This window comes from Pseudoalteromonas sp. SG44-17, assembly GCF_014164235.1.
Classification (GTDB): Bacteria; Pseudomonadota; Gammaproteobacteria; order Enterobacterales; family Alteromonadaceae; genus Pseudoalteromonas; species Pseudoalteromonas rhizosphaerae.
The window spans coordinates 1-105,635 of the sequence record NZ_JACJEV010000014.1 but is presented as its reverse complement, the minus strand read 5'-3'; the positions used below and the strand labels follow the sequence as shown (position 1 = coordinate 105,635).

General features: G+C 39.4%; 89 protein-coding genes. 53 read left to right on the top strand and 36 right to left on the bottom strand.

Annotation, left to right across the window (positions count from 1 at the left end; all coding sequences use genetic code 11):
* The first annotated feature begins 387 nt into the window (after positions 1–387).
* The 4 genes from H5182_RS11905 (at position 388) to H5182_RS11890 (ending at position 6,053) form a co-directional block, all read left to right on the top strand.
* Entirely contained in the window at positions 388–621 is a 234-nt protein-coding gene (locus H5182_RS11905) for a FeoA family protein (RefSeq protein ID WP_145236087.1), read from the top strand.
* Positions 618–2,939 carry a Fe(2+) transporter permease subunit FeoB gene (gene feoB / locus H5182_RS11900; protein ID WP_182760078.1) on the top strand — a complete coding sequence of 774 codons (2,322 nt, stop codon included), beginning with the start codon at positions 618–620 and terminating at the stop codon, positions 2,937–2,939. Before H5182_RS11905 ends, feoB begins: the two co-directional genes overlap by 4 nt.
* A gap of 85 nt (positions 2,940–3,024) precedes the next feature.
* Positions 3,025–3,486: a Cys-tRNA(Pro) deacylase gene (gene ybaK, locus H5182_RS11895; RefSeq protein ID WP_145236081.1), complete on the top strand. Its 462-nt coding sequence runs from the start codon at positions 3,025–3,027 to the stop codon at positions 3,484–3,486.
* Positions 3,487–3,797: 311 nt separating this feature from the next.
* Entirely contained in the window at positions 3,798–6,053 is a 2,256-nt protein-coding gene (locus H5182_RS11890) for an acyl-CoA dehydrogenase (protein ID WP_182760077.1), read from the top strand.
* 128 nt (positions 6,054–6,181) lie between these two features.
* Here the strand turns inward: H5182_RS11890 and H5182_RS11885 are convergent, their stop codons facing one another.
* On the bottom strand, positions 6,182–6,367 hold the full coding sequence (locus tag H5182_RS11885; RefSeq protein WP_182760076.1) for a DUF6435 family protein: 186 nt from the start codon (positions 6,365–6,367) through the stop codon (positions 6,182–6,184).
* Between the two features lie 197 nt (positions 6,368–6,564).
* Between H5182_RS11885 and H5182_RS11880 the strand changes: the two genes are divergently transcribed.
* Both H5182_RS11880 and H5182_RS11875 read left to right on the top strand, forming a co-directional pair.
* Entirely contained in the window at positions 6,565–7,515 is a 951-nt protein-coding gene (locus H5182_RS11880) for an oxidoreductase family protein (RefSeq protein WP_182734112.1), read from the top strand.
* Position 7,516: 1 nt separating this feature from the next.
* Positions 7,517–8,488, top strand: a complete 972-nt coding sequence (locus H5182_RS11875) for a Gfo/Idh/MocA family protein (RefSeq protein ID WP_182760075.1) — start codon at positions 7,517–7,519, stop codon at positions 8,486–8,488.
* 1 nt (position 8,489) lies between these two features.
* Here the strand turns inward: H5182_RS11875 and H5182_RS11870 are convergent, their stop codons facing one another.
* Positions 8,490–9,335 carry an ABC transporter substrate-binding protein gene (locus tag H5182_RS11870; RefSeq protein ID WP_182760074.1) on the bottom strand — a complete coding sequence of 282 codons (846 nt, stop codon included), beginning with the start codon at positions 9,333–9,335 and terminating at the stop codon, positions 8,490–8,492.
* Between the two features lie 203 nt (positions 9,336–9,538).
* On the opposite strand from H5182_RS11870, the gene upp reads away from it, so the two are divergent.
* From upp to H5182_RS11845, 5 genes are all read left to right on the top strand, one after another.
* The gene (upp, locus tag H5182_RS11865; protein ID WP_145236059.1) at positions 9,539–10,168 is read left to right on the top strand and encodes a uracil phosphoribosyltransferase; all 630 of its coding nucleotides are present in this window, start codon (positions 9,539–9,541) and stop codon (positions 10,166–10,168) included.
* 2 nt (positions 10,169–10,170) lie between these two features.
* Positions 10,171–11,403 carry a uracil-xanthine permease family protein gene (locus H5182_RS11860; RefSeq protein WP_182731574.1) on the top strand — a complete coding sequence of 411 codons (1,233 nt, stop codon included), beginning with the start codon at positions 10,171–10,173 and terminating at the stop codon, positions 11,401–11,403.
* A gap of 149 nt (positions 11,404–11,552) precedes the next feature.
* Positions 11,553–13,295 carry an HAD-IIB family hydrolase gene (locus tag H5182_RS11855; protein WP_145236052.1) on the top strand — a complete coding sequence of 581 codons (1,743 nt, stop codon included), beginning with the start codon at positions 11,553–11,555 and terminating at the stop codon, positions 13,293–13,295.
* Positions 13,288–14,511 (top strand): glycosyl transferase, encoded by a 1,224-nt coding sequence (locus H5182_RS11850; protein ID WP_182760073.1) that lies wholly within the window; start codon positions 13,288–13,290, stop codon positions 14,509–14,511. The genes H5182_RS11855 and H5182_RS11850 overlap by 8 nt, the downstream gene beginning before the upstream one ends.
* Before the next feature lie 15 nt (positions 14,512–14,526).
* Entirely contained in the window at positions 14,527–16,299 is a 1,773-nt protein-coding gene (locus H5182_RS11845) for a sugar phosphorylase (RefSeq protein WP_182760072.1), read from the top strand.
* 165 nt (positions 16,300–16,464) lie between these two features.
* On the opposite strand, the gene H5182_RS11840 is transcribed toward H5182_RS11845, so the two are convergent.
* The gene (locus tag H5182_RS11840) at positions 16,465–17,553 is read right to left on the bottom strand and encodes an ABC transporter substrate-binding protein (RefSeq protein WP_182760071.1); all 1,089 of its coding nucleotides are present in this window, start codon (positions 17,551–17,553) and stop codon (positions 16,465–16,467) included.
* Positions 17,554–17,700: 147 nt separating this feature from the next.
* Here H5182_RS11840 and H5182_RS11835 point away from each other — a divergent pair, with 147 nt between their 5' ends.
* Positions 17,701–18,090, top strand: a complete 390-nt coding sequence (locus H5182_RS11835; RefSeq protein ID WP_182760070.1) for a cytochrome b562 — start codon at positions 17,701–17,703, stop codon at positions 18,088–18,090.
* 72 nt (positions 18,091–18,162) lie between these two features.
* On the opposite strand, the gene ykgO is transcribed toward H5182_RS11835, so the two are convergent.
* Positions 18,163–18,306, bottom strand: a complete 144-nt coding sequence (ykgO, locus tag H5182_RS11830; protein WP_149980141.1) for a type B 50S ribosomal protein L36 — start codon at positions 18,304–18,306, stop codon at positions 18,163–18,165.
* A 2-nt stretch (positions 18,307–18,308) separates the two neighbouring features.
* Positions 18,309–18,560, bottom strand: coding sequence for a type B 50S ribosomal protein L31 (locus tag H5182_RS11825; RefSeq protein ID WP_145236032.1), 252 nt, complete (start codon positions 18,558–18,560; stop codon positions 18,309–18,311).
* Positions 18,561–18,784: 224 nt separating this feature from the next.
* Here H5182_RS11825 and H5182_RS11820 point away from each other — a divergent pair, with 224 nt between their 5' ends.
* On the top strand, positions 18,785–19,069 hold the full coding sequence (locus H5182_RS11820; protein ID WP_182734122.1) for a hypothetical protein: 285 nt from the start codon (positions 18,785–18,787) through the stop codon (positions 19,067–19,069).
* Positions 19,070–19,276: 207 nt separating this feature from the next.
* Here H5182_RS11820 and H5182_RS11815 read toward each other — a convergent pair whose 3' ends face one another.
* Positions 19,277–19,930, bottom strand: coding sequence for a DUF6058 family natural product biosynthesis protein (locus H5182_RS11815; protein WP_145236013.1), 654 nt, complete (start codon positions 19,928–19,930; stop codon positions 19,277–19,279).
* Between the two features lie 170 nt (positions 19,931–20,100).
* On the opposite strand from H5182_RS11815, the gene dapA reads away from it, so the two are divergent.
* A complete protein-coding gene (gene dapA, locus H5182_RS11810; RefSeq protein ID WP_145236009.1) occupies positions 20,101–21,021 on the top strand; it encodes a 4-hydroxy-tetrahydrodipicolinate synthase in 921 nt (306 codons plus the stop codon).
* 197 nt (positions 21,022–21,218) lie between these two features.
* Entirely contained in the window at positions 21,219–22,520 is a 1,302-nt protein-coding gene (locus H5182_RS11805) for a DEAD/DEAH box helicase (RefSeq protein ID WP_145236005.1), read from the top strand.
* Between the two features lie 72 nt (positions 22,521–22,592).
* Here the strand turns inward: H5182_RS11805 and H5182_RS11800 are convergent, their stop codons facing one another.
* Positions 22,593–24,203: an NAD(P)/FAD-dependent oxidoreductase gene (locus H5182_RS11800; RefSeq protein ID WP_149980145.1), complete on the bottom strand. Its 1,611-nt coding sequence runs from the start codon at positions 24,201–24,203 to the stop codon at positions 22,593–22,595.
* Positions 24,204–24,368: 165 nt separating this feature from the next.
* Between H5182_RS11800 and fdxA the strand changes: the two genes are divergently transcribed.
* Together fdxA and H5182_RS11790 are read left to right on the top strand one after the other, a co-directional pair.
* Positions 24,369–24,692, top strand: a complete 324-nt coding sequence (gene fdxA / locus H5182_RS11795; RefSeq protein WP_145235999.1) for a ferredoxin FdxA — start codon at positions 24,369–24,371, stop codon at positions 24,690–24,692.
* A gap of 134 nt (positions 24,693–24,826) precedes the next feature.
* Positions 24,827–27,058, top strand: a complete 2,232-nt coding sequence (locus H5182_RS11790) for a carbohydrate binding family 9 domain-containing protein (RefSeq protein ID WP_182731578.1) — start codon at positions 24,827–24,829, stop codon at positions 27,056–27,058.
* 50 nt (positions 27,059–27,108) lie between these two features.
* Here the strand turns inward: H5182_RS11790 and H5182_RS11785 are convergent, their stop codons facing one another.
* The 5 genes from H5182_RS11785 to H5182_RS11765 all read right to left on the bottom strand — a co-directional run bounded on the left by H5182_RS11785 (position 27,109) and on the right by H5182_RS11765 (position 30,906).
* Entirely contained in the window at positions 27,109–27,897 is a 789-nt protein-coding gene (locus H5182_RS11785; RefSeq protein ID WP_182760069.1) for a hypothetical protein, read from the bottom strand.
* A 62-nt stretch (positions 27,898–27,959) separates the two neighbouring features.
* Positions 27,960–28,496 carry a fused DSP-PTPase phosphatase/NAD kinase-like protein gene (locus H5182_RS11780; RefSeq protein ID WP_145235990.1) on the bottom strand — a complete coding sequence of 179 codons (537 nt, stop codon included), beginning with the start codon at positions 28,494–28,496 and terminating at the stop codon, positions 27,960–27,962.
* A gap of 142 nt (positions 28,497–28,638) precedes the next feature.
* Positions 28,639–30,237 carry an AbgT family transporter gene (locus tag H5182_RS11775; RefSeq protein WP_182731581.1) on the bottom strand — a complete coding sequence of 533 codons (1,599 nt, stop codon included), beginning with the start codon at positions 30,235–30,237 and terminating at the stop codon, positions 28,639–28,641.
* 106 nt (positions 30,238–30,343) lie between these two features.
* A complete protein-coding gene (locus H5182_RS11770; RefSeq protein WP_182731582.1) occupies positions 30,344–30,646 on the bottom strand; it encodes a hypothetical protein in 303 nt (100 codons plus the stop codon).
* A gap of 2 nt (positions 30,647–30,648) precedes the next feature.
* A complete protein-coding gene (locus H5182_RS11765) occupies positions 30,649–30,906 on the bottom strand; it encodes a DUF3081 family protein (protein WP_149980149.1) in 258 nt (85 codons plus the stop codon).
* Between the two features lie 162 nt (positions 30,907–31,068).
* On the opposite strand from H5182_RS11765, the gene H5182_RS11760 reads away from it, so the two are divergent.
* Positions 31,069–31,968, top strand: a complete 900-nt coding sequence (locus tag H5182_RS11760; RefSeq protein ID WP_182760068.1) for a redoxin family protein — start codon at positions 31,069–31,071, stop codon at positions 31,966–31,968.
* Between the two features lie 66 nt (positions 31,969–32,034).
* A complete protein-coding gene (locus tag H5182_RS11755; RefSeq protein WP_145235968.1) occupies positions 32,035–33,315 on the top strand; it encodes a flavohemoglobin expression-modulating QEGLA motif protein in 1,281 nt (426 codons plus the stop codon).
* A gap of 147 nt (positions 33,316–33,462) precedes the next feature.
* On the opposite strand, the gene H5182_RS11750 is transcribed toward H5182_RS11755, so the two are convergent.
* Genes H5182_RS11750 through H5182_RS11735 form a run of 4 tightly spaced genes read right to left on the bottom strand, consistent with a single transcriptional unit; the run spans position 33,463 to position 38,098 of the window.
* Positions 33,463–34,266 carry a DUF1338 domain-containing protein gene (locus H5182_RS11750; RefSeq protein WP_149980151.1) on the bottom strand — a complete coding sequence of 268 codons (804 nt, stop codon included), beginning with the start codon at positions 34,264–34,266 and terminating at the stop codon, positions 33,463–33,465.
* A gap of 47 nt (positions 34,267–34,313) precedes the next feature.
* Complete coding sequence (gene astD, locus H5182_RS11745) at positions 34,314–35,795, bottom strand: succinylglutamate-semialdehyde dehydrogenase (protein WP_182760067.1); 1,482 nt, start codon at positions 35,793–35,795, stop codon at positions 34,314–34,316.
* Between the two features lie 18 nt (positions 35,796–35,813).
* Positions 35,814–36,848: an arginine N-succinyltransferase gene (gene astA / locus H5182_RS11740; RefSeq protein ID WP_149980153.1), complete on the bottom strand. Its 1,035-nt coding sequence runs from the start codon at positions 36,846–36,848 to the stop codon at positions 35,814–35,816.
* A 44-nt stretch (positions 36,849–36,892) separates the two neighbouring features.
* Positions 36,893–38,098: an aspartate aminotransferase family protein gene (locus H5182_RS11735; protein WP_145235948.1), complete on the bottom strand. Its 1,206-nt coding sequence runs from the start codon at positions 38,096–38,098 to the stop codon at positions 36,893–36,895.
* A gap of 204 nt (positions 38,099–38,302) precedes the next feature.
* Here H5182_RS11735 and H5182_RS11730 point away from each other — a divergent pair, with 204 nt between their 5' ends.
* Positions 38,303–38,731: an Lrp/AsnC family transcriptional regulator gene (locus tag H5182_RS11730; protein ID WP_145235943.1), complete on the top strand. Its 429-nt coding sequence runs from the start codon at positions 38,303–38,305 to the stop codon at positions 38,729–38,731.
* A gap of 211 nt (positions 38,732–38,942) precedes the next feature.
* Positions 38,943–39,968, top strand: coding sequence for a GGDEF domain-containing protein (locus tag H5182_RS11725; RefSeq protein ID WP_182758259.1), 1,026 nt, complete (start codon positions 38,943–38,945; stop codon positions 39,966–39,968).
* On the opposite strand, the gene H5182_RS11720 is transcribed toward H5182_RS11725, so the two are convergent.
* Both H5182_RS11720 and H5182_RS11715 read right to left on the bottom strand, forming a co-directional pair.
* Positions 39,965–40,888: a hypothetical protein gene (locus H5182_RS11720; RefSeq protein WP_145235936.1), complete on the bottom strand. Its 924-nt coding sequence runs from the start codon at positions 40,886–40,888 to the stop codon at positions 39,965–39,967. The two genes, H5182_RS11725 and H5182_RS11720, sit on opposite strands and share 4 nt — an antisense overlap.
* A gap of 90 nt (positions 40,889–40,978) precedes the next feature.
* The gene (locus tag H5182_RS11715) at positions 40,979–42,892 is read right to left on the bottom strand and encodes a bifunctional diguanylate cyclase/phosphodiesterase (RefSeq protein WP_145235932.1); all 1,914 of its coding nucleotides are present in this window, start codon (positions 42,890–42,892) and stop codon (positions 40,979–40,981) included.
* Between the two features lie 645 nt (positions 42,893–43,537).
* On the opposite strand from H5182_RS11715, the gene H5182_RS11710 reads away from it, so the two are divergent.
* The 10 genes from H5182_RS11710 (at position 43,538) to rluF (ending at position 59,188) form a co-directional block, all read left to right on the top strand.
* On the top strand, positions 43,538–43,837 hold the full coding sequence (locus H5182_RS11710; protein WP_145235928.1) for an isoamylase early set domain-containing protein: 300 nt from the start codon (positions 43,538–43,540) through the stop codon (positions 43,835–43,837).
* Between the two features lie 10 nt (positions 43,838–43,847).
* Positions 43,848–45,845: a 4-alpha-glucanotransferase gene (gene malQ, locus H5182_RS11705; protein ID WP_182760066.1), complete on the top strand. Its 1,998-nt coding sequence runs from the start codon at positions 43,848–43,850 to the stop codon at positions 45,843–45,845.
* On the top strand, positions 45,846–48,074 hold the full coding sequence (gene glgB, locus H5182_RS11700; protein WP_182760065.1) for a 1,4-alpha-glucan branching protein GlgB: 2,229 nt from the start codon (positions 45,846–45,848) through the stop codon (positions 48,072–48,074).
* A complete protein-coding gene (gene glgX, locus H5182_RS11695; protein WP_182760064.1) occupies positions 48,058–50,118 on the top strand; it encodes a glycogen debranching protein GlgX in 2,061 nt (686 codons plus the stop codon). Before glgB ends, glgX begins: the two co-directional genes overlap by 17 nt.
* Positions 50,108–52,633 (top strand): glycogen/starch/alpha-glucan phosphorylase, encoded by a 2,526-nt coding sequence (locus tag H5182_RS11690; protein ID WP_145235914.1) that lies wholly within the window; start codon positions 50,108–50,110, stop codon positions 52,631–52,633. The genes glgX and H5182_RS11690 overlap by 11 nt, the downstream gene beginning before the upstream one ends.
* Before the next feature lie 14 nt (positions 52,634–52,647).
* On the top strand, positions 52,648–53,949 hold the full coding sequence (glgC, locus tag H5182_RS11685; RefSeq protein ID WP_145235911.1) for a glucose-1-phosphate adenylyltransferase: 1,302 nt from the start codon (positions 52,648–52,650) through the stop codon (positions 53,947–53,949).
* A gap of 31 nt (positions 53,950–53,980) precedes the next feature.
* On the top strand, positions 53,981–55,528 hold the full coding sequence (locus tag H5182_RS11680) for a glycogen synthase (RefSeq protein ID WP_182760063.1): 1,548 nt from the start codon (positions 53,981–53,983) through the stop codon (positions 55,526–55,528).
* A 118-nt stretch (positions 55,529–55,646) separates the two neighbouring features.
* Complete coding sequence (locus H5182_RS11675) at positions 55,647–56,858, top strand: EAL and HDOD domain-containing protein (RefSeq protein ID WP_182731590.1); 1,212 nt, start codon at positions 55,647–55,649, stop codon at positions 56,856–56,858.
* Between the two features lie 16 nt (positions 56,859–56,874).
* Positions 56,875–57,960 carry a DUF418 domain-containing protein gene (locus tag H5182_RS11670; protein WP_257326559.1) on the top strand — a complete coding sequence of 362 codons (1,086 nt, stop codon included), beginning with the start codon at positions 56,875–56,877 and terminating at the stop codon, positions 57,958–57,960.
* A 304-nt stretch (positions 57,961–58,264) separates the two neighbouring features.
* On the top strand, positions 58,265–59,188 hold the full coding sequence (rluF, locus tag H5182_RS11665; RefSeq protein ID WP_182731591.1) for a 23S rRNA pseudouridine(2604) synthase RluF: 924 nt from the start codon (positions 58,265–58,267) through the stop codon (positions 59,186–59,188).
* Positions 59,189–59,248: 60 nt separating this feature from the next.
* Here the strand turns inward: rluF and H5182_RS11660 are convergent, their stop codons facing one another.
* Positions 59,249–62,311, bottom strand: coding sequence for an efflux RND transporter permease subunit (locus H5182_RS11660; RefSeq protein ID WP_182758264.1), 3,063 nt, complete (start codon positions 62,309–62,311; stop codon positions 59,249–59,251).
* Position 62,312: 1 nt separating this feature from the next.
* Entirely contained in the window at positions 62,313–63,395 is a 1,083-nt protein-coding gene (locus H5182_RS11655) for an efflux RND transporter periplasmic adaptor subunit (protein WP_145235892.1), read from the bottom strand.
* A 122-nt stretch (positions 63,396–63,517) separates the two neighbouring features.
* Between H5182_RS11655 and H5182_RS11650 the strand changes: the two genes are divergently transcribed.
* Together H5182_RS11650 and H5182_RS11645 are read left to right on the top strand one after the other, a co-directional pair.
* Positions 63,518–64,411: a LysR family transcriptional regulator gene (locus H5182_RS11650; RefSeq protein ID WP_145235888.1), complete on the top strand. Its 894-nt coding sequence runs from the start codon at positions 63,518–63,520 to the stop codon at positions 64,409–64,411.
* Complete coding sequence (locus H5182_RS11645; RefSeq protein ID WP_145235885.1) at positions 64,412–64,717, top strand: MGMT family protein; 306 nt, start codon at positions 64,412–64,414, stop codon at positions 64,715–64,717.
* Positions 64,718–64,726: 9 nt separating this feature from the next.
* Here H5182_RS11645 and H5182_RS11640 read toward each other — a convergent pair whose 3' ends face one another.
* On the bottom strand, positions 64,727–65,365 hold the full coding sequence (locus tag H5182_RS11640) for a hemolysin III family protein (RefSeq protein ID WP_182760062.1): 639 nt from the start codon (positions 65,363–65,365) through the stop codon (positions 64,727–64,729).
* Between the two features lie 255 nt (positions 65,366–65,620).
* On the opposite strand from H5182_RS11640, the gene H5182_RS11635 reads away from it, so the two are divergent.
* The 15 genes from H5182_RS11635 (at position 65,621) to H5182_RS11565 (ending at position 76,864) form a co-directional block, all read left to right on the top strand.
* Entirely contained in the window at positions 65,621–65,917 is a 297-nt protein-coding gene (locus H5182_RS11635; protein WP_145235879.1) for a hypothetical protein, read from the top strand.
* Between the two features lie 213 nt (positions 65,918–66,130).
* Entirely contained in the window at positions 66,131–66,709 is a 579-nt protein-coding gene (locus tag H5182_RS11630; protein ID WP_145235874.1) for an LON peptidase substrate-binding domain-containing protein, read from the top strand.
* Between the two features lie 66 nt (positions 66,710–66,775).
* Entirely contained in the window at positions 66,776–67,399 is a 624-nt protein-coding gene (locus tag H5182_RS11625) for a sigma-70 family RNA polymerase sigma factor (RefSeq protein ID WP_145236307.1), read from the top strand.
* Positions 67,392–68,054 (top strand): ChrR family anti-sigma-E factor, encoded by a 663-nt coding sequence (locus H5182_RS11620; protein ID WP_145235871.1) that lies wholly within the window; start codon positions 67,392–67,394, stop codon positions 68,052–68,054. Before H5182_RS11625 ends, H5182_RS11620 begins: the two co-directional genes overlap by 8 nt.
* Before the next feature lie 8 nt (positions 68,055–68,062).
* Complete coding sequence (locus tag H5182_RS11615) at positions 68,063–69,016, top strand: DUF523 and DUF1722 domain-containing protein (protein WP_182760061.1); 954 nt, start codon at positions 68,063–68,065, stop codon at positions 69,014–69,016.
* Entirely contained in the window at positions 69,016–70,410 is a 1,395-nt protein-coding gene (gene phrB, locus H5182_RS11610) for a deoxyribodipyrimidine photo-lyase (RefSeq protein ID WP_182760060.1), read from the top strand. Before H5182_RS11615 ends, phrB begins: the two co-directional genes overlap by 1 nt.
* 1 nt (position 70,411) lies before the next feature.
* Positions 70,412–70,840, top strand: a complete 429-nt coding sequence (locus tag H5182_RS11605) for a nuclear transport factor 2 family protein (RefSeq protein ID WP_182734157.1) — start codon at positions 70,412–70,414, stop codon at positions 70,838–70,840.
* Positions 70,840–71,550: an SDR family NAD(P)-dependent oxidoreductase gene (locus tag H5182_RS11600; protein WP_182760059.1), complete on the top strand. Its 711-nt coding sequence runs from the start codon at positions 70,840–70,842 to the stop codon at positions 71,548–71,550. The genes H5182_RS11605 and H5182_RS11600 overlap by 1 nt, the downstream gene beginning before the upstream one ends.
* On the top strand, positions 71,547–72,803 hold the full coding sequence (locus H5182_RS11595) for an NAD(P)/FAD-dependent oxidoreductase (protein ID WP_182734158.1): 1,257 nt from the start codon (positions 71,547–71,549) through the stop codon (positions 72,801–72,803). Before H5182_RS11600 ends, H5182_RS11595 begins: the two co-directional genes overlap by 4 nt.
* Positions 72,796–73,530 (top strand): DUF1365 domain-containing protein, encoded by a 735-nt coding sequence (locus tag H5182_RS11590; RefSeq protein WP_182760058.1) that lies wholly within the window; start codon positions 72,796–72,798, stop codon positions 73,528–73,530. Before H5182_RS11595 ends, H5182_RS11590 begins: the two co-directional genes overlap by 8 nt.
* Before the next feature lie 26 nt (positions 73,531–73,556).
* Positions 73,557–74,819, top strand: coding sequence for a cyclopropane-fatty-acyl-phospholipid synthase family protein (locus H5182_RS11585; protein WP_182760057.1), 1,263 nt, complete (start codon positions 73,557–73,559; stop codon positions 74,817–74,819).
* A complete protein-coding gene (locus tag H5182_RS11580) occupies positions 74,797–75,309 on the top strand; it encodes a DUF2878 domain-containing protein (RefSeq protein WP_182760056.1) in 513 nt (170 codons plus the stop codon). Before H5182_RS11585 ends, H5182_RS11580 begins: the two co-directional genes overlap by 23 nt.
* Before the next feature lie 44 nt (positions 75,310–75,353).
* Positions 75,354–75,845 (top strand): chalcone isomerase family protein, encoded by a 492-nt coding sequence (locus tag H5182_RS11575; RefSeq protein ID WP_145235840.1) that lies wholly within the window; start codon positions 75,354–75,356, stop codon positions 75,843–75,845.
* A 1-nt stretch (position 75,846) separates the two neighbouring features.
* The gene (locus tag H5182_RS11570; protein WP_145235836.1) at positions 75,847–76,380 is read left to right on the top strand and encodes a DUF3833 domain-containing protein; all 534 of its coding nucleotides are present in this window, start codon (positions 75,847–75,849) and stop codon (positions 76,378–76,380) included.
* Positions 76,381–76,588: 208 nt separating this feature from the next.
* Positions 76,589–76,864 carry an HU family DNA-binding protein gene (locus H5182_RS11565; RefSeq protein WP_145235830.1) on the top strand — a complete coding sequence of 92 codons (276 nt, stop codon included), beginning with the start codon at positions 76,589–76,591 and terminating at the stop codon, positions 76,862–76,864.
* A 69-nt stretch (positions 76,865–76,933) separates the two neighbouring features.
* Here the strand turns inward: H5182_RS11565 and ilvN are convergent, their stop codons facing one another.
* Both ilvN and H5182_RS11555 read right to left on the bottom strand, forming a co-directional pair.
* Complete coding sequence (gene ilvN / locus H5182_RS11560) at positions 76,934–77,431, bottom strand: acetolactate synthase small subunit (RefSeq protein WP_149980181.1); 498 nt, start codon at positions 77,429–77,431, stop codon at positions 76,934–76,936.
* On the bottom strand, positions 77,431–79,155 hold the full coding sequence (locus H5182_RS11555; protein WP_145235824.1) for an acetolactate synthase 3 large subunit: 1,725 nt from the start codon (positions 79,153–79,155) through the stop codon (positions 77,431–77,433). The genes ilvN and H5182_RS11555 overlap by 1 nt, the downstream gene beginning before the upstream one ends.
* Before the next feature lie 540 nt (positions 79,156–79,695).
* On the opposite strand from H5182_RS11555, the gene H5182_RS11550 reads away from it, so the two are divergent.
* Positions 79,696–82,728 carry an immune inhibitor A domain-containing protein gene (locus H5182_RS11550; RefSeq protein WP_182760055.1) on the top strand — a complete coding sequence of 1,011 codons (3,033 nt, stop codon included), beginning with the start codon at positions 79,696–79,698 and terminating at the stop codon, positions 82,726–82,728.
* A 64-nt stretch (positions 82,729–82,792) separates the two neighbouring features.
* Here the strand turns inward: H5182_RS11550 and H5182_RS11545 are convergent, their stop codons facing one another.
* From H5182_RS11545 to H5182_RS11520, 6 genes are all read right to left on the bottom strand, one after another.
* Positions 82,793–83,800, bottom strand: a complete 1,008-nt coding sequence (locus tag H5182_RS11545; RefSeq protein WP_182718661.1) for an isocitrate dehydrogenase — start codon at positions 83,798–83,800, stop codon at positions 82,793–82,795.
* Positions 83,801–83,985: 185 nt separating this feature from the next.
* Positions 83,986–85,674, bottom strand: coding sequence for a hypothetical protein (locus H5182_RS11540; protein WP_145235816.1), 1,689 nt, complete (start codon positions 85,672–85,674; stop codon positions 83,986–83,988).
* A gap of 10 nt (positions 85,675–85,684) precedes the next feature.
* A complete protein-coding gene (locus H5182_RS11535) occupies positions 85,685–86,068 on the bottom strand; it encodes a DUF3192 domain-containing protein (RefSeq protein WP_145235813.1) in 384 nt (127 codons plus the stop codon).
* Between the two features lie 69 nt (positions 86,069–86,137).
* Positions 86,138–86,911, bottom strand: a complete 774-nt coding sequence (gene xni, locus H5182_RS11530; RefSeq protein WP_182760054.1) for a flap endonuclease Xni — start codon at positions 86,909–86,911, stop codon at positions 86,138–86,140.
* Positions 86,912–86,925: 14 nt separating this feature from the next.
* Positions 86,926–88,269 carry a nucleotide 5'-monophosphate nucleosidase PpnN gene (ppnN, locus tag H5182_RS11525; protein ID WP_145235807.1) on the bottom strand — a complete coding sequence of 448 codons (1,344 nt, stop codon included), beginning with the start codon at positions 88,267–88,269 and terminating at the stop codon, positions 86,926–86,928.
* Positions 88,270–88,310: 41 nt separating this feature from the next.
* Positions 88,311–89,846 (bottom strand): diguanylate cyclase, encoded by a 1,536-nt coding sequence (locus H5182_RS11520; RefSeq protein ID WP_337119163.1) that lies wholly within the window; start codon positions 89,844–89,846, stop codon positions 88,311–88,313.
* Positions 89,847–90,063: 217 nt separating this feature from the next.
* On the opposite strand from H5182_RS11520, the gene H5182_RS11515 reads away from it, so the two are divergent.
* A complete protein-coding gene (locus tag H5182_RS11515) occupies positions 90,064–91,848 on the top strand; it encodes a M61 family metallopeptidase (RefSeq protein WP_182760053.1) in 1,785 nt (594 codons plus the stop codon).
* Between the two features lie 21 nt (positions 91,849–91,869).
* Here the strand turns inward: H5182_RS11515 and H5182_RS11510 are convergent, their stop codons facing one another.
* A complete protein-coding gene (locus tag H5182_RS11510; protein ID WP_182760052.1) occupies positions 91,870–92,670 on the bottom strand; it encodes a glycosyltransferase family 25 protein in 801 nt (266 codons plus the stop codon).
* A gap of 217 nt (positions 92,671–92,887) precedes the next feature.
* Between H5182_RS11510 and H5182_RS11505 the strand changes: the two genes are divergently transcribed.
* On the top strand, positions 92,888–95,047 hold the full coding sequence (locus H5182_RS11505) for a S46 family peptidase (RefSeq protein WP_182760051.1): 2,160 nt from the start codon (positions 92,888–92,890) through the stop codon (positions 95,045–95,047).
* 150 nt (positions 95,048–95,197) lie between these two features.
* Here the strand turns inward: H5182_RS11505 and H5182_RS11500 are convergent, their stop codons facing one another.
* Positions 95,198–97,615 carry a PAS domain S-box protein gene (locus tag H5182_RS11500; RefSeq protein WP_182734172.1) on the bottom strand — a complete coding sequence of 806 codons (2,418 nt, stop codon included), beginning with the start codon at positions 97,613–97,615 and terminating at the stop codon, positions 95,198–95,200.
* A 497-nt stretch (positions 97,616–98,112) separates the two neighbouring features.
* On the opposite strand from H5182_RS11500, the gene H5182_RS11495 reads away from it, so the two are divergent.
* Together H5182_RS11495 and H5182_RS11490 are read left to right on the top strand one after the other, a co-directional pair.
* A complete protein-coding gene (locus H5182_RS11495; protein ID WP_182760050.1) occupies positions 98,113–99,384 on the top strand; it encodes an O-acetylhomoserine aminocarboxypropyltransferase/cysteine synthase family protein in 1,272 nt (423 codons plus the stop codon).
* Between the two features lie 151 nt (positions 99,385–99,535).
* On the top strand, positions 99,536–100,195 hold the full coding sequence (locus H5182_RS11490) for an NADPH-dependent FMN reductase (RefSeq protein ID WP_182760049.1): 660 nt from the start codon (positions 99,536–99,538) through the stop codon (positions 100,193–100,195).
* Positions 100,196–100,199: 4 nt separating this feature from the next.
* On the opposite strand, the gene H5182_RS11485 is transcribed toward H5182_RS11490, so the two are convergent.
* From H5182_RS11485 to H5182_RS11465, 5 genes are all read right to left on the bottom strand, one after another.
* Positions 100,200–100,388 (bottom strand): DUF1289 domain-containing protein, encoded by a 189-nt coding sequence (locus H5182_RS11485; protein WP_149980198.1) that lies wholly within the window; start codon positions 100,386–100,388, stop codon positions 100,200–100,202.
* A gap of 53 nt (positions 100,389–100,441) precedes the next feature.
* Entirely contained in the window at positions 100,442–100,954 is a 513-nt protein-coding gene (locus H5182_RS11480; RefSeq protein ID WP_145235753.1) for a hypothetical protein, read from the bottom strand.
* A 184-nt stretch (positions 100,955–101,138) separates the two neighbouring features.
* Entirely contained in the window at positions 101,139–101,876 is a 738-nt protein-coding gene (locus tag H5182_RS11475) for a hypothetical protein (protein WP_182760048.1), read from the bottom strand.
* 319 nt (positions 101,877–102,195) lie between these two features.
* Positions 102,196–103,653 carry an aerolysin family beta-barrel pore-forming toxin gene (locus H5182_RS11470; RefSeq protein WP_182731609.1) on the bottom strand — a complete coding sequence of 486 codons (1,458 nt, stop codon included), beginning with the start codon at positions 103,651–103,653 and terminating at the stop codon, positions 102,196–102,198.
* Between the two features lie 201 nt (positions 103,654–103,854).
* Positions 103,855–104,736, bottom strand: coding sequence for a LysR family transcriptional regulator (locus H5182_RS11465; protein WP_182734173.1), 882 nt, complete (start codon positions 104,734–104,736; stop codon positions 103,855–103,857).
* Positions 104,737–105,635 lie beyond the last annotated feature (899 nt).

The following is a 105,635-nucleotide window of genomic DNA, read 5'->3' as shown; positions in this document are numbered from 1 at the left end:
AATCGACTTAAATATTTAACCATTCTAGCGAGCTAAATAAAGCGCTAACTGCGTTATAATTTTTTCAAGTAGAACAACTACATGTCAAAATTTACGCCTTGTTATCACTGTATTTATCTGTCGCTGTAAATGGTCAGTAACTTAACACGATTGGTATAATACATATTCATAATGCTACCTTTACAGAGCGATTAGGCTTCTTAAGCACTTGTCACTAAACGGCTATTTTTATCTTATCAAATGAGATTTAGGATCCAATATAGGTATAATTCTGCCATTGCTGCTTTATTTTGCATTACTTATCGATATGATAATTAGTCTCACTTGCATGATTGAATAATCGGCGTAAAATCAGCGCCATTGATGTATTAAATGAAATGAGATGGCATGTTAACGTTAGACAAATTAGTAATTGGCCAACATGGCTCTGTTGTAAGCATCGATCCTAATGCGAGTTTGTTGCGCCAGAAATTACTTGCAATGGGTTTAACGCCAGGCGCTCCTGTCCACGTATTGCGCTTTTCTCCATTTGGCGATCCGATGATTGTTAAAGTTCGCGGTACCGTGCTTAGTCTTCGTAAATCCGAGGCACAATCAATTAATTTGGAACTCGCAGTATGAATCCAAACATTGCCGTAATAGGTAACCCAAACTGTGGTAAAACTACACTATTCAACGCGTTAACCGGTAGCAAACAGAAAGTAGGTAACTGGTCAGGGGTGACCATCGATAAGAAAATTGGTCAATTTAAAGTGGCTGATCAGACTGTCGAATTAGTTGATTTGCCTGGCACTTATTCTTTAGATGTAAATGCACAAACCCCTTTAGATGAAAAAATTGCGCGTGACTATGCCCTCAGTGGTGAATCACAACTGATCATCAATATTCTTGATGCATCAAATCTTGAACGCAATTTATACCTCACCGCTCAGCTGCTTGAGATGAAAGTACCTTTACTTGTCGTGCTAAATATGGTCGATGTGGCAAAACGAAATGGTTTAGTAACGGATCCAAAGGCGCTAGAAAAGCAACTTGGATGCCCTGTGATTGCCTTAAGTGCAAATAATAAAACAGACATTACAGGTTTAAAAGAGTTTATTGCACAAGGGCTTAAACTTAAAAAAGTATCAATGCATACCCCTAGTTATGAGCAAAAAATAACGCAAGCGGCCAACAACATTGCAGCCAGTTTTACTGCCAATAATAAACCGATAGAAAACATCGACACTGATTGGTTGTCATTGCGGTTATTAGAGCAAGATGAAAGCTGTTTTGGCTATGCTGGTAAACAAACACTGGCAGTGGCAAAAGCTGAATTTGAACAGTTTGCCGATCACCATGAACTTGATGTGCTTTTTGCCAATGGTCGTTATGAGTTTGCCCATCAACTGGCTGAACTTGCTCAAAATACTAAAGGCATCGCCTCTGAAACCATTAGCGATAAAATAGATGCGGTAGTGATCAATCGTTTTTTAGGGATCCCAATATTTTTAGGGATCATGTATTTAATGTTTACTGTTGCGGTAAATGTTGGCGGCGCATTTATAGACTTTTTCGATATTGCTGTAGGCGCGATTTTAGTCGATGGCTTTGGTGAAATATTAACTTCATTAGGCGCACCTGATTGGCTACGCGCATTGCTTGCGGACGGTATAGGTGGTGGTATTCAGCTTGTTGCCACCTTTATCCCGGTGATTGGCTTTTTATACTTTTGTTTAGCCTTTATTGAAGATTCAGGTTATATGGCGCGTGCTGCTTTTATCATGGATAGATTAATGCGCGCCATTGGTTTACCGGGTAAAGCGTTTGTGCCTTTAATTGTTGGCTTTGGCTGTAACGTGCCATCAGTAATGGCAACTCGTACTTTAGAAACCCATAAAGATCGCTTACTGACTATTGCCATGTCACCATTTATGTCATGTGGCGCGCGCTTAAGTGTGTATGCCTTGTTTGTCGCTGCCTTTTTTACCACTAATGGCCAAAACTTAGTATTTGCACTGTATATTTTAGGTATTGTTATGGCGGTATTAACCGGTTTGGTACTTAAAAATACCTTGTTTAGTCCAACGCTTACCCCGTTTATTCTCGAATTACCTGCGTATCATATGCCAACGGCAAAAGGCGTACTTTACAAAGCATGGGAGCGCTTAAAAAGCTTTTGTATGCGCGCCGGTAAAACTATAATTGTGGTGTTTGTTATTTTAAAAATATTAAGCTCCATAGGTACTGATTTTACCTTTGGCAATGACAACACAGATAAATCGATGCTCAGTGAAATTTCAAAAATTGCAACACCGGTGTTTGCTCCTATCGGGGTAGAGCAAGATAACTGGCCTGCCACGGTCGGTATTTTTACTGGCGTATTTGCTAAAGAGGCAGTAGTTGGTACTTTAGATAGTTTATATTCAAATTTAGATGGCGCAGCGGCTGTGAATGAAGAGCCAGTTAATGTCATCGATAAATTGGCTGAGGCGTTCGCGAGTATTCCTGCAAACCTAATAGACGTATTCGGTAATTTACTCGATCCACTGGGTTTAAATGTCACTAATGTGAGCGATCAAAGTAGTGCGGCCATTGATCAAGAAGTGAATGTATCGACCTTCGCAACCATGGAAAACCTATTTAGCAGTCAACTTGCTGCATTCAGTTATTTAGTTTTTGTATTGCTTTATACACCGTGTGTGGCGGTGATGGGCGCTATGTACCGAGAAGCTGGAATGAAATGGATGCTATTTGTTGCAACTTGGTCAACAGGGCTTGCTTACATCACAGCCTCTGTGGTGTATCAAGTGGGTAACTTTAAGCAATCTCCGATGTTTTCGGCATTTTGGTTACTCGGGTGCGCTGTCGTTATTGCATTGGCAATAAGCTCTATGCGGATTTATGGTAATAAAATGGCTGCAAAGAGTCGTTTAATCCCTGTTGTTAATATAATTTAGCGAGTGAATATAGTTTAAAAAAGAGTACCTTGGTACTCTTTTTTTTGTTAATTTTAAAGCAGTTAACAATTCAATGGAGTTAGTCATGACGCCAGCCACACAATTATTAAAAAAACACAAGGCCACTTTTGAGCTGCTCAGTTATGAGCATAACTCAAGTACACATAGCTTTGGTTTAGAAGCTGTTGAAAAGTTAAATCTAGCCGCTGAGCAGGTTTTCAAAACCTTGGTATTTGAAACCAATGAATTGCAGTTAGTAGTGGCAATTACGCCTGTGAGTCAACAAGTTAACTTAAAGCTCTTAGCAAAAGCATGTGGTGTTAAAAAAGTACATATGGCCGCTGCACAAAAGGTAGAAAATAGCACCGGATATATTCTTGGTGGCGTAAGTCCATTAGGGCAAAAAAAACGCTTAGCAACTTACCTCCATAGTAGCGCAAAGCAGTTTGATATTATTTATGTAAGCGCTGGTAAACGCGGCCTTGAAATTGCACTTGATCCCAATACATTAATAAAACTATGTAATGGCAAATTAGCCGACTTTTAGTGGTGATTAACAGTGTTAGTTAACAGTCGATAAGCTTACACTACTTACCTTGCACAAACTTTAACATATCTTTATTTTCCCTCATTTTGTTTCTATTGTTGCTGAGGTTTAATTATTTTAGCGTTTTTTAGTAAAAAAAAATCAACTAAATACTTTTCAGCGTACAAGTGTTAGCTCTTTTTATTCAATGGCTTAGATAGCCTAAAAATAAATAAATTGAAAAAACTGTTAAAAAATTGCTTAGAGTAATTGATCTAAACCATTTTTTATGACGTAATGTAGGTATTATTGTCTGGTCGGATGAGTTGATTATGAGTTTACGTACAAAATTAAAAAAAGTATTACCAAGTATTTCTATCACTGAACAAGAAGCCCTTGATGCGGGTGATGTGTGGTTAGAAGGCTCTATTTACCAAGGTAAGCCTGACTTCAACGCACTTCGCGCAGTCCCTGCTGCTGTATTGAGCGCAGATGAACAAGCATTTATCGACGGCCCATTACAAGAGCTATTGGGTATGATCGACGATACAGAAATTCAAAATGGCATTCATTTACCTGAATACATTTTAGATTTTCTGAAAAAGGAACGTTTCTTTTCACTGATAATTCCTAAATCATTTGGTGGTTTAGAGTTTAGCCCTTACGCAAACTCAACTATCGTTGGCACAATCGCCACTAAAAGTTCTGCTGTTGCAGTAACCGTTATGGTTCCTAACTCGTTAGGCCCTGGTGAGTTACTACTGCACTTTGGTACTAAAGAGCAGCAAGCACATTATTTACCACGCCTAGCCAATGGCCGTGACATTCCATGTTTTGCACTCACAAGCCCAGAGGCTGGTTCTGATGCCGGTGGCATTCCAGATTTAGGTACTGTGACTAAAGGCATGTACAACGGCGAAGAAGTACTTGGTCTTGAGATCACTTGGGACAAGCGTTATATCACCCTTGCGCCAATTGCCACCGTACTTGGTTTAGCATTTAAAGTGGTTGATCCAAATGGCTTGCTAGGTGGTAAGGAAAACCTCGGTATTACGTGTGCACTTATTCCAAAAGAGCACCCAGGTGTTGAACTTGGTAATCGCCATGATCCAATGGGGATTCGTTTTTACAACGGTACTACGCGTGGCAACAAAGTATTTGTACCAATGGACTTCATTATTGGTGGGCAAAAGAACATCGGCCGTGGCTGGCAAATGTTGGTTAGCTGTTTAGGCGCTGGCCGTGGTATTTCATTACCTGCATTAGGTGTTAGTTCATCTCAGGTAGCATTTAAAGGTGCGTCTGAATATGCTGCGGTACGTGAGCAATTTGGCTTAGCAATCGGTCAATTTGAAGGTATTCAAGAAAAACTCGCTGATATTGCTGGTAAAACATACCTACAAGAAGCAATGCGTGTACTTACAACCGAAGGTTTAGGCATGGGCTTAAAGCCATCGGTTGTGACTGCAATTGCAAAATATCACATGACTGAAATTGGTCGCGACGTGCTTGACTCAGCAATGGATATTCAAGCTGGTAAAGCAATTCAGAACGGCCCGCAAAATACGTTAGCAAGCGGCTATGTTGCACAGCCAATTGCCATCACGGTTGAAGGCGCCAACATTCTTACACGTAACTTGATGATCTTTGGTCAAGGTGTAATGCGTTGTCACCCATATTTACAATCGATGGTTGAATCAATCCACAGCGAAGATAAAAATGCAGATAAAGAATTTAACCGCATTCTGCGTAAAACAGTGGGTTATAGCGTAGCAAACAGTTTACGTGCATTTCGTTTAGGCGTATTACCATTTACAGCAGGTGCTAATTCACCACTTCCAGAAGTACGTGAATATGAAAAAGCAGCTCATAAATTATCAGCTAAATTAGCAGTATATGCAGATTTTTCGTTACTGGTACTCGGCGGAAAACTTAAACAAGCGGAAATGCTATCAGCCCGTTTAGGCGATGTAATGAGCTTCTTATATGCGGCAATGGCATCAATTAAATATTATGAGCAAAAAGTGGCAAGCAGTGAACGCGAGCAAGCAGCGCCATATTTCCACTACGCAACACGTTTTGCATTACAAAGTGCCGAACAAGCATTGCATAAGTTTTTAGACAACTTCCCTGCAAGTGGCACACGTAAGTTTATGCGTTTTATTTCCATGAACTATTCGACTAAAATGCCAAAAATTAGCGATGACTTAATTCGCGAATTAGCTACACAGGCGCAACTTGACACGGCATTTAAAAAGCAAATCACACACTTAGTTAAACCTATTGAAGGTGATGGACATTACATTAACGAGCAAGCGTATAAAGCGAAAATGGGCTGTTTAGATTTACTCGCAAAAGTGAAAAAAGCCTTGCGTGCTAAAACAATCAAACCAGGTATTCGTTTTGCACTTACTCTTGATAATGCACTTGTAGCAAATGTAATCACTGAAGAAGAATACGCTAAACTGATTGATTACAACAAAAAACGTGAACGCGCAATTCGTGTTGATGAGTTTGATTTTGATATGAACTTATTAGACGAAAATGCAAAACCGATAAACCCACTGAAAAGTGTTGTTAATCAGTAATATTTTTTAATTCAACAATGTAAGCGCCCAGAAGTTCGGGCGCTTTTATATTTAAAGCCCATACAGTTTTGTATGGGCTTTTTACGTAATTCGCTACTTGTTCTTAATTTAATGCCTAAGAATTTAAATTAACCATCTTGTTTCGCTTGTTTTTCTAACTCTATTATTTGTTTGTCTATTTGATCGGCTTCAAAGGAGAGTTCTGAGTATTTGCGTATATCGCCGTTACGTTGGGCATGCATTGCTTGTTCTAGTTTTATAGAAAGCTGCTTATGTAACTTTTTAGTTGGGTCTTTCTTAAAGAATGAAAACATATATTACTCGTATAGTAACTGGTGCAGATTGATACGTTTCAATTAATGTATTGGTTTACATTGTGTTGAAATAGTAAGCTGGCAAAAGATAATGATTGCTAACATGTAGTTAAGTAGTGAGCTGTGTTGTCTATAAGCGCTTTAATCTTAAAATGTTTATGTCATACTAGGCGCTGGCTTTATGGATATTGGTGCGTATGTCTTTTTATCTGCCATTAATTGGTCTTCATTATAAAAATATTAAAATCACTGAAACAATCACTGCTTTATGGAGTGGCTGTGGTGAAATAGTGCGTTGTCGTTTAGACGGTAAAGTCTGCGTCATTAAAGCGATTAGTGTGCCCGATCACATAAATCATCCGCGAATTTCGCAAACTGAGTTTGCAATTAACCGAAAGCGTCACTCTTATGAAGTCGAATTTTATTGGTATCAGTATTATGCGTCGCGATTACCATCTAGAGCAGGTGCTTTAAGGTGTTTTAATGCCATAGAACATGAGCAGCACAAAGTCTTAGTGTTTGCTGATTTTACAGAGTGTGGCTTTGTAAACGCAAAACCAATCCATACACATGTTACAGCCATTATTAAGTGGTTGGCGAATTTTCATGCTTTTCATTTTCAAGTCAAAGCTGATGGCTTATGGTCGCAGGGGGGTTATTGGCATTTAGCCACTCGACCAGATGAGTATGAGAAAATGGCAGATTGTGCTATCAAGCAACAAGCACACAGCATCGATCAAACTATTAGGGCATGTCCGTATCAAACGCTTATTCATGGTGATGCAAAAATAGCGAATTTTGCTATTAATAACGCGACACTAAATGTTGTCGGATATGACTTTCAATATGTTGGCGCTGGAGTAGGTGTTATTGACGTTATGTACTTTTTGGGTAGTTGTTTAAATGAACAGCAATTACAACAAAGAGCTGATGATTACTTAGCCGACTACTTTAAATATTTTGCCAACGCCATGCACATATTTGATAAAAGCGTATATAGCCATGCTGCTATTAACGAATGGAAAACCTTATGGCCAGTTGTATGGGCTGACTTTTACCGATTTTTAATGGGCTGGAGTCCAGAACACGTAAAAATTAATGCTTATATGCAATATCAAATTACAAAAACAAATTTTGGGGTAACGTAGAATGACGAAACAGATCCGTTGGGGAATGATTGGCTGTGGCGCTGTAACCGAGGTGAAAAGTGGCCCTGCGTATAAAAATACGAAAGGTTTTGTGTTGCAAGGCGTTACTCGACGAGATACCGCTCTTGCTGACGATTACGCAAAACGCCATAACGTGCCTATGGTATTTAAAACGGCCGATGAATTGATTGTAAGTTCTGATATTGATGCCGTTTATATCGCAACGCCTCCCGATAGCCATATGGAGCTGGCGCTAAAAGTTGCTGCTGCGGGCAAACCATGTTGTATTGAAAAACCACTGGCGCCTACATTGGCTCACAGTGAAGTTATTCTTGAAGCTTTCAGTAGTAAAAATATTCCTTTGTATGTCGCGTATTATCGACGTTCTTTACCGCGCTTTAATAAAGTGAAAAGCTTGATTGATGCCGGTGAAATCGGCCAAGTACGGCATATTAATTGGCACTTGAGTAAAGCCTCCTGCGAGCAAGATAGATCAGGTGCCTACAATTGGCGTACCGATAAAACTATTGCACCAGGAGGTTATTTTGATGATTTAGCCAGCCATGGTCTCGATTTATTTGGTTACTTATTTGGTGATTATGAACAAGTGAAAGGACTGGCGACAAACCAGCAAAACTTATATGGCGCTTTTGATGCAATCACAGCGTGTTGGCAGCATAAAAACGGTATTACCGGCTCAGGAAGTTGGAACTTTGGTGGTTTTTCTCGTTTTGATGTTGTTACTTTATACGGTGAAAAGGGCGAGATCAGCTTTAGCGTATTTGATGAGCAAGCAATTACGGTTATTAACGAAAGTGGTCAGCAACAACTAAGTATCGAAAATCCGCCTCATGTTCAACAATATCATGTGCAAAATATGGCGGCGTCATTACTTGAAAATATTACACATCCGTCAACAGGTCATTCGGCCGCACATACTAGTTGGGTGATGGAGCAAATTTTAAACAACTAAATCAGCGTGCGGGTATTGCTACGTTAAAAGCATCTTGCAATGCGCTTAGCATTAGCGCCTGCTCTGGCGGTGAAAATATTTGTGCGTGGCTCTGAAGAATAATTTGCTGGACTGCCTGTGTTTGCAATGCTTGGTCAAATAGCGTAATTGCTTGTTTGCCTAGCTCCGATTTCGAGCATGCAATATAACCAAACACAGCTTGTTGGGTTTTATCAACACTAAGATAACGTATATTGGCGATTCTGGTATCTTCTGAGTGACGCGAAATAAACACCGCACTGTATTCAATAATGGCATCGAACTTATTTTGAAATAACATTTGGCTAAGGCGATAAGCGCTCGTTGTGCCGCCTAAAACCATAAATGATTCGTTATGCTTGGCAATATAGTCATCTATTTTGTGACCATATGAACGTCCTGAAGCAATGCCGATGGTGAGATCATATTTATTTACGGCATCATTTAAACTAATATTTTCAGGTAGTTCTGGATGATTATACACCACTAAGCGATTAGCTGGAAAAGCCATAATTGGGTATGTACTAAATAATGCATTTTCAAGGCGTTCAGGTGTTTTGGTTTTATTGTACAAACACACATTTTTCATTGTGTGCAATTGTTGCCATTCTCTTAATCTACTCGCTGAGATAAAGTTTAACGCGATGGCACCATTGAGCTGTTTTTCAATATCAAGCATAAATCTAGTGGCTATGTTTTGTGAATCGTCATTAATCTGTGGTGCAAAGTCGGTCATTATTTGCACCTTTAATGGTTTTTTAGCCATCGCAAATGAAGGCATTATTGCAAATAAAATACCTATCAGGATCCCAACAGCAAACTTTGACATAAAACCTTTGTGAGCAAATCTTCTATAGCCATTATTATAGTTTAGTTACTTTAAAAAATAATAATAATTGCGTTAAATGAAATAAAAGCACTGTATCAGAGTGATAAAATAATACTTTTATTGCACAGATCATGCTTTTTTAAAGTCTGATGGTTTTTTTTAAGCTAAAATAAGCGCAATTTATTTTTCTTTTAGGCGTTTTTATGACTATTCATGTAATTAATCACCCACTTGTTCAACATAAACTTGGTCTTATGCGAGAGTACGGCATAAGTACTAAGAGTTTCCGTGAGCTTTCGTCTGAAGTCGGTACATTATTAACCTACGAAGCGACTAAAAATTTGCCACTGGAAAAAGTAACAATCACTAGTTGGGATGGTAATCAATTAGATGTTGAGCACATCAAAGGTAAAAAAATTACTGTTGTGCCAATTTTACGTGCTGGCCTTGGCATGATGGATGGTGTTATGCAATTACTGCCTGCTGCAAAAGTAAGCGTTGTGGGCCTGCAACGTAATGAAGAAACGTTAGAACCAATCCCTTACTTTGAAAAGTTAGTCGGTAAAATTGATGAGCGCTTGAGCCTCGTTATTGATCCAATGCTCGCAACTGGGGGCTCGATGATTGCGACTATCGATATGCTGAAAAAAGCTGGCTGTAAAGAAATTAAAGTGATTGTATTGGTTGCCGCACCTGAAGGGGTTGAAAAAACCCTTGCAGCTCATCCTGATGTAGAGATTTTTACAGCATCATTAGACAGCCACTTAAATGAGAAAGGCTATATAATTCCTGGTCTTGGTGATGCTGGCGATAAAATTTTTGGTACTGTCTAACAGTGGATCACTCTACCTTTTCAATCAAAACAATTTTAACTGGGGCGCAAATGTTATTTGTCGCCTTTGGTGCCTTGGTGTTAGTTCCTTTATTAACGGGGCTTGATCCAAATGTGGCACTTTTTACGGCTGGTATTGGTACCTTGCTGTTCCATTTGGTAACTAAAGGTCAGGTGCCGATATTTTTAGCTTCATCATTTGCGTTTATTGCCCCTATTATTGCCTGCGTGCAGCTATGGGGTGTGCCTGCCACAATGGGGGGCTTAATGGCTGCAGGCGGGGCTTATATGTTGTTAAGTCTATTAGTGAAATTAAAAGGTGTAGCTACCCTGCATAAAATATTACCACCAGTTGTGGTCGGTCCGGTGATCATGGTAATTGGTTTAGCACTGGCACCTGTTGCAGTTAATATGGCAATGGGTAAAAGCGGCGATGGTTCAATTCAGTTGATTGCGTATCAACAAGCCATTTGGGTGGCGGCATTTTCGTTGTTAGTGACGCTAATTTTCGCGGTATGGGGCAAAGGTGTATTTAAGCTGATCCCTATCTTAGCTGGAGTCATCGCAGGTTACAGTTTATCGCTATATTTAGGGATCGTGCAATTTGATGCTGTTACTAATGCACAGTGGTTTGCAATGCCAGCTTTTACTTGGCCTGAGTTTAAATGGCAAGCAGTGTTATTTATGGTGCCAGTGGCAATAGCCCCCGCTATTGAACATATTGGCGATATGATGGCGATTAGCCAAGTCACCAATAAAGACTATTTGAAAAAACCGGGCTTACATCGCACTTTGTTTGGTGATGGATTAGCTACTACTGCAGCGTCTATATTCGGCGGGCCACCTAATACCACCTATTCAGAAGTCACCGGTGCAGTGATGCTTACGCGTAATTTTAATCCTAAAGTGATGATGTGGACTGCCATTATCGCCATTATTTTAGCGTTTGTGGCTAAAATGGGTGCTGGTTTGCAAACCATACCAGTACCTGTGATGGGGGGGATCATGATTTTGCTGTTTGGCTCAATTGCTGTGGTGGGTTTAAATTCGTTAGTGAAAAGTGGAGAAGACTTAACGGCTCCACGTAACCTCAGTATTGTGGCACTCATTTTAGTGTGTGGCATTGGTGGTATGCATATCGGTGGCAACGAATTTAGCTTACAAGGCGTGAGCCTATGCGCTATTTTAGGCATAGTGCTTAATTTAGTGTTACCAAAGGCTGATAAGCCAACGTAATATTTTGCACATTCAGCTAATAATTTGCACCAAAATAGCGCATTTAATATGCGCTATTTTTTTAACTAACTAAAAAATATAAAGTTATAAAACTGGTCTAGTAACTGCATTTACCTCATTAACAGTGCCATACTGATCAGGAGCGTTTAATGCAAGAGACAAACATTGTGGATATCACCCCATTTTTAGCAAAACATCAGCTGCCACTCAAATATCAGTATTTGAGTGAACAGTATTTTGTCCCACTCGCTGAAGATATTCTCCACAGCAAACCAACCGATCGTCCAATGCTGGTGGCAATCAATGGTTGCCAAGGCTCAGGTAAAACGACATTAGCTGATTTTTTAGTTACTTGGATCAACTGTAATACAGCGTTTAATAGTATTGCGATGTCGATTGATGATTTTTATCACAGCCACGCACATCGTCAACAACTAAGTAAAGATGTACATCCTTTATTTGCAACGCGCGGTGTGCCAGGTACACATGATACAGCACTTATGCAGCAGACTTTTACCGCGTTACTTGCAGGTAAAGTAGGGGTGCCTTTGCCACAGTTTGATAAACAAACCGATGATCCAGTTACGCAAGCGTTATGGCCTACTAATAAACAGCCTGTTGATATCATTTTTTTTGAAGGTTGGTGTGTTGGTAGCATAGCGCAACAACCTTATCAATTACATCAAACAGTTAATCAATTAGAACAATATGAGGATCCTGAAGGTATTTGGCGACGCTGTGTAAATAGTTGTTTAGCGAATGAATACCAAGATATTTTTGCAATGATTGATTATACCGTGATGCTAAAAGCACCGTCATTTGCCGATGTATATGGGTGGCGATTAGAGCAAGAGCAAAAATTACTGTCGCATAAAGGACGAGGCCAAGGAACGTTCGATGAGCAACAATTAGTGCGATTTATTTCTCATTTTGAACGTATTACGCGAGAAAATTTAACTCAGTTACCAGAGCAGGTCGATGCATTACTGAGCTTAGATAAAGTACGTGATATTAGTGCCATGAAACTTCGCGCTGATGATGTTGCAATGCCACTTATTTTCACTGATTTAGACGGTACGTTACTTGATCATAACGATTACCAATGTACTGAGATTGCTCCGTTTTTAAGCCAATTGAGTCGCGCAGGTATCGCTGTAGTTTTTAATACCAGCAAAACGTTTGCAGAGGTAATCGCACTGCAAAAATCACTTGGGTTAAACCAGCCGTTTATTATTGAAAATGGCGGGGCTGTATATATCCCAAAAAATTATTTTTCATTAAAACCAATTGGCTGCGAAGAGCTGGATGAACATTGGCGTTATGCGCTGTCGCCAACCAATAAACAGTTGTACAGTGAATTACTTGAATACGGTAGCGAGTTTAGTGCTTATTACCGTTTGTTCAGTCAATTATCAGCGCAAGAAGTCAGTCAAATAACAGACTTGAGCCTAGCACAAAGCGAACTTGCCCGTATTCGTGAATATTCAGATCCGCTTTTTTGGCAAGGCACAGAGCAACAGCTACTTGACTTTTTAGAAGCAATAAAACCGCTTGGTTATGAAGTGTTAATAGGCGGGCGTTTTATTCATTTAAATCGCAGTACCAATAAAGGTAAAGCGCAAAACTGGTTAGTAGAGCAATTTAAAAAACATTGTCGTCATGCTTTCACCACTATTGCACTGGGTGATAGCCAAAATGATATGGCGATGTTGGATGCCGCAGATATCGCGATTTTAATTAATAATCCTGCCAGTAAAGCCAAGGCAAAATTATCCCACAAACCATGGCGTGTTAGTGAACACCCAGCCCCACAAGGTTGGCTCGATGAAGTAGCAGATCTAAGTGTTATCAAAGCGCAATTAGCGTCTAAACAGGAGCAATCACATGGCTGATTTTTACCAAAATGGCATCATAACAACATTACATAATATTGCCGACCGTCCGCTGGCTGATCTAGAAGCTGAACTCGTTAGCTTTTCAAAACAACGCCCAATGGGCTTGATTTTACCCTCCCTGTACAGTGAACTGGAGGGCCCTGCATTACAAAATATTGTGCAAGAATTGAAACATGTTCCTTATTTGTCGCAAATTACGATTGGCTTAGACAGAGCCGATGAAAGTCAGTATCGTCATGCATTACAATTTTTTGCAGAGCTTGACCAACATCACCGCGTGCTTTGGAACGAAGGGCCACGTTTGCAAGCACTCGATAAAGAGTTGCAAGCGTTAGGCGTCGCGCCGCGTGAACTCGGCAAAGGCCGTAATGTGTGGTACTGCATGGGTTATAAATTGGCAACGGCAAAAGTTGAGTCAATAGCGCTGCATGATTGTGATATTTTAACTTATGACCGTAGTTTATTAGCGCGATTAATTTATCCAGTTGCTCATCCGCGCTTTAACTATGAATTTTGTAAAGGCTTTTACCCTCGTACTGCTGATGGCAAGATCAATGGCCGTGTATCGCGTTTACTCGTTACTCCTTTATTGCGTTCATTTAAAACCATTTTAGGCAGCACTGACTACCTTGAATATATGGATTCATTTCGTTATCCGCTGGCGGGGGAATTTTCGTTTCGCCGTGATGTGCTCAACGATATTCGTATTCCTAGCGATTGGGGCTTAGAGATTGGCGTACTGTCTGAAATGTATCGTAACTACTCACACAATCGCTTGTGCCAAGTAGATATTGCAGATAACTATGATCATAAACACCAAGCGCTGTCACTGGATAATCAAGCGGCTGGCTTATCAAAAATGTCGATAGATATCACCAAAGCGCTGTTTCGTAAGTTAGCCACGCAAGGAGTGACATTTACCACGGAGACCATTCGGTCACTTAAAGCAACTTATTATCGTATCGCACTGGATTTTATTGAAACTTATCATAACGATGCCATGATGAACGGCTTAAAACTCGATATTCATCAAGAAGAAAAAGCAGTCGAAATGTTTGCGCAAAACATTATGAACGCAGGTGAGCATTTTTTACAGTATCCAATGGAAGCGCCATTTGTGCCTAGCTGGAACCGTGTAGCCTCAGCAATGCCTGATGTGTTTGCGCGTTTAGAGGAAGCAGTAGAGCTTGATAATAAAGAGTTTTTGTCGTGAATTTGGGGAGCTTAAATGACTAGAGAGTTATTACAACAACGTGTTGAGCAGCATTTAGAGACGATTTACGCAAAAACGGATCTTGGGGTAAATATAACTCGGCTTGCCAAAGAGCTAATTTCTACCATGCTAAAAGAGGATGCGGTACGAGATCCTACGCCGCATAAAAATCGCTGGGATGAGCAGGATATTATTTTAATTGCGTATGGCGATTCGATCATGCAGTTTAATGATGTTACTGATGCTGTACCAAGCCCGAGTGAGCCACCACTGCATACTTTACATCGATTTATTAAAACGCAATGTGCGGGGTATATTAACGCTTTACATATTCTTCCTTTTTATCCTTACAGCTCCGATGAGGGTTTTTCGGTGATGAATTATGTGCAGGTGAATGAGTCTTTGGGAAGTTGGCAAGATATTCAAGCCATAACTAAAGATGTGAAACTCATGGCTGATTTAGTGATTAATCATTGCTCGAGCCGTAGTCGTTGGTTTGAAAACTTTTTACAGGGTAAGGAACCTGGTGCCAGTTATTTTAAAACCGCAGCGCTTGAAGATGATTTATCACAAGTTGTTCGGCCTCGTACCTCGCCACTATTAAATACAGTGCAAACGGCTTTGGGAGAGCGTCATGTATGGTGTACGTTTAGCCATGATCAAGTGGATTTAGACTTTGAAAATCCGTTGGTGTTAAATGAATTTGTGGGGATCATCCGTCACTATCTTGATAACGGAGTACGCATTTTTCGCCTAGACGCAGTGGCTTTTTTATGGAAGCAGCTAAATACCTCATGCATTAATTTACCTCAGACACATGAAGTGATCCGTTTACTGAGGACCTTAATTGAGCATGTTGAGCCCAGTGTTGTGATAATCACTGAAACTAATATACCTAACAGGGAAAACTTATCTTACTTTGGTAACGCTAATGAAGCCCATTGTATTTATAACTTTTCGTTGCCGCCGTTGTTATTGCATACCTTGCTCAGTGGTGACAGTGCAGCACTAAAGAATTGGATGATGAGCATGCCACCGGCACAAAACGGCACGGCGTACTTCAATTTTATAGCATCACATGATGGCATTGGACTGAGACCAATTGAGGGATTATTAGATCATAATGAAGTGGCTAAGATGGTCAGTACGGTTAGTCATTTTGGGGCAAAAATATCGATGCGCACCGCTGAAGATGGCACCAGCTCACCGTATGAATTAAATATAGCGTTGTTCGATGCCTTGCAGGGTACTCATAAAGGCCTTGATAAATGGGGAGTGTCACGCTTTTTGTGTGCTCATGCAATTATGTTGGCCCTTGAAGGGATCCCCGGACTGTATATTCATAGTTTAATGGGCACTACTAACGACTATATTCGTTTAGAAAATACCCAGCATAATCGCTCTATTAACCGTCATCGCTGGCAAGAAGCCGATCTACTCAATAAACTAGCTGACAAAACCAGTCATTATGCGCAGGTATTTAATAGCATGCAAAAACTGTTAGCAATACGCATTAAACAGCCAGCTTTTCATCCTAATGCAACCCAGTTTACTTTGCATTTAAGTGGTGCGCTGTTTGGGTTTTGGCGGCAAAGTATTGATAGAAGCCAAAGTATATTTTGTGTCTATAACGTCAGTGATGTACCGCAAACTTTGCGATTAGCGGATTTAAATTTAATCAACACTGAATATTGGTATGAATTGATTATGGGTGTGCAATTAATGGACGATATACAAAGCATTGAGCTCCTACCTTATCAGGCGCTTTGGTTATCTAATCAGACTTAAATTTATCACCTAAAAATAGTCGGCTTTGAGTCGTAATGTTACTGTATTGCTTTGAGTAATTTGTATCATGGCAGTATATTGTAATAGTGAAAGCTTGTAAGTACTGATTCTAAGTCGATGCAAGTATTGTAAATTATTGACTTGTAAGCGCATTGTAAAGGGGCTTTACAGTGCGTTTTCGATCTCTTTGGCTAGGTTATCTACAGTAAATTTCAATGGGTGTGCTTGGCTGCGAGAAAACTTTGAAAAATCTATTTTATGTAATTTCCCTTGGTTAATGTGTTCAATTAGTTGTTGGGCTTTTGGGGTTTTTTCAGTAAAAAAGGTCAGGTCTTCATGCTTTAATGAAAACTGCTGCGGTTTTTTTATTTCGTCAGAAATAGCTATCATGGCATACGCCCCTAGTAATACATGTCCGCCCATAGAGACGTCTAAGTTCATATTAGTTAACGGTGCTTTATCCCAGTTGAAACCGCCGACTACAGCACTTTCTCTTCGTTGTTGTGTGTTTAAAGCATTAATTGCGCCAAAGCCGATTGCATCATTTGCACACCAAATAGCATTAACATTAGGAACTGCATTGAGAAAAGCTAATGTTTTTGAAAAGCTTTGCTCCATAGACCAGTTTGCAACATCTTCGGCAACAATTGTTACGTCAGGATGTGTAGCTAAAAAGTCATCTAATCCTGCGCGTCGTTTTATTGCTGCGGGTGTGGTGTGATCACCTAATAATGCGAGGATATTCATTTTACCCACATGACGCTTTTGATGTTGCTGATACAGCGCTTGTGCTAATTTATAACCGCCATCACGATTACCGGATACTACGCTACCAATAACATCAATGTTATGTTGCTTTAACATGCGTAATTTTACTTCATCGGGTCTGTTTAATAAAAAATAGATAGGAATATTATTGGTCTTAATGCTGACCAGATAATCGCTGAGTACTTTTTTTTCATCAACGAGGATTAAATAGTCGGGTTTTGATTTTATTGCTTGAGCAATCAAGGCTTTCATTTCGATATGATTACGGCTTGCGAAATGTATGGTGAGGTTAATATCTAAATCATTTGCAGCAGCTTGCATTGAGCTGGCTACTTTATACCAAAATTCACCGGTACTATTCACTGAAGTATCGTGCTGCTTGGCAAAACCAGGATTTATAAATGTAATATTCAATGCGGCGAAGCTACCAGGGCTAACTATTAAACACAATAATAAGACCAGCCAATAAATTTTTAATAGTTGCATTAAACCTAAACCTAAAAAGAGTCACGCCGTTAAGCAGCGATTATAACATAAAATCATTGTTATCCTTACACCGCGTAAGGTTATATTCATTGCCGCTGAGGTGTATAATGATTTTTCATTTTTTGAGTTGTAACTGTTGGGATTATTATGAAAGTATTTCTGTGTCTTGTGGCACTGCTGTTTGTTCCGAGTTTATTTGCTAACGACGATTTAGATCTTGAAGCCAACATGAAGAATATGGGGCTTGCGTTCAAGCATACTGCTGAAGCAACACAACTACAGGAGTTTAATACCGCGATCGATGAATTTATGATATTGGTTAAGCGAAGTAAAACAGCCACTTTTCACAAAGAGGCTGAGCAGTCACTGCAAGGTTTAGATAAAGTGATCGCAAAAGCTGAACTTGCAAAAAAATTAGCGAATGAGCAAGGACTCGATGCAGCCAAAGGACCGTTAAAAGCCATTGATGGGCTCCGTAAGCAATACCATAAACTGCATGAGCCACCAGGGTTTTGGGAGTTGTTGTTCGGTAAGTAGTGTTAGATTGTATTTAAGTTTAGCCTTATAGACTGTACGCCTATATCAAGGTGTACAGTCTGTGATAGTTGTTTATTTTCTTCCTTTCTTTTTCATACCTTGCACGGCTTTAAAGCGTGGATTGTCTTTACAGATCACAAAAACGCGTCCTTTGCGTTTGACAATTTGACATCCCGGGCGGTTTTTAGCACTTTTCAATGAACTCAAGACTTTCATGATTATTTGCTCCCTAAGTTTTTAAAGCGGCGATTAAACGCTGCAACTCGACCATCTGTTGCAACAGATTTTTGCTTACCGGTATAAAATGGATGTGAGTCACTTGATACATCAATAGGTACGTAAGGGTATGTTTTGCCATCTAACTCAACGGTTCGATCAGTTTTAATTGTTGAACCAATAATAAAGTAGCTATCGGCGGCCGTGTCATGAAAAGCAACCGTTTGGTAATCAGGGTGAATATTAGGTTTCATAAATAGCCTTTTACTGGAAATTAATGTTATGTGATATTATCACTATAATTTATAGTAAATAAGAATTCTTTGCAAATACTATTTTTGAGTTGTTGGTAAAGTAGCTGATTTGATGTTTATTCACACAAACAAGTTAAAAAATCAGCAGTTGATTTAAAAAAACTAGCTATTGGGAATTAGCCTGTTATAAATAATAAGTAATCAAGAATAGGAGTCAGATTATTATGAGTGGATCAGCCCAGCAACAGCATAGTAGTGAACAAAGTCAGGAAATAGATCAGGGCGTTATGGAGACATTACGTAGTCGTGATCATAGTGTCCTAGCACAACAAATAGACCCATTAAGCTGCACCCATAATGACATTGTTGAATTGCTTGCACAGTATTTGGCATTAAGTGATCAAGAAGATGATGAAATTTTTGATGCCTGGTTTGATGGCCTTAGTAAAGCGCAACATACGGTTTTAAAAGTATTTGAAGTATATCGCGGTCAGTTTGAGCATCAATAGTAGAGCAAAAAGTCGTTTTTTAAAGTGCTAAATTTTCAAGCGAAGCGACTGTTTTAGTATGTAATTGGGCTTCTCGGTATTGTAATGTTTTACAGATAAAGGCAATACATTACATGCAAGCTTCAGTAAGTCGCCTTGCGGCCTTTGTGTATACTAAATTAAGCCCTTCTTAGGGGCTTGAGCAATCCTCGAGTTTTTAGTTGTCGCTCACTTTACTGATAAATCATATTTAAGCACTAGTGCATCAATATAACGGGCACGAAGGGTATGTTGTTTTTCGTGTTCTGCACCATGACTAAGCGCGCGATTTAATAGTTTTAAAGCAGGGTGTAATTTGCTTCGCTCTGCTTGTGTGAGGTTTGGCTTTGTGCGTAATTCGGTTATATCATCTACAACTAAGCGACCAATATCAACGGCGGCGATTTCTTCAATTAAGCCATTTTGAGTTAGCACACCGTATTTACTGCATAAAAATTGTTGCCATACTTGTTGTAGGTGCTCTTCTAATTCACAACCAAATAGCTCTTCGTTAAATTCAAATCCTTGTTGAGCTAGCTTCGTTAAACTTGCACTGTATTGTTGTGCAAAGTAGTTGAAGGCTTGACTGGATGAATCAATTTTTTGCTTGGCTAAGCCTTGTCCCCAGTTAACGCATCCTCTTGGATAGAAGTCGTCGTATTCTTCGCATTCATATAAACCAGAGTAAGAGCTACAACTAAGCTGATTTTTAATACAGTAACTGGGTTTTGGAAATAACCCGTTTTGTTGCCAAATTGCAAGAGTATCTTCATCGATTGCTAAGGCATGACAAAGCTCTTCGCTGTGATAAAAATGGGTTGCTAAAAATCGTGATAAACGCATAAAAGTGCACTCAAGGTTAGAAAATAAATATACTGTTTATTTATACAGTTGTTTATTTTGGACTAAGCACCTCTACAACACAAGTAATTTAATTAATTAGTTATGCAACACTCGGAAAACGCCTGCTTTTATGTTACAACTACGGCAAGTTTTTTTAAGATTAATTTTTTATGCGCACCCTAGAACAAATTAAACAAGCAAGCCTCATCACAGCAATTAAAACGCCTTATTTAGCCAGTGGTGAAATTGACTTAGCCACCTATGATTATTTAGTTGAACAGCAAATCGCCGCCGGTGTTGATGGTATTGTGGTCGGTGGAACCACAGGTGAAGGCCAGTTAATGAACTGGGAAGAGCATTTAATGCTGATTGCGCACAGCGTTAATAAGTATGCAGATAAGTTGGTGATTGTTGGTAACACTGGCAGTAACAATACCCGCGAAGCCGTTAAAGCGACTGAGTATGGCTTTGCCAGCGGTATGGACGCAGCACTACAAATTAACCCTTATTATGGCCGCACATCGATTGCCGGTGTAATTGAACACTTCAAACGAGTGCTGGCAATTGGTCCTGCGTTTATCTATAACGTAGCAGGGCGCACGGGGCAAGATTTAACCCCTGATATAATTGAACCGTTAGCACAACACGAAAATTTTATAGGTGTTAAAGAGTGTGGTGGTAATGAACGCATTGAGCACTACGAGCAACAAGGCATTGCTTGTTGGTCTGGTAATGACGATGAAGCACATGATGCTCGCCATACTTATAAAGCGCATGGCGTGATCTCGGTAACCTCTAATTTAATTCCTGGCTTGTATCGTCAATTAATGGACAGCAAAAGCGATGCGCTGAACGCGTCATTACAACCTTTGATCAGTTGGTTGTTCTGTGAGCCAAATCCAATTGCAATTAATACTGCATTGATGATGACAGGTGCAGTCAAGCCTGTATTTAGATTACCTTATGTGCCATTAAATGAGCAGCAGCAAGCGCAAGGGGTTACGTTGATCAATCAACTTGATGATGTTGCTGTTGTAGGTGGCTCTAAAGCCACACCATTAAATTTAGAAAATACAATTATTCTGCCATAATTTAGTTTGGGCTTTAAAAGATCGCCAACCATTGTTGTTATTGCTTAGCAAAGTATGCTTTGAAAAGGTCAAACACAAAAATGGCTGTAGAAGAGAAAAGGTAATTCTAGTTGGTTTATATATTTAAAAACTAACTGTTTGCCTTAAATTGCTGTATAATTTGCGACCCTTGATAATGTGGCCGCAGGTTATACAGCATGAATTTTAAATCTTTTAGTTTTGCCCCTGAACTTCTTCAGGCGTTAGATGAACTTAACTATCACACCCTTACGCCCATTCAACGTAATGCTATTCCAGCAGTACGTAAAGGCAAAGATGTTTTAGCCAGTGCCCAAACAGGCACCGGTAAGACAGCTGCTTTTGCTTTACCAATTATTCAAAAATTATCTGAAGTTGAATACACAAAAACTAATGCACCACGTGCCTTAGTGCTAGCACCAACCCGTGAGCTTGCAGAGCAAATTGCAAATAATTTTACTGATTTTGCAAAGTACACCAAGCTTAAAACTGTGAGTTTATTTGGCGGTGTTAGTACGGTAGGTCAAGCTAATGGCTTAAAAGCGGGTGTCGATATCGTAGTCGCAACACCGGGTCGTTTACTGGATCATATTCGTTTAGGTAATCTAAGCCTTGCTGACGTACAACATCTTGTGCTCGATGAAGCTGACCGTATGCTTGATATGGGCTTTATTGGTGATATGCAAACAGTGATCAATGGCTGTGCTGAAGATCGCCAAATTTTGTTGTTCTCTGCAACATTCCCAGCGGCAATTAAACAGTTTGCTAGCAAAGTACTCAAGCAAGCTGAAATTGTCCGTGTTGATCAAACCAACAGCACTGCTGCAACCGTTCATCACGTGGTTTATCCAGTTGAAGAGCGCCGTAAACAAGAGCTGCTTTCTGAATTGATCGGTAAGAAAAACTGGCAGCAAGTGTTAGTGTTCGTCAACATGAAAGAAACGGCTGATGAGCTAGTTAAAGAATTAAACTTAGATGGTATCCCGGCTGCTGTGTGCCATGGTGATAAAACCCAAGGTAACCGTCGTCGTGCATTAAGTGATTTCAAAGCGGGTAAAGTACGTGTGCTTGTGGCTACAGAAGTTGCCGCTCGCGGGATTGATATTGATGACCTACCACGTGTAATTAATATTGACTTACCATGGCTTGCTGAAGATTACGTACACCGTATTGGTCGTACAGGTCGTGCCGGTAAACAAGGTCAAGCAATCTCATTTGTTAGCCGCGAAGAAGAAAATATGTTGTTTGAAATTGAAACCTTAATCGGTCAAAAAATTCAGCGTGAATACTTGCCGGGTTATGAAGTAAGTAACCGTGAAGTACTGATTGATAAAATTGGCAAAAAACCATCGCATTTGCGTCGTAGCCATTCAAATAAACCATCAGGTCAAGCAACTGGTGAAGCGCGAGCTAAAAACCGTTCACGTATCTCAAACGTACGTAAAACCCTCAAAGGTGCCAAACTTTCGTTAAAGAAATAATGGTATAAGTTAAGTCATTAACACCAAAAAGCCTCAATAAATGAGGCTTTTTTGTGAACAGTGAAAAACTACTTAGCTATTTTTCTCAAGCATAGATAACGCTAATGCTTCAGCGGCCTTTATACCGTCAATGCCTGCGGAAAGAATACCACCTGCATAACCCGCACCTTCACCGGCAGGGTATAGGCCTTGGGTATTGATACTTTGCATGCTTTTATCTCGTTTAATGCAAATTGGTGATGAAGTACGGGTTTCAACGCCAGTTAATAAGCCATCGTTTGATGAAAAACCACGAATTTGCTTATTAAATGCAGGAATTGCTTCACGAATGGCATCAATTGCATATTTAGGTAACACATTTGCTAGATCAGTGAGTTTGATACCTGGTGTGTATGAAGGCTTTACATCGCCTAAGTCACTTGAATCTTTACCTTTTAAGAAGTCGCCAATTAACTGTGCTGGTGCATCGTAATTACTACCACCTAGTTCAAAGGCTTGCTCTTCTAGTTTTCGCTGCAGATCAATACCGGCTAATGGATGACCTGGGAAATCTTCTTCAGGAGAAATCCCCACAACAATGGCACTGTTAGCGTTGCGTTCGCTGCGAGAATACTGACTCATGCCATTCGTTACCACGCGACCTTCTTCAGAGGTTGCTGCAACCACAGTACCGCCTGGGCACATACAAAAACTGTAAACAGTACGGCCGCTGTGACAATGGTGAACCAGTTTGTAATCTGCAGAGCCAAGAATCGGGTTACCAGCATTATCACCAAAACGGCATTCATCGATCATAGATTGTTTGTGCTCAATTCTAAAACCAACTGAAAACGGTTTTGCTTCAACGTAAATCCCTTTATCGTATACCATTTTAAATGTATCACGTGCGCTGTGACCTACCGCAAGCACAACATGACGGGTATCAAGTTGTTCACCGGAGGATAATTTCAGTCCTGTTACTTGGCCATCATCAAGTAGGATGTCATCAACGCGGGTGCTAAAACGAATTTCACCGCCGAGCGCTTCAATACTTGCACGCATTTTTTCAATCATCGTAACCAGCTTAAAAGTACCAATATGCGGTTTGCTGACATACATAATTTCTTCTGGTGCGCCCGCAGCTACAAATTCAGTGATTACTTTACGACCATAATGCTTTGGATCTTTAACTTGGCTGTAAAGTTTTCCGTCAGAGAATGTTCCTGCGCCGCCTTCACCAAATTGCACGTTTGACTCGGTATTTAGAGTACGTTTTCGCCAAAAACCGAAAGTGTCTTTGGTACGTTCACGTACTTCTTTACCACGTTCTAAAATAATGGGTTTAAATCCCATTTGCGCCAGTATTAAACCAGCAAACAGTCCACAAGGGCCAAAGCCTATTACTACAGGACGTTCTTGAATTGTTGCTGGTGCTTGAGCAACAAATTTATAGCTGGTGTCAGGGGCTGGTTTTACATGTTGGTCTTTAGCAAACTGAATTAATAATTGCGCTTCATTATCAACCTCAATGTCGAGGGTATAAATAAGTAAAATGGCGGTTTTTTTACGGGCATCGTAACCACGTTTAAAGACATTAAAGCTATGGAGTTGGCTGTTATCAATGCCAAGTTTAGTTATAATTGCTTGCTTTATGGCATCTTCGCCATGATCAAGTGGCAGCTTAATTTCTGTTAAACGTATCATATTTAGTCTCTGTTAGGTGTCTTAGCAGTCGCTGACGCGAGTTGCTCACAATAACGGACTATTTTACGTTAATTTATGCCTCGATGGCAGCGATTATTTATTGTATTTTGGCTGTGGTTGGGTATGATCTCCAGCTGTATTAAGATATGTTAGGCAAACGTTAAAATGGCATTTGTAGTAACTGAAAACTGTATAAAGTGTAAATACACTGACTGTGTAGCAGTGTGTCCAGCAGATGCGTTTTATGAAGGCCCTAATTTCTTGGCGATCAGTCCGATTGATTGTATTGATTGTGGTTTATGTGTTCCAGAATGCCCCGCTGAAGCAATTTATCAAGAAGATGAATTACCTGATTCGCAACAAGAATTCACCGAACTGAATGCCGAACTTGCTCTTATTTGGCCGCGTATCACTGATGTAAAACCAGCCCCTGAAGATGCCGATACCTGGAATGGTGTGGCCGATAAATTAAAGTTAATTGAGACCTAAAATCTCAGCTTTTTGTCTTGATTAGTTAATTAAAATAACATTTTTACAATCAAACTATTAACAAATGTACCTGCGTGAATTACAATTGCTACTTAACTTACTCATCCGAGTAACTGAGTATTAAATGGATGTTTATGCAGTATATAAAATTAATAACGTTACCTGTCTGGGTTTTAGCTTTCGCTTTATGTAGTACGTTTGCACACGCTGAGCAACAACAATTTAGTTTAGCGCACATTGATCAAGGTATTGATCTTGATGGTGAGTTGAGCGAACCGCACTGGCAACAAGCCACTTTAATCCCTTTACGCTATCAAAATGAACCCAACGAAAAAGGCATACCACCTGTAAAAACAGACGCTTATATCTATGAAGATGGCAACTATTTATATCTTGGTTTTGTTGCTTATGATAATGATCCCAGTCAAATACGTGCAGCACTTCGAGATCGCGATACATTATGGTCGGATGATAATGTCGCATTGATGATTGATACTTTTAACGATGAGCGAACAGGTTATGAGTTTTACGTAAATCCACTCGGTGCACAAGGTGATATGCGCATGACCGATACCGATGGCTGGACTGAAGACCCATCGTGGGATGCGATTTGGGACAGTGCAGGGCAAATAACTGACCAAGGTTATACCGTAGAGATGCGCATCCCGTTCACTGCATTGCGTTTTCCTAAAAATAAAGCCGATATGACATGGGGGTTTGCGCTGTGGCGTAATTATCCTCGAGATGTTTTATATCAATTATCCAATGTAGGTTTTGACCGCGACGTGAAATGCAGTTTTTGCCAGTTTGATAAAATAACAGGCTTTAATGCCATGGAGCCGAGCAAAAATATTCAATTAACACCGACCTTGACCGCTCTTCGCAATGATGTGAAAGAGGCTGTACCAGGGGATTGGCAAAATGGTGATATTGAGACTGAAGCTGGACTCGATTTACGTTGGGGGATCAGCCAAGATGCGGTTATTAATGCCACAATTAATCCCGATTTCTCGCAAGTAGAGACCGATAGTTTAGAGTTGGATGTCAATACCACATACTCTATTTATTATGCTGAGAAACGCCCGTTCTTTTTAGATGGTGCATCGTATTTCAAAAGCAGTTTATTTGAGCTTTTATATACTCGTACAATTGCCGAGCCTGAAATTGGCGCCAAAATAACCGGTAAAACAGATGCACATAGTTATGCTTTTATGTATGCCGATGATGAAAATACCAGTCTTTTTTTACCGACTAACCAAGGTTCTGGCTTTGCTAATTTAGCTGAAAAATCAAAGTCAGCGGTTGGCCGATATCAATACGACATTGGCGAGCAGGGCACTATTGGGGTGATGAGCACCCACCGTGAAGCGAATGACTATCACAATACCGTACTGTCGGTAGATGGTAGTTATTGGTTTAATCAAACAGATAGTGTGTTGTATCAAGTTGCTACCTCTGATACTAAAAACTCCGCTTTTTTAACTGATAATTATGGCTTGGAGAAAAATCAATCTGATCAAGCTTATAAGATCGAGTTTGCTCGCGAGAAACGGGATTATAAGCTACTTGCCAGTTACGAAGATATTGGTGAGGATTATCGTACCGATGTTGGCTATCAAGGAAAAGTAGATTATAAAAAAGTGTTACTAGGCGGCGGGCAAACTTGGTACTTAGACGCAAGTGAGATGATAACCGAATATTCTTATAATGTTGATTGGGACAAAACCTGGGCGCAAGATGGTAGCTTGCTTGAAGAAGAGTACGAAGGGTATATTTTTTTAAAAGGCCAATTACAGTCATCCTTAGAGTTTGGTTTGATCCATCGTAATGAGAGCTATAAAGATGATTTTTATAATCAAAATATCGGCTTTATTTATGGTGGTTTTAACCCAAGCAAAGATTTACGTATTACGCTCTATAGTGAGTTTGGTAGTAAAATAGATTACAGTAATGAGCAGTTAGGTGATTTATTTACTCTAGAGCCAGAACTTACCTGGGACATCAATGATCATTGGCAACTACAGCTTGAACACAGTTATAGCCGTTTAGATAACCCACAAGGTGAAAATGTATTTACAGCGAATCTAACCGATTTACGAATTTATTATAAATTTAATATGCGCTCGATGCTGAAACTGATTTTACAGTTTGAAGATATCGACCGAAATCAAAATGCTTATTACTTTGCTGTAAATCACATCAACCGAGATTATGGCAGTCAGCTTGTTTACTCATATAAAATTAACGCACAAACATTATTTTACTTGGGTTATTCAGATAAAGGCTATCAAGATGACTCATTAAAAAGTATAGAACGCGATCAACGTACTTTCTTTACTAAATTAAGTTATGCATGGCAGCTTTAAATTACATTTTAAAAAAGCCCTTAGTATTTAACTAAGGGCTTTTTTTATTGCTATAAATTACGAAAATATGCATCAACAAACTGTTGTTGGTTTGGTGCTTTTGGCGCTGTAGTAAATTTGATTAATGAGTCGGTATGACGCAGTTTTAGTTCATTACTAAATTCACAATCAACCTGATTAAATTGTTGTACTTTAGCTTTAAATTTAGCTGATTGTTGGCATTGCTTTGCTAATGAGTTGGCTACTTGTGCACAATATGCGCCAACGGCATAAGTTTGTAAGGTTTTATCATCAAGTGCTTGCCAATTTACTGAGGTGGCTATGTCTTTCTCACACTGTAAATTTAGCTCTTTACTAGCGTCAGTAAGTGCGATTTGTGATTGTTTAATTGCATTATCGCGATCAAACTTAGCTAGTTTTAACTGAATATCTTGCTCAAGTTGGCTTATATATTGTGCATAGGTATCTTCGCTTATTCCTTTTGCTCGCTTATCTTTTAGTTCACTCAAATAAATTGCTTGGCGGCTATTTGGCAAATATAGTGTGTAGCTACAACAGCTATAACCTTGCTCTTTCGTGACGAGTGCTCGCTGTTCCCCGTCAAACGTGTATTTGTAAGCTTGTATACTTCCGTGAGGTTTCAGAGCGGTTAAAAAAACCACTTCGTCAATAGGACTATTTACCCCAACGACTTTGACCAATGCTTGGCTGTTATCAAGGGTATTAATAATAGTCACTTGCTCGCCACTTGATGACTCAAGTACAAGAGGATATTTTTGTAATTCTATCGCGTAGCTACAAGTGCAGAATAAACTGAGTAACAGAAAGATATTTTTCATTGTTAAATCCATTTAAAGTTAAACAAAATAGTTAAACATTTTAACATAGCTAACGTGTTATTTTAATGCTCTTTTATTTTATAGGTTGCTATGGCGTCTCTTACCACAGGTTCAAGACCTTGTAAGCCCCATTGCTTACCTGTTTCAATCGCTTTTTCAATTGGTTGGTTAAGCTCTATTGCGTTATAAAGTGCAATCAGTGCACCAACTCGGTTACCACTTGCACAATGCAGTAATGTTGGGCTCTCAGATGCTTGCGCTAATAATTGCTGCAGCTTTTTTGCATTTTCAATATTGATATCGGCTCTTGATGAAATGGGCAGTGAAAAGTATTGCAGTCCTAAATTGGTCACTAAAGCCTGTTCATCCCAATTATTTTCCCCATCCCCGCGTAAATTAATCACATACTTTATACCTTGCTTTGCAAGCTGCTGAAATTGCTCTTTAGAAGGTTGTCCTGCAGTATAGATGTGTTGTTGCGGGTTCGCATAATTAGTTAATGCAACGGACTTTATATTTACTGATGGGAGTGGCTGCGCATAACTTGTTATGCTGATCAAAGAACATGCTAAAGTGATAATAAAAAATACTATTTTCATAATTTTAGATCTCGTTGAAGTTGCTAGTAATGTGGCAATTGTATAAGTAGTTACTATTATTAAAGCAGATAGTTTAGTTTTTCAAACAGGTTAGAGTTACTCAATAATAATGCCAGCAACAGCTGGCATTATTTATCGGTTATTAAGGTGTGTAATAAATTGGTGAGCCAGGCCCTACTGGCAGACCAAATACAAACACCCACAAATAAAACAGAGCAACCCAACCGACAAAGAAAATCATACTATAAGGCAGCATGGTGGCGACTAAAGTGCCTATTCCCATGTCTTTTTTATATTTAGTGGCAACGGCGAGGATCAAGCCAAAGTAACTCATCATTGGGGTGATCAAGTTCGTGACAGAATCACCAATCCGATAAGCCGCCTGAATGGTCTCTGGCGCATAGCCAATCAACATGAGCATAGGTACAAATATTGGCGCAGTGATTGCCCATTGTGCAGATGAAGAACCTAAGCTTAGATTAACTAATGCACACATTAATATAAATAACACAAATACTTCAGGACCAGTCAGATTGAGGGCTTGTAACATAGCAGCGCCATTTATGGCTAAAATAGTCCCTAAGTTAGTCCATTTAAAGAAGGCAACAAACTGCGCGGCAAAAAATACTAATACAATGTACATGCCCATTGAGCTCATACTTTTGCTCATTGCGTTGATCACGTCTTTATCATTTTTCATGGTGCCTACTACACGGCCATAAACGAAACCTGGTATACCAAAGGTAATAAAAATAAATACCACAATCCCTTTAGAAAAAGGCGAGTGGGCAAATAAGCCTGTTTCAGGATGGCGCAAAATGCCATCTGCAGGCACGATTGTCCAAGCAAGTAGTAGTGATACTAACAATAAAGAAAATCCAGCCCATTTTAAGCCTGATTTTTCTTTAGCAGTTAAGCCTTCTATATTATTCTGCGCCAGATCAGCACTGGCATCGTCGGGGTTGTATTTTCCAAGGCGGGGTTCAACAATTTTTTCAGTAACGATGGTGCCTAATACGGCAATCAATAAAACTGAAATCATCATAAAATACCAGTTTGCTTCAGCGCCAACTTGGTAAGTTGGATCAATCATTTGTGCTGCCGGAGTCGTAATACCTGCAAGCAATGGATCAATCGTACCTAACAATAAATTAGCACTGTAACCACCTGATACACCAGCAAAAGCCGCGGCTAAGCCGGCTAAAGGATGACGCCCTAAACTATGGAAGATCATTGCGGCTAAAGGGATTAATACAACATAACCAAGTTCAGATGCGGTATTAGATAATATAGCGGCAAATACCACCATAAAAGTAACTAAGCGTTTTGATGCCCCCATTACCATGCCACGCATTGCAGCAGATAATAGCCCTGAATGTTCGGCAACGCTGACACCTAATAGTGCAACAAGCACAGTGCCTAAAGGGGCAAAACTAGTAAAATTAGTAACAAGACCGGTGACGATACGTTGTAAGCCTTCAGCACTTAATAGACTCACAACTTCGATAACGCCGTCAGCTTCACGACCTGCGGAGCCAATTGGGCGAGGATCAATTGCAGTTAATCCAAACCAATCAGCAATACCACTGAAAACAATAATGGCCACACAAAATAGGGCAAACAAGGTGATTGGGTGGGGTAACATATTCCCCAAAAACTCAACAGAGGCTAAAAATCGGTTAAATAATCCCGATTGTTTTTCTTCACTCGATGAGTCGGCAGTGTCGACGGCTTTTGACATAGCAAGGCTCTTAAAATTTAAAATTTCCGCAATCTATCATTTTTAAGCATTATTATCATCAATAAACGGTGGTTTACCAGATGGGTACGATAAACTGTCAATTAGGCTATAGAATTCCTTTGAAAAGTAATGGATAGCGACGTAATCGCTGGCCAATATAGTCATCCGCTAAGATTTGCTGACAAATATCTTCAATATTATCAGAAGCTTCAAACACCCAGTCGAATCGTTCGATTGCAGTTAAAAACCCTCGCTTCAGGAACCGTTGTTGCCGATACTCCTCAAGATTACCTTTAATTATGGCAAGCTTACTTTCATCGTCGCGTAATTCTTGCACAACCTTGGCTATAAAATCTGTATGTTGGTTGTGCTTGTTAGCTGGGCGAATGCGGGGTTTGCTGTTATACACAATTACACCTCATTGATTATATTTTCCAGCTTTTTAAGGAAGTCATCTTTATGCTTCTCATGTTCATAATCGAGATGATAGGTGTTGTGAAAACCAAATCTGAGCAATACGCCACTGCCTTTAAGATAAATGGTATAACCATCAATATCTGAAAATGCGGTTAATCCTTTATAGTGTTTCCCTTCATTATTTATCTCACCATGTTGGATGATCTGCTCATAGACAGCTAATATTTGTTTTCCTTCGATGTCATTTTTCATCACTACTCCAAAAGTTGCTTTGATAATTAAATTGATACGAAACCTAACTCTATTTAGTTTATACCATGTAATGATAAATGATCGAAAAGTTCACCGATGTCGCAAAATTACAATCTGCTGAGAAAACGACCATGCTAAGGTGAATTTATTTTAGGGATAACAATGATGAAGTCTAAATATATTAAGCTGTTGTGGGTCTTTTTGTACTTTTCATGCAGTCAACATTTGTTAGCAAATGAGTCAAATTTGGTTTTAAAAAACCAACAGGGTGAACTGTTCGAGCTGAATAAAATCGTTGGCAAAAAGCCTGTGTATTTAAAATTTTGGGCGACTTGGTGTAAACCGTGTATGGAGCAAATGCCACACTTTCAGCAGGCCTATGAACAGTATGGAGATACAATTGATACAATAGCGATTAACATTGATCTAAATGATGATCCTACTGCTGTTGCAGCTGTTAAAAAAGAGTTTAATTTAACCATGCCGATCATGAGTGATCATACCGCAAAAGTTGCTCAGCATTATCAATTTATAGGCACTCCTTTTCATGTATTACTCGATAAAACGGGCAAAGTTATTTTTCAAGGCCATGAAGCAGATAAAGCACTTGATAATACAGTGCGATTATTATCACATGACGGCGTGGTGGCAAAGCCACGCTTGTTAGATGAAGGTAATAAGCAAGCTGCGACTGCTTTAGTTATTCCAGAGCATGGCTTAAAGGCAATATTATATACGGCAACGTGGTGTGATTGGTATTTAGCTGACACTCGCCCGAAGATGGCAACAAACTGTGCCGCAGCTCAAAAGCAAATCAATCTATTAACCAATCAGGGAATTGATACTGAAGCTAGGGTTAGCCAATTATGGACAGATCAAGCAGCTGTTGATGAATATATCGAAAAATTTAAAGTCATACATCCGGTGTACATTGATCACGGTAATGATTTATTTATTGATAATAAAATCAGTAGTGTGCCTACCTTGGTCATTTATAAAAATGGACACATGGTCAATCGTATCAGCGATTTTTCTAGCCCTGTAAATTTGCAAAGTAAGTAATAATTTGCTTTGAAAACGAGCAAATCTAGCCTATCCTCTAGGCTCATTCATCAGTGAGCTTAGAGCATGATAGATAAGGCGTTATTACTTAAAACTCGCGAGTTATCAGATCGATTAATCGCCCTACAAACCCCGATCCGCATCTTAGATGCGATAAATTGGGATAAAAGCATAAAAGAAGAGTTTTTTAGACAAAAATGTCAAAAAAACCCACTGGTTGATAAAGCCTATTATCAGCAACGGGATCTAGGTTTTGTACCTAGCGAGCTACGCCAAGCATTTTCTGATCTAAACCGTAATATCATTAGCCAGCTTGGGCAACTCAATCCTATCGCTCAATATATGAGTAAAATGTGCAGCGAGTACAAAACGGTATTGAGTATGCTTGAATACCGTGGCACTGCTGAATTTCATGATTTATCTGTAGAGTTGTTTGGTCATCCAAAAGATTTATTTCATGCCGGTGAGCCATCGTTATCAGAGCTTGCAAATATGCTTGAGTTACCGCTCAAAAATCTATTAGCGGCCGATATTTTACCTGATGATCCTAAAAATATAGATGCTGATGAAGCCGTTCGGATTCTAGCTGAACAAGTACGTTTAAGCATGCCAGGTATCGATGTTGAAGTGGTCATTAGTGATGGGATCGTCAGTGATGCAGCTGCTGGTGCTAATAATATTAAGCTAAATCAAGATGTAAAGTTTTCTCAACGAGAGCTTGATATTTTAGAAGTACATGAGGGCTGGATCCACGTCGGTACAACGCAAAATGGTTTAGCTCAGCCATACTTAACCTGTTTAAGTAAAGGCACGCCAAGTTCAACAGTGACACAAGAGGGGCTGGCAGTACTAACCGAAATCATCACCCTTAAATCAACACCTCGACGTTTAGCGAAGTTAGTAAATCGTATTCAAGCGGTGACCAAGGTAATTGATGGGGCTGAGTTTGTTGATATATATCGTGATTATGTTGCCCAAGGCTTGAGTAAAGATGAGAGCTATACATTGGCCCAGCGAGTATTTCGTGGCAGTACCGCAACAGGGTTGCCATTTACTAAAGATATCGCTTATATCAAAGGGTTTGTATTGGTTTACAATTTAATTCGGGTTGCGATACAACTTGGCCGCATCGATCAATTACCTTTGCTGTTAGTGGGTAAAATCTCGATTGATGACTTTAGACTAATATCGCAATTACATGATTTAGGTGTAATTGAAGACCCTAAGTTTGTTCCACCACATTTTAAAGATTTACGTGGTTTAGCAACGTGGCTTAGTTTTGGCCGTTTTATTGGTGATTTGTCATTTGAACAGTTAGAAAACGACTATAAACCACTATTTATATAGTGACTCATAATCCTAGTATAAAAACAATAAAAACGCAGTTGTTCATTACAACTGCGTTTTTTCTATCGTACAGCTAAGTACTTTATGAAATCAGCCAGTAAGCACCCAGCTTTAAACACATGCACTTATGATCTGAATCTAGATTAATTAACGTGCATTGGTGCTTTCAAAGATTTTATCGGCCGATGCAGCAACGAAACCGGTATATAGTTCACCATCAGGTTTCGCATAACGCAGGGCAAACTCATAAAAACAACTAGGTACGCTCATCGTCGTGTCACTAAACTCTACGGCAAAGTCATCGGCAAGGGTTGATGATTGCTCAAGTAATACCTCAGGTGAGCCTTTTACTTCACCGCCTGAAATATTAAGGGCAAAACCGGCATCTTTAAGCGCTTGGTTAACGTCTTCAATTTTATCAAATTTGGCAAGTTCATTAATGTTCACGGTGAAATGATTAGCACGGTAACCCCATGCTGACATCCACGCTGCATATTCGCTTTCAGCGAGTAACTGTTTATAAGTTTCAGAGCTTACTTGCCAATGGGTGCCTGAGTATAAGAAGTTTTCTGCGGTTACGGCATCTGCATCTATGCTGGCAACCAGCTCATTAACGATGGCTTGCAGTTGCTCAGAACATTGCTCTACAAGTAATTCAGAAATAAATACTTTTGGTTGCTTTGGATCGCTATGCTCATAATGTTTAGCATACAATTTTTTAGCTTCAAAATGATATTCACCACATTCTTTATAACCGACGGCTAAGAAATGGGCGGCTAACTTTTCCAGACCAATTTTTTCATGATTGAAAGTGCGTAGTGCAATATGGTCGTTGATCACATCATCTTGTTGTGTCGAGCCTAATAGCTCATGAACTTTTACAGCTGACGGTGTTACCGCTAGGTAGTTTTGCCATAAGTTGTCAAAAAGGGCATTTACATCTGTGTGCATTTTTAATTCCTTAATTTAATTTCTGCAGCCGTTAAGCTGCAGACTGATTATTCAATAATTAAGCCCGGCGCAAGGGTACTTGGTAAACTAACGCTTGGTGCTTCAACAGAGGCTACTGGGTATGAGCAGTAATCTGCGGCGTAATAGGCGCTCGCTCTGTGGTTACCACTGGCACCAATACCACCAAATGGCGCGGCACTTGATGCACCGGTAATTGGGCGATTCCAGTTAACAATACCGGCGCGAATATGTTTTAAGAAGTGCTCATAATCTTCACTTGAGTCACTTAAAAGCCCAGCCGATAAACCAAATGAGGTATTGTTCGCTTCCACAATTGCACTGTCAAAGTCGCTATAGCGATAAATTTTAATTAATGGGCCAAAGTGTTCTTCATCTGCGATGCTGGCCACATTTGTTACATCGATAATACCAGGGCTTACAAAACCAGTGCCTGGTTTTAAGTGTTTTAGTTCAACTAAAGGTTCAGCTCCCATATCAATCAATTGTTGCTGAGCGGCGACCATCCCAAGCGCTGCTTTTTCGCTGATCATAGCCCCCATGAAAGGTTGTTCTTCGCTAAAGCTGTCTGCAACTTTAATACTTTTAGTTGCGGTGATCAGCTTTTCTAAAATAGCATTACCATTAGCTGTATTTGCAATAAATACCCGACGGGCGCACGTACAGCGCTGGCCAGAAGTTATAAAGCCGGATTGGATAATATCATGCACGGCAGCATTTACGTCAGCCACATCTTTAACTATGAGCGGATTATTCCCCCCCATTTCTAGCGCTAAAATTTTACCTGGATGTCCAGCAAACTGCTTATGTAATAAATGACCTGTGTTTGAGCTGCCAGTAAAAAACAACCCATCGGTATCTTGGTGGCTAGCAAGTGCAATACCGGTGTCAACTTCACCCTGAATAAGGTTGATCACCCCAGCTGGCAGGCCTGCTTTTAACCATAACTCAAGTGTGTATTGAGCAACAAGTGGGGTTAGCTCAGATGGTTTAAATACGACGGTATTACCCGCTAAAATTGCCGGTACTATATGACCATTAGGGAGGTGGCCTGGGAAATTATAAGGGCCAAAAATAGCCACTACTCCATGCGGCTTATGACGAATAAAAGCTTTAGCGCCGGGCATTGGATTTTCAGTAGTGCCTGTTCGTTCATTATGAGCTTTTATTGAGATCGCCACTTTGCCTGTCATAGCACCCACTTCGGTGCGTGTTTCCCATAGTGGTTTACCTGTTTCGCGGGCAATGATAGTCGCAAACTCTTCGCTATTTTCTTTTAGCTGGCTGACAAAACGTTCAAGAACCGCAATACGCTCTGTAATTGGGGTATTTGCCCATGTAATGTGTGCCTGACGAGCTGATTTAATGGCTGCGTCTACTTGTTCTTTACTTGCCGCTTTACCTTGCCAAACAATGTCCCCGTTACTTGGGTTTATTGAACAGAAATCATGACCTAAGCCAGTTTGCCATTGGTTATTGATTAATTGGATGTTGTGCGTATTAACGCTCATAGAAACTCCTACAGAGGTTTACAGACGGAAAAACCGCGCTGCATCTCCTTGTTTTAATTTAAGTGCTTTTGCAACTTCACTGCTAATAATCAAGGTATGTTTAGCATGATTATAATGTGCATGTTTTGTGAAAGTGGCTCTGAAGTCATTCACGCCTTGATTACAAATAGCTAAGGTGTCGGAACTTTGTTGATTAATATGATCAAGTTCACCTATGGTAATAGGGCATACTTGAGATTCACGGATGCTACGTATATTGCCAAGTTTGGCTTCAACTGTTGGCCCAGCATCAAATAAATCAACGTAACCTCGATGCTCAAAACCTTCTTTTTCAAGCAATTTTAGTGCAGGTTTAGTGTGCTCGTGTACTTTACCAATTACAGCTTGCGCTTTTTTGCTTAACAGGTTGGCGTAAATAGGGTACTTGGGCATTAATTCACTAATAAATACTTTATCGCCTAAGCCGACTAAATGATCGGCTAGTGGGAATTCAATACTGAAAAAATGTTCTTCAAGCCATTGCCAAAATGGAGAATGGCCGTTTTCGTCACTAACGCCACGCATTTCTGCAATGATGGTATCGGCAAAACGCTCACTGTGTTGAGCCATAAACAAAAAGCGTGAACGCGATAAGAAACGTCCTGTTAGCCCTTTGCGGCTATCTTCACGTAAAAATAGTGTGCATATCTCTGAGCAGCCGGTGTAATCATTACACATGCTGAGAATATCAACGGTGTTATATACGTTAAGAGTGCGTGAATGATGAACCGTTTTACCTAAATGATAGTGATACAAAGGAACGTTCATACCGACCGCCGCTTCAATCGCGGTAGTGCCAACGACTTGACCTGTTTCACTGTCTTCTAATACAAATAGGTAGCCCTCGTCTTGAGGCTTATTAATGTTTTTTGCAAAGCTCCTTTCTGCTCGTTCAATTTTCTCTAGCAACAAGGCATCATCAACAGGTAATGATGTAAAACCATGGCCTGACTCTATTGCTATTTGTTTTAGTGAGTCAAAATCATTTGCGGTTATAGGACGTAATACTTGCATTTAAAAGTGCTCCATTAACGCCCTAAACAGGGCGTTAAATTAGGTTAACCGTTTACAACGTCTGCTACGGCTTTTTCAAAGCGCACTAGACCTTCTTTAATGTCCTCAAGTGGGATCACCAGCGAAGGCGTAAAACGAATAACATCAGTACCAGCAACTAAGCTCATTAGCCCTTGTTGAGTACTTGCTACTAAGAAGTCGCGAGCGCGCCCTTCAAACTTGCTGTTTAGTACGGCGCCTAATAATAGACCTTTACCGCGTACTTCACTAAATACGTCGTATTTTGCGTTGATCGCTGCAAAACCATCACGGAAAAGCTGTTCACGCTGTTTAACGCCGCTTAGCACTTGTTCGGTATTCACGGTATCAAATGCCGCTTCTGCCACTGCACACGCTAACGGGTTACCGCCATAGGTTGAACCATGCGTGCCCACTTTAAGATGTGCTGCAATATCAGAAGTGGTGATCATCGCACCAATAGGGAAACCGCCACCCAACGCTTTTGCTGTTGTTAAAATATCTGGTGTCACGCCTAATTCTTGGTATGCGTATAGTGAGCCTGTACGGCCTACACCCGTTTGTACTTCGTCAAAAATAAGCAATGCATTGTGTTTATCACACAAAGCACGCACACCTTTGATAAATTCATTATTTGCAGAGATAATGCCGCCTTCACCTTGCAGAGGTTCCATCATTACGGCACAGGTTTTATCGCTGATCAGTGCTTCAAAAGCAGCTAAATCATTGTAGTCACAATGATCAATTGCGGCTGGTTTAGGACCAAAACCGTCAGAATATGCGGTTTGGCCACCCACAGTTACGGTAAAAAAGGTACGACCATGAAAGCCTTTGTTAAATGCGATTATTTGGCTTTTATCAGCACCATGTACATCCAATGCGAAACGACGTGCGAGTTTTAGCGCTGCTTCATTTGCTTCTGCGCCTGAGTTTGCAAAGTAAACTTTGTCTGCAAATGTTGCGTCGGTGATTTTTTTAGCTAATCGAAGTGCTGGCTCATTAGTCATGACATTGGATAAGTGCCAGATTTTTTCGCCTTGCTCTTTTAACGCATTAACAAGGGCTGGGTGACAGTGACCTAAACAGTTGACCGCAATACCGCCAGCAAAGTCGATATATTCTTTATCGTTTTGATCCCAAACACGAGAACCTTGGCCACGCACCGGAATAACCTCTGATGGGTTATAGTTAGGGACCATTACGTCGTTGAATAATTCTCTTGTTACTTGCATTTGTTACACCTAATTCTGGCTTAATATGAAAAAAACAAATTGCATTTGATGGGTTAATCAAGCCCTTATTACCCTGCAATAATGTGCTTTAATAATTTTTCTTATTTACTACCGCTATTATCTGAGTTCAAAGCTTAAATTTGCAGTGCTATTTTGTGAAAAATGATTAAAATAAAATACAAAATGACGAGGTTAATAATCAATATGATAACTATACAAGACGAAAAGCTACTTTCTATACTTCGCACGAATGCCAGAGCGAGTATTTCTGATCTTGCCAGGGCACTTAACTTATCACGCTCAACGGTACAAAGTAGGATGTTAAAGCTAGAAGAGACTGGAGTGATAAAGGGCTACAGTGTTGACTATGGCGATGCGTACTTAAGTGCCATGGTATCGGCCCATGTATCGATTAAGGTAAAGCAAAAACTAACCACTAAAACTAACCTCGAGCTCAAGCAGATTGATGCCATCTCACAATTGTATGCTATCAGTGGTGAGTTTGATTTAATTGCAGTTGTGCAAGCACAAAATCTAGAAAAACTCAGCCATTTACTCGATGATATTGGTAATTTAGATGGAGTTGAACGTACGACTTCTTCTGTTATTTTAGAAACAAAATTTAAACGCTAAGTTGACGATAAATACAGAATGTCATACTTTCTATTGTGACTAAACAGTATTTACACACTACACTTACGACTAGCACTGGGTTTTCTTACTCGTTAATGTAATTATGAGAGCAAAATTTATTGACGTTTTTGTTTGATTTATATTTTTATAATCTTTTATACGGGTAATTAGTCATAATAAGAATGTTCAGTTATTTGAATACAGGATCCTTATGGAAGAAAACTTATTAAATTCACTAATTAAAATAACCAAAAACCGTGATGTAGATTCATTGGAATATAGCTTGATCTCGACGATCCAAGAATTTGTTGGTTGTACAGAAATTGTAGTTTATAAGGATTTAGACGTGCAAAGTGATTTAACGATTGAGCGCAGTATATCGTTAAAAGTAATCAATGGTAATCAGTTTGAGTGGGCGCAACGTCAAGTTGTTGATTCACCAGAGCCTGAACTGTTGTCATGTTTGCGCTCAGCTTGCATTATTACTGTACAGTCTGCTGATGGTATCGAGAAACGTTGGTTACCAATATCTTTGCAAGAAAAGCCGATAGGTGCAATTGCTGTTGTTTGCAAAGGTTTAAAAAGCTCGGATCAGGTTTTGCTTAATGCCTTTTGCCGTATTTATGAAAATTATTTATTTATCTTGCATGAGAATGAACGGGATCAACTGACTGGTCTGTTAAATAGGCAAACATTTGATAAAAAAATAAAGCAGCTAATTGAAAAGCAAGTAATTAAACAGCATAAAACTGTTAAAACGGATGATAATCGCAAGCGAAAGCTCAGTTCAACATCTTGGTTAGCAATGCTTGATATTGATCATTTCAAAAAAATTAATGATAGCTTTGGTCATGTTTGTGGTGATGAGGTTTTATTGTTACTTGCACAAAAAATGCGTCACTTCCTGCGTTCAACAGACTTGATTTTTCGCTTTGGTGGTGAGGAATTTGTGATAGTGTTTGAACCTACTAACTTTGAATCTATCGAAAAGAAAATGAATGAGTTTATGGAGATGATCAGAGACACTCATTTTCCATTTGTTGAAAATATGACTGTAAGTATAGGCATGTGTCGTATCAGTCCTTATGATTTCCCTATTACTGTATTGGAAAATGCGGATAAGGCACTTTATTATGCAAAAGAAAATGGTCGCAATAGGCTGTGCTTTTATGAACAGTTAATGGAAAATAACTTAATTAACTCAAACGACAAAAGCACTGATATAGATTTATTTTAATCTGACGCCGTTGGTATTTTCTTAATGATGGTTTTTTTTACTTCATCGAGTTTAATGACATAGGCGTTACCGCCAATTCCTTTAAATTCTTCATCGGTAAATACAATGGTATTTTCATCATAAAATGTAATCGCTTCTTTTTGAGTCACAATACCCAAATCTATCCGCGATACGTCTCCTGAGAAAAACTTATCACCAGTAAAGTTTTCAAATAACCAAATGCTTGTTGAATCTAGTAATACTAACTTTGTACGATCGGGGCTAAGTGCCGCTGAAGTTATCCAACAGAGCTTTTCCATCGTTGTACAAGTTTTAAAGGAATCTATTAACTGCGCATCAAAATTCGCTGCATGATCGCCAACTTTATACAAATTTGTAATCCCATCAAACGGTTCCGTACGGTTTTTAGTAAACAAATATAAGTGGCGGCCAAAGGCTACAAATGCTTCTAGGTCAAAGTTTCGTTTATCTGGAGTGATAGGGCTACCGTCGAGTTCTGGATAAGTGAACTTGATAATTTCAGCTTCGGTGGTATCAGTTTTAATGTCGATGGGATTTTCTATTTTATAAATAGTGAGCCATTTACGTTCTTGATTATTATTACCAAAGTCTCCTAAAAAGAAGTGCCCAAAATCATTCTGAGTCATATCTTCCCAATCAATGTTTTTCGCATTAGTAACCAGTACCTCTTTGGCAATAGAGCCGTCCTCGTTGAGACGATAAAGTTTTGCTTCATTACCGCCATCATTTATTGCCCATAAGCGCTTGAATTTATCAAATTCGATCCCCGATATTTCTTTTAGTTTAGGATCAACACTGAGTTTCTTTTTGCTGTATAAGGTATAAATTGACATGCTAGTAAGAATAACACTAACTAAAATTACGATTGAGATTAAGGAAAAGAGACTTTTTTTAAGCATGTAAGATGGGGGATTGGATACTAATTATTAAATATTATTATCTATTTTTAGCTAGATTTCCATGGTAATAAAATTTTAAATGACAAATCGTTAAGTTTCGAGGTTCCAAACGCCAGTGCCCGTCGCGGCGATATGATTAACATTCCCTTGTAGTACCTTACTGCCAACATTCACAGATGACTGCGGACGACTAACTAAATACCCTTGTACGCTGCTAATTCCCATGCGTTTCACTAATTCAAACTGGGCGATTTCTTCAACTCCTTCAGCAACGATTTTAAGCCCAAGCTTAGTACCTAATTCACTGATTGAATTTAATATTTTGTTATATTTCGGGTTTTCATTAGCTTGCGCTATGAATAATCTATCAATCTTGATTACGTCAATAGGTAGATCAGCTAAGGTACTTAATGAGCTAAAACCGGTACCAAAGTCATCTATTGCAATAGTGACGCCTTCTTTACGCAATTTCTCTAATTCATTAATGATAGTGTTGCTAGCGGTGATCAATGTCGATTCAGTGATCTCTAACATCAATGAAGTGGGCGGTAGCCCTGTCTTGGCTAGTTTTTTCATTACCCATTCATGAATTGGGCGATGTTTGAGTTGAATGCCAGAGACATTAACTGAGATTTTAACTTTGCGCATACCAGCATTGTGCCAAGCTGCCATTTGTCGACATGATTCTAGCATTATCCAATCACCAAGCTCTAATATAAGGTTTGATTCTTCTGCAATCGGAATAAACTCCACTGGAGAAATAGCCCCCTCAACAGGATGGTCCCAGCGCACTAACGCTTCGAAGTAATCAATGGCGCAATCTTCAACATGCACAATAGGCTGAAATGATAAATGAAAATTATGACACGCAATGGCTAAACGCAGCTCTTCGAGTAAGTAATGGTAGCGACGCATTTTATTACCCATTTCTGGCGAATAGACTTTAAAAATACCACGCCCATCGGTTTTAGCACGATACATAGCAACATCCGCCATTTGCAACAAAGCATGGGGAGTTGATGCACTTTCAGGATAAACAGCAATACCGACACTGGCACTGATCTTAATTAGTTTATTACCCAGAACAAAGTCCCGCTCTATTTCGTTTAGTACATGCTGTGCCACATCTAAGCTTTTAGAGTTGCAATCAATATTATTAATGAAAATAGAGAACTCATCGCCCCCTAAACGCGCTAAATTTTGCTCTAATAGACTGGTGGGATTGATATCATTAAGCTTATGATGGCGTAATACGCTAGCCAGACGTTCGGCTACTTGAATCAATACTTCATCACCAAAACTGTGGCCAAAAGAGTCATTCACTTGCTTAAAGCCATCTAAATCAATAAATAACAAGGCACAGTGAATATTTTTTAGTTCAGCACCGTTGAGTTGGCGGTCTAGGTGCTCGATATAAGCATGACGGTCAATCAACAAAGTCAATTTATCTTGGCAAATGCTGGTTTGAGTTTCACGGGCATAATTAGCTACATGGCTGGTTAATGCATTAATTGCTTGGCTTAAACGAGTTACTTCTGTCGCATGCTCAAGTTCAGGAAGTTGAATATTAAATGATTCGATAACTTTTTTTGTTTGTATATTAAGTTGTTCTATCAGCTGTTTTTCACGCTTTATGTTTAATTGTTTACCAAAATACCATGTTAAAAATAAACCTATTAAAATCAGTAGAATAAAGTTTACAGGTGATAAAATAGTGGCATTGATGATGGATGATGCTTGAGCGGTAATAAACTGTGTATCTGTTGCTCTAATTAGTAAGTAATCAGTACCGTCTTTGCTAACTATATAGTGGCCATTTAATATCGGGTTATACCAAGAGGGCATCGTTAGTTGGGTGGTAGCAGTATCAAAAGCGCGAGTGGCAATACTAGATTGTTGCGGATTAATGGTATTGACTTGTTTCGTTAATAAAATATTCATGCTAAAGCAAAAAATAAATATAGCAATAAAGGCAATACTGAGTAAGCGAAAAAGTTTAGTCATTCCATTAAACCATTTTATCCTAATTATATGAATTTGTTATTAGGTATTACACATTTTTTTCAGTATATAGTTTGTAAGACTAACTGACAAAACATTTCTTTAATAACGCCCCTGAATAAGGAACGTCTTTTCAGTTAGATGTTATTTTATCAGTATTTTTTGAGCGTTTACTCAATTCAACTATTAAATAAATTCACTTTACCAGTGGTTATTTGTTAACTACTTTAAAGGTCACAATTCAGACAGTGATTAACTTGGTTTAGTTCTTGCTGTCATTAAGATGGTAATCATAAAGTGAGTGTTTTTTGCTTCATTTGCACACATTTGGTGCAATATTTATTTAATCGCACTGTCATAAAGCATAAATATAACTTTGTTTAACTAGAGCGTGTTTATTTTTTGAGTTTACTTTTACCGCAGTATGTTTGGTTTTTATGCTAGACAGAGCACATAGTAGTGTTTTATCTACATAAATTGTGCGATAACGTAGTATACCGATCGAACACACAGCCTAAAGGTTGAAGATTTTGACTCTGAAAGGTCAACACGCACTAATAATATTTTACAGCCCTGCGTATGTTGAGTAGTTGAACGCACTTCTGTGGCAAGGATTAATTGACCTTAAGGTTTAGTTTGGAGCCCAATATGTTAAGTAAACGATTTTTTAAAACTAAAAACGAAGCTGAAGTAACATTTGAATTTCAGCATCCTCAGGCTGAGCAAGTTCAGTTAGTCGCTGAATTTACTGATTGGCAACCTGTTGCAATGAAGTTTAATAAAAAAGAACAATGTTTTAAGCTCAAGCAGCGATTACCGAACGATCAACAGTTTCATTTTCGGTATTTAGTTAATGGTACTATTTGGGACAATGACCATCATGCCGATGGATACATAGCAAACAGTTTTGGTACAGAAAATAGCATAGTCAATACACAACGTATTTAAGGCGTGGTAAATGGAGTCTCTTTCACAGCTTTTTTATCTACATGGTATTGGCTATGAATACACCAAGTATACCGGTGAACACGTGGTTTTTAGCGATGCAACCCGCAGTGCGGCACTCAGTTGTTGTGGTGTTGATATTACGGATCACGCCCAAATTTCTCATTTAAATATCAGCTTAGATGCCAATAAATGGCTGCAATTAGTACCCGATTGTAGTTTGGTATGTGCTGAACAACCAGCCGTTAAAGTGCGTATTGATAAGCGTATGTTAGGGCAACAATGTACAGTCTCATTTGCGCAGCTTGATTTGCCCAGCATTACTCACCAATTAGCTGATTTACAATGCAGTGGCGATTATTTGTTTAACGACGTCACTTATTTAGAGCTCATTTTCCCGCTTCCAGCATTGCCTACTGGTTATCATGATGCAAGCATTAATGTTGCAGGTTTAACGGCTGAAACTCAACTGTGGGTGACACCTAAATATAGCTTTCAAGTGACGGATAAAAAACAAAGTGGGCTTTCAATTCAACTTTACAGTTTAAAAAATAATGCAGCACTAGGGATAGGCGATTTTGCCGATTTATTATCGCTGACAGAGCAAGCAGCAAGTCATAAACTGGATTATATTTTACTCAATCCACTGCATTTATTATTTTCTGAGCAACCAGAGCGAGCAAGTCCATATAGCCCGAATAATCGTGCATTATTAAATCCACTCTATATATCAATTGATTTATGCGATGACAGCATTAATAACCCCAATATCACTGCGTATTTACAAAGCAACTATGCGAGTGACTTTAAAAAGCGGACTCTGCAGTCGCAGTATATTAATTACAGTGCAGTGAGTGAGTTCAAATACGCAGCCTTTAACTTGCTATACCAGCATTTTTGTATGCATGGGAGTAAGCACCGCAAACAACACTTTAGTGATTTTTGTCAACAACATGGTGCGACACTTGCGACCTTAAAAGTTACTGACAGCGACTTTGCTTACTACTTGCAATGGCAAGCATATGTGCAATTAAAATTATGCCAAACTACCGCCCGAGAGCAGGGAATGAGTATTGGTTTGATCAATGATTTAGCGGTGGGTTGCGCCGGCGATGGTAGCGAATTCCTCAATCAACAATCGTTATTTACCGATTCTGCTTATGTAGGCGCACCGCCTGATCCATGGGCAGAGCATGGCCAGAACTGGGGATTGCCAGCACTGAATCCGATTAAGCTCAGTGATAATAATTTTAGCTACTACCGAGCATTGATCCGTGCAAATATGGAAAACGTCGGTGGTTTGCGTATCGATCATGTTATGGCAATTCGCCGTTTATGGTGGTGTTTCGAGCATCAACAGCAACAAGATGGTTGCTATGTGTATTATCCATTTGAGCATTTATTAGCGGTACTGACAATAGAATCCCATTTGAATCAATGTATTGTCATTGGTGAAGATCTTGGGGTTGTTCCACCAGAGGTGAAAGCTGCACTTGCAGATAAAGCAATATTTTCAAATAGCTTATTCTATTTTGAAAAAGATTATCAAGGTGAATTTTTAGCGGCCCAGTCATTTGCGCCACAATCATTGTTAATGGTTGCAAACCATGATGTACCGCCTTTCTTTGGTTGGTGGCAGGGGCTTGATCTTACTTTGAAATTAAAATATCAATTAATTGATGAACAACAGTTAACTCAACTGCGTGCAGACCGAGATATTGAAAAACAACGACTACTGCGTTTTCTGTCAGGATGTGCAGCACACACCTTGTTTTTAGATAGTACAGCAAGTGATGTTTATCAGGCGCTGACCTTAGGCTTGGCCGCTGCACCAGCGCGGTTATTTACTATCCAGCTCGATGATTTAGATGAGCAAACGTTACCTGTAAACATTCCTGGAACGGATCAAGAATATCCTAATTGGCGTCGGGTATTAACGCATTCAAGTGAACAAATATTCACACGTCACAGTGCATTCCTCAGTGCTATTAATTCCATAAGGACTAATTAAATGAACAGTATTGTTCGTAAAACCGCAAAGTCACAGCACTATGATCAACAAGTTAATGCTTTAAAGCGTGGCTGTTTTAAAGATCCGTTTAGTTTTTTAGGCGTACATGCAATTACTGACACGCACAGTGAAATACGCTGTTATATGCCCGGGGCAACAAAAGTAACGATAAAACTGCCTCAGCAAATGATTGTTAGCACACGCTATGGTGATTCAGATTTATTTATAGCACAGCTTGATAATCAAGATATTTCAGCTTATCAGCTAGTGGTAGATTACAGCGATTGTCAGGTTATTTGTGAAGATGTGTATAGTTTTGATAGCAGCCTAGATGATAGTGCTATGTACTTATTTAATGAAGGCACATTAGAGCACGCATATCGCCATCTTGGTGCCCACTTTATTGATTTTAAAGGTGTTTCAGGTGTACGTTTTAGTGTTTGGGCACCTAATGCTAGCAGTGTTTCAGTTATTGGCGAATTTAATCACTGGCAGCAAAGCCAACACTTTATGCGTTTTAACCCTGCGTCTGGAGTCTGGGACTTATTTATTCCAGAGCTCAGTGAAGGTCAGTGTTATAAGTTCTCTATAACAACTCTCAGTGGCGAAGTGCTCGAAAAGGCTGATCCATTTGCATTTAAAATGCAGCAAGCACCAGGCACTGCTTCAGTACTTCAAACTCGGCCCGCAGCAATTAAACTAACTGATAAAATGCAACGTCAGCGTGTTAAACGCAACGCGATTGATGCACCTATCTCTATCTATGAAGTGCATTTAGGTTCTTGGCAGCGAGAAGAGGGAGATCGTTATTTAACTTATCAAGAATTAGCACAGCGGTTAATTAATTATGTCACTGAACAAGGCTTTTCGCATATCCAACTTATGCCGATCAGTGAATTTCCATTTGATGGTTCTTGGGGGTATCAGCCAGTTGGCTTATTTGCACCAACGAGTCGGTTTGGCGGTTTGGATGATTTTCGTTATTTTGTAGAGCAATGTCACCAAGCTAACATTGGTTTACTCATTGATTGGGTTCCAGGCCACTTCCCAAGTGATCCGCATGGCTTGCATCGTTTTGATGGCACACATTTATTTGAACATGCCGATGTGCGTCAAGGTTTCCATCCAGATTGGAATACCTATATCTACAACTATGATCGCCCAGAGGTCCGCAGCTTTTTAGTTGCTAATGCAATGTATTGGTTAGAAGAATTTGCCATTGATGGATTACGTGTCGATGCTGTTGCCTCAATGCTGTACCTTGATTACAGTCGTGAAGATGGACAGTGGATCCCGAATAAGTTTGGTGGGCGCGAGAATCTTGGTGCTATTGAGTGTTTAAAGCAAGTTAACTTACGTTGTTATGCTAATAACCCCGGCATTATGATGGTGGCTGAAGAGTCAACAGCGTGGCCTGGTGTTACCCGTCAGGTGAATCATGATGGCTTAGGATTTGGCTACAAGTGGAATATGGGCTGGATGAACGACAGCCTTCACTATATGCAACGCGATCCATTATATCGCCAACATCATCATCATGAATTAACTTTTTCGATGGTGTATGCCTATAGTGAAAATTATATTTTACCTTTGAGCCACGATGAAGTGGTGCACGGTAAAGGCTCATTAATTGAAAAAATGCCTGGTGATGATTGGCAAAAATTTGCAAATTTACGCGCGTACTATGCATTTATGTGGGCGCATCCGGGCAAAAAATTACTGTTCATGGGCGGTGAGATTGCCCAGCGTAGCGAGTGGAATCATGATCAATCAATTGATTGGCATTTGCTTGAGCATCTATCGCATCAAGGTGTGCAACGAACTATCGCGCAGCTCAATAAAGTATATCGCGAACTTCCAGCTTTACATCAGCTAGATACTGAATCGTCAGGTTTTAGCTGGATCGATAATCAAAATGCTCAACAGAGTATTTTTAGTTTTATTCGCTTTGCTAAGAAAGCAAGTAATTACGTGGTTGTGGTAAGTAACCTCACACCAACGGTTTATCATGATTATTGTATTGGTGTGCCAAGCTCAGGTGAATTTGAAGTAATTTTAAATACCGATGATGAACAGTTATTTGGTTCTGGAGTACAAGTGTGTGGGCAATCAGCTAAAACAACTAGTACAGCAACTCCATGCCACGGGCATCAACATAGTATTAAACTCTCACTGCCAGCGCTTGCGACGGTTTATTTAAAAAGGGTGGCTGATGAGTTTATCGATTGAATTAAATAAAGGGCAAACTTTTCCGCTGGGAGCCAGTGTATTAACAAACGGTGTAAATTTTGCCGTTTATGCGCCATTGGCTAAACAGTTGTATGTGTGTTTATTTGATGCCAGTGGTCATACCGAAGTTTTAAAGTTAGCAATGAATAATAATGAAGGGGGGATATGGAGTTTACATATAACCCCACTGGCTATGGGCACTTTATATGGTTATCGCGCAGAAGGTGAATATCAACCTAAAAAAGGATTGTTTTTTAATAGCCAAAAATTGTTAATTGATCCCTATGCAAAAGATTTATTTGGTGAGTTTACCTGGAGTGAACGCCACTATGGGCAAATGCCTAAAGGTACTTTGAGTACGGTAAATAACGCCATTGATATCCCTAAATCTAAAGTCACACAGCTGCAGCCTTATCAAGGTAAAAAACCGGGCCATAGTTGGGGAGAAACGGTTATTTATGAATGTCACGTTAAAGGCGCCACAGCACGACATCCCTCTATTCCAAGTCAGCTACAAGGTACCTATTTGGGCTTGAGCCATCCCAGTTTTATAGAGCATTTACGTACACTTGGCGTAACCACTTTAGAATTGTTACCGGTACATAGTTTTATTAGCGAACAGTTTTTAACCGCCAAAGGCCTGCAAAACTACTGGGGTTACAATACATTAAATTTTTTTACACCAAATAAAGATTACTTAGTAACTGATGAAATTGGTGAATTTCAACAAATGGTTACTAAACTTCATCAAGCGGGTATTGAAGTGATTTTAGATGTGGTTTACAACCACACCGCAGAGGCTGGTAGCGACGGTCCTTTGTTATCTTGGCGCGGCCTAAATAACTCTGGTTATTACCGTAGTGTTAACGATAACCCTGAAGTTTATATCAATGACACTGGGTGTGGTAATACCTTAAATATAGACGACCCATTTAGCTTGAAAATGGTACTCGATAGCTTACGTTATTGGGTAGAAATAATGGGTGTTGATGGTTTTAGGTTTGATTTAGCAACTATTCTTGGACGGACGCCGCATGGCTTTAGCCAAACCCATAGTTTTTTACAAGCAATCAATCAAGATCCAGTGTTAAGCCAAGTGAAATTAATTGCTGAGCCTTGGGACATAGGCCCTGGTGGTTATCAATTGGGAGCATTTCCTGCGCCTTGGCGTGAGTGGAATGATAAATACCGTGATGTTGTTAGGCGCTTTTGGCAAGGGCAGCACAATATGCTGGCTGATCTTGCAAAACGTTTACATGGCTCTTTTGATTTGTTTGATCATAATCACCGTGGGCCATTAAATAGTATTAATTTTATAACCAGTCATGATGGCTTTACTTTAACCGATTTAGTGAGTTACGAACAAAAGCATAACGAAGCAAATGGTGAACAAAACCGCGATGGGCACAGTGCTAATTATTCGTTTAATTGCGGTGTTGAAGGCTTTACTGATGATTTAAAAGTTACCTCCATGCGGTTACAACAACAAAAAAACTTTTTACTTACCTTACTACTTTCCAAAGGGGTGCCTATGCTGTCATCAGGCAGTGAAATGGGGCACTCGCAAGGAGGGAATAACAATGCTTATTGTCAAAATAACCGCACTAGTTGGCTGGCATGGAAAGACTCGCAGCGTAGCCACAGCCTCATTCGTTTTATTGACGATGTATTGACCTTACGAAAGCAACACTGTGTGTTTAAACACAGTGTATTTTTACACGATAGCGATAAGCGATTTAGTGTTGATTGGTATACCGAGCAAAGCCAAGCCATGCAAGAAAGTGACTGGCATGATGGTTCAAAACAGTTTTTGATGTATAGCTTAAAAGATACACAACTAAATACGGCATTACTCATTATTTTGAATGCCAGTAATGTGGCAGTTAAATGTCAATTACCTGCTAATCACGATTTATCGGTATGGCGTTTAGCGCTTAGCAGTGTTGATCAAGCAATGGTTAAAAATACAGAACAGTTTGAGGTTGCTGCACAAAGCAGTTGGGTTTTTACAGCCAATTTAGAGGACGAATGTAATGGCGAATAATGGTGAACAAATGTGTGTTGCTAAAGGTTGGCAAGATGCCCCTTTAATAGATGAAAGTACGCTTGAAGATGATTTATCACGCCATTTCTATTATACCCTTGGGCGCGATAAGGTCGGAAAGTCTCAACTGTATTTGTATAACGCACTAGCGTTGACAATTCGCGATCGATTAGTCGCTCGTTGTCGAGCAACAAAACAGCAAATGCACAGTGAAAAGCGTCGTAAAACGGCTTATATATCACTTGAGTTTTTAATGGGCCGAGCACTAGGTAATGCCATTTTAAATTTAGATTTAGAAGAGCAAGTCAAACTTGCACTTAATAATTATTGCGCTCACATTGAACATGTTGCGCAAGCAGAGCATGACGCTGGGTTAGGTAATGGTGGTTTAGGCCGCTTAGCTGCGTGTTTTCTAGATAGTTGTGCGAGTTTAGCATTACCTGTAACCGGTTATGGTATTCGTTATGAATACGGCATGTTTAACCAGTCAATCGAAAATGGCCATCAAATAGAGCAGCCTGATAATTGGTTACGTGAAGGGCATCCATGGGAGTTGAGCGCACCAGAGCAAGCCAAGCGTGTTAAGTTTTTTGGCCATGTTGAAAGTTATACTGATAAGAACGGACGCATTCATCGACAATGGTTAGACACTGAAGATGTATTAGCTGTCCCTTATGATGTGCCGATCCCTGGCTATAAAAATGACATAGTTAACACCCTCAGACTCTGGAAATCAGAAGCCACTGATGAGTTTGATTTAGGTGAGTTTAACGCCGGTAGTTACTCAGAAGCCGTCGCGCATAAAAACCTTGCCGAACAAATCACCATGGTACTTTATCCTAATGACAGCAGCGAAAATGGTAAAGAGCTACGTTTAAGGCAGCAATACTTTTTATCGTCGGCGAGCTTACAAGATATTGTTGGTCTATGGGTATCACAGCATGGTGAAAAGTTTAGTGATTTTGCTGATTTTCATGTTTTTCAACTTAATGACACCCACCCAAGTATTGCTGTTGCAGAGTTAATGCGATTGCTGATTGATGATTATGACTTGGATTGGGATGCTGCATGGCAGATCACCACAAAAACCATGGCTTATACCAATCATACGTTGCTTCCAGAAGCGCTCGAAAAGTGGTCTGTGTCATTATTTGCGCGTTTATTACCGCGTATTCTTGAAATAATTTATGAAATAAATGCGCGCTTTCTTGCTCAAGTTGCGTTGGCATGGCCGGGTGATGTTGCAAAACAACAAGCGTTGTCTTTAATTGAAGAAGGCTCAGATCCACAAGTAAGAATGGCGTATTTAGCCATTGTTGGCAGTTTTTCAGTTAATGGCGTAGCAGCATTGCACACAGAATTACTTAAAGAAGGTTTGTTTAAAACTTTTTATGAATTGTGGCCTGAAAAATTCAACAATAAAACTAATGGTGTAACGCCAAGGCGGTGGATAGCTCATTGTAACCCTAAACTAACCCAGTTGATTGGTGAAAAAATTGGTCAAGATTGGGTGAGGGATTTTGCGCAAATTAGCCAGCTGCGTCGCTATTATGATGATGTTAAATTCCATAAACAATGGCAAAGCGTCAAACTTGAAAACAAACAACGGCTAGTTGATTTAGTCAAAGCACGTTGTGGTGTTGAATTTGATACTAGCATGCTATTTGATGTGCAAGTTAAACGAATTCATGAGTATAAGCGCCAATTACTGAATGTATTACACATTATTCACCTATATGACCGTATTCGTCGTGGCGATACCGCCAATTTAGTGCCACGCTGTGTATTACTAGGAGGCAAAGCAGCACCGGGGTATTACATGGCTAAGCGCATTATTAAGCTAATTAATAATGTTGCAGATGTGATCAACAAAGATCCACTTGCTCAGCCTTATTTACGGGTGGCATTTTTACCAAATTATAATGTTACAGCAATGGAAACTATTTGCCCCGCAACAGACTTGTCTGAACAAATTTCAACCGCAGGTAAAGAAGCATCTGGTACTGGTAATATGAAGTTTATGATGAATGGTGCGCTGACAATTGGCACTTTAGATGGTGCTAACATAGAAATTCGCGATGCAGTAGGAGCTGATAACTTCTTCTTATTCGGTGCACAAGCTGAGCAAATTGAAGGAATAAAACAAAGCTATAACCCATTACATATTATTCATAATACACCTGACTTACTGAATGTTATGCAATTACTTGAAAGTGGGCACTTTAATTTATTCGAACCTGGTTTATTTGACGACATTATTGGTGCAATCAAAAGTCCTCATGATCCTTGGTTGGTTGCCCACGATTTTGATAGTTTTGTACAAGCTCAAAAAGCTGTTGAACACGCTTATCAAGATCAACAGCATTGGACGCAAATGAGTATTTTAAATACTGCGGCCAGTGGTACTTTTTCAAGTGATAGAACGATCAGCCAATACAGTGATGATATTTGGCATTTAGAAGCATTAACAACATCTAGTTCGGCCGACACAGCCGTAAGCAATAGCAAAGATTAATACGGAGATAAATTATGCCAAGTTATGCAAATCGCTACATAAGTAGTCTGACACGAGAAACCTACGCACTGATTTTAGCAGGGGGCAGAGGTTCACGCTTACATGAATTAACAAATTGGCGGGCCAAACCGGCGGTTTATTTTGGTGGCAAACATCGTATTATCGATTTCCCGCTATCAAACTGTATTAATTCAGGTATTCGTCGTGTTGGGATTGCAACACAATATAAATCGCACTCGCTGATCCGCCATGTTAACCGTGCATGGGGTCATTTTAAAAAGGAACTGGGTGAATCTGTAGAGATATTACCGGCATCACAGCGTTATGGTGATGAATGGTATTGCGGCACTGCAGATGCGGTGTTTCAAAATATGGATATTATTCGTCATGAGTTACCTAAGTATGTAATGATTTTATCTGGCGATCATGTGTATCGTATGGATTACGGCGGCTTATTGGCAAAACATGTAGAAACTGGTGCGGACATGACAGTGTGCTGTATAGAAGTTCCCTGCGAGGAAGCCGCAGAAACATTTGGTGTGATGACGGTAGATGAAGAAAAGCGAGTGCGTCGTTTTGACGAAAAACCGAAAATGCCAAGTTCAATTCCTGGTCGTCCGGGGACTTGCTTAGCATCAATGGGTAATTATGTATTTAATACTGAGTTCTTATTTGAACAACTAAAAAAAGACGCAGAAAACGAAGGTTCAGGCCGTGATTTTGGCCATGATATTATTCCGGCAATTATTGAAGAGCATAATGTATTTGCTTTTCCATTTCGAGAGCCTGGTCATGACGGCCAACCTTATTGGCGCGATGTGGGTACACTGGACTCATTTTGGGAAGCAAACATGGAGCTGGTGATGCCAGAACCACAGCTGGATTTATACGATCCAACTTGGCCTATTTGGACCTACCAAGAACAACTGCCACCCGCTAAGTTTATTTTTGATAATGACGACAGACGTGGCATGGCTGTAGATTCAACCGTATCAGGCGGCTGTATCATTTCAGGCTCGGTGGTTCGTAAATCACTGTTATTTTCTAATGTACACATTCGTTCATACTGTGAAATTGAAGAGTCGGTGATATTACCAGGTGCAATTATTCAACGTAATTGTCGCATTCGTCGTGCTATTATCGACCGCGGTTGTGAAGTGCCTGCGGGTGTTGAAATCGGTTTTGATCGTAAGGTCGACGAGGAAAATGGTTTTAGAGTGTCTAAAAAGGGCATAGTATTAGTGACTCGTGAAATGCTCACAGAACTTTCCAAAAAGCTTGAGCGCCAAGAGCGTGAGAGTAAACAGTTAGCTTAAATATCATACAGTTGTAGGAAGTAAGAAAAAGATGCATGTATTAATGGTTGCGGCCGAAAATGACGCTTTACCAAATGCCAAAGTGGGTGGTGTTGCAGATGTACTACGAGATTGTCCCAAAGCATTAGCGGAGCTTGGCTTAACCGTTGACGTGGTTATTCCAGATTATGGTTTTACCGCGTTAGAGCGTGTGCAATTAGGCACGCTCCATGTGCCCTTTGCAGGATATATTTATGATGTTCAAGTGTCGCAAGTATATGTAGATCAGCAGCAAGTCAGGCAATTAGTAATGTCACATCCGTTATTTAGCCAGCACCATGGCGCTGTATACTGTAATGATGATGGTGACCGACCTTTTGCCACTGATGCCACTAAGTTTGCATTATTTAATGCTGCAGTGTGTGAAGCGCTATTGCAAGGTGTTATCACCCGTCCCGATGTGTTGCATTTGCATGATTGGCACAGTGCGTGTGTGGCGGTATTGTTAAAGTTTGATCATCGGTTTGCATCTTTTTCTTCTTTGCGTAGTATATTTACAGTACACAATATTGCACTGCAAGGGATCCGCCCATTCAAAGGAGATGATTCAAGTTTAGAAGCATGGTTTCCGGCGTTAAGTTATAACGGCGAGGTATTATGCGATCCGCGTTATCCTCATTGCTTTAATCCGATGCGCAGCGCTATCAATTTAGTTGATAAGATACATTTAGTATCTCCAAGCTACGCACTAGAAGTATTGCAAGCCAGTGAACCGCATAACGGCTTTTTTGGTGGCGAAGGTTTAGAGCGCGATTTGAATAATGCGATGGCAAACAATAAAGTCGTCGGAATATTAAATGGCTGTGAGTACACTGAGCACAATCAAAATGCGCAGATAAGCAGTACGTTATCACAATTATACTTTGAAATAGAGCAGGCATTGTTTGCTTGGATGGCTAAAGAAGTTAACCTGCAAAGCAGTTACTATATAGCTCATCAGCGGTTACAGCAGTTTATTGAGCAGCCAGTTAAAGGGCCTTTAGTCACCAGTGTTGGACGCCTAACCGATCAAAAAGCTTTGTTACTGCGCCAACCCTACGAAAACCAGCAAGTGCTTGATGCATTGTGTGAAAAGTTAAATGAACAGCAAGGACGTATGATAATTTTAGGTTCCGGTGACACGGCTCTTGAAGATGTCATGACAGCCGCCATGGCGCGTAATAGTAACCTATTGTTTTTAAAGGGTTATGGTAATTACGTTGGCGAATTACTGTATGAGTTAGGAGACTTATTCTTGATGCCAAGCTCCTTTGAACCGTGCGGTATTAGCCAAATGCTAGCTATGCGAGCTGGACAGCCTTGTTTAGTGCACCAAGTTGGTGGCTTAAAGGATACCATTACACATATGGAAAATGGTTTTAGTTTTAGTGGTGACACATTACAAACACAAAGCGAGGCGCTAGTAACGTGCTTTGCTAATACTCTTACTCTGAAACAAGAACAACCTAAACAATGGGTCGAAATTGTCAGCAATGCAAAGGCTGCTCGCTTTACATGGTCCCACGTAGCAAAGGACTATATTAGTAAACTTTATAATTAATACTGCTATTTATCATCTTACTAGCTATAATGGATTGTAATAACATTATGATTTAGTTACTTAGTATTGTTTTTTATTTTGTAACTAACCATCAATAGTCGAGTTTAAGGGTGAAAAAGTGCAAGTATTTGTTGCGCGCCAAGCAATATTCAATCGTCGTCAACATGTAGTTGCCTACGAATTGTTGTTTCGTAATAGTAGTGATAATTATTTTCCGGATATTGAAGAAAGTGTCGCAACGGCGAAACTGATCATGGAAAATCAGCTTAATTTTGGCACTCGACATATTACTTCTGGTAAAAAAGCACTGATAAATATCGGTCCTGATTCTTTAAAAATGGATTTATGTGCATTTTTGCCTTCGCAAGATGTGGTACTTGAGTTGCTCGAAACAATTGAGCCGACTGAAGAAAACTACCAGCTATGTCGTGCGCTGTTTCATAAAAACTTTGTGTTAGCACTTGACGATTTTGTATATGAGCCTAAGTGGGAAAGGTTTTTAAAACTTGTTAAATTAATCAAATTTGATATTCAAATAACTCCTTTGCAGCAAATTGAACCGCTTATTCGACGGCTGCAAAAATACAAAAAGCTAAAGTTGCTTGCCGAAAAAGTCGAAACTATTGATGATTTTAAAATAGCTCATAAGATGGGCTTTGATTATTTTCAGGGTTATTTTTTTGCCAAGCCGGTAGTCATTCAACAAAGAGACATTGATATAAACTATGCATTAGCCTTGACCATCTATGCACAAGTTATGAAAGAGCATCCTGATATCAATGCGATTGCGCGATTGTTTCAATTAGATACAGCGTTAGCATTTAAGTTATTAAGATTGATCAACAGCGGTGTGTTTCCTGTCCAAAAAGAAATAGAGTCACTCAAACAGGCTTTAGTTTATTTAGGTCATGATCATATAAAGAAGTTTGTTAGCTTGATTATCACCGCTCACGTTGCACAAACGAAACCTAACGAATTGATCAAAATGTGTATCATTCGGGCCCGATTTTGTGAGCTGATAGCGAAAAAGATAGCGCCTTCGCAAGCGAATAGTGCCTTTTTAACCGGTCTTTTTTCGTTGTTGGATGCAATATTAGATCGCCCAATGGAGCAATTACTCCTTCGTTTACCATTTCCAGAACCAATCAAAGACGCTCTAATGGAAGAAAAAAACACCCTGTATTATATCCTTGCAACAGTAAAAGCGTATGAATCAGGTAGCTGGTGGGCTATGGAGCAAGCAGTTGTATTTATTAACATAAATAGTGATTTACTACCGAAGTTTTATAGAGATGCGCTAGACTGGTCAAACATACATAAGCACAACTAACAAGTCGAGCTCAATAATGCGTAATCAAAATATGGATGTTATTCGTGGTGTTGCTGTGCTCGGCTTAATGTACATGAATGCCTATTCCTTCGGTTTATTTGAATTTGGTTACGTACCATTACAGTCCCCGCCTTTTTCGGATCATGTTATTCAATGGGTGAGCCTTAGTGTTATTGACGGCCGCTTTCGCAGCTTATTTTGCTTACTCTTTGGTGCTGGATTATATATTCAGTGGCAGCGTTACCAGCAGGTTGAGCAATTGCAAAAACGCTTAAAAGTATTAGCCGTGTTTGGTTTACTACATGGCTTTTTGTTGTGGGCTGGTGATATTTTGTTTATCTATGCATGCGCAGGGTGGTTGGTCATACAATACCTTGATGCGAGTGACGAGATGTTATTAAAACGCGGTTGGCAATTTCTATCACTAGCCGCAGCGATAACGTTTTTGATAGCCTTAGTTGACCCCACACTGACTATCTATCGAGATTCGGCCGATTTTTTAGCAAGTTATAATGCTTCACGAGGATCGGCATTAACTATTTTTGTCAATAATAGTGTGATGTTTATCGTGATGCTCATTGCACTTCCGCTGATCACTTTGTGGATGGCTGCAGGATTAATGCTATTCGGTATTTATGGCTATAAAAATAAACTGTTTGAGACTGGTTTAACTAAATTAAGCAAAATCAGAGTATTGGCAATTGCGCTACTGTTAAGTGCGATTAGGATCAGTTTTGAATATCAATCTAGCTTATTTATTAGTGCATTAAAAGAACCCGTAAGCTGGTTTGCAGCATTATTCACAGCCCTATTAATTATTCATTTTGTGGTAAGGCTGACGACAAAACATGACTTTCACTTTATTGCATTGCAGCGTGCAGGAAGGCTCGCATTAACTTTATATCTAATGCAAACTATTTGCTTGTTAGTGTTGTTTAAAGTTTTTTATCCGCACTGGGTGCTCAGCTTTAATCATTTAGAATATTACGTATTAGTGAGTGGTTTAGTCATTTTTCAACTTAGCTTTAGTGTGATTTATTCGCGTTATTTTAAGCAAGGTCCAATGGAATTTATTTGGCGAAAGTATACAAATGCTGCTTGAGTTGAAGCTACTGTAAATAGTGTGGTAATTTTTTCTCTGTCACTGTAGGTTAAAATTAGCGCAAACCTACATACCGTAAAACAGAGCAATCGTTTAAGTATAAACAAACCAATTAGGTGCTTGCTGTGAAAAGGCTAATAGTTGGTTTAACAGCGCTTTATACTGCGTGATTAATTTTAACAAGTGGCTTCTATTGTTTGCAATCTGTGCCTTGTCTAAATCGCTTTTAAATTCAACTGCGCTCGCATCTTAAGGTGGTTTGGGTATACAATATCGGCCTTTAAAATTAATGTGAATTTGGCTCATGACAGACTTAAAACGATTAAATAAATTTATTAGTGACACCGGTTTTTGTTCACGACGCGAAGCGGATAAATATATTGAAGATGGTCGTGTTACTGTCAATGGTATACGACCGGAAATGGGTGTCAAAGTAGCATTGTCTGACACGGTACTGATTGATGGTAAGCCGCTGAAGAAAGTGCCGAAACGGGCGTACATCGCTTACAACAAACCCGTTGGTATAACCTGTACAACTGAGCGTAAAATTCAAAGTAATATCGTCAAAGCGGTTAACTACCCAGATCGTATTTTTCCAATTGGTCGCTTAGATCGGCCATCAGAAGGGTTGATATTTCTGACAAATGAAGGGGATATCGTCAATAAAATTCTTCGTGCTGGCAATAATCATGAAAAAGAATATGTTGTTACAGTCGACAAGCCATTAAATCGTCAGTTTGTGAATAAGATGGCAGGTGGTTTACCAATTTTAGATACAGTCACGAAAAAATGCAAAGTTACACAAACAGGACCGCAACAATTTACTATTGTATTAACGCAAGGTTTGAATCGTCAAATTCGTCGTATGTGCGAGTACTTGGGCTATGAAGTGGTCACCTTAAAACGCGTACGTATTATGAATGTCACGTTAAAAGGCTTAAATGTTGGCCAGTGGCGCCATTTAACTGAGCAAGAAATGGCTGAGATTAATAATTCGATTGCCGACTCGGGCAAAACCGAAGAGTTATCAGTGGATGAGAACAAACAATCTGCGAATATCAGCAAGCCGAAACAAGCACGCACGCCTTACAAAGAAAACGATAAAAAGCGTGATTTTGCTAAGCATGTCAAACAAGGCCGTTTTGATTCTAAAAATGACCAAACTAACGCCAAACCTGCAAGAAGAAATAGCACCACTCGCACAGGCACATTAAGCCTTAAAAAATAAGATCAAATTGTAAAACCAGGAACAACATAAATTGTGCTCCTGGTTTTATTTAAACCTCAGTTATTTTGCTTTTGGCACCTCAATTTTAAATAGCACGGTATAAAGCACCGGCACTACGATTAATGTCAACACGGTTGCAAAGCCTAAACCAAACATAATCGTCACCGCCATTGATTGGAAGAACACATCAAATAATAATGGGATCATTCCTAAAATGGTGGTGATTGCTGCCATCGCAACGGGGCGCACACGGCTTACACCGGAATCAAATACTGCTTGATAAGGCTCTTTGCCTTCACTGAGCTCAAGGTTGATCTGATCTACCAACACAATGCCATTTTTAATCAACATACCGCTTAAGCTTAATAACCCAAGTAGCGCCATAAAACTAAATGCGGCGTTCATCACTAGCAAGCCGGCGCTGACACCGATGATTGCTAAAGGTACTGTGGCCCAAATAACCAGTGGTTTTTTTACTGAGTTAAATAGCAACACAGTGACTGCAAACATCGCTAAATAGCCCAAAGGTAACGAGCCAAAAATAGCTTTTTTTGCCTTTGTTGATGATTCAAACTCACCGCCCCATTGTAATTCATAGCCATTAGGGAGTTTAATTGCTTCAATACCTGGCCTGACTCTTGAAAATAGTTTAGCGGGTGTTTCATCGCCTATTACGTCATGATCGGCCATTACTGTAATAGTACGTTTGCGATCGCGGCGCATTATTAGGCTGTCTTCCCACTGTACAACAAACTCATCCACCACTTGAGTAATTGGCACGAATACGCCTAATACTGGGCTGTATATTTGTAGGTCACGGAGGCTTTCAACATTAAGACGCTCTTGTGCAGGTGAGCGGGCAATAATGGGGATCTGTTGAGTACCATCTTTGTAAATGCCGACTTTTTTACCGGAAAAACTGGTTAATAATAGTTGGTCCAAGTCTGTTTTAGCGATACCCAGACGCCGTGCTTTTTGTTCGTTAAGTTGCGGGCGAATGAGTTTTGAGCGTTCACGCCAATCATCACGAATATTATAAGCACCGGCATCTTTTGCTAACACTTCTTTTGCTTGTTTAGCTAATTGGCGAAGCACTACTGGATCAGCCCCCGAAAAACGCGCTTCTATTTTAGCATCAGTAGAAGGGCCTATTTCCATACGTTTTATTTTAAGCTTGGCATCAAATACATGGTTGTATTCATAGTCGCGAACTTTTGCAATCATCGTCGCCACTGCTTCGCGGTCTTTTACACGGATAATTAATTGACCATAAGCTGGGTATGATTTTTCAGGTGCGTAGGTCAACATAAACCGTGGTGCGCCTTGGCCTATCGTTGATGTTACTTCTTCGACCAGCTCATCTTTTTGTAAGAATGCTTCGAGTTTGGCGACGCCATCTAAAGTGGCATGAATATCAGCTCCTTGTGTATGCCAATAATCTACGTAAAACATTGGCGTGTTAGAAGCTGGAAAAAACGCTTGTTTAATAAACTTAAAGCCAAAAACAGAGCTAGCTAATAAAACGACCATCAACAATAAAGTGGTTTTACGAAAACGCATCGAGGTGCTTAATAAACTTTTATATAGATTAAAGATCACACCTTGATATGGGTCTTCATCATGGCTTTGCTGCTTGAGCTCTGTTTCTTTAAACATTAAGTCAGCAAAGAAAGGAGTTAAGGTGATGGCAGTGATCCAGCTTAATAATAATGAGATAAATAATACCCAAAATAAGCTGCCGGCAAATTCCCCACTAGCGTCAGAGCTTAAGCCAATTGGCGCAAATGCAGTAATAGCAATCACGGTTGCGCCAAGTAAAGGCCACTTTGTTTGCTCCACTATATTAGCCGCTGCTTTTATCTTTGTTTGCCCTCGCTTTAGGTTTATTAAAATACCTTCAGTGACTACGATGGCGTTATCAACCAACATTCCTAATGCAATGATCAGTGCACCTAAAGAGATACGTTGTAAATCAATCGCAAACAGTTTCATGAAAATGAATGTACCTAATACGGTCAGCAATAAAATTGCCCCGATCAGTACGCCACTTTTAAAGCCCATAAAGACAAGCAGGACAACAATAACGATAGCGACAGCTTCGAGTAAGCTGATGATAAAGCCATTGACTGATTTTTCGACTTCAACAGGTTGGTTATAAACGGTATTTATTTCCATGCCATGGGGGCGCTGATATTCAAGCGATGCTAAATGCGCTTTAATGTTATCGCCTATATCCACAACGTTTACACCACTGCTAAACGATACGCCAACGAGCAAGGCTTGCTGCTGGTTAAAACGGATTACATTATTAGGTACTTCGGCGTATTCACGAAACACCGTTGCAACGTCACCGAGGTAAATCAGTTCATTTTCACCTGGTTTTGAGATCAGTAGATTTTCGAGCTCTTTTACGTCTTTGAATTCGCCTGTTGGGTGCAGTCTAATTGATTCATCGCCTACGCGTATTTTACCTGCATTCGATACGGTATTTTGTGATTGCAATAATTGATAAATTCTAGTTGGTGCAATACCAAGCTGCGCCAGCTTACGCGTCGATATTTCAACCATCACCTGTGCTTGTTGTTCACCACTGACGGTCACTTTACCTACGCCGTCAACGAGTACCAGTTCGCGCTTTAAGTAATCAACATAGTTTTTTAGTTCGTCATAAGAGTAACCATCGCCAGTGACGGCATACATTACGCCGTATACGTCGCCAAAATCATCTAAAATGGTACTTGGGTATACACCACTTGGCAGTGATGAAGCGTTATCGTTAATCTTGCGCCGTAGCTCATCCCAAATTTGTCGTAAGTCTTGTTTGCGATAGTTGCTTTTCATTTCAACGGTAATTTGTGATTTCCCTGGAGATGAAATGCTGGTTACGTAATCCACATACGGCAATTGTTGAATTGCATTTTCAATCGGAAAAGTAACTTCATCTTCTACCTGTTGTGGTGAAGCGCCAGGATATAAGGTGATCACCATGGCTTTTTTTATTGTAAATTCAGGGTCCTCAAGCTGACCAAGTCCTAAATAAGATACTACGCCACCGATTAATAGTAATAGCGCGCACATCCAACTGACGACCTTTTGTTTTATGGCAAGTTCAGCAATGCTCATTTTATAAGCCTCGCTCTTTTTGCCACGGACGTACTTGCATGCCTTCTTTAAGGTAGTGAACACCAGCCGCGACCACAGTTTGACCTTGCTCTAAACCAGCAAGCACTTCAATACCACGTCGATGTAATTGGCCAACTTCAACAGCTTGCTTTTTCACCTTGCCAGTCTGTGGATCGTATAGCCAGACATAGCTGTTATTAGTAGGCTGTGTTGGTTCAGAGAACACAGCTTCAACAGGGAGTAAAATATAGTGTGATTGCGAGTGAGTAACTTTACTTAGATCAATATCTACACTGCCGGTCATGCCTGCCAACAGGTTAAAATCTTTAGGCACTGGTAATGAAAATACCACCTTGTAAGTTAATGTGGCTGGATCTGCTTGGGTGTCGAATTCTTTAATCATTAAGGTATATGATTTATTTGGAAAACCGTCAAAAACCACGCTTGGCTGATAGTCAATGTCTTTATCAATACGGGCGATTAGTTTTTCGGGTACTTGAATGATCACATCCATTAAATCACGGGTTTCTAAGCGAAGAATGTTTTGTTTTGCTTGGATATTCTCAAAGTTTTTAACAAACACTTTGGAAACGGTGCCGCTAAAAGGGGCACGTAATTCGCTATTATCTAAGTTGGTTTTTGCAATTTTTAATGCCGACTCAGCTACCTGTTTATTGGCAAGTGCCTGATCAAGTTCGGATTGACTGGTAATTGATTTATTAAATAGTTTTTGTACGCGTTCAAGTTGCGAGTGCGCCAATTCAAAACGTGCTTTTCGCTCATCATATTGCAGTTGAAAATCTTCAGGGTCTAACTTGGCAAGGAGTTGATCTTTTTCAACATGTTGACCCGCCAATGCCGGGAACTCTAATAACTCACCGTTAACTCTAAACGCCAAATAAGAGCCTTGATTTGCCACTACTTCTGCCGGAAAACTGCGTATTGTCTGATCTGAGTTAGTATCAATTTCAAATAGTTTTACTGGACGAATAGCTTGTTCGACGTGAGTGTCGGTATTTGATTCTTTACAGGCGACTAAACTCAGTATTAATGTTGATATAATTAAAACTGGCGACAGTTTCATGGTCTTCTCCGTGGCTATGAAAACATAAATTAGATGCAGCATACGCCGCGAACATATAAAATAAAAATTATTAAATTTTAAAAAGATCATAAATAAAATTTATGATTTTAAGTTGGACCATTATGAACTTAGTGCAGTTAAAAATGCTTGATGCCATTGTTCGCACTCAAAGCTTGTCGCAAGCTGCTTTAGCACTGTATAAATCGCAACCAGCTTTAACGTTAGCTATTAAGAAACTTGAAGCTGAGCTTGGTTTTGAATTGTTAGATCGTAGCCATTATCGATTGCAATTAACTGAAAAGGGTCGTATTTATCATCGCGAAGCAGCATTATTATTAGATGCTCAGGCACATTTAGCACAACTGGCCAGTGAACTTGCACTTGGTAATGAAGCAAATTACAAAATTTGTTATGAGCAGTTATGTCACCAAGCACTGTATAACGATATTATTTGCAATGCTTTTGTTAAACATACCAGCACCGAGTTTAGTGTAACCAGCGGAAAACGCTTTGTTTCTCTTGAGCAAGTTAATAAAGGACAAGCAGACTTAGGGATTGGTCCGTGGTTTGATTTGTTTCATGCTACAGGCGATTTAGAAAGTTTACCGATTGGCAAGCTCGATATTGGTATTGTTAGTGTGACAGGATTAGTGCCAGATAAAGTAACTTATCAACAATTACAGAACTTTCCTTGTTTAGCGATGTTTGAAAGTGATATGAGTTTTGACTCTGATCGTTTATCGTATTCAAAAGGCTCTACCATGATGAAAATTGATGATATATCAACTTTAAAATCGTTTTTATTATCGGGAGCTGGCTGGGCAATGATGAGTTTAGCGCATTGTCAAAATGAACTTGAAAGTGGTGTATTACAACAAATTAAAATACTAGACAGAGAAAATACTTTTAGCGCACAGATCAGAGTATTCCGACAAAATGCCACTCATCATGGACCCGTGGCAAGAGCCGTGTGGCAAGATTTTAAGCAGTTAAGTAAAACGTTTTTAGGGTCGTAAATGCAAGCCAGTAAAGAAGACAAAATTTATACTGTGATGGCGAATATACCGCCAGGAAAAGTAGCCAGTTATGGACAAGTAGCGGCAATGGCAGGATTGCTAAATAATGCTCGGCTAGTAGGGCGGTTATTAAAGTTAATGCCAAAAGATTCAAGCATACCTTGGCATAGAGTGATCAACAGCCAAGGTAAAATTTCTTTTCCTGAAGGGACAGCGCAGTACCAAAAGCAATATCAATTACTGCAAAGTGAAGGCGTAATTTTTAAAAATGGTCGTGTTAATATGCGTCAATTTCAGTGGGACTAATTAAAAAATTTAACCGACCGTAATAATATAGCGGCTGATTGCAATATAGTGACAAACACAGCCAGCAATCACAAATACATGCCAAAGTGCGTGGCTATATTGACGATTTTTAGCACTATAAAAGAGTGTGCCGAGACTATACAAAATCCCTCCACTGAGTAACCACCATAGTGCGTTTACTGGCACATTTAAATAAAGCGGGTAGACAATTGCAACTGCAAACCAACCCATTAATAAATATGTTGATAAAGACACCTTTTTGTTTTGTTTTTTCACCATTAATTTATAGCACACTCCGCCAAGTGCTAAAGACCATATAAATACCAGCGTTAAAATCGACCAAATTCCGGTTAATGAGAGTACTAAAAAAGGGGTGTAAGTGCCTGCAATCAAAATATAAATAGCACAGTGGTCACATTTTTTATAAAAAGCCCGCGCACCTATGCTGCTACTGCTGTGATAAAGCGTAGATGATAAAAACAGCAACAATAAACTACCGCCATAAACAATTGCACTGACCGTTGCTTCAATCGTGTGTGTCTTGCTGATCAGCTCCCACAATACAAACAATGAAAATATAACGCCTGCGCCGTGAGACAGGCTATTAAGTTGCTCTTCTTTTTTAGAATAAGCGGGTTCAACCGACATGACATACTCATCATAAAACATTAATTTGGATTTGAGTGTACAAATGTACGCTGAAACTTTCAATGCTTATTTATTGACTATATTTTGGTTTTTTTAACCAATTTGAATGGTTTTAAAATTCACATCATCAATAGGTTATGCACTTGTGTGATTTAAAGTGCATAAAAAACAATTAGTTAAAATTTATTTCGTGGTTGGCACAACCTTTGATTAAGTAATAGCGACTAACTTAATAACACAATAGGGAATACCATCATGAAAAGCATTATTAAACTATCTGTTGCAGCACTTTTGGTTGTTGGTTCTACACAAGCAAGTGCAAATGACGGTCAATTAGATATTACTCAAACGCTATCAAGCAGCATTGCACAATACATTGAAAGTACGAGTAATGAATTACAAAGCAAATTAAAACAGTCATTGTTTAGTGATTCGCAAAAAATGTTAACCGAACTGTTTTCTCAGCAAAGCGAGCAATCAGCTGAAGTAGGTGTAGCTGAAAATACATCACAACTCGTTGCAACTAGCAATGCAGTAAAAGTTGAGGGTTAAAGTAATGAGCAGCGAATTAGGATTATTAGCTTTAATGTTAGCACCCGTTGTAAGCTTGTTAAGTGCGTATGCATCAGTTGAATTGTTACGTAATGTAGGGCAGTGGCTAAACATAGGCTAAGGGGATACCGATAAGTAATAATCAGTAACATTGATCTTGTTTGCTGCAGTGCACGTAACGTAATGCATAGTTAAACTGATGTAGTGAGCCTTATGAAACGTGCAATCTTTCCATTACCTGTATTTATTTTACCAAGTGGGTATACGCGGTTAAGAATTTTCGAACCTCGTTATCTTGATATGGTAAAAGAATCACTTAAAAATGATCATGGATTTGTTCTTTGCCAGTATGATGTTGATAGTCATCTCAACGTTCCTAAGTATGGATGCTTAGTGGATATTATTGACTTTTCACAAGATCAACAAGGGCAATTACTGATTGATGTGGTAGCTAAATCTGTAGTTGAGTTAACTGATGTAACTGAAGATAAGCAGCAGCTACGTTTCGGTCAGCTATCAGCACCTACAATGCCTTTTTGGTTTGAACAACCCCATAATTTAGATCGCGATGATACATATTTAGTAACTGCTTTAGAGCAGTTGTTTGATGTTAATACAGAATTAACCGATTTATATCGCCAGACACACTTTGATGATTTGAACTGGGTTATTGCTAGATGGCTTGAATTATTACCTATTTCAATTGATAAAAAACAACAGCTTGCCTTTAAATCAGACTTTGCGAATATTCACTCTTTCCTTCATACTGTGATTAATAACGAATTTTCCTAATTAATATGATCTTAATTTAGTTGCCCTGCGTATTGAATAAGCAAGAACACTAATGGGAATATTATGATGGTGAGTCAACAACTTTCAACACGTTGTGAACCTAACACAGGTAATTACACTGCCATGCCACAAACGCCAAGCAAAGAACTTGCTGATGCATTATCTGCGGTTGCAGCTAATCGCGATAAACAAGCATTCGCTTATTTATTTGCGTACTTTTCACCAAAAATAAAACGCTTTGGTATCAAGCAATTTAACTCAGAAGCACAAGCGATGGAATTAGTACAAGACACGCTAACTTCCGTGTGGCGAAAAGCACATCTCTATAATAATGATAAAGGCGCTGCTACAACGTGGGTATATACCGTAATGCGAAACGCATCATTTGATATGCTCAGAAAAATGAAAAGTAATAAAGAAGATAATATTAGCGAAGATATTTGGCCGTTAGTTGAGCAACATGATAATGCTGACTATGAATTTAGTGATCATCTTGAAAATCAACAAATAAAAAATTACCTAGATAAATTACCCCAAGCTCAACGCGATGTGGTTAAAGGCGTTTATTTTCAAGATATGTCACAAGAGCAACTTGCAGAACAATTGAACATTCCAATTGGTACCGTGAAGTCACGTTTACGTTTAGCGTTACAAAAATTACGCAATGAAATGGGAGACCGCAATGATTAAACATCACCCAAGCGATGCGCTATTAGCGCAGTATTGTAATGCGTCATTACCGGCAAGTATAAACGTCGCCGTCGCTATTCATCTTGATATGTGTAGTTGCTGTAAAGAAAAAGTGCAACGCATTGAAGCAAACAATGCCGTAGATGTGTTTGGCACTGATGATGAGCATCCTCAAACTACAGATTTAGCTATTGATGAATTATCATTAATTGATGCAATTACAGCAGATGTAACTGCTGATGAGGTATACAAGGTCGCGCCTCAAACTATCCTTGTTAATCAGCAAAATTATCAATTGCCCCGTGCTCTTGCCCGTATTTCACATAGCAAATTTATGCAAATGGGGAAATTATCACGTTCTCGTATCGATCTAGATGATGGTGCGTTACGTTCTAGCTTATTGCATATTGATGCTGGTGGAGAAATCCCTGAACATACTCACACTGGTTTCGAATTGACTTTATTACTTGATGGCGAGTTTAGTGATGAAGAGGGTCAATATGTGCCTGGCGACTTTATGTGGCTCGATGGTCGTCATCAACATACCCCGATCACAGAAAAAGGTTGTTTATGTTACACAGTAGTCAGTAGTGCTCTACACTTTAAGAAGGGACTGAGTAAGTTACTCAATCCAATTGGCAATTTGATTTACTAGGAGTGTATATGCAGCAATCGACTATTCAAATAGGCATAAGTGCATGCCTTGCAGGTGAGAAAGTTCGGTTTGATAGTGGCCATAAAAAATCAAATTTTTGCATGGATGAATTCGCAAAACATGTTGAATATAAACGCTTTTGTCCCGAAGTGGCGGTAGGTCTACCGATCCCAAGACCGACAATTAGACAAGTTAAAGTAGGCACAACTATTAAAGTGTGCCGTCCTGACGGCAGTGGTGATGTTGGCCCACAATTGACAGAATATGGTAAAAAAGTTGCCACAGAGCAGGCTGCACAATTAAGCGGCTTTGTTTTTTGTGCTAAAAGTCCAAGCTGCGGCATGGAACGGATCAAAATATACAATGAAGCAGGCACAGGTAATACATCTGAAGGTGTGGGCTTTTTTGCTGCGCAAATTATGGCTCACAACCCATTGTTACCGTGTGAAGAAAATGGTCGTTTAAATGATATGCACTTGCGTGAAAACTTTGTAATGCGAGTGTTTACTTATAAAAACTGGCAATTGTTGCGTCAACAACCAGCAACCCTGCATAGGTTAACGCAGTTTCATGCGCAATATAAGTATTTGTTAATGGCTCACAATTATCAGGCATATAAAGATCTTGGTAATTTACTGGGCACCTATGTCGGCGATGATTTTGAGCAGCTTGCTGACGATTATATTTCAGGATTAATGGCAGCGCTGAAAAGACCTGCATCACGCAAAAATAACAGCAATACTTTAATGCACTTACAAGGCTACTTTAAAAAACATTTATCCAAAATTGAAAAAGAAGAGCTACGAGATGCAATTGATGAATATCGCTCAGGTTTAGTGCCGCTGTATGTACCGCTGACACTCTTAAAACATCATTTGAAAGTACATCCAAACGAATACTTAGCAAAGCAAGTTTACTTCAACCCTTATCCTCACGAACTAAAATTACGCTACGGAATTTAATGAACACTGTATTTTGGTTTAGGCGCGATTTGCGCCTTTTTAATAATCATGCCCTTTATCAAGCAATCGACAATGGTTGTAAAGACGCTATATTTTTTATCACTGAGCAACAATGGCAACGCCATGGTGTTGCTTCAATACAAATTGATTTGCTAAAACGAAGGTTAAACTTCTTAGGTCAGTTACTAGCTGATAATGGCATCACCTTGCATATCATTGAAGCGGGTAATTACGCAGGATGTGTGCAGCAGTTAAGCGAGTTCTGCCAGCGACATTCAGTAACGCAGTTATTTGCCAATAAAGAATATGAAATTAATGAAGTTGAGCGCGATAACGCATTTTTACATCATGCTGATAAACTTAAAGTATCAGTTACCTTGTTTGATGGTGACGTGGTTGCACCGCCTGGAACGGTACTGAATCAAAGTGGTGAGATGTTTAAGGTGTTCACCCCTTTTAAAAATGCCTGGCTAAAGCAATATCAAGATACTCATTTTTATTTTCAAGCCCCCCCGACAATGTTTAGCCCAATACCTTGGCAAGGTTCAGCGTTACTTACCGGTGACGATTCCTCACATAAGTGGCCAGTTGATGATGCGTCATTAAGTCAAATCTGTGCCCGCTTTATCAGCGATAAATTACTCAGCTATAAAGATCAGCGAGATATTCCAAGTATTAAAGGCACATCAGGCTTAAGTCCGTATTTAGCTTTAGGAATTGTCAGCGTTCAGCAATTAATTGCTCTTGTACAGCAACAATATGTCGATGCTTTAAGTAGCTCTAAAAGCAATTTATTTACTTGGGTCAACGAGTTAGTGTGGCGTGAGTTTTATCGTCATTTAATTGTGGCTTATCCAAAACTTAATAAATATAACAACTTTAATGAGAAATATGACCCAGTAAAGTGGCGAACTGATGAGGCTGATTTTACTGCTTGGTGTGAAGGTAAAACAGGCTACCCGCTTGTTGATGCCGCTATGAGGCAGCTTATTCAAACTGGCTGGATGCATAATCGCTTACGAATGGTGGTTGCCAGTTTTCTTACCAAACACTTGTTAATTGATTGGCGTAAAGGTGAACGTTTCTTTATGCAGCATTTGATCGATGGCGATTTAGCGTCTAACAATGGCGGTTGGCAATGGGCTGCAAGTACCGGCTGCGATGCCCAGCCATACTTTAGAATATTCAACCCGATTACTCAAAGTGAGCGATTTGATCCTGATGGTCATTTTATTCGTAAGTATATACCGGAGTTGGAAAATGTGCCGAATAAGCAAATTCATTTTCCGCATGAATATTTAGCGAAAAGCGGCAAAGCAAAAGCGGTTTATTGGCCAGCAATCGTTGATCATAAAACGGCTCGCTTACGAGCGCTTGATGCATTTAAGGTATGATATGAGCAACCACAGAACAGATAAATTTATCGCGATATACCAAAAGCTAAGTAAAGAAAATCTACATTTACTGAGTGATATTTATGCTGCAGACATTCACTTTTCTGATCCATTGCATGAAGTCGATGGTTTAGCTGACTTACATCAATATTTTGCTAAACTTTATAGTAATGTTATTGAATGCACGTTTGATATCAGTGACACTGTTAGTGTAGGCGATAATGCTTTTGTTTACTGGACTATGTATTATCGCCATCCAAAGCTTAGCAATGGCCAGCAAATAGCCGTAGCAGGCCATAGCAAGTTAACATTTACTGGTGACAAAATCAGCCTTCATAAAGACTACTTTGATGCTGGTGCATTACTTTATCGACATATCCCTATTCTCGGTTCAATTATTAAATACATAGATAATAAGGCAGCGGAATAATGATCACGCTTATAACAGGTGCAACATCAGGTATTGGTGAACAACTTGCGAAACTGTATGCGCAAGCCGGGGATACAGTGATCGCTTGTGGGCGTAACCAAGAAAAACTAAACGAACTTGCGCAACTAACGAATATTGAAAGTTGTCATTTTGACGCTACTGATTTACAAGCAATACGAAGTAGCACTGTTGCTTATACGCAATTTGATCGCGTTATTCTTAATGCTGGCAATTGTGAGTATATCGATGATGCGCATAATTTTGACAGTGCATTGTTTACCCGCGTTGTTACTACTAATTTGCTTTCGATGGGTTATTGTCTTGAGGCTTTACTACCGAGGATAAAGTCCGGTGGTCAGTTGGTGATTGTCAGTTCAAGCGTAACTTATTTACCGTTACCACGCTCTGAAGCATATGGCGCATCAAAAGCTGGGGTCAGTTACTTAGCAAAAAGTTTAGCCATTGATTTAGCTGATATTGACGTAACCTTAGTGCACCCAGGCTTTGTTAAAACACCGTTGACTCAAAAAAACGATTTTCCAATGCCAATGGCAGTTACTGCAGAAAAAGCGGCAAATTATATTATCAAAGGGGTCGCTAAGCGCCGCAAAGAGGTGCATTTTCCTTATCGTTTCACCCTTATTTTAAAATGTTTACGCATGTTGCCGCTGCCAATTTGGCTCATGCTTGCAAAAGGATTAAGTCGTTGAAAAAAATAGCAATTATAGGTTCTGGAATTGCAGGATTAAGCTGCGCGCATTTGTTGCACAAAAAGTATGATATTACGGTATTTGAAAAAAACAACTACATTGGTGGGCACACCGCAACGATAGATATACAGGTTGATGGTGTTAAGCATGCTATTGATACTGGCTTTATTGTTTTTAATGATCGCACTTACCCTTATTTTGAAAAGCTGTTAAAGCGCATCGGCGTTGAACGACAACCGACAGAAATGAGTTTTAGTGTGCATAATCAGCAAACTGGTTTTGAATACAATGGCCACACTTTTGCCAGTTTGTTTGCTCAAAAGCGCAATATATTTCGTCCGCGCTTTTGGAAGTTACTCAGTGATATTGTGCGTTTTAACACGTTGTGTAAAAAACTATATCATGACAACGACTACCAAAGTGAGCAGATGTTAGGTCAGTTGCTCGACCAACACGGTTTTAATGATTTTTTTCGTTACCATTATATTTTGCCAATGGGCGCGGCTATCTGGTCAACAAGTATTAAAGAAATGAGTAATGTAGGGGTTGAGTTTTTTGTAAAATTCTTTTTCAATCATGGCTTATTAGATATTACTAATCGTCCGCAGTGGTATGTTATTCCCGGTGGTTCAAGGGAATATATCAATCCATTGATCAGTGGTTTTAAAGATAAAATAAAATTGAACACGGATATACAGTCTATTTTTCGCACCCCAGAGCAGGTGTTGATCCGATTGAAAAATGGTACCGTTGAGCAATTTGATAAAGTTATTTTTGCTTGTCATTCTGATCAAGCTCTCGCTTTACTTGAAAACCCAAGCACTGATGAAAAAGCAATTTTATCAGCCATTCCCTACACTGAAAATTCAGTGATTTTGCATACTGACACTGCTTTGCTGCCAAAACGTAAAGCCGCATGGGCCAGTTGGAATTATCTACTTACCGATAATCTTGATAAAGCTGCTGTTGTGACTTATCAAATGAATATTTTGCAAGGCATAACAAGTAAAACGCAATTTTGTGTCACGCTTAATCACCGTGAGGGAATTGATAAAACTAAAATACTCCGAGAATTTACGTATCATCATCCAGTATTCAATAAAACGTCTATTGCTGCTCAGCAACAGAAACAGCTTATTGATGGAGCCAACAACAGTTATTTTTGTGGCGCTTATTGGTATAACGGATTTCACGAAGACGGCGTGAAAAGCGCTGTAGATGTTGCTCGCAAACTTGGGGTTGAATTTGAATAGTGCACTTTTAATCGGTGATGTTCGTCATCACCGATTATCAATTAAAGCGCATAGCTTTAATTATCAGTTGTACATGATGTGGGTTGATCTTAATGCTCCTCAGCAACTTGATGGTGTTCACCCTTGGCTTGGAACAACAGGCTTTAAAGCACTTAAATTTAAACAATCAGATTATCTTAATCGTGATTTAGATACTCAACAACCAATCAAACAACGAGCAATTGATAAAATTGTCGAGCTGGGGATTACTGCTCCGTTTAGTAATGTTTATTTGCTCGGACAGCTGCGCTGTTTTGGGGTGTATTTTAGCCCAGTTAACTTTTTCTTCTATGAAACGGCTGATGGCGATTTTCCCTATATGGTCGCTGAAGTGAGTAATACCCCCTGGAACGAGCGACACTATTACTTGGTTGATTTACACAAGAAAGTGAACTTTAAAAAGGCTTTCTCCGTATCACCATTTATGAATTTAGATATGGATTACCACTGGAAAGTGCGTTTAACAAAGCACAATACTATGATCCATATAGAAAATAAAAAAGATAATACGCTATTATTTACTGCCAGTTTGCGTTTACAACGCCAGTCACTCAGTCGTGCTGCGGTTACTGCGTTACTGAAACGTTTTCCTGCTATGACAATCACTGTGATGAAAGGAATTTACGTACAGGCGTTTAAACTATTTTGTAAGCGAGTGCCTTTTTTAGGTCACTCAGGCAAGAATTGATAAGCTAAAATAATGAAGGTCATGAGATGGAAAAAGTATCCAGTTTAGCTGATAACGCATCAAGTAGCTTGTTAAGTAAGCTGTATAAAAAGTTAGTCATTGGTGCGTTTGATAGCATTGAAGTCGGCGCGATTACCCTAGTTGATGGTAACGACGTTCAACACTTTGGTGATCCTCAAAGTCACTTGCAGGCTAAAGTAGTTGTTAATAATCCGGCAATGTATAAAGCATTTGCGCTCTCTGGCAGTGTCGGAGCTGGCGAAGCTTATATTTTAGGCCAGTGGGAATGTACTAACTTAACTCAGTTGATTGAAATTTTTGCCATTAATCAGGCTCAACTGGACCAATTTGAACGTAAGTTTGCGTTTATTAGTAATCTTTACAATCGAATAAACCACCGTAAAAACAAAAATTCTGAGCATGGTTCAAAGAAAAACATTGTTGCTCATTACGATTTAGGCAATGAGTTGTATTCATCATTTTTAAGCACTGAAATGCTTTACTCAAGTGCTGTCTACCCATCAAAAGATGCTTCTCTTGAGCAAGCACAAAGCCATAAGCTTGATTTAATCTGCCAACAAGTAGATTTACAACCCGGTGAAACGGTTATTGAAATTGGCACAGGGTGGGGAGCGTTTGCCATTCATGCTGCAACACATTATGACTGCCACGTTACTACTACAACTATTTCTGATGAGCAACATGCGTTTGTGGCAGAAAAAATTACCCAGTTGGGGCTTGAAGATAAGATAACCTTATTGAAACAAGATTATCGTTTACTCGAAGGCAGTTACGATAAGCTCGTGTCAATAGAAATGATAGAAGCGGTTGGTCATGAATACCTACCCAGCTTTTTCAAAAAATGTAATGACTTACTCAAAGACAGTGGTGCAATGCTGATCCAAGCAATCACAATTGCTGATCAACGCTATCAACATTACCTGAAAAATTCTGATTTTATTCAGCAGTATATTTTCCCTGGTGGTTGTTTACCGTGTATTGATGAAATGAATAAGCAAATAAAAAATCAATCAGACATGGTGGTACACAGTATTAGCGATATCGGCGTTCATTATGCAAGAACCTTAGCTGATTGGCGCACACGGTTTATTGCAAGCTGGCCAGAAATCGACAAAGTTAAGTTCGACCAGCGTTTTTATCGATTGTGGTTATTTTACTTAGCTTACTGTGAAGGCGCATTTAGGGCGCGAGTAACCAGTACAGTGCATTTAGTTGCTCGTAAACCGCGTTTTAACCATTCAAGTGATGACATTGCGCTCAGTTATTAATTTTTTGCTGTTTCAAGGAGTGTGGTTTTTAGCATTATTCCTTGAGCAGCGCGCTATTATACCGATTTTATTAATCATCATACTAATGCTATGCCTGTCGCAGCAAAAGCAACAAGATATGCTGTTACTGTGCTATGGCTTAATGATCTCGTTAAGCTTTGAATATTTGATGGTTGAGGTTGGCTTTTTATCTTTTAGTATATCCCCTTTTCCATTGTGGTTTATATTACTTTGGTGTGCCTTACTCTTAACCATCAATACGTCAATGAAATTTTTGCATCGCACGCCTTGGTATTTAGCGATGTTACTCTGTGCTGTTTTTGCCCCCGCAAGTTATATTGCTGGTGCACGCTTTGGGGCGTTAGAGGTTCATCCTGTAGTTTGGCAATTTTGGCTTATATATGGTTTTGCTTGGTCGCTTATGTTCAATTTTATCAGGATGATAAACACATATAGCAAAAAGTACCTGTTAGTTTCTGAACACAAATGAGCATACAGGTGTAACTATTTAACTTAGAAATTTGGAGTCCGGTAATGATAGCAAGATTAACTAAAGGGCTAATCATTTTAATTGTATTGATATGCAGCCGAAGCTTTGCAGCTGATTTTAAAGTGGTCGGTGAGGCTCGTTTTGAGTATCTATTTTGGGATGTCTATCAGGCGCAGTTAGCAACCCCATCTGGGACCTATCAGTTTGGTAATCACCCCACTAAACTGACATTGACCTATTTACGCGATTTTGCTGCAAAGGACATAATCAAAGCGACAAACGAACAATGGCAGCATTTGGGTAAAAAAGAGATTATTAGTAAATACGATGCACAGTTAGCTGCGCTTTGGCCAGATATCAAAAAAGGTGAATCGCTATCGTTCATTACGGATGAAAATGGTATTGGCACATTTTATTTTAATGGTAAAAAGTTAGGGGCTATAGAGCAAAATGGTTTTGCGGATAACTTCTTAGCTATTTGGCTTGACGCCGATACCTCTGAGCCACAAATGCGAAAACAACTAATAGGGCAATAACATGAAGCGAATTACTACATTATTTTTACTTAGTTGCACATTTTTATTAAGCAGTTGTGCTGCGCCAGATGTTGAGTATTACCAAGGAAGTCAGCCAGAATTTAATTTTAAACAATTTTTTAGTGGCAAATTGAAAGCCTACGGCGTTGTCCAAGATTATAAAGGTGAATTAACCCGTAAGATGGTTGTTGACATGAATGCGAGCTGGGATGGCAATAACGGTGTTATAGAGGAAGATTTTGTTTACGATGACGGTGAAACTCAACGTCGAGTGTGGAACATAACACTCAATGCAGACAATACTTTAACTGGCACTGCAGGTGATGTCATAGGTATCGCGAAAGGGAAAAGTAATGGCAGTGTTTTTCATTGGCAATATACCCTAAAACTACCTTATGGAGATGACACCATTGAAGTTAATTTAGATGATTGGATGTATCTGGTAACACAATCACGCTTGATTAACCGTACAGCAATTGATAAGTTTGGCATTGAGGTTGGGGAAGTAACCTTAGTTATCGAAAAAGTTGATTGATCAACAAATTACCATATTGATTTACTAAATAGTGCTTAAGTTCATTGTTGGTTAATCTTTAAATCAATATTTATTTCGGCAATTATTTAAAATTTACTCATTTTTTAAGAATTTACGTGAAAAAAGCATTTTGCTGTTGCCAATACTTAAAAAATGCATAAAGATAGGTTTTGCGAAGGCAAAATAATAACGAATAGGAATTTAACAAATGAATAAAGCTCAATTAGTTGAAAAAATCGCTACTGATGCAGAAATCTCTAAAGCAGCAGCTACACGCGCACTTGACGCATTCACTGGTGCTGTTACTTCTTCTTTAAAAGAAGGTAATTCAGTTGCACTAGTTGGTTTTGGAACTTTCTCTGTAAAAGAGCGTGCTGCACGTACTGGCCGTAATCCACAAACTGGTGCCGAAATCCAAATTTCAGCGGCAACTATCCCAAGCTTTAAAGCAGGTAAAGGTCTTAAAGATCAAGTTAATCCTTAATCAATTAGATTGGTTAAATAAAAAAGGGCTGATTAGCCCTTTTTTTGTATCTGCTCATTAATCTAAGGTTTAAGCTTTTAGTGCTTTATCACCGCGGCCAATACCTACCGCACCAGAGCGTACAACTTCAATTATGTCAGTCTCATGGCGTAAGGTATCTAAAAACGATTCAATTTTATCTGTGCTACTAACAAGCTGCAATGTGTAGCTGTTGCGACCCATGTCTAAAATAGCACCTTGGAATACATCTACCACCCGTGTTACTGCAGCTCGCTTAGCTTCATCTTGAGCGAATACTTTTACTAATAGCAGCTCACGTTCAATATGCGCCATTTCAGTTAGATCAATAATTTTTAATACATCAACTAATTTATTTACCTGTTTAGTGATTTGCTCAACCACACGGTCATCACCCATGGTAGTGATAGTAATACGTGATAAAGAATGATCGTCTGTTGTGCCAACTGTTAAACTATCAATGTTATAAGCTCGTTGTGAGAATAGGCCAACAATACGCGATAATGACCCTGGTTCATTCTCAAGTAAAATAGATAATATACGACGCATTATGCTTTCACTCCTTTACGTAACCACATTTCATCAACTGCTCCAAGCTTAATTTGCATTGGGTATACATGTTCATTTTCATCAACAAGAATATCTAAAAACACTAAACGGTCAGTGATCGACATGGCTTTATCGATTGCGGGCTGTAGTTCATCAAGAGTATTAACGCGAATACCGACATGGCCATAACTTTCAGCAAGTTTGACGAAATCAGGTAACGATTCCATATACGACGATGAGTGACGACCGCCATAGACCATATCTTGCCATTGACGCACCATACCCAGAGAGCGATTATTCAGTGACACCACTTTTACAGCCAAGTTATATTGTAAACATGTCGAAAGTTCTTGAATGTTCATTTGAATCGAACCATCACCGGTGACACACACTGATTCTTTATCCGGGAACGCAAGTTTCACTCCCATTGCCGCTGGCAGACCAAAGCCCATAGTGCCAAGACCCCCTGAGTTGATCCATTGGCGCGGGTTTTTAAACGGGTAGTACTGCGCCGCAAACATCTGATGCTGACCTACATCAGAGCTTATATAGGCATCACCATTGGTGGCTTTATAAATTGCTTCAATGACGGCCTGAGGTTTTATTTTATCGCCCGCAGTGCTGTAGCTTAAACATTTTTGTTCACGCCAGCTAATGATCTGACGCCACCAATCTTCTTGAGCACTACGATCAATTTTGATTGGACTTTTATCTATGGCTGTTTGTAATTGCTCAAGTACGGTTGATAAACAACCGACGACTGGAATGTGAGCTTTGATCGTCTTTGAAATAGAGGTTGGATCAACATCAACATGAACAATCGTCGCATTGGGACAGAATTTCTTCACGTTATTGGTTACCCTGTCATCAAATCTGGCGCCCAGAGCTAAGATCACATCGGCATTTGCCATCGCCTTATTTGCTTCAAGGCTCCCGTGCATACCTAGCATACCAACGAAATTAGGGTGAACACCGGAAATACCCCCCAATCCCATTAAGGTATTAGTTATTGGTGCATTGAGTGATTCAACCAAATGAGTCAGTTGCTCTGAAGTGTTAGAAATAATAATCCCGCCGCCTGAGTAAATGACCAGTTTTTTAGCTTCTAAAATAGCGGCAACGGCTTTGCGAATTTGCTTTGGGTGGCCTTTGGTATTTGGACTATAGGTTCTCAGCTCTGTGGTTGCTGGAAACTCAAAATCAAATTTAAGTGCAGGGTTTAACATATCTTTTGGCAGTTCTACGACCACAGGACCTGGGCGTCCAGTACTTGCAATATAAAATGCTTTAGCCAAAATTTTAGGAATATCTTTTGCGCTACGACAGTTAAAACTGTGTTTTACGATTGGCCGAGAGCAACCAACAATATCGGTTTCTTGAAATGCATCATCACCAATTAAGTTAGTCGGCACTTGACCGGATAGCACTACCATAGGGATAGAATCCATATAGGCTGTAGCGATCCCCGTTATACAGTTTGTCGCACCTGGACCTGATGTTGCTAATACTACGCCCACTTCACCTGTGGCACGTGCATAACCATCAGCCATATGGGTTGCTGCTTGCTCATGACGAACTAAAATATGCTCAACATCATCTTGCTGAAATAATGCGTCATAAAGATCTAATACTGAGCCACCGGGGTAGCCAAATATATATTTTACCTTCAATGCCTTTAATGCCTGAACAACTAGTTCGGAGCCATTATATTGTTGTGTACTCATCCTCATTCCTCTGTGTGCCAGTTACCGATTGATTATTATCATGAGTAATAATGTGCTATTGCACGCACTCCCCATTTATTCTGTGCAATTACCGTATAATTTAAATGCATAAAAAAACCCCCGCTTAGGGCGGGGGTTTTTAAAAAGCTATTTCACCTTCTAATACATCCCCGCTGGGCTTAAAACTAAGACCAGTACGAGTACAGTGACTAGGTGAAATTGATATTTCATAATGTTATTTTTCTTCTCGGTATTTGTTATGTAAATTTTAATGAGTTATTGCGCCGTAATAGCCAAAAACACACTAAGTCTACTAATTCAATAGCCTTATTTTTAAAGGTTTTGCCAGCTAATGTCAACAGCCAAAACGGCAATGTTGCATTAAAATTCCAAATTAATTGTTTTTCTACTTAAAAATTGCTTTAGATCGCATTATTAACCGTGGAAAATAAAGAAATTATGCTTTTTGATTTTTGGGGTATTCAAGGTGTACCTATAACTGTAATGTAAGTATATAAATTATTAGCTATTATTATCTTTATGAAGTTGTTGATAGGTGATCCTGTGAAATACTCACAATTGTTATGTGCACTGACTTTGGTATTGTTAAGTCAACATAGTGTGGCAATACCACAAAATAGTAGCCCAACTGATATTGGTGTCGTTAATAAAGAGCGAATTTTATATTGGTTAGATAAACGCGGGCAGCTTGACGATAAAATAGCGAATGATAAATTATTATCTGATTATATTGGCCGTGGTGGATCAGTGCATTCACGTCGGCAACTAAACCCTCAAGTTTTAACTCAACAACGAAAAATGGCTCAGCGCTTAGCGAGTGTGTCTTCGCAGTTACCTAATTCGAAAAAAAATACCGTAAAAGTGTTGGCTATATTGGTTGATTTTCCTGACTTACCTCATGATGATAATGGCTTAGCCGCAGCTGACAGCGATATGTACTACTCAAGCTATAGTCAGCAGCATTACCAACAAATGTTATTCGCTACTGATGGTTACTCAGGACCTCAGCAGCAAACTTTGCAAACAGCATATCAATATTATCAGCAAGCCTCAGGGGAAAGCTTAGCATTTACGGGTCAAGTTTATGGCTGGGTAACAGCCGATAATGATGCGAAAAGTTATGGGGCTCGCCAAGGGGGAAATAATGATATTGATGCACCAAGTTTAGTGCATGAAGCGGTAGAAAAAGCCGTAGCCAAATTTAATATTAATTTAGCCGATTATGATTTAACAGATTTGGATGATCGTGATGGTGATGGGATCACCAATGAACCTGATGGCATTATTGACCATGTTATGATTTTCCACTCGAGTATAGGTGAGGAAGCCGGTGGTGGTATATTGGGTACAGATGCAATTTGGTCACATCGTTTTTATGTGTACGATCAAAACAATCAGCCAAGTGCGGTTGAAGGCAGTAGTATTCGTTTATTTGGTTATACTATCAATCCTATCGACGCTGGTATTGGTGTGGTGGTACATGAGTTTGGTCACGACTTAGGTTTGCCTGATGAATATGATTTAACCGGCAGTGCGCTTGGTGAGCCTGTGGCATTATGGTCAGTTATGTCTGGTGGTAGTTGGGCAGGCTCACCTAGCGGTTCACAGCCGGTGATGTTCAGTCCTTATGCACTCGAATATTTACAAAACCGTTATCAAGGAAACTGGCTTAATCAAACGACGATATCGTTAGACGAAATCGATACCAATCAACAGCAAATACTTCGCCATAGTAGTGGGGTATCAACTGAATTAAACCAGTTGAAAATCACCCTGCCAACTAATTTACAGCCGTTTTATCAAGCGGTAGAAGGGCACTTGCAATATTACTCTGGCAGTGGCGATAATGTTTCACAAAGTATGACATTTACAGTTAATATACCTGCAAGTACGCAGCCTACTTATCTTGATTTAAGTGCTTATTACAGCATTGAAGCGCATTATGATTATGCTCAAGTATTAGTAAACGCCCAACCTATTGCGTCGCAATATACCCAAGCGGTTAATCCATTTTATGGAGACATTGGTCCATATATAACAGGGTCTTCAAGTTCAGTAAATGACGCTCAGCAGCCGAATAATTATTTACGGCATCGTTTTGATTTATCAGCTTATGCTGGTCAAACAATTACGCTTAGTTTTAACTATAAAACGGACACTTATACTCATTATTTTGGTCTAGTTGTTGATGATATGACCATTAGCCAAGGTGATACTTTCGTTTGGCAAGATAATGCAGAGCAGTCAACACAAGCACAACTTGATGGCTTTAGCCGAGTGGGGGATCACATCTATACAAAACCACACAATTACTATTTACAGTTACGTAGTTATTTAGGAATTGATAGTGGTTTACAAGTTGAGCAGTATTCACCGGGTTTATTACTTTGGTCTGCTAATGAACAGTATACAGATAATAATACTCCTGAGCATATTGGCGAAGGGTTTATACTGGTTGTTGATGCCGATCAAAATGCCATTGCAAAAGGTAACAGCAGCGTACCTGCAAGTACTACGATTCAGTTAAGAGATGCTGCTTTTAGTCTTTATGATCAGCGCCAGGGTTTAGGCGATACGCAGTTAGCAGCAATCACTGAGTTTAATGATAATAATGATTACAGTTTTGCCACGCAACCGGCCTCTGGTGTAAAAGTTTCACAGTTTGGTTTTAGTTTTTCTATTGTTGAGCAAGCGATTAATAATAGCTCAATTGAATTGAATTTAGGCTATACACCACAGTCTGGGATCAATGTAATTACTAATGATCTCGAAGCGAGTTTTGAAATTAAAGGAATGGCGTTGACCCCAACCGATAGTTTTAACTGGCAGTTTGGGGATGGCCAAAGCAGTGATGAATTGAATCCAAGTCATACATTTGCCGATTATGGTAGTTACACTGTGGGTTTTACTCGTACTAATGAACAAGGGCAGCAGTTTCAAGAATCGATGACTTTTGTGCTTACTGCGCCGCTATCAATTTCCAGTGTGGATACCAATATAGAGAAAGGCAATGTAACTGCAAAAGTCACTGTATCAGGTGGTCAAGCACCTTATGACTATGCATGGCAATTAGGTGATGGCTCAACTGCGAAAGGGCAGAGCATTAACCACCGCTATGAATACAGTGGCGATTATACCTTGAGCGTTATTGTAACTGATGCAAATGGCGCTATGCAGTCTTTTGCAACCCAAGTGTCGGCAGATGTATTACTTACAACACAGGCCAGTTACAGTGCAAAAGATTTGCTGGTTAATTTTAACAGTGATACCAAAGGCGGGTTTAATAATTACACTTACAGCTGGGATTTTGGAGATGGCAATACTGTAAGCCAACAGGCTAATCCTACACACACTTATAGCCAAGCGGGAAGTTATGTGGTGACACTGACCGTGACTGATACCTCTGAAAATGGCATAAAAAACACCTTACCTGCTAGCAAGCTTATGGTAACAGTGCAAAAACAAGTTGCCAGTTCAGGTTCCAGCGGTGGAAGTTTATTTTGGTTATTGTTACTGCTACCGCTCAGTTTTCGAACAAAGAGGCAAGCATAAACTAAGTTACAAAAAAGCCAGTAAATACTGGCTTTTATTATAATGCTTATAATCTAGGTTTGGTTTATAAACGGTCGATAACAGCTTGTGTGAAGTCAGTAGTACCGTGACTGCCACCTAAATCGCGAGTGGTACGATCACCCGATTTAATTACGTCAGCTACAGCACTGCGAATACGCTCTGCAGTTTCGCCCATTTCTAAATGCTCTAACATTTGAATAGATGCCAAAATAACAGAGGTTGGATTTGCTAAGTTTTTACCAGCAATATCAGGTGCGCTGCCATGAACTGCTTCAAAGATTGCTGCATCTTCACCGATGTTAGCGCCAGGTGCCATACCTAAGCCGCCTACTAGACCAGCACATAGATCAGATAAAATATCACCAAACAGGTTTGTCGTAACGATAACGTCAAACTCTTCAGGGCTCATTACCAGTTTCATACAGGTTGCATCAACAATCATTTCAGTTGATTCAATTTCAGGATAACGTTCCGCAACTTCACGAGCTACTTTTAAGAATAAACCTGAAGTTGATTTTAAGATGTTAGCTTTGTGAACCGCTGTCACTTTTTTACGGCCTTCACGCACGGCTAGTTCGTAGGCAAAAGTAACAATTTTTTCAGCACCTTCACGGGTGATCATAGACATTGCTTGTGCTTCGTTGCCATCTTCTGATGTCACTTGGCCTAAACCTGAATACATACCTTGCGTATTTTCACGTACCGTGATGATATCAATGTCTTCATAACGAGCTTTGGTGCCAACAAATGATTTTACTGGGCGCACATTGGCGTATAAACCAAACTGCTTTCGTAATGTTACATTGATTGAAGTAAAACCTTCACCAACAGGAGTTGTTAGTGGGCCTTTAAGAGTGATTTTATTACGCGCAATAGTATCAATGGTATCTTGTGGTAATAATTCACCGGTTTTTTCTAAGGCAGCAAGACCTGCATCAACGAATTCATAATCAAAATCGCACCCTGCGGCTGTTAAGATCTCAAGGGCTGAATCAATAATACTCGGACCGATGCCGTCGCCTTTGATCACTGTGATGGTTTGTTTGGCCATGAACTTTTCCTATTACGAGTTAGAAATGCACGTAAATGTGACGCATTATTAAACTGCGATAACTTGTTAGATTATTTACGTGAATGAGTTTGAAAATACAAGCGGCTTTTATAGCAATTTATTCAACTTTTTGCCAGTAAAACCCACGAAAACGCACTAAATTAGTCACTATGTCTAATAAATATTCATACGCTATTGCTTAAACCTAGGCTTGGAAGCTGCGCATAAAAATCCTCGCTGGACTGCCAATCTAAGCGTTTTAATACTTGGTCAAAAGTGTGTGTTTGCCAACTACTTTGTATTGCGTTGGGTTGATATACCTTAATAACGACGAGTTTTATTGCAACCCATAATTGTGCTTCTGCAGATAAGTGTTGTTTTTTTTGCTGCTCAGCATCTAAAAGCGCTTGTGTCCATGGGTTGTCACCAAGCAATTCAAGTAAATAAGCCGATAAATGCCCACTGTCATGAACCGTGACACCAAATAGCCACGCAAAGGGCATACTTACATCACTTTTAGGTGAGTGTTCATACACTGTCTTACGGCTAATTGTGGTGCTACAGTATTCAATCAAATAATTAACGTAACCATAAATAGGCAGAGCTAGGTGCTCGAACTGGTTGTGTTGATCACGACTTACCAGTTGGTTTAATAAACTTATTATTGCCTGTAAACGTAATTGTATATGTTGCATTAATGGATGCGCTTGGTGGCTTACTAATTGCTCAAAGAGCACCCGTTGAATGATTGCTGGCGCATTATATAAGCCGACCATTGATAAACAATGGCGTAAATCTTTGCCTGCTAGCTGCTCTTTATTATAAGGCTTCACTGCTTCACGAAGTAACTCTATTGTCGCTGGATGATTGTTGAGTAATTTAGCAAGGGCACTGTATGAGTATTCCTTTTGTATTTTAACTTGGCTTATCAACATTAGTAATTGTTGTTTTTCAACGTTTACAATTTCAATAGCGGGAGCTATGTGTTCATTGAACCATACGCTAAACAATAATCGCTTGTCTTTACTTGGGCGTTGTTTTGAATGCGATTCTAGCTTTGCCTTAACACTATACCATTTGGTTTTTTGCTGCTCATGCAACGCAATTAATAAATCCCGTTGCTGGTGGTTTTTACCAATATACGTGAGCTGCTGATCGCTATAATTAACTAAAGAGCCTGGCAGGTAAGGGCCAAAATGACCGATTAATGCTTTTAATGCTTGTTGGGCAAACAGGTTGGGAGTACGGATATAAATATCAGCCACTGCTTTATAGATGTCGATATGATCATTTTGGGTACGATAAGTAATGTTCATCGCAATAATATTTGCTAACGCAACTAACGTCGTTGGTCCATCATAGATCATGATTTTTGGCGTGCTTAGCAAGGCCTGCTTATACTTATTTAAGCGCGCTAAAATACCCGCAATATGATCAGTGGCAATGTTAGCTGATTGCAGTAACTTAACTGCTAGCTGATGACGCGACTGCCATTGCTTTTTTTCTTGTTGGGTAAGAGGTTGGCGCAGGGCCAACTTATTGGTTTGTGTTTGCACACATAAATAGTTAGTTAAACACACACAAATAAGCAATTGGCTGATTTTACTGTCGTAACTTAAACTGCGACAAAATGCGGCGACAATGACACATTGATTGACTACTAAGTTGGTTGTATAACCTTGTGTTTCTGCATATAGAGTAAGTTGGGCTTGCATTGCATTTGGATGTGAATCATAGAGTTTATAATATTGCTCAGCCAGTTGTGTTAACAGCGGATAAATTTGTGGCCACTGACTTCTATTATGATAAAACCTTAATAATTTGTCAGTCTTTTCAAATAGGCTGGCAAGATCTTGTGCGCAGAGTTCATCCATAAATAATCAATTACCCGCGTTGCTCAAATGCATCAAATGCACTTGGTCCCCACAAAATCAATTCGCCATTTTTAAACAGTAAACCAGTACACTCATCCATAGTCGTGATCCCATCTGATTTGATATGTTGAGTACGGTAAAAAATAATTTGCCATACCTCTTCGTTATCACGTTTAGCGAATGTTAGATCTGGACTGCCTAAATACTCTAATACAGTGTTTAAGTTAGTCGGTGTTTCGATACTTAATTTAGCGATATAACGTTTATTGAACGCTTCTCGGTCCTGCCATATCATCGCTTGCGGATCATCTTTATAAAAAGTAATGACCAAAGTAGCGATTAAGGCATATACACCTAAACCTAATATGAGATAGCGAAAAAACTTCTTAAACATTGTGCACTCTTACGCTGAGACTTAAATTCAGTATACGCATAGTTCAAATTCAGTGCTACGTGAATGCGATTAATTGAGTCTTAACTGCTTTAAACTAAAGCCTAAGTTAATATCTGTACGTAAACCAACCAAATGTTTCGAGGTAATATAGTCAGCCATTCCTGTTGCTAACTTTTTACGTACTGCTGCAGAGAGCGTTTCATCCTCTATTGCGAATGTTATATCTGCGTGCTTACTAATAATCTCTTGTGCTGTTTTAGTACCAATTCCCTTAATACCAGGGATATCATTAGTTTTATCACCAGCCATTGCCCAAAAATCAATTAATCGAGCTTGCTCAACACCAAAACGTTGTACGATAGAGTGATGATCTAAATATTCTTTTTTAAAATAATCATACACATTAATATAATTATTTAAGCTAGGTAGAAACCCTTTATCAGTGGAAACAATTGTACAATACAACCGATTTTGCGCCATTTTATGGGCTAACGTGGCGATAATATCATCAGCTTCATCATTTACTGGGGCAAACACCACAATACCCGTTTGCTCAATTGCCTGTTTAAATTTATCTAATGAATTTTTCAGAGTTTCAGGCATGGGGGCACGGCTGCTTTTATATTGAGCGTAATAATGATAACGCCAGCTTTTATCACCATCAAATACAGCAATAGCATGTGTTGCTTGGGTGATCTTTATAAGTTTTTCACAAGCGTGAGCTACCCGCGCGCAGCAGGTATTTATCATTTGCTCATCACTGCCTTTATTTTGATTACTATCAACTGCATAAATGCGCCTAATTAAATTAAGCGCATCGATTAAAAGTAACTGACCTGACACGAATACATTAACCCTTATGCTTTGACTTCATAACATGGAACATATTGACTGCCTGGGAGCTTCATTCTTCCTTGCTCAACAAATGCTTGCAGCAGTTTATCCATGGCTTTCATTAAAGTCGGCTCACCGCTGATGATAAACCGGCCATGTTGTTTAATGGCTTGAATGCCTTCGTCTTTAACATTACCAGCAACAATACCAGAAAATGCACGGCGTAAATTAGCGGCTAGTAATTGCTTTTCTTGGTCTAAATGTAAATCAAGCCCAGCCATATTGGCATGAGTTGGCGCGAAAGGTTGCTGAAATTCATTTTCAATTTTTAACGTCCAGTTGAAGTAATATGCATCGCCCTGACTCTTGCGGTAATCACGCACATTTGCCATTGCAGATTTGAGTTTGATCCCAACTAATTCTGGGTTATCAATAATAACTTCAAATTTATCAAGCGCCTCTTTACCTAACGTCATTTCAATGAACTGGCATAATTCGCTAAAGTAATTTTCACTTTCTTTCGGCCCAGTTAAAATAACCGGTAACGACTGTTTGGCATTATCAGGGTGAAGTAAAATGCCAAGTAAATACAATAACTCTTCGGCAGTGCCAGCGCCGCCAGGAAAAATAATTATAGCGTGGGCGGTGCGTACAAAGGCTTCAAGGCGTTTTTCAATGTCTGGTAAAATAACTAGTTCATTGACGATCGGATTTGGTGGCTCTGCGGCAATAATACTAGGCTCTGTTAAACCTAAATAACGGTTGTTGGTGTTGCGCTGTTTTGCATGTCCAATGGTTGCGCCTTTCATCGGGCCTTTCATGGCACCGGGGCCACAGCCAGTACAAATATTTAAGCCTCGTAAACCAAGCTCGTAGCCTACTTGTTTAGTGTATTTATATTCGTTTTCATTAATTGAATGACCACCCCAGCAGACAATCATACTTGGATCGCTATTTACGCGAAGCGCTGCGGCATTACGCAACATATCAAAAACCATATGTGTAATGGCTTTTTGTTCGGTTAAATCTTTTTCGTATTTTTGACAAATAAATAAAATATCACGTATAACTGAGAAAATATGTTCATGAATTCCGGTGATTATTTCACCATCAACAAAAGCGGTAGTCGGAGGGTTCAGTAGCTCAATTTTTATGCCTCGCTCACGGCTTAGTAAGCGAATATCAAAATCTTGATATTTATTGTAAATCTCTGAGCTTGAGTCAGTATGACTGCCAACATTAAGAACAGCTAGCGCACAGTTTCTAAATAACTTATAGCGTTCACTGTTAGACGATTGTTCTAATAAATCAACTTCGAGCTGCGACAGTAAATCTAACACACCTGTCGGGTTTAACTGTATTAACATAGGCGTTCTCCTTGCTATAAAAAGCACTGGGTCGGTCGTAGTTATTCATTGATACACAAGCGATCACGACCGGTATTTTTTGCTTTGTAGAGGGCATCATCGGCGCGGTCAAAAGCGCCCAATGGGGTATCACCTTTTTTAAACTGAGTGGCACCGATAGAAACCGTTATCTCTACTTGTTTATCTCTGAACTTGAACGGAATTCCTTTCACCGCTCTTCTTAGTTTTTCAAGGGGTCTTTTAGCATGCTCTAAGGGCATACCTGGCATTAATAAAACGAATTCTTCACCGCCGTAGCGAGCAATGAAATCAGATTTTCGGATTGACATTTGCAATGCTTTAGCAATCACTTGTAACGTTTTATCTCCAGCGCTGTGACCGTATTTGTCGTTGATAGACTTAAAGTGATCAACATCAATCACCACTAAGGTGACATCTGATTCTTGTACTGCAAACAAATGAAACTCGTGATGAAAACGTTCGTCAAATGCAGCTCGATTTGGCAGTTTTGTAAGTCCATCAAGCAAACTTTTAAAACGTTGCTCATGCAGGCGTTTTTTGTATTTAGATAATTTTGTTTCGAGGCTGCCAATACGTTGATTTATTTCTTGGAAACTGCTTAATAGCATTTCACGGTCTTGCTGTTCAAGGCGCTCTTTTTCAATTAAGTCTTCGCTTAACGATTTTAATTCGTTATCAACTAAGGCTTTTAATGATGAGATTGAAGTGGCATTTTGGGTTTGTGCCGTCAGATTATTAATTTTACCTTCAATGCGCTTATTTAATGCTGTAAATTCAGCTCCCATTGCTTCTGAATGTTTACTTGTAGAGACAATCGAGTGATGTAATTCTTCGAGCGTTTGGTTCAATGACACTAAAAAACTTTGTGCTGATTGTCGCTCTTTACTGATATTACTGGCAATGATGCGAATAATATCGATTGCTGAGGTCAATAAATCATCAACTGAATCTGTTTCAGAGATATTATTTTTGATAGTTTTTACTTGATCTGCGGATTCATCTTCAAACACTAGATCATTAGCTAAATTTAATAACTCTTTTGCTAAACTGGGTTGTACAGCACTTTGTTGACCATCTGCAACAGTTAGTTTTACTTGTAATGCTTGATGATAAATAGTCACTAAACGATTAAGTAGCGGAATAAAATCCCGTGTCGATTGCACATTATTCAGTTCATGGTCTAGTAAATGACGCAACGTTCGGCGTGCATCATCCGGTAACCCTTTGGTTTTTTGTAGTAACTTGCCAGCATCGAGCACACTGTTATGAAGTTCACGCTGATGTGTAGCCTGTTGTGCTTCTTGGTTTTTTAGTAGTGTGAGAATCTCGTCTATGAGTGGCGCGAATAACTCAAAATCCACCCCTTTAGCCAGTGCACTACGAAACTTAGCTAAGCGATTATCAAGTTCAATATCCATCCCTTTACAGCTTAACGATAACTTAGCTGCAAAGTGTGTCAATGTGTCTACCTGATGCTTACGTGCATGTTCAACGACCATGCGAGTATCAATGGCTTGTTTAAGTTTTTTGTTTAAAACTTCGAGCTGTTGTGACACTAATAGTTACCGCCATTGATTAAATCTTTCATTGCTGTAAGTTTACAACAAAAATCGCACAAATGTAGTCAGTAAGTCAAAAACTTAGCATTTGTTGATGATTTTTATTCATTGAACCTATCTGCACGTGTATTTATCGCTTTTAATTCACATTTTCTATCATCATTGTTACGCTCAGGCACAATAAAATTAGTTGATATATGAATTAAGAGCCGCAATGAAAAAGTTTTTAGCATTATCGGTATTAGCCGCATTATCTCACTCGGCATGGGCCGATGTTAATTATTCGCTCGCTGTTACTCAACCTGAACATCATTTAGGCAACGTTAGCGTAGAATTTCCACAAACGGCACAAGCACATTTAGATGTAAAGTTGCCAGCTTGGCGAACAGGCCGTTACGAAATTTTGAACCTTGCAAACGGTGTGCGTTTTTTCGAAGCAACAGGTGAGAATGGCAAAGCATTAAGATGGGAAAAAATTGATGCTAGTACATGGCGAGTACATTTAGATAAACCAACGGAAGTTAAAATTGATTATCAAGTGTATGCCAATGAGTTAGGTAAACGCGCACGTCATATCGATGATAGTCACGCATTTATAGATGCATCAGGCTTTTTTATGTTTAGTGAATCATTTCGCCAAGAGCCAGTAACGGTCAAGCTAGATGTGCCGAAAGCATGGCGCTCAATATCAGGTATGGATAGTGCGGGCTCAAAGCATAGTTTTAAAGCCGCAGATTACGATGTATTAGTTGATTCGCCGATCGAAACGGGTATTAATCAACACCACACCTTTGCAGTTGATGGCCGCGATTATGAATTAGTGATTTGGGGAGAGGGCAACTATGATGTTGAGCAAATGCTTATCGATCTGAAAAAATTAGTCGCTACTGGTAATATTATTTGGGATGCTTACCCGTATCAACGTTATGTATTTATGGTACATGCAACCTCAGGAGCAGGTGGCGCCACCGAGCATTTAAACTCAACGATTATCCAACGTCCGCGAGATCGTTTTGGTTCACGTGAAGATTACCTTGCTTTTATTAGCACCGCGGCACATGAATTTATCCATACTTGGAATGTAAAAGCATATAGACCTGAAGGTTTAGTTCCTTACGATTACACGCATATTAATTACGATAAACTATTATGGATAGCTGAAGGCTCAACCAGTTATTTTGAAGATCATTTAATGGTGCGGTCAGGGATTGCCACGACTGATGAATTTTTAAACGTGTTAACGAAAACCGTCAACCGTCATTTATTATCGCCAGGGCGCGAAGTACAAAGTGCCAGCGAAACCAGTTTTGATAAATGGATAAATCAAGGTGGTGACCATGCACGTAACTACAGTACTAATATTTACTCCGAAGGCTCATTGATTTCGATGGCTCTTGATATTGATTTACTTGAGAACAGCCAAGGTAAGCAAAGCTACCGTGATGTTCATCGTGCACTTTACAATCAATATAAAATGCCGCATGGCTTCACTGTTAAAGACGTGAAAACTATTTTAAAACAGTTAACGGGCCGCGATTACAGCCAGTGGTGGGCAAATAATGTTGATGCACCAGCAGATATTGATTTTGACGCACTGTTTAAAAAAGTAGGCTTAATGTTAGAGCGTCCAAAAGATGCAAAAGCCGTTGCCAGTGTTGATGCGATGGCAAAAAATACTGGTGAGTTATTAACTTTAACTCATGTGCGTCGCGATGGCGCTGCATGGCAAGCGGGTTTGACCAGCGATGACAAAATTGTGGCAATTAACAAAAAGCATGTTGGTAAAGATTTAAAATCAAGCTTAGAAACATTTAAAGCAGGGGATAAAGTAACCATTGATTTTATCCGCCGTGATGCACTGCAAAGCACCACGATAACGCTAGCACAAAGCTTTGATAAAGATAAAAAGCTGGTTGCTGACAAACAGGCAACTGCACAGCAAATGGCATTATTTAAAGCATGGATGGGTGTAGAACACCCAAACCTCGCTAAAAAATAAATACTATTTAATGATTCTAGGTTATGAGTAAAAAGGAGCTGCGGCTCCTTTTTTGCATTTAGGAGTAGTGGGTAAAGCACGCTTAGTCTTTTTGATAAATGCCGCCGTTGCAAAGTGATTATTTACCGCGCTACTGAGTTGCTGACCTTTACGGGCTAAAAACGATTTTTTTACGCGGGCATTGCTACGCGACTTTATATCACTTACTTGCTCACAATCTTGAGAGACTGGATACGGCAGTAATGAATAGCCTGTTACTTGAGTTTCCCATATATGTTGTAGGTCACAATCAATAGGGCGGGCAAATGTCTTAGTAGCTGCTAATAATTGTTTCGCACCTTGATAACTGATTGCAGAAGCACAACATCCTGTCATCAACTTTTTATGGATCACTAATTTTTGCTCAAACTGCAACGGCACTTGATAGGCGATTTTGCGAGTACGGTTTTGATAAGCTGAGAGTTTTATCAGTTGCCAAGTGAGCGGTAATTGTTCAATATTTTTAATTGCACTATTAATACTCGTATCTAAGATAAAGTCATCTTCGAGCACAATTGCGTAATCAAGTTTTCTATCGACAATGGTTTGCCATGCTTTGCGATGGCTCAAGTAACAGCCAATCTGCCCAGCACTGAGCGGGTAATGGTATTTTTGTTTGTTGAGGCTAGGACTGTAATTAATTTCTTTTTGCGCTTGTGAAAGCATGGCGCCATCAATTGCATCTATACGCTCAAAACTTAGCCCATGTGCAGCTAATTGTCGCTGGCTGTTTGCTAATCGCTCCGTTGAACGAGCGAGGTTGATCAAAAAAATAGCAGTCATAATTAGGCCGTGCATTATTAATAATATTTAAATCCTAGCTATTGAAAATGACCAAATGATTGCATCGTTGTGTTGTTTTTATTGCCAATAGAGCTCGAAGAAGTATTTGTTTTCAGTATTTTGTTACACAATAGTGCAGCTATTTTGTCGCAGAAATATTGACCTTGCTAAGGCTGCACGCGTAACCTGTTATAGAAACAATAAAAAGGATAAAAAAATGCGTTTAAAACCACTCATAGCATCACTTGCTATTGTAGTATCGGGCACAACATTTGCTGATGAAGGCATGTGGCAACCACACCAACTTCCTGATCTAGAATCAATTCTAAAAGCCAAAGGACTAGAAATTGACGCAAAATCGATTTCTAAATTAACCGAGTTCCCAATGAATGCTGTGATAAGCCTTGGTGGCTGTACCGCATCCTTCGTATCGCCAAAAGGGCTGGTGGTTACCAATCATCACTGTGCTTATGGTTCGATTCAATATAACTCAACACCAGAGAACAATATTTTAGAAAACGGTTTTTTAGCAACAACACCGGCTGAAGACTTACCAGCGGCACCCGGCTCTAGAGTGTATGTAACTGAAACAGTTACCGATGTGACCAAAAAAGTAATAAAAGGCACTGAAAAACTCAGCGCAAAAGCGCGCTACGACGCGCTAGAAAAAAATGAAAAAGCGTTAGTGTCAGCATGTGAAGCTGACGACAATTATCGCTGTAATGTGTATTCATTCCACGGTGGTTTAGAGTTTTATTTGATCAAATCACTAGAAATTAAAGATGTACGCTTAGCATATGCGCCTGCTATGGGCGTAGGTAAGTATGGTGGCGATATCGATAACTGGATGTGGCCGCGCCATACCGGCGACTTTTCATTTTATCGTGCATATGTAGGTAAAGACGGCAAACCGGCTGAATTTAGCGAAGACAATGTACCTTATGTGCCTGATTCATATCTAAGTGTCAGCGCCAAAGGGGTCCAAGATGGCGACTTTGTTATGGTAGCAGGCTATCCTGGGCGCACTAACCGTTACCGCATTGCTGCTGAAGTTGATTATGTATTTAATACCAGCTATCCAAAATCACGCGAGCATAATTCAAAATATGTCGCTTTGATTGAAGAAAATTCAGAAGATGGCAGCAAAGCGCGCATCGCCTACGAAAGTACTATAGCGGGCTACAACAACTATATTAAAAACTACGGTTCAATGATCGAAAGCTTTAATAAAGGCACGATGTATGAACGTAAAAAGCAATTTGAACAAGATCTAACCGCGTGGATAAACAGTGACCGTAAGCGTAAAAAACAATACGGTAAAGTGTTAAATGAATTGTCGGCGTTAGTGGCTCAATCGCAACAGCACAATGAGCGTGATCGTATGCTTGGCTATGTGCACCGCTCACAAATGATCAGTACCGCACGTAGCTTATATCGCCTAGCTTATGAGCAACAAAAACCTGATAGCGAACGTGAATCTGGCTATCAAGAACGCGATTTACCACGCTTTGAAGCCGGTTTAAAGCGCATGAGTCGCCGTTTTGATGCAAACGTTGATAAAGCCATTTTATTACATTTTTTAGAGCTGTATGCCGCGTTACCTAAAGAAGAGCGTTTTGCAGAAGTAGATAAAGTTTTTGAATTAGAAAATGGCTTTGATAAAGCCAAGCACAGTGCACTATTAGCAAAAATGTATGCTAATTCAACGCTAGATAATGAAGACGTTCGTATCGCGTTATCTACGCAATCATTTGCTGAACTTGAACAAAGCCAAGATGCATTTATGCAATACGCGAAGGCCATCTTTGCCGTAATGAAAGCTGAAGAAGACAAAGACAAAGCACTTGCCGGTAAACTACAAGCGGCGCGTCCACAGTTAATGAGTGCCATCATAGCGTTTAATGAAGCACAAAATAAACCTGTGTATGCAGATGCGAATAGCACATTACGTGTAACGTATGGCACTGTTGGAGGCTATTCACCGCAAGACGGTTTGATAGCAACACCGTTTACATCACTTGAAGGGCTACTTGCAAAAAACACCGATGTTGATCCATTTAACGCGCCTGAAAAACTGCAACAGCAAATCAAGGCTAAAATATTTGGTGATTACACCGGTGGCATGAATACCGTACCAGTTAACTTTTTATCAAACGTAGACACGACTGGAGGTAACTCAGGTTCACCAACACTTAACGGTAAAGCCGAACTGGTAGGCTTACTGTTTGATGGTGTGTACGAAAGTATTATTGGCGATTGGGATTATAACCCAGCACTTAATCGTTCAATCCACGTTGATTCACGTTACATGCTGTGGGTGATGGATAAAGTAGATAACGCACAAAACCTATTAGACGAAATGAAAATCGTAAAATAAGTAATGAGTAAAATAGTAGGGCGCTTACCATAACGGTAAGCGCCTTTTTTAATAAGTATAATTTGTAATGACTTATGTCTACTTTTTGCTATGAGCGGAAGTTGATTTGCCGAAGCCGAACTGGCAATAAAGCACAAACAAAGCAAGTACTTACTTTATAAATGAGCTCAGAACACCGTATAGGGTAGCAATATCAATTGGTTTTGCTATATGTGCATCAAATCCTTGGCTTAAATAATCAGCAACGTCATCAATCATTACATTTGCGGTTAGTGCAATTATCGGTATATGCTTATTGAAATTAATGATATTTTTCATTGCTTCAACACCATCCATTTCAGGCATTTGTATATCCATAAGTATCAAATCAAAGTCCTTTTCTTTAGCTGCTTCTACTGCCTGTTTACCGTTATCTACAATAGTTAATGATGCATTAGTGCCTTCGAGCATTGACTGAATGACAATTTGATTGATTTCGTTATCCTCAGCAATTAGTATTTTCTTTCCCCTCAACGGCGGCGGAGTCATAGATTTTTGTACGAAAGAGCTGACACTCTTATTGGTTATAGTTAATGGTAATATGACTCTTATAGTGGTGCCTCTACCCACATTGCTTTTTACATCGATAGTGCCTCTCATCATAAGAATAAGACTGAGGGTAATCGACATACCCAGCCCAGTTCCACCAAATTTACGTGTTGTTGAGTTGTCTGCCTGTGAAAAACGATCAAATATACGAGCTTGAGCTTCCTCACTCATTCCAACTCCTGTATCAGCCACTTCAAGACTAATAGCCTGCTTTTCTTGGTAAAGAGTTTCGCTCAAGTGAATGTTTACGCTACCCTTTTCAGTAAACTTAACAGCATTCGACACAAGATTGAGTAATATTTGCTTAACACGGACAATGTCTCCTAACCAGTGATCATTAAAATTTTCATCAATATTACTGACAAGTTTAATACCCTTATTACTGACTATGCTGTCCACTTCAAATTTCACAGATTTAATTATATCGCTAATCGAGAAAGGCTCTTGCTCTAGGCTTAGTTTATTGCTCTCTATCTTTGAGTAATCCAAAATATCGTTGATAATGGTTAACAGCGATTTAGAAGACGATACTGCATTTTTAAGCATTACTTTGGACTTGGCATCGAGATACTCAGTATTGACCATCTGCAGTCCACCTAAAATTGCATTCATGGGCGTACGTATCTCATGGCTCATATTTGACAAAAATTCACTTTTCGTTTGGGTTGCCTGCTCAGCTTTTTGCTTAGCTACTTCTAGCTCATTTATCGCATTTATTTTATCTGTAATGTCGTAATTTACACCGATGACTTTTAGAGCGTTGCCATCATTATCTCTAATAACTTCTGCGCTAGCTTTGATTGTTCTTACCTGCCCGTTTGGATGTACTACTCTAAACTCTGGATTAAAAGCACCTAAACCTGATACGGCATCCTCTAATTGTTTGTTAGACTCTTCCATATCATCAGGGTGAAGACTATGAGTCCAAGCTTCATAAGCACCAGAAAAACAATTCTCTGTAATGCCATACAGCTTGTACATCCATTCATCCCAGATTAATTCTCCCGAAATGACATCCCACTCCCACACACCAATTTGAGCTGATTCATTTGCCAATTTCATTCTCAGAGAACTGGTTTCAGCTTGGTTTTTTGCTATTTGTAATTCGGTTTCTATCTGTTTCTGATGGGAAGTATCTTGGATGACAGAGCAAATCAGCTCATCGCCATTTGCACTCTTAATTATAACGCCCGACAATTGTACGGGGTATTCATAACCCTTTTTATGAATATATTCTTTATAGTAAGGTCCGTAACGGCCTGTTTCTGAGAGGGATTTTAGTTGTTCTTTTTCTTGTTCTTCGTACTTTTTTGGTGTCAACTTCCAATAGTCCATTTGATTTAGTTCGTCTTTGTCATAACCACTAAAACGACTCAGTTCCTTGTTAACATACTCAAATAAACCATTATCTAACCTATTAATTGCAATGCCTACCGGCGCTAAGCTAAAAAACTGTTCAAATTTTTCTTTTTCCTCATTGAAAGCGTAGCTAATTCGTTCTATGTCTGTTGAAGCACTATGCAATTTGTTTTGCGTCTCAACTAATTCACTAATATCTCTACCTATGGCTAAAATAAAAGCATCACCATCCACATTTAATACAGTCAGAGATACAAGGCATGGAAAAGATGAGCCGTCTAATCGAGAGTGAACCCACTGAAACAGCTGTGGCCCTTTAGTCAGAGTATTTTCAATGTGTTCTGCGGCTATTTCCTCTGAACGTCTGCCACATGGTTGATACTCAGGTGAGATATCAGAAGGCTTTAAATTAATAAAGTTGTCTTTACTTTCCACGCCGTGCATATTGATTGCAGCTTGGTTACATTCTGTGAATTTACCAGATTTCAGGTCGATTATTGATAGTGCGTCCCCAGATACTTCAAACAACTTCTTATACTTTATATTTTCAGCTCTAGCGTTTGCAAGCTGAACTTTAAGCTGGTCAATCTCCGCTTCGAGATCGTTTGTGGGATTACTCATAAGAACTCACTGTTAATTGTGTTTTTTCTTTTCCTATATATAACAATAGCTATAGTCCATTTTTTGTAAAAACAGAAGTTTTAAATAGAGAGTATTGAGTGGCTATTTCCTTATAGTACCGTTTGACGAGAATCAATATTTTTTCAAATAGCTACAAACTACGAGAAGATAATTATAGTTGGCTGTAATGATAAGTGAAAAATACAACAGATTATTGTTCTTTTTATTTTTTATAGTTAATGAGTCCAGAGGACGCTCTGGAGTTAAGATACGTTCAATCAGTCTACGCACGCTTCACAGCCTAAACCATAATAAACAGCTATGTCCACTTTCTTAAGAAAAACAGGTGTTCGTTTAAGATGGAACGAACTAACATAATTCGCTCTTAGCAGAATTTAACTTAAATCTAATTACTTCAACATCCTTTAATATATTTCATGTGCACTTTGTGAGCGATAAATGCTAGCTTAAGGGTAACCCTATTGAAGGAAATAATTATGAAACTTGAGTCTTTAGCGCTGCATCACGGTTATGAATCTGAACCTACAACTAAATCGGCGGCGGTGCCGATTTATAATACCTCATCGTATACGTTTGATAGTACTCAACATGGTGCTGATTTATTCGATTTAAAAGTACCTGGGAATATTTATACCCGCATTATGAATCCGACCAATGCGGTGCTTGAACAGCGTATTGCGGCCATGGAAGGGGGCATTGGTGCGCTTGCTGTGGCCTCTGGTATGGCGGCCATCACTTACGCAATTCAATGTTTGTGTGAAGTGGGCACTAATATTGTCAGTACCAGCCAAGTGTATGGTGGTACTTATAACTTATTTGCCCATAGTCTACCTCGCCAAGGTATTGAAGCGCGGATGATTAAAGCGGATGACTTTGCCGGTTTTGAAAACGCGATTGATGAGAATACCCGCGCGGTTTTTTGTGAGTCGATTGGCAACCCTGCAGGGAATATTGTTGATATCGCTCGATTAGCTAAAATAGCCCATAGCAAAGGCGTGCCGCTGATTGTAGATAACACAGTGGCAACGCCCTATTTATGCCGGCCATTTGAGTTGGGTGCCGATATTGTGGTGCATTCGCTTACTAAATATATTAACGGTCATGGTACGGCGATTGGCGGCATAATTGTTGATTCGGGTAAGTTTGACTGGAAAGCCAATGCCACTCGTTTTGCGATGATGAATGAGCCTGATCCGTCGTATCATAATGTGGTTTATACCGATGCTTTTGCTGAAGCGGCGTTTATTGGTCGCTGCCGTGTTGTTCCACTTAGAAATACCGGTGCGGCACTTGCGCCTAAAAACGCCTCTGACATTTTAATTGGTCTTGAAACTTTAGGGCTAAGAATGCAGCGCCACTGTGAAAACGCGCAACAGCTTGCTGAATACCTAGAGAATCACCCTAAGGTGCTTTGGGTTAATTACGCGGGGTTAGCGTCAAGTCCCTATAACGCAATGAGTAAAACAACCACTAGTGGCAAAGCGTCTGGTATTTTAAGCTTTGGGATAGCGGGTGGCCTTGAAGCTGGCACTCGCTTTATTGATGCACTGAATATGATTTTACGTTTAGTAAATATAGGCGATGCCAAATCGCTGGCTTGCCACCCAGCATCAACCACGCATCGACAATTAAATGATGAAGAATTGGCGAACGCAGGGGTTAGCCGCGATTTAATTCGTTTATCGGTGGGTATTGAAAACATCGACGATATCATTGCTGATGTAAGCCAAGCGCTCGATAAAGCTTAGTAATGTTAGCTACAGGGGTAAAGCGTGATCCACATTAATGTTTAAACATGCATTTTATGTTTTGCTTGTAAGGTAGGTTTTATTTATGACCTACCGCACAAATTTACGTTTATATTCGTATATTGATTTAAATAAAATGGAGTGCCAGTACATGAAACTATTAATTTTTTTAGGTTCAGTTCGAAAAAGTTCGCCACCTAAGCCGGCACGTCTCGGTGAAAGAGTTGCCAAGGCATGCCAACGCTGTTTGCTTGAGCAGTACAATGATCACGATATTGAACTGATAGATCCGCTAGACTATGAGCTGGACCCTATATTCAAACCGCACTTTGCTTATTCACAAGCCGAGGTGCCTAAAAAACTCGATGACCTAGCGGAAAAAATTAAAGCCTGTGATGGTTTTATTATGGTCAGCCCTGAGTACAATCATTCAATGAGTCCAGCATTGGCTAATCTATTAAACCATTTTGGTAGCTCTTTATTTGCTTACAAACCCAGCGTTATTGTTACGTATTCTGCGGGGCAGTGGGGTGGCGTTCGTGCCGCTGTTGGGATGCGCAGTTTTTTAAGTGAACTTGGGTGTTTGCCGGTGTCGGCTATGATCCATGTGCCAAAAGCACAGGATGTATTTATTGAAAGTGGTGAAACAAACAATGAGGCAGAGCAAGCATCATGGCGCGAATATTTTTTGCGGTCGTTTAATCAGTTACTGTGGTGGGCTGAGGCAGCAAGTAAGCAACGCGAGCAGGTTGACCCTAAGCAATTAATTAAAGACTTTAAACGCGACCCGTCGCAACGCAATGCACCTTAATAAGCTATGGGGTATTAGCATCCTCTCTAGGAGTATCTAAAATAGCTTGTTTCTCTTGGTCTGATAAAATGATCCAATCAAATATTTCGTCGCTAGTTCGGCCGCAGCCGCTGCAATAGCCTTTGAGGCGGTGGCATTTCCCAATGCAGTCGGTTTTTAATAGCGATGAACTTTTTTGGGGTGTTGAATTCATAAATCCTTAGCCAAGCAGGCCAACATTTGCTGACCTGTTTTATGGTTTTAATGCTATTTATTTGCTACCGATTTACCTACTTCAAATGAGGTAGACCAAGGCGTCGAGCGAGATAATGTTTTTCCGGTATGAATTGAAATAGCTGGGTTTTTTTCATCAAGTACAAAGGTAGTGCGTAATGAATCAGCAGATTCTTTTTGTTGTTCGTGCCAGTTATTTTGCGCTAAACAAGCTCGGGTGAAATCAACAGCCTTTTGATGAATGGCCACCGCTTGCGTTTGTTCTTGGTAATTATCTTGGCAACGATAAGTCACTGTATCGGCATCCAAAGCACTGATTTGGCATGCTTCACCAACGAGATTGTATTTAGCTGTCCAAGTTTCTGCGTACTTTGTATTCACGCGGGTGCGCTTTAACACTTCAAAACGTGAGTCGTAGGCGGCTAATAAACCATTGATTTTTTCACAAGGCGTGAGGTTATCAATACTTGCTTTTTGCTCTGTTGTTAAGCTGCTACAACCCGATAAAATAAGGCCTGTTAATAATACCGATAAATACTTTTTCATAGTGGACTATCCTTTTATGATAGCTAATCCTTCGTAGTTGCTTAAAGGATACCTAAGGGCTTGAAAAAATGCCATTAAAGACGTGAAAATAAAATTATTGCATGACTTATATCAAACGTTTTAGCGCAATTTTTTAAATTTTTTTGCCCCAAAACTAAGTATTTCTTTAAGCAAACGCAGCCACTTATAGATTTTGAATAGGCACATTTTTTATTGTAACGCTACCTGAACCATCAGCAAGTAAAGTAAAATCGCCTGCTTTGTTAACATAAATACCACCAGATCCATCGGTTACTGTTACTTTGCCGACAATGTTTTGCACATCGATATTACCCGACCCATCATGAATGATTACATCACCTTGAGTGTTTGCCAGTTCAATACTGCCAGAGCCGTCATGGATGTTTACACTGTCAGTAATATTGCTCGCAGTGATTGCGCCTGAGCCATCTTCAATGGTTAATTGACCCGAAATATTATTGATTATAATTGCGCCAGAACCATCATGAATGCTAGTAGTAGCTGCATTTTCAATCGAGATCTCGCCTGATCCATCGGTAATATCAAGTAAGAATGTTGCTGGTAGCGACACCGTTAGATCTATGCGCGTATGATCTTCACTGTGGTTATCACAATTATTCGCAGTTAATTTTGCTGTGTTGCCACTATTATCTAAAGTAAGGCAGTAGTTGTCATGCGCTTCATATTGATAAATTTCAGCCTTTACCGTCACAGTGTCGGTATTACTGCCTACGATATGTAAAAAACCCGAACCGGCTTCAACATTTAATGCTGATAGTGATTGAGCATCAAGGGTAAGCTTTTTTGTGTCTTGTAGCGTCATCTCGTTATTCCAAGCCAAAGCTTGAGCTGATAGCAGTGCAGCGCCAATCAGAGTCACTCGTGTGAATGCGTTAATCATTATTATTCCCTTTCATTTTTTTGCTGTTTTAAGTTTAGTCGCATAGAGCGACTAAAAAGGTTTAAAGAGGGGGAATTATTTTTAGTCGCTAAAAATAATAAGACAATAATAAATGTTTTTGTAAACCCAACCCACTGTTATTGTATGATTTTATGGTGATTCACTTTTCATGACGAGAACAAAAAAATGCCTGGTTTGACTAGGTATTAACCTCTTACTATCACTTAAATGCTCAGTGCTTAGGGCTTGGTTTACTTTTTGAATTAAGTAATACATAGCTGGGATCTTACTTTACTAAGAGCCCAGCATTTTAGTTTATTTATAAATCAATCATTTCAATGTTAACAACGACATTTTTAAAACCAGCGTCTTCTAGTTCTTGTTTGAGCTTGTCAGCACTGGAGTAATCTACATGAGAAGTACTGGGCTTAACGCGTAGGTTACTTGGCAGCGGAGTTTCATCGCCAAAATATACATTACCAGCAAATTGGCTTTGTGCATAAAAGTGACCCGTTAACGTGGTTTTTTTAGGCCTCAAAATATGACTTAAATGATATTGCATTGTTGATAAGCTGGTTTGTTCTATCATCCATGGCCAATCCCATTTTTTATTTTCACCTGGTATGTATCTATGCTCCCATTGGTAAGGGATGCTTTTTTCTTGTCCAGCCCAGCGGCCAATAACAAAATTTGCATTTTCGGTCGGTCTGTTTTCAGGGTGACTTAACAAAGCATTGCCGCCCCAGCGCATAAAGCCATTTATTGATACGTTGTAGGTAATATCAGCATCAAACTCATAAGGGTAAGATATCGAGGATTTAAATAAATCAACTTTAGCGTTTACGCTAGTATTGGCAGGAATATTTGTTCTAGCTTGAACAGCAACACGCTGGCTTTCTGAGCCGCCATTACTTGTTCCCCATGCTTGACCTGCAGAAATAGTGACCGAAAGCGAGGTGTCTGAACCTCCTGTAACAGAAGGAGACTTCCATGTGTTTGCTAAGGTAACCGATTCAGAAATACTATAGTCATTTGTTTTTGACCAATTAGTTGATGCATCATATTCTATGGTAACTACTGACATTTGATCTACGGAGGTGTCGTTAATAGCAGGTACTGTGAGCGTTTTAACAAGCTCTTTATCAGCCGATACAATGTCGCCAGTTATTCTATATGATTCGGTATCCATGACATATTCGAAGTTAGATACAGTGATTGCCGTTTTTTCGCCGCACCGATATCCAGAACAACTCCCGCCGTTGTAACCTTGAATTGTCCAGCCTGAACCTGATTTAGTTACCTCCATATCTTCACCAACGTAATTAGATCGATTACCGCCTACCCATGCAAAGCCCATATAATGTGCAAGGTATGAAAGAGGTTTAATAAACGATTCTTTTTGGTTAACTAAATCCCATTCTATTTGGCTTTGGCTACCAGGTGCAATTTTAAGGGCGCTTAGTGATGGAATTTCATTGACTGGATTTTTAGGGTAACACCACGAATTAGAGGCAGAACCTCGTTTTATCTCCCCTGCATATCCAGAGCCCATAATTACCCAACCATCAGCCAATCCTGTTATTTGCCATTTGCCCATTTTATTAACAATGTCGCTTCTGTAAATCTGTGCTTCAGAGTGAGTTATTAAGCGATTGTTTGTGGAGCAAACACCCATCCCTAAATTTTCATATTCTAGTTGGTCTGGGTAAATTACTGTGGTGTTGGCACTTGCAGCACTGCTTAACCCAAATAGTAAGAGTGGTAATGTTTTTTTCATATAGTTATGTCCTTTAAAAGTTAGATATAGTCAAGGTCCATTTATTAATTTAAACGTATATAGCGTTGGACCAATTTTGATTTTAAATATCTACAAACTTATTAATAGGGGCATAAATGAAAGTTGATTTTTCAAAAATATTAGTTGCTTTAGCAGCCATAAATTAATTTTTTAGCGTTCAAATAACAAAAAATAATAGTGTTATATCTTTAATCCGTTCAGTGAGTGCTCTAAGAAATCAATTAAATAACGTGTGCTTTTTGGGATTAATTTATCAGGCCAAATTAAGTTAATATCGCGTTTTATTGGCTTTAAGTGTGCTAATACCTCAACTAAGCTACTGTCTTTAATATGAGGTAACAAACAATATTTAGGGCCATAATAAACACCTCTTCCTTCAATAGCTGCTAAGGCACACATTTCTATGTCGTTAGAGATAAAGTTGGGTTGAGGTTTAAAAATAATCTTTTCGTTATTATTCGATCTAAAAGACCAGTTTTCGAAAGGTGAGCAGGATATGTGGGGTAATTTAGCTAAATCGTTTAGGTTAGTAGGGCCGCCATAATTTTCGATTAAACTTGCAGAGCAGGCTAAAACAAAACTCATTTGATTGATTACTTTACCTATATTTTGCGAACTTTCTAACTGTCCTATTCTGATTGCGAGGTCAAATTCAGTTTTTTTTAAGTCCAAACGTTCGTCAGATAGCATCATATGAATTTTAATATTTGGATATAATGCAATGAATTGATTTATCACACCTGAAAAATACACACTTTTTATAAAATTTTGTGGCGCTACAAGCTTTATTGTACTTACTTTATGTTCACTAGTACTTTTAAAGTTACTTAGAATGCTTTGTAAACCTTCAACATGAATAAGGCATTGACTATAAAAGTTCTTTCCTGGTTCTGTTAATCGCAAACAGCCTTTTTCACGATAAAATAATGCTAAAGATAAATCTTCTTCTAATTTTTTTATTCTTCTTTGTAAGGTTGGTAAAGGAATATTTAACTTCACAGATGCTTCATGAAATGTTTTATATTGATTAGTCTTAATAAAAAGTGCGACGATATCAAGCAAGATAAATCTCCTGTAAAAATGGAATAGCAGTGATAAACTGATTGTTATATTACCAGTGTTAATTTTTACAAAATTAGATCATTTATTTAACATACGCAATAGTACTTTTTATAGCAACAACTATATTTAAGCCGAAATTAAACATGTTGGAATGCCATTAACATTAACGCTGTTTTAGCTAACAAAAATAAAATGGCATCCATCTTATAATTTGTATTGTATCAAATTACTTACTAATTGCTTTAGCGCAATAAATGAACCGATTTTGACATTGCTACAACAAGAAAGTCATATAAGTATGGCTAAGAAAAAGTCGAAAAATAAATGCTAAAGCAACAGTTATCCCCTTATATAGTTATATAAAGCTATAGATTCGTTAAAGAAGTGTTTTAATTAAATTGAGCTAAGTAACCTAAGCATTGGAGAATAAAGCTACCTGCGGTCGCAGAGTCAAGTGATTATTTGAATTTTCAACAAACACTGAGGTAAAGTAATACAGCGTGTTAATTTTATAATGTCTTGTTTTAAAGCTTAAAATGGGTGTGTTTTTAGTACTTTGCGAGACAAAAATACCAAACTATGCGATGACCATAACATTAGGACGTGTTGACCTTTCGTGTTTTATTTTGCAGCAGTATGTTTGATATTCAGGCAAGGCAGAGCCTATGTAGTGTGGTTGTTCCCCATAAATAGGAAATAACGCAGTATAAATGCCAAACATGCGCTGCCCGAAGGGTTCTATCTAGGGGCAATTAACCATTTGTTACTTACTTGAATGTCATAGGTAGGTACTTAAGAAAAATATTAAGTACAGCCTTAAAAATTTGGCTCTACCCCATACTGAAATACTCCTGTTTTTCGATCGCGTTTGGGGTGCGCCCTAGCTGCATTTTTCCTCA

What these genes read in the sequence shown, in the direction of transcription:
- H5182_RS11905 (WP_145236087.1), top strand. Translation starts at nt 388, where the DNA reads ATGTTAACGTTAGACAAATTAGTAATTGGCCAACATGGCTCTGTTGTA.
- feoB (WP_182760078.1), top strand. Translation starts at nt 618, where the DNA reads ATGAATCCAAACATTGCCGTAATAGGTAACCCAAACTGTGGTAAAACT.
- ybaK (WP_145236081.1), top strand. Translation starts at nt 3,025, where the DNA reads ATGACGCCAGCCACACAATTATTAAAAAAACACAAGGCCACTTTTGAG.
- H5182_RS11890 (WP_182760077.1), top strand. Translation starts at nt 3,798, where the DNA reads ATGAGTTTACGTACAAAATTAAAAAAAGTATTACCAAGTATTTCTATC.
- H5182_RS11885 (WP_182760076.1), bottom strand. Translation starts at nt 6,367, where the DNA reads ATGTTTTCATTCTTTAAGAAAGACCCAACTAAAAAGTTACATAAGCAG.
- H5182_RS11880 (WP_182734112.1), top strand. Translation starts at nt 6,565, where the DNA reads ATGTCTTTTTATCTGCCATTAATTGGTCTTCATTATAAAAATATTAAA.
- H5182_RS11875 (WP_182760075.1), top strand. Translation starts at nt 7,517, where the DNA reads ATGACGAAACAGATCCGTTGGGGAATGATTGGCTGTGGCGCTGTAACC.
- H5182_RS11870 (WP_182760074.1), bottom strand. Translation starts at nt 9,335, where the DNA reads ATGTCAAAGTTTGCTGTTGGGATCCTGATAGGTATTTTATTTGCAATA.
- upp (WP_145236059.1), top strand. Translation starts at nt 9,539, where the DNA reads ATGACTATTCATGTAATTAATCACCCACTTGTTCAACATAAACTTGGT.
- H5182_RS11855 (WP_145236052.1), top strand. Translation starts at nt 11,553, where the DNA reads ATGCAAGAGACAAACATTGTGGATATCACCCCATTTTTAGCAAAACAT.
- H5182_RS11850 (WP_182760073.1), top strand. Translation starts at nt 13,288, where the DNA reads ATGGCTGATTTTTACCAAAATGGCATCATAACAACATTACATAATATT.
- H5182_RS11845 (WP_182760072.1), top strand. Translation starts at nt 14,527, where the DNA reads ATGACTAGAGAGTTATTACAACAACGTGTTGAGCAGCATTTAGAGACG.
- H5182_RS11840 (WP_182760071.1), bottom strand. Translation starts at nt 17,553, where the DNA reads ATGCAACTATTAAAAATTTATTGGCTGGTCTTATTATTGTGTTTAATA.
- H5182_RS11835 (WP_182760070.1), top strand. Translation starts at nt 17,701, where the DNA reads ATGAAAGTATTTCTGTGTCTTGTGGCACTGCTGTTTGTTCCGAGTTTA.
- ykgO (WP_149980141.1), bottom strand. Translation starts at nt 18,306, where the DNA reads ATGAAAGTCTTGAGTTCATTGAAAAGTGCTAAAAACCGCCCGGGATGT.
- H5182_RS11825 (WP_145236032.1), bottom strand. Translation starts at nt 18,560, where the DNA reads ATGAAACCTAATATTCACCCTGATTACCAAACGGTTGCTTTTCATGAC.
- H5182_RS11820 (WP_182734122.1), top strand. Translation starts at nt 18,785, where the DNA reads ATGAGTGGATCAGCCCAGCAACAGCATAGTAGTGAACAAAGTCAGGAA.
- H5182_RS11815 (WP_145236013.1), bottom strand. Translation starts at nt 19,930, where the DNA reads ATGCGTTTATCACGATTTTTAGCAACCCATTTTTATCACAGCGAAGAG.
- dapA (WP_145236009.1), top strand. Translation starts at nt 20,101, where the DNA reads ATGCGCACCCTAGAACAAATTAAACAAGCAAGCCTCATCACAGCAATT.
- H5182_RS11805 (WP_145236005.1), top strand. Translation starts at nt 21,219, where the DNA reads ATGAATTTTAAATCTTTTAGTTTTGCCCCTGAACTTCTTCAGGCGTTA.
- H5182_RS11800 (WP_149980145.1), bottom strand. Translation starts at nt 24,203, where the DNA reads ATGATACGTTTAACAGAAATTAAGCTGCCACTTGATCATGGCGAAGAT.
- fdxA (WP_145235999.1), top strand. Translation starts at nt 24,369, where the DNA reads ATGGCATTTGTAGTAACTGAAAACTGTATAAAGTGTAAATACACTGAC.
- H5182_RS11790 (WP_182731578.1), top strand. Translation starts at nt 24,827, where the DNA reads ATGCAGTATATAAAATTAATAACGTTACCTGTCTGGGTTTTAGCTTTC.
- H5182_RS11785 (WP_182760069.1), bottom strand. Translation starts at nt 27,897, where the DNA reads ATGAAAAATATCTTTCTGTTACTCAGTTTATTCTGCACTTGTAGCTAC.
- H5182_RS11780 (WP_145235990.1), bottom strand. Translation starts at nt 28,496, where the DNA reads ATGAAAATAGTATTTTTTATTATCACTTTAGCATGTTCTTTGATCAGC.
- H5182_RS11775 (WP_182731581.1), bottom strand. Translation starts at nt 30,237, where the DNA reads ATGTCAAAAGCCGTCGACACTGCCGACTCATCGAGTGAAGAAAAACAA.
- H5182_RS11765 (WP_149980149.1), bottom strand. Translation starts at nt 30,906, where the DNA reads ATGAAAAATGACATCGAAGGAAAACAAATATTAGCTGTCTATGAGCAG.
- H5182_RS11760 (WP_182760068.1), top strand. Translation starts at nt 31,069, where the DNA reads ATGATGAAGTCTAAATATATTAAGCTGTTGTGGGTCTTTTTGTACTTT.
- H5182_RS11755 (WP_145235968.1), top strand. Translation starts at nt 32,035, where the DNA reads ATGATAGATAAGGCGTTATTACTTAAAACTCGCGAGTTATCAGATCGA.
- H5182_RS11750 (WP_149980151.1), bottom strand. Translation starts at nt 34,266, where the DNA reads ATGCACACAGATGTAAATGCCCTTTTTGACAACTTATGGCAAAACTAC.
- astD (WP_182760067.1), bottom strand. Translation starts at nt 35,795, where the DNA reads ATGAGCGTTAATACGCACAACATCCAATTAATCAATAACCAATGGCAA.
- astA (WP_149980153.1), bottom strand. Translation starts at nt 36,848, where the DNA reads ATGCAAGTATTACGTCCTATAACCGCAAATGATTTTGACTCACTAAAA.
- H5182_RS11735 (WP_145235948.1), bottom strand. Translation starts at nt 38,098, where the DNA reads ATGCAAGTAACAAGAGAATTATTCAACGACGTAATGGTCCCTAACTAT.
- H5182_RS11730 (WP_145235943.1), top strand. Translation starts at nt 38,303, where the DNA reads ATGATAACTATACAAGACGAAAAGCTACTTTCTATACTTCGCACGAAT.
- H5182_RS11725 (WP_182758259.1), top strand. Translation starts at nt 38,943, where the DNA reads ATGGAAGAAAACTTATTAAATTCACTAATTAAAATAACCAAAAACCGT.
- H5182_RS11720 (WP_145235936.1), bottom strand. Translation starts at nt 40,888, where the DNA reads ATGCTTAAAAAAAGTCTCTTTTCCTTAATCTCAATCGTAATTTTAGTT.
- H5182_RS11715 (WP_145235932.1), bottom strand. Translation starts at nt 42,892, where the DNA reads ATGACTAAACTTTTTCGCTTACTCAGTATTGCCTTTATTGCTATATTT.
- H5182_RS11710 (WP_145235928.1), top strand. Translation starts at nt 43,538, where the DNA reads ATGTTAAGTAAACGATTTTTTAAAACTAAAAACGAAGCTGAAGTAACA.
- malQ (WP_182760066.1), top strand. Translation starts at nt 43,848, where the DNA reads ATGGAGTCTCTTTCACAGCTTTTTTATCTACATGGTATTGGCTATGAA.
- glgB (WP_182760065.1), top strand. Translation starts at nt 45,846, where the DNA reads ATGAACAGTATTGTTCGTAAAACCGCAAAGTCACAGCACTATGATCAA.
- glgX (WP_182760064.1), top strand. Translation starts at nt 48,058, where the DNA reads ATGAGTTTATCGATTGAATTAAATAAAGGGCAAACTTTTCCGCTGGGA.
- H5182_RS11690 (WP_145235914.1), top strand. Translation starts at nt 50,108, where the DNA reads ATGGCGAATAATGGTGAACAAATGTGTGTTGCTAAAGGTTGGCAAGAT.
- glgC (WP_145235911.1), top strand. Translation starts at nt 52,648, where the DNA reads ATGCCAAGTTATGCAAATCGCTACATAAGTAGTCTGACACGAGAAACC.
- H5182_RS11680 (WP_182760063.1), top strand. Translation starts at nt 53,981, where the DNA reads ATGCATGTATTAATGGTTGCGGCCGAAAATGACGCTTTACCAAATGCC.
- H5182_RS11670 (WP_257326559.1), top strand. Translation starts at nt 56,875, where the DNA reads ATGCGTAATCAAAATATGGATGTTATTCGTGGTGTTGCTGTGCTCGGC.
- rluF (WP_182731591.1), top strand. Translation starts at nt 58,265, where the DNA reads ATGACAGACTTAAAACGATTAAATAAATTTATTAGTGACACCGGTTTT.
- H5182_RS11660 (WP_182758264.1), bottom strand. Translation starts at nt 62,311, where the DNA reads ATGAGCATTGCTGAACTTGCCATAAAACAAAAGGTCGTCAGTTGGATG.
- H5182_RS11655 (WP_145235892.1), bottom strand. Translation starts at nt 63,395, where the DNA reads ATGAAACTGTCGCCAGTTTTAATTATATCAACATTAATACTGAGTTTA.
- H5182_RS11650 (WP_145235888.1), top strand. Translation starts at nt 63,518, where the DNA reads ATGAACTTAGTGCAGTTAAAAATGCTTGATGCCATTGTTCGCACTCAA.
- H5182_RS11645 (WP_145235885.1), top strand. Translation starts at nt 64,412, where the DNA reads ATGCAAGCCAGTAAAGAAGACAAAATTTATACTGTGATGGCGAATATA.
- H5182_RS11640 (WP_182760062.1), bottom strand. Translation starts at nt 65,365, where the DNA reads ATGTCGGTTGAACCCGCTTATTCTAAAAAAGAAGAGCAACTTAATAGC.
- H5182_RS11635 (WP_145235879.1), top strand. Translation starts at nt 65,621, where the DNA reads ATGAAAAGCATTATTAAACTATCTGTTGCAGCACTTTTGGTTGTTGGT.
- H5182_RS11630 (WP_145235874.1), top strand. Translation starts at nt 66,131, where the DNA reads ATGAAACGTGCAATCTTTCCATTACCTGTATTTATTTTACCAAGTGGG.
- H5182_RS11625 (WP_145236307.1), top strand. Translation starts at nt 66,776, where the DNA reads ATGGTGAGTCAACAACTTTCAACACGTTGTGAACCTAACACAGGTAAT.
- H5182_RS11620 (WP_145235871.1), top strand. Translation starts at nt 67,392, where the DNA reads ATGATTAAACATCACCCAAGCGATGCGCTATTAGCGCAGTATTGTAAT.
- H5182_RS11615 (WP_182760061.1), top strand. Translation starts at nt 68,063, where the DNA reads ATGCAGCAATCGACTATTCAAATAGGCATAAGTGCATGCCTTGCAGGT.
- phrB (WP_182760060.1), top strand. Translation starts at nt 69,016, where the DNA reads ATGAACACTGTATTTTGGTTTAGGCGCGATTTGCGCCTTTTTAATAAT.
- H5182_RS11605 (WP_182734157.1), top strand. Translation starts at nt 70,412, where the DNA reads ATGAGCAACCACAGAACAGATAAATTTATCGCGATATACCAAAAGCTA.
- H5182_RS11600 (WP_182760059.1), top strand. Translation starts at nt 70,840, where the DNA reads ATGATCACGCTTATAACAGGTGCAACATCAGGTATTGGTGAACAACTT.
- H5182_RS11585 (WP_182760057.1), top strand. Translation starts at nt 73,557, where the DNA reads ATGGAAAAAGTATCCAGTTTAGCTGATAACGCATCAAGTAGCTTGTTA.
- H5182_RS11580 (WP_182760056.1), top strand. Translation starts at nt 74,797, where the DNA reads ATGACATTGCGCTCAGTTATTAATTTTTTGCTGTTTCAAGGAGTGTGG.
- H5182_RS11575 (WP_145235840.1), top strand. Translation starts at nt 75,354, where the DNA reads ATGATAGCAAGATTAACTAAAGGGCTAATCATTTTAATTGTATTGATA.
- H5182_RS11570 (WP_145235836.1), top strand. Translation starts at nt 75,847, where the DNA reads ATGAAGCGAATTACTACATTATTTTTACTTAGTTGCACATTTTTATTA.
- H5182_RS11565 (WP_145235830.1), top strand. Translation starts at nt 76,589, where the DNA reads ATGAATAAAGCTCAATTAGTTGAAAAAATCGCTACTGATGCAGAAATC.
- ilvN (WP_149980181.1), bottom strand. Translation starts at nt 77,431, where the DNA reads ATGCGTCGTATATTATCTATTTTACTTGAGAATGAACCAGGGTCATTA.
- H5182_RS11555 (WP_145235824.1), bottom strand. Translation starts at nt 79,155, where the DNA reads ATGAGTACACAACAATATAATGGCTCCGAACTAGTTGTTCAGGCATTA.
- H5182_RS11550 (WP_182760055.1), top strand. Translation starts at nt 79,696, where the DNA reads ATGAAGTTGTTGATAGGTGATCCTGTGAAATACTCACAATTGTTATGT.
- H5182_RS11545 (WP_182718661.1), bottom strand. Translation starts at nt 83,800, where the DNA reads ATGGCCAAACAAACCATCACAGTGATCAAAGGCGACGGCATCGGTCCG.
- H5182_RS11540 (WP_145235816.1), bottom strand. Translation starts at nt 85,674, where the DNA reads ATGGATGAACTCTGCGCACAAGATCTTGCCAGCCTATTTGAAAAGACT.
- H5182_RS11535 (WP_145235813.1), bottom strand. Translation starts at nt 86,068, where the DNA reads ATGTTTAAGAAGTTTTTTCGCTATCTCATATTAGGTTTAGGTGTATAT.
- ppnN (WP_145235807.1), bottom strand. Translation starts at nt 88,269, where the DNA reads ATGTTAATACAGTTAAACCCGACAGGTGTGTTAGATTTACTGTCGCAG.
- H5182_RS11515 (WP_182760053.1), top strand. Translation starts at nt 90,064, where the DNA reads ATGAAAAAGTTTTTAGCATTATCGGTATTAGCCGCATTATCTCACTCG.
- H5182_RS11510 (WP_182760052.1), bottom strand. Translation starts at nt 92,670, where the DNA reads ATGACTGCTATTTTTTTGATCAACCTCGCTCGTTCAACGGAGCGATTA.
- H5182_RS11505 (WP_182760051.1), top strand. Translation starts at nt 92,888, where the DNA reads ATGCGTTTAAAACCACTCATAGCATCACTTGCTATTGTAGTATCGGGC.
- H5182_RS11500 (WP_182734172.1), bottom strand. Translation starts at nt 97,615, where the DNA reads ATGAGTAATCCCACAAACGATCTCGAAGCGGAGATTGACCAGCTTAAA.
- H5182_RS11495 (WP_182760050.1), top strand. Translation starts at nt 98,113, where the DNA reads ATGAAACTTGAGTCTTTAGCGCTGCATCACGGTTATGAATCTGAACCT.
- H5182_RS11490 (WP_182760049.1), top strand. Translation starts at nt 99,536, where the DNA reads ATGAAACTATTAATTTTTTTAGGTTCAGTTCGAAAAAGTTCGCCACCT.
- H5182_RS11485 (WP_149980198.1), bottom strand. Translation starts at nt 100,388, where the DNA reads ATGAATTCAACACCCCAAAAAAGTTCATCGCTATTAAAAACCGACTGC.
- H5182_RS11480 (WP_145235753.1), bottom strand. Translation starts at nt 100,954, where the DNA reads ATGAAAAAGTATTTATCGGTATTATTAACAGGCCTTATTTTATCGGGT.
- H5182_RS11475 (WP_182760048.1), bottom strand. Translation starts at nt 101,876, where the DNA reads ATGATTAACGCATTCACACGAGTGACTCTGATTGGCGCTGCACTGCTA.
- H5182_RS11470 (WP_182731609.1), bottom strand. Translation starts at nt 103,653, where the DNA reads ATGAAAAAAACATTACCACTCTTACTATTTGGGTTAAGCAGTGCTGCA.